89 protein-coding genes, 2 tRNA genes and 1 other RNA gene (1 of these 92 running past the window's edge) are annotated in these 115,343 nt (G+C 59.7%); 35 read left to right on the top strand and 57 right to left on the bottom strand.

All coding sequences use genetic code 11. From position 1 onward, the window contains the following. Both E4P32_RS20500 and mgrA read left to right on the top strand, forming a co-directional pair. A protein-coding gene (locus E4P32_RS20500; RefSeq protein ID WP_116435434.1) for an XRE family transcriptional regulator crosses the window boundary here: on the top strand, positions 1-126 show its 3' portion. Its footprint begins 417 nt before the window's first position; only the last 126 of its 543 coding nucleotides appear in the window; its start codon lies off the left edge, out of view; it ends in the stop codon at positions 124-126. Positions 127-190: 64 nt separating this feature from the next. Next, complete coding sequence (gene mgrA, locus E4P32_RS20495) at positions 191-1,228, top strand: L-glyceraldehyde 3-phosphate reductase (protein ID WP_116435433.1); 1,038 nt, start codon at positions 191-193, stop codon at positions 1,226-1,228. Positions 1,229-1,306: 78 nt separating this feature from the next. On the opposite strand, the gene E4P32_RS20490 is transcribed toward mgrA, so the two are convergent. Beyond that, positions 1,307-2,164 (bottom strand): SDR family oxidoreductase, encoded by an 858-nt coding sequence (locus E4P32_RS20490; protein WP_116435432.1) that lies wholly within the window; start codon positions 2,162-2,164, stop codon positions 1,307-1,309. A gap of 98 nt (positions 2,165-2,262) precedes the next feature. On the opposite strand from E4P32_RS20490, the gene E4P32_RS20485 reads away from it, so the two are divergent. Next, positions 2,263-2,700, top strand: a complete 438-nt coding sequence (locus E4P32_RS20485; protein WP_116435431.1) for a helix-turn-helix domain-containing protein — start codon at positions 2,263-2,265, stop codon at positions 2,698-2,700. A 68-nt stretch (positions 2,701-2,768) separates the two neighbouring features. Here the strand turns inward: E4P32_RS20485 and E4P32_RS20480 are convergent. The 4 genes from E4P32_RS20480 to E4P32_RS20465 all read right to left on the bottom strand — a co-directional run bounded on the left by E4P32_RS20480 (position 2,769) and on the right by E4P32_RS20465 (position 6,102). Next, positions 2,769-2,844 (bottom strand) — tRNA-His (locus tag E4P32_RS20480). Positions 2,845-2,973: 129 nt separating this feature from the next. Further along, positions 2,974-3,801: a glutamate racemase gene (gene murI, locus E4P32_RS20475; protein WP_116435709.1), complete on the bottom strand. Its 828-nt coding sequence runs from the start codon at positions 3,799-3,801 to the stop codon at positions 2,974-2,976. Between the two features lie 91 nt (positions 3,802-3,892). Continuing rightward, a complete protein-coding gene (locus E4P32_RS20470) occupies positions 3,893-5,437 on the bottom strand; it encodes a fumarate hydratase (RefSeq protein WP_116435430.1) in 1,545 nt (514 codons plus the stop codon). Between the two features lie 44 nt (positions 5,438-5,481). Further along, positions 5,482-6,102, bottom strand: coding sequence for a YqhA family protein (locus E4P32_RS20465; protein WP_116435429.1), 621 nt, complete (start codon positions 6,100-6,102; stop codon positions 5,482-5,484). 381 nt (positions 6,103-6,483) lie between these two features. On the opposite strand from E4P32_RS20465, the gene acs reads away from it, so the two are divergent. Continuing rightward, positions 6,484-8,466 carry an acetate--CoA ligase gene (gene acs / locus E4P32_RS20460; RefSeq protein WP_116435428.1) on the top strand — a complete coding sequence of 661 codons (1,983 nt, stop codon included), beginning with the start codon at positions 6,484-6,486 and terminating at the stop codon, positions 8,464-8,466. Positions 8,467-8,659: 193 nt separating this feature from the next. Continuing rightward, positions 8,660-8,750, top strand: a tRNA-Ser gene (locus E4P32_RS20455). A gap of 387 nt (positions 8,751-9,137) precedes the next feature. Here the strand turns inward: E4P32_RS20455 and E4P32_RS20450 are convergent. The 5 genes from E4P32_RS20450 to E4P32_RS20430 form a co-directional block, all read right to left on the bottom strand. Then, entirely contained in the window at positions 9,138-11,132 is a 1,995-nt protein-coding gene (locus E4P32_RS20450) for a hypothetical protein (protein ID WP_116435427.1), read from the bottom strand. After that, complete coding sequence (locus tag E4P32_RS20445; RefSeq protein ID WP_116435426.1) at positions 11,129-11,824, bottom strand: hypothetical protein; 696 nt, start codon at positions 11,822-11,824, stop codon at positions 11,129-11,131. Before E4P32_RS20445 ends, E4P32_RS20450 begins: the two co-directional genes overlap by 4 nt. Further along, on the bottom strand, positions 11,821-13,365 hold the full coding sequence (locus tag E4P32_RS20440) for a VPA1262 family N-terminal domain-containing protein (protein ID WP_116435425.1): 1,545 nt from the start codon (positions 13,363-13,365) through the stop codon (positions 11,821-11,823). Before E4P32_RS20440 ends, E4P32_RS20445 begins: the two co-directional genes overlap by 4 nt. A gap of 2 nt (positions 13,366-13,367) precedes the next feature. Next, the gene (locus E4P32_RS20435; RefSeq protein ID WP_116435424.1) at positions 13,368-16,892 is read right to left on the bottom strand and encodes a P-loop NTPase fold protein; all 3,525 of its coding nucleotides are present in this window, start codon (positions 16,890-16,892) and stop codon (positions 13,368-13,370) included. A gap of 87 nt (positions 16,893-16,979) precedes the next feature. Beyond that, positions 16,980-18,041: a hypothetical protein gene (locus E4P32_RS20430; RefSeq protein ID WP_116435423.1), complete on the bottom strand. Its 1,062-nt coding sequence runs from the start codon at positions 18,039-18,041 to the stop codon at positions 16,980-16,982. A gap of 269 nt (positions 18,042-18,310) precedes the next feature. Here E4P32_RS20430 and E4P32_RS20425 point away from each other — a divergent pair, with 269 nt between their 5' ends. Further along, positions 18,311-18,811: a cupin domain-containing protein gene (locus E4P32_RS20425; protein ID WP_116435422.1), complete on the top strand. Its 501-nt coding sequence runs from the start codon at positions 18,311-18,313 to the stop codon at positions 18,809-18,811. Between the two features lie 33 nt (positions 18,812-18,844). On the opposite strand, the gene E4P32_RS20420 is transcribed toward E4P32_RS20425, so the two are convergent. Both E4P32_RS20420 and E4P32_RS20415 read right to left on the bottom strand, forming a co-directional pair. After that, positions 18,845-20,053: an HD domain-containing phosphohydrolase gene (locus tag E4P32_RS20420; RefSeq protein WP_158559735.1), complete on the bottom strand. Its 1,209-nt coding sequence runs from the start codon at positions 20,051-20,053 to the stop codon at positions 18,845-18,847. Positions 20,054-20,608: 555 nt separating this feature from the next. Beyond that, on the bottom strand, positions 20,609-22,318 hold the full coding sequence (locus tag E4P32_RS20415; protein ID WP_116435419.1) for a methyl-accepting chemotaxis protein: 1,710 nt from the start codon (positions 22,316-22,318) through the stop codon (positions 20,609-20,611). Between the two features lie 617 nt (positions 22,319-22,935). Between E4P32_RS20415 and E4P32_RS20410 the strand changes: the two genes are divergently transcribed. The 4 genes from E4P32_RS20410 to E4P32_RS20395 all read left to right on the top strand — a co-directional run bounded on the left by E4P32_RS20410 (position 22,936) and on the right by E4P32_RS20395 (position 28,711). After that, complete coding sequence (locus E4P32_RS20410) at positions 22,936-24,048, top strand: hypothetical protein (RefSeq protein ID WP_116435418.1); 1,113 nt, start codon at positions 22,936-22,938, stop codon at positions 24,046-24,048. Between the two features lie 513 nt (positions 24,049-24,561). Next, on the top strand, positions 24,562-25,443 hold the full coding sequence (locus tag E4P32_RS20405) for a restriction endonuclease (protein ID WP_116435417.1): 882 nt from the start codon (positions 24,562-24,564) through the stop codon (positions 25,441-25,443). 311 nt (positions 25,444-25,754) lie between these two features. Then, entirely contained in the window at positions 25,755-27,392 is a 1,638-nt protein-coding gene (locus tag E4P32_RS20400) for a hypothetical protein (RefSeq protein WP_147306548.1), read from the top strand. 56 nt (positions 27,393-27,448) lie between these two features. Then, entirely contained in the window at positions 27,449-28,711 is a 1,263-nt protein-coding gene (locus E4P32_RS20395; protein ID WP_116435415.1) for an RES family NAD+ phosphorylase, read from the top strand. Positions 28,712-28,820: 109 nt separating this feature from the next. Here the strand turns inward: E4P32_RS20395 and E4P32_RS20390 are convergent, their stop codons facing one another. Next, complete coding sequence (locus tag E4P32_RS20390) at positions 28,821-32,465, bottom strand: indolepyruvate ferredoxin oxidoreductase family protein (protein WP_116435414.1); 3,645 nt, start codon at positions 32,463-32,465, stop codon at positions 28,821-28,823. Positions 32,466-32,629: 164 nt separating this feature from the next. On the opposite strand from E4P32_RS20390, the gene E4P32_RS20385 reads away from it, so the two are divergent. The 3 genes from E4P32_RS20385 to E4P32_RS20375 all read left to right on the top strand — a co-directional run bounded on the left by E4P32_RS20385 (position 32,630) and on the right by E4P32_RS20375 (position 38,059). Further along, complete coding sequence (locus E4P32_RS20385; RefSeq protein WP_116435413.1) at positions 32,630-33,097, top strand: Lrp/AsnC family transcriptional regulator; 468 nt, start codon at positions 32,630-32,632, stop codon at positions 33,095-33,097. A gap of 266 nt (positions 33,098-33,363) precedes the next feature. After that, positions 33,364-36,864 carry a response regulator gene (locus E4P32_RS20380; RefSeq protein WP_116435412.1) on the top strand — a complete coding sequence of 1,167 codons (3,501 nt, stop codon included), beginning with the start codon at positions 33,364-33,366 and terminating at the stop codon, positions 36,862-36,864. A gap of 22 nt (positions 36,865-36,886) precedes the next feature. Beyond that, entirely contained in the window at positions 36,887-38,059 is a 1,173-nt protein-coding gene (locus E4P32_RS20375) for a two-component system response regulator (RefSeq protein ID WP_116435411.1), read from the top strand. A 24-nt stretch (positions 38,060-38,083) separates the two neighbouring features. Here E4P32_RS20375 and E4P32_RS20370 read toward each other — a convergent pair whose 3' ends face one another. The 7 genes from E4P32_RS20370 to E4P32_RS20340 form a co-directional block, all read right to left on the bottom strand. Continuing rightward, a complete protein-coding gene (locus E4P32_RS20370) occupies positions 38,084-39,667 on the bottom strand; it encodes a methyl-accepting chemotaxis protein (RefSeq protein ID WP_116435410.1) in 1,584 nt (527 codons plus the stop codon). 63 nt (positions 39,668-39,730) lie between these two features. Continuing rightward, positions 39,731-40,504, bottom strand: a complete 774-nt coding sequence (locus E4P32_RS20365; RefSeq protein WP_116435708.1) for an ABC transporter ATP-binding protein — start codon at positions 40,502-40,504, stop codon at positions 39,731-39,733. Beyond that, positions 40,504-42,294, bottom strand: a complete 1,791-nt coding sequence (locus E4P32_RS20360; RefSeq protein ID WP_116435707.1) for a branched-chain amino acid ABC transporter ATP-binding protein/permease — start codon at positions 42,292-42,294, stop codon at positions 40,504-40,506. Before E4P32_RS20360 ends, E4P32_RS20365 begins: the two co-directional genes overlap by 1 nt. A 10-nt stretch (positions 42,295-42,304) precedes the next feature. After that, the gene (locus tag E4P32_RS20355; RefSeq protein WP_116435706.1) at positions 42,305-43,357 is read right to left on the bottom strand and encodes a branched-chain amino acid ABC transporter permease; all 1,053 of its coding nucleotides are present in this window, start codon (positions 43,355-43,357) and stop codon (positions 42,305-42,307) included. A 177-nt stretch (positions 43,358-43,534) separates the two neighbouring features. Continuing rightward, positions 43,535-45,589 carry a phenylacetic acid degradation bifunctional protein PaaZ gene (gene paaZ / locus E4P32_RS20350; RefSeq protein WP_116435409.1) on the bottom strand — a complete coding sequence of 685 codons (2,055 nt, stop codon included), beginning with the start codon at positions 45,587-45,589 and terminating at the stop codon, positions 43,535-43,537. Between the two features lie 143 nt (positions 45,590-45,732). Beyond that, positions 45,733-46,845, bottom strand: coding sequence for an ABC transporter substrate-binding protein (locus E4P32_RS20345; protein ID WP_116435705.1), 1,113 nt, complete (start codon positions 46,843-46,845; stop codon positions 45,733-45,735). A gap of 217 nt (positions 46,846-47,062) precedes the next feature. Further along, positions 47,063-47,677, bottom strand: coding sequence for a TetR/AcrR family transcriptional regulator (locus E4P32_RS20340; protein ID WP_116435408.1), 615 nt, complete (start codon positions 47,675-47,677; stop codon positions 47,063-47,065). Between the two features lie 403 nt (positions 47,678-48,080). On the opposite strand from E4P32_RS20340, the gene paaY reads away from it, so the two are divergent. The 13 genes from paaY (at position 48,081) to E4P32_RS20275 (ending at position 60,702) form a co-directional block, all read left to right on the top strand. Next, the gene (gene paaY, locus E4P32_RS20335; RefSeq protein WP_116435407.1) at positions 48,081-48,683 is read left to right on the top strand and encodes a phenylacetic acid degradation protein PaaY; all 603 of its coding nucleotides are present in this window, start codon (positions 48,081-48,083) and stop codon (positions 48,681-48,683) included. 108 nt (positions 48,684-48,791) lie between these two features. After that, positions 48,792-49,781 carry a 1,2-phenylacetyl-CoA epoxidase subunit PaaA gene (gene paaA / locus E4P32_RS20330; RefSeq protein ID WP_116435704.1) on the top strand — a complete coding sequence of 330 codons (990 nt, stop codon included), beginning with the start codon at positions 48,792-48,794 and terminating at the stop codon, positions 49,779-49,781. Between the two features lie 106 nt (positions 49,782-49,887). Beyond that, the gene (paaB, locus tag E4P32_RS20325; RefSeq protein WP_016836359.1) at positions 49,888-50,172 is read left to right on the top strand and encodes a 1,2-phenylacetyl-CoA epoxidase subunit PaaB; all 285 of its coding nucleotides are present in this window, start codon (positions 49,888-49,890) and stop codon (positions 50,170-50,172) included. A 21-nt stretch (positions 50,173-50,193) separates the two neighbouring features. Next, a complete protein-coding gene (gene paaC, locus E4P32_RS20320) occupies positions 50,194-50,946 on the top strand; it encodes a 1,2-phenylacetyl-CoA epoxidase subunit PaaC (protein ID WP_116435406.1) in 753 nt (250 codons plus the stop codon). Then, positions 50,943-51,500 (top strand): 1,2-phenylacetyl-CoA epoxidase subunit PaaD, encoded by a 558-nt coding sequence (gene paaD, locus E4P32_RS20315; RefSeq protein WP_116435405.1) that lies wholly within the window; start codon positions 50,943-50,945, stop codon positions 51,498-51,500. Before paaC ends, paaD begins: the two co-directional genes overlap by 4 nt. 51 nt (positions 51,501-51,551) lie before the next feature. Beyond that, complete coding sequence (gene paaE / locus E4P32_RS20310) at positions 51,552-52,625, top strand: 1,2-phenylacetyl-CoA epoxidase subunit PaaE (protein WP_116435404.1); 1,074 nt, start codon at positions 51,552-51,554, stop codon at positions 52,623-52,625. A gap of 77 nt (positions 52,626-52,702) precedes the next feature. Continuing rightward, positions 52,703-54,361 carry a phenylacetic acid degradation protein PaaN gene (paaN, locus tag E4P32_RS20305; RefSeq protein ID WP_116435403.1) on the top strand — a complete coding sequence of 553 codons (1,659 nt, stop codon included), beginning with the start codon at positions 52,703-52,705 and terminating at the stop codon, positions 54,359-54,361. A 17-nt stretch (positions 54,362-54,378) separates the two neighbouring features. Next, a complete protein-coding gene (gene paaG / locus E4P32_RS20300) occupies positions 54,379-55,170 on the top strand; it encodes a 2-(1,2-epoxy-1,2-dihydrophenyl)acetyl-CoA isomerase PaaG (protein ID WP_116435402.1) in 792 nt (263 codons plus the stop codon). 2 nt (positions 55,171-55,172) lie between these two features. Next, positions 55,173-56,717: a 3-hydroxyacyl-CoA dehydrogenase PaaH gene (gene paaH, locus E4P32_RS20295; protein WP_116435401.1), complete on the top strand. Its 1,545-nt coding sequence runs from the start codon at positions 55,173-55,175 to the stop codon at positions 56,715-56,717. After that, positions 56,710-57,225, top strand: a complete 516-nt coding sequence (gene paaI, locus E4P32_RS20290; RefSeq protein ID WP_116435400.1) for a hydroxyphenylacetyl-CoA thioesterase PaaI — start codon at positions 56,710-56,712, stop codon at positions 57,223-57,225. The genes paaH and paaI overlap by 8 nt, the downstream gene beginning before the upstream one ends. 58 nt (positions 57,226-57,283) lie before the next feature. After that, positions 57,284-58,627, top strand: a complete 1,344-nt coding sequence (gene paaK / locus E4P32_RS20285) for a phenylacetate--CoA ligase PaaK (protein WP_116435399.1) — start codon at positions 57,284-57,286, stop codon at positions 58,625-58,627. A gap of 51 nt (positions 58,628-58,678) precedes the next feature. After that, positions 58,679-59,881 carry a 3-oxoadipyl-CoA thiolase gene (gene pcaF, locus E4P32_RS20280; RefSeq protein WP_280651051.1) on the top strand — a complete coding sequence of 401 codons (1,203 nt, stop codon included), beginning with the start codon at positions 58,679-58,681 and terminating at the stop codon, positions 59,879-59,881. Between the two features lie 14 nt (positions 59,882-59,895). Further along, on the top strand, positions 59,896-60,702 hold the full coding sequence (locus tag E4P32_RS20275) for an enoyl-CoA hydratase-related protein (RefSeq protein ID WP_116435397.1): 807 nt from the start codon (positions 59,896-59,898) through the stop codon (positions 60,700-60,702). A gap of 95 nt (positions 60,703-60,797) precedes the next feature. On the opposite strand, the gene E4P32_RS20270 is transcribed toward E4P32_RS20275, so the two are convergent. The 5 genes from E4P32_RS20270 to E4P32_RS20250 form a co-directional block, all read right to left on the bottom strand. Beyond that, complete coding sequence (locus E4P32_RS20270) at positions 60,798-63,422, bottom strand: fimbria/pilus outer membrane usher protein (protein ID WP_116435396.1); 2,625 nt, start codon at positions 63,420-63,422, stop codon at positions 60,798-60,800. A gap of 91 nt (positions 63,423-63,513) precedes the next feature. Further along, positions 63,514-64,239 carry a fimbria/pilus periplasmic chaperone gene (locus E4P32_RS20265; RefSeq protein ID WP_116435703.1) on the bottom strand — a complete coding sequence of 242 codons (726 nt, stop codon included), beginning with the start codon at positions 64,237-64,239 and terminating at the stop codon, positions 63,514-63,516. A gap of 159 nt (positions 64,240-64,398) precedes the next feature. Beyond that, positions 64,399-65,280, bottom strand: a complete 882-nt coding sequence (locus tag E4P32_RS24420; RefSeq protein ID WP_348533520.1) for a fimbrial protein — start codon at positions 65,278-65,280, stop codon at positions 64,399-64,401. Further along, positions 65,240-65,554, bottom strand: coding sequence for a hypothetical protein (locus E4P32_RS20255; protein ID WP_135008774.1), 315 nt, complete (start codon positions 65,552-65,554; stop codon positions 65,240-65,242). Before E4P32_RS20255 ends, E4P32_RS24420 begins: the two co-directional genes overlap by 41 nt. 23 nt (positions 65,555-65,577) lie before the next feature. Further along, entirely contained in the window at positions 65,578-66,246 is a 669-nt protein-coding gene (locus E4P32_RS20250) for a response regulator transcription factor (RefSeq protein ID WP_116435395.1), read from the bottom strand. Between the two features lie 359 nt (positions 66,247-66,605). Here E4P32_RS20250 and E4P32_RS20245 point away from each other — a divergent pair, with 359 nt between their 5' ends. After that, a complete protein-coding gene (locus E4P32_RS20245) occupies positions 66,606-67,070 on the top strand; it encodes a type 1 fimbrial protein (RefSeq protein WP_135008773.1) in 465 nt (154 codons plus the stop codon). A gap of 92 nt (positions 67,071-67,162) precedes the next feature. On the opposite strand, the gene E4P32_RS20240 is transcribed toward E4P32_RS20245, so the two are convergent. Beyond that, the gene (locus E4P32_RS20240) at positions 67,163-67,954 is read right to left on the bottom strand and encodes a ferredoxin--NADP reductase (protein WP_233526699.1); all 792 of its coding nucleotides are present in this window, start codon (positions 67,952-67,954) and stop codon (positions 67,163-67,165) included. A gap of 282 nt (positions 67,955-68,236) precedes the next feature. Between E4P32_RS20240 and E4P32_RS20235 the strand changes: the two genes are divergently transcribed. Further along, positions 68,237-69,997, top strand: coding sequence for an autotransporter assembly complex family protein (locus E4P32_RS20235; protein ID WP_116435392.1), 1,761 nt, complete (start codon positions 68,237-68,239; stop codon positions 69,995-69,997). 39 nt (positions 69,998-70,036) lie between these two features. Further along, positions 70,037-74,023, top strand: a complete 3,987-nt coding sequence (locus E4P32_RS20230; protein ID WP_116435391.1) for a translocation/assembly module TamB domain-containing protein — start codon at positions 70,037-70,039, stop codon at positions 74,021-74,023. Between the two features lie 63 nt (positions 74,024-74,086). Here E4P32_RS20230 and corA read toward each other — a convergent pair whose 3' ends face one another. From corA to E4P32_RS20215, 3 genes are read right to left on the bottom strand one after another with little or no spacing between them, the layout of a single operon-like run. Further along, on the bottom strand, positions 74,087-75,067 hold the full coding sequence (corA, locus tag E4P32_RS20225; RefSeq protein WP_116435390.1) for a magnesium/cobalt transporter CorA: 981 nt from the start codon (positions 75,065-75,067) through the stop codon (positions 74,087-74,089). A gap of 27 nt (positions 75,068-75,094) precedes the next feature. Then, a complete protein-coding gene (locus E4P32_RS20220; RefSeq protein ID WP_167735781.1) occupies positions 75,095-75,985 on the bottom strand; it encodes a DMT family transporter in 891 nt (296 codons plus the stop codon). 27 nt (positions 75,986-76,012) lie between these two features. Continuing rightward, positions 76,013-77,431 carry an MFS transporter gene (locus E4P32_RS20215; RefSeq protein WP_116435388.1) on the bottom strand — a complete coding sequence of 473 codons (1,419 nt, stop codon included), beginning with the start codon at positions 77,429-77,431 and terminating at the stop codon, positions 76,013-76,015. A 173-nt stretch (positions 77,432-77,604) separates the two neighbouring features. Here E4P32_RS20215 and pabB point away from each other — a divergent pair, with 173 nt between their 5' ends. Beyond that, on the top strand, positions 77,605-79,458 hold the full coding sequence (pabB, locus tag E4P32_RS20210) for an aminodeoxychorismate synthase component I (RefSeq protein WP_116435387.1): 1,854 nt from the start codon (positions 77,605-77,607) through the stop codon (positions 79,456-79,458). Positions 79,459-79,513: 55 nt separating this feature from the next. On the opposite strand, the gene E4P32_RS20205 is transcribed toward pabB, so the two are convergent. Genes E4P32_RS20205 through E4P32_RS20190 form a run of 4 tightly spaced genes read right to left on the bottom strand, consistent with a single transcriptional unit; the run spans position 79,514 to position 89,079 of the window. Then, entirely contained in the window at positions 79,514-80,995 is a 1,482-nt protein-coding gene (locus E4P32_RS20205; protein ID WP_116435386.1) for an efflux transporter outer membrane subunit, read from the bottom strand. A gap of 20 nt (positions 80,996-81,015) precedes the next feature. Next, positions 81,016-84,249, bottom strand: a complete 3,234-nt coding sequence (locus E4P32_RS20200) for an efflux RND transporter permease subunit (RefSeq protein ID WP_116435385.1) — start codon at positions 84,247-84,249, stop codon at positions 81,016-81,018. A gap of 12 nt (positions 84,250-84,261) precedes the next feature. After that, entirely contained in the window at positions 84,262-87,432 is a 3,171-nt protein-coding gene (locus E4P32_RS20195) for an MdtB/MuxB family multidrug efflux RND transporter permease subunit (RefSeq protein ID WP_116435384.1), read from the bottom strand. A 9-nt stretch (positions 87,433-87,441) separates the two neighbouring features. Then, complete coding sequence (locus E4P32_RS20190; RefSeq protein WP_233526717.1) at positions 87,442-89,079, bottom strand: MdtA/MuxA family multidrug efflux RND transporter periplasmic adaptor subunit; 1,638 nt, start codon at positions 89,077-89,079, stop codon at positions 87,442-87,444. A 47-nt stretch (positions 89,080-89,126) separates the two neighbouring features. Between E4P32_RS20190 and E4P32_RS24160 the strand changes: the two genes are divergently transcribed. Beyond that, positions 89,127-89,273 (top strand): hypothetical protein, encoded by a 147-nt coding sequence (locus E4P32_RS24160; protein ID WP_167735782.1) that lies wholly within the window; start codon positions 89,127-89,129, stop codon positions 89,271-89,273. A 110-nt stretch (positions 89,274-89,383) separates the two neighbouring features. Here E4P32_RS24160 and E4P32_RS20185 read toward each other — a convergent pair whose 3' ends face one another. Beyond that, positions 89,384-89,953: a Spy/CpxP family protein refolding chaperone gene (locus E4P32_RS20185; protein WP_116435382.1), complete on the bottom strand. Its 570-nt coding sequence runs from the start codon at positions 89,951-89,953 to the stop codon at positions 89,384-89,386. Positions 89,954-90,161: 208 nt separating this feature from the next. On the opposite strand from E4P32_RS20185, the gene E4P32_RS20180 reads away from it, so the two are divergent. Then, entirely contained in the window at positions 90,162-90,890 is a 729-nt protein-coding gene (locus E4P32_RS20180) for a response regulator (protein WP_199525666.1), read from the top strand. Then, positions 90,887-92,305 (top strand): ATP-binding protein, encoded by a 1,419-nt coding sequence (locus tag E4P32_RS20175; RefSeq protein WP_233526698.1) that lies wholly within the window; start codon positions 90,887-90,889, stop codon positions 92,303-92,305. The genes E4P32_RS20180 and E4P32_RS20175 overlap by 4 nt, the downstream gene beginning before the upstream one ends. A 28-nt stretch (positions 92,306-92,333) precedes the next feature. On the opposite strand, the gene trpS is transcribed toward E4P32_RS20175, so the two are convergent. The 11 genes from trpS to rpsP all read right to left on the bottom strand — a co-directional run bounded on the left by trpS (position 92,334) and on the right by rpsP (position 101,089). Then, on the bottom strand, positions 92,334-93,398 hold the full coding sequence (gene trpS / locus E4P32_RS20170) for a tryptophan--tRNA ligase (RefSeq protein ID WP_116435380.1): 1,065 nt from the start codon (positions 93,396-93,398) through the stop codon (positions 92,334-92,336). A 290-nt stretch (positions 93,399-93,688) separates the two neighbouring features. Then, positions 93,689-94,255 carry a glycine zipper family protein gene (locus E4P32_RS20165; protein WP_116435379.1) on the bottom strand — a complete coding sequence of 189 codons (567 nt, stop codon included), beginning with the start codon at positions 94,253-94,255 and terminating at the stop codon, positions 93,689-93,691. Between the two features lie 64 nt (positions 94,256-94,319). Then, positions 94,320-94,652 carry a hypothetical protein gene (locus E4P32_RS20160; protein WP_116435378.1) on the bottom strand — a complete coding sequence of 111 codons (333 nt, stop codon included), beginning with the start codon at positions 94,650-94,652 and terminating at the stop codon, positions 94,320-94,322. Between the two features lie 244 nt (positions 94,653-94,896). Continuing rightward, a complete protein-coding gene (gene fumC, locus E4P32_RS20155; protein ID WP_116435377.1) occupies positions 94,897-96,285 on the bottom strand; it encodes a class II fumarate hydratase in 1,389 nt (462 codons plus the stop codon). Between the two features lie 156 nt (positions 96,286-96,441). After that, complete coding sequence (locus E4P32_RS20150; protein ID WP_116435376.1) at positions 96,442-96,789, bottom strand: DUF3579 domain-containing protein; 348 nt, start codon at positions 96,787-96,789, stop codon at positions 96,442-96,444. 168 nt (positions 96,790-96,957) lie between these two features. Further along, positions 96,958-97,914 carry a CobD/CbiB family protein gene (locus E4P32_RS20145; protein ID WP_116435375.1) on the bottom strand — a complete coding sequence of 319 codons (957 nt, stop codon included), beginning with the start codon at positions 97,912-97,914 and terminating at the stop codon, positions 96,958-96,960. 213 nt (positions 97,915-98,127) lie between these two features. Beyond that, positions 98,128-98,793: a CoA pyrophosphatase gene (locus tag E4P32_RS20140; protein ID WP_116435374.1), complete on the bottom strand. Its 666-nt coding sequence runs from the start codon at positions 98,791-98,793 to the stop codon at positions 98,128-98,130. Between the two features lie 88 nt (positions 98,794-98,881). Further along, positions 98,882-99,265, bottom strand: coding sequence for a 50S ribosomal protein L19 (rplS, locus tag E4P32_RS20135; protein WP_116435373.1), 384 nt, complete (start codon positions 99,263-99,265; stop codon positions 98,882-98,884). A 142-nt stretch (positions 99,266-99,407) separates the two neighbouring features. Further along, complete coding sequence (gene trmD / locus E4P32_RS20130; protein WP_116435372.1) at positions 99,408-100,157, bottom strand: tRNA (guanosine(37)-N1)-methyltransferase TrmD; 750 nt, start codon at positions 100,155-100,157, stop codon at positions 99,408-99,410. A gap of 46 nt (positions 100,158-100,203) precedes the next feature. Then, positions 100,204-100,785 (bottom strand): ribosome maturation factor RimM, encoded by a 582-nt coding sequence (gene rimM, locus E4P32_RS20125; protein WP_116435371.1) that lies wholly within the window; start codon positions 100,783-100,785, stop codon positions 100,204-100,206. A 49-nt stretch (positions 100,786-100,834) separates the two neighbouring features. Beyond that, on the bottom strand, positions 100,835-101,089 hold the full coding sequence (gene rpsP, locus E4P32_RS20120; RefSeq protein ID WP_040503873.1) for a 30S ribosomal protein S16: 255 nt from the start codon (positions 101,087-101,089) through the stop codon (positions 100,835-100,837). A 294-nt stretch (positions 101,090-101,383) separates the two neighbouring features. Here rpsP and E4P32_RS20115 point away from each other — a divergent pair, with 294 nt between their 5' ends. Further along, positions 101,384-101,800: an NINE protein gene (locus E4P32_RS20115; protein WP_116435370.1), complete on the top strand. Its 417-nt coding sequence runs from the start codon at positions 101,384-101,386 to the stop codon at positions 101,798-101,800. A 48-nt stretch (positions 101,801-101,848) separates the two neighbouring features. On the opposite strand, the gene E4P32_RS20110 is transcribed toward E4P32_RS20115, so the two are convergent. The 12 genes from E4P32_RS20110 to E4P32_RS20055 all read right to left on the bottom strand — a co-directional run bounded on the left by E4P32_RS20110 (position 101,849) and on the right by E4P32_RS20055 (position 112,789). Then, the gene (locus tag E4P32_RS20110; RefSeq protein ID WP_116435369.1) at positions 101,849-103,651 is read right to left on the bottom strand and encodes an acyl-CoA dehydrogenase; all 1,803 of its coding nucleotides are present in this window, start codon (positions 103,649-103,651) and stop codon (positions 101,849-101,851) included. Positions 103,652-103,783: 132 nt separating this feature from the next. After that, positions 103,784-104,713 carry an electron transfer flavoprotein subunit alpha/FixB family protein gene (locus E4P32_RS20105; protein ID WP_116435368.1) on the bottom strand — a complete coding sequence of 310 codons (930 nt, stop codon included), beginning with the start codon at positions 104,711-104,713 and terminating at the stop codon, positions 103,784-103,786. A 12-nt stretch (positions 104,714-104,725) separates the two neighbouring features. Then, on the bottom strand, positions 104,726-105,481 hold the full coding sequence (locus E4P32_RS20100) for an electron transfer flavoprotein subunit beta/FixA family protein (protein WP_016832755.1): 756 nt from the start codon (positions 105,479-105,481) through the stop codon (positions 104,726-104,728). Between the two features lie 229 nt (positions 105,482-105,710). Further along, the gene (locus E4P32_RS20095; RefSeq protein WP_116435367.1) at positions 105,711-106,670 is read right to left on the bottom strand and encodes a D-glycerate dehydrogenase; all 960 of its coding nucleotides are present in this window, start codon (positions 106,668-106,670) and stop codon (positions 105,711-105,713) included. Between the two features lie 19 nt (positions 106,671-106,689). Further along, a complete protein-coding gene (locus tag E4P32_RS20090; RefSeq protein ID WP_116435366.1) occupies positions 106,690-107,634 on the bottom strand; it encodes a sugar kinase in 945 nt (314 codons plus the stop codon). Between the two features lie 38 nt (positions 107,635-107,672). Then, positions 107,673-108,419, bottom strand: a complete 747-nt coding sequence (locus E4P32_RS20085) for a sugar phosphate isomerase (RefSeq protein WP_116435365.1) — start codon at positions 108,417-108,419, stop codon at positions 107,673-107,675. Then, positions 108,416-109,150, bottom strand: a complete 735-nt coding sequence (locus E4P32_RS20080; protein ID WP_116435364.1) for an amino acid ABC transporter ATP-binding protein — start codon at positions 109,148-109,150, stop codon at positions 108,416-108,418. Before E4P32_RS20080 ends, E4P32_RS20085 begins: the two co-directional genes overlap by 4 nt. Then, positions 109,137-109,787: an amino acid ABC transporter permease gene (locus E4P32_RS20075; RefSeq protein WP_116435363.1), complete on the bottom strand. Its 651-nt coding sequence runs from the start codon at positions 109,785-109,787 to the stop codon at positions 109,137-109,139. The genes E4P32_RS20080 and E4P32_RS20075 overlap by 14 nt, the downstream gene beginning before the upstream one ends. Beyond that, positions 109,784-110,482 carry an amino acid ABC transporter permease gene (locus E4P32_RS20070; protein WP_116435362.1) on the bottom strand — a complete coding sequence of 233 codons (699 nt, stop codon included), beginning with the start codon at positions 110,480-110,482 and terminating at the stop codon, positions 109,784-109,786. The genes E4P32_RS20075 and E4P32_RS20070 overlap by 4 nt, the downstream gene beginning before the upstream one ends. 90 nt (positions 110,483-110,572) lie before the next feature. Continuing rightward, positions 110,573-110,646: non-coding RNA, sX9 sRNA (locus tag E4P32_RS20065), on the bottom strand. A 61-nt stretch (positions 110,647-110,707) separates the two neighbouring features. Then, the gene (locus E4P32_RS20060; protein ID WP_116435361.1) at positions 110,708-111,514 is read right to left on the bottom strand and encodes a transporter substrate-binding domain-containing protein; all 807 of its coding nucleotides are present in this window, start codon (positions 111,512-111,514) and stop codon (positions 110,708-110,710) included. 198 nt (positions 111,515-111,712) lie between these two features. Next, entirely contained in the window at positions 111,713-112,789 is a 1,077-nt protein-coding gene (locus tag E4P32_RS20055) for a LacI family DNA-binding transcriptional regulator (RefSeq protein ID WP_116435360.1), read from the bottom strand. Positions 112,790-113,201: 412 nt separating this feature from the next. On the opposite strand from E4P32_RS20055, the gene E4P32_RS20050 reads away from it, so the two are divergent. Then, positions 113,202-115,310 carry a TonB-dependent siderophore receptor gene (locus tag E4P32_RS20050; RefSeq protein WP_116435359.1) on the top strand — a complete coding sequence of 703 codons (2,109 nt, stop codon included), beginning with the start codon at positions 113,202-113,204 and terminating at the stop codon, positions 115,308-115,310. The last annotated feature ends 33 nt before the right edge of the window (positions 115,311-115,343 follow it).

The raw sequence follows: 115,343 nt of genomic DNA, 5'->3' as shown, positions 1-115,343 counted from the left end.
GACCAGCTGGTGCAACTCAAGGCCGGCGATTCCCTCTATTTCAATGCGCTGATTCCGCACCGGACCAGAAGCACCGGCAGCGTCCAGGCCGAAGTCATGGTCATCGTCAGCAATCGCGAGCGCTGAGACCGGCGCCCTCCCCCACACGCAAACACGCAAGCAAACCCCGATCAAACAAGGAGACACATCCATGACCTATCACGCATCCAACACCCGTTACGAAACCATGCAATATCGCCAGTGCGGCCGCAGCGGCCTCAAACTGCCGCTGCTGTCGCTGGGCATGTGGCACAACTTCGGCGACACCACCTCGCTGGCGACCCAGCGCGAAATGCTGCGCACCGCCTTCGACCTGGGCATCACCCATTTCGACCTGGCCAACAATTACGGGCCGCCGTACGGCAGCGCGGAAGCCAATTTCGGCCATCTGTTCAAGCAGGATTTCCAGCCTTACCGCGATGAACTGATCATCTCGACCAAGGCCGGCTGGGACATGTGGCCCGGTCCTTACGGCCAGGGCGGCGGCTCGCGCAAGTACGTGCTGGCCAGCCTGGACCAGAGCTTGAAGCGCATGAACCTGGATTACGTCGACATCTTCTACTCGCACCGCTTCGATCCCGAGACCCCGCTGGAAGAAACCATGGGCGCGCTGGCCACCGCCGTGCAGCAAGGCAAGGCGCTGTACGTCGGCGTGTCGTCGTATTCGCCGGAGAAGACCAAGGAAGCCGCCGAGCTGCTCAAGCAATGGAAGGTGCCCTGCCTGATCCATCAGCCGTCATACAACATGTTCAACCGCTGGATCGAGCAAGGCCTGCTCGATGAACTGGAACGCCAGGGCATGGGCTGCATCACCTTCACGGCGCTGGCGCAGGGACTGCTGAGCGACAAGTACCTCAACGGCATTCCGGACGATGCGCGCATCAATCGCGCCGGCGGCGGCTCGCTCAAGAGCGATCACCTGAGCGAAGAAAACCTGCAACGCGTACGTGCGCTCAACGACATCGCGAAGGCGCGCGGCCAGACGCTGGCGCAGATGGCGCTGGCCTGGGTGCTGCGCGATCCGCGCGTGACCACCACGCTGATCGGCGCCAGCAGCAGCAAGCAGATCCGCGAGAACGTCGCGGCGCTGGACAAGCTGAGCTTCAGCGCGGAAGAACTGGCCGCCATCGACAAGCAGGCGCAGGACGGTCATCTGAATCTGTGGGAAGTGTCGTCGCGCCACAAGTAATCGCGCGCAAGTAGAACGGGCCCATCGCTATGCGAAATAGCGATGGGCCCGTTTTTCATTGCAGAGTAAGGAGCGAAATCAGCCTTTGCTTAGCGCCACCTCCACCGATGCCGACAGCGGCGCCGTCGGACGGCCGATCAGCGCCGACAATTGCTTGCCTTCATCAAACAAGGCGCCCTTCGCCGCTGCCGCATCCGAGTCCGACAGCAGGACGGCGATCACTTCCGGCAATCCGAAACCGAGCAGCGCGGCCTTGTAGTCGGCTTCCGGGATGTTGCGGTACTCGACCGGCTTGCCGGACTGGCGCGCCGTTTCCGCCGCCAGCTCGCTCAGCGTGTAGGCGCCGTCGCCTGCCAGTTCGTAAATCTTGCCCGCGTGGCCGCTGCCGGTCAGCACGGCTGCTGCGGCCGCGGCGTAATCGCTGCGCGCAGCCGAGGAGATGCGACCATCGCCGGCGCTGCCGACGATGGCGCCGTTGGCGACTGCCTTCGACAGGCCACCGGTGTAGTTCTCGTGGTACCAGCCGTTGCGCAGGATCGCTGCCGGCACGCCGCTGTCCTTGATGGCCTGTTCGGTTTGCTTGTGTTCGGCGGCCAGGCCGAGTGCGGAGGTTTCGGCGCGCAGCACGCTGGTGTAAGCCAGCAGCTTGACGTTGGCGCGCTTGGCGGCGTCGATGACGGCGCGATGCTGATTCAGACGCTCACCGATTTCGTTGGACGAAATCAGCAGGACTTTTTCTGCCCCCTGCAGCGCGGCGTCGAGGCTGGCGGCGTCGGTGTAGTCGGCTCGGCGCACCTGCACGCCGAGCGCGGCAAGGTCGGCGGCCTTTTCCGGGCTGCGCACGGCGGCGACGATGTTCGCAGCGGGTACGGTTTTCAATAATGCTGCGATGACAAGGCGGCCCAATTGGCCGGTGGCTCCGGTGACGACGATCATGACAATTTCCTGTAAGGTGAAGTGAAAGAAATTGCAGCTTAGCCCACGCACTTACTTTTAGTAAGTACGCACAAAAAGGTTAGTGTAGAATAGTCGCCATGAATACCAGAGACCCCGCACTCCCCCCTCTTTCCACCCACGTATCGCTGAAGGACCGCATGCAGCGCGGCGAGTTGTTTGCCGCCGATTGCCCGTCGCGCAGCGTATTGAAGCACCTCACCAGCCGCTGGGGCGTGCTGTTGCTGGTCGCCCTGCTGGGCGGCACGCATCGCTTCAGCGACCTGCGCCGCAAGGTCGGCGGGGTCAGTGAAAAGATGCTGGCGCAGACGCTGCAGGAGCTGGAAAGCGACGGCCTGGTGATCCGCAAATCGTATGACGTAGTGCCGCCGCACGTCGACTACACGCTGTCGCCGCTGGGGCAGGAAGCGGCGCAGCGCATCGAGACGCTGACGGATTGGATCGAGGTGAGTTTGCCGCGCTTCATGGCGGCCAGGCAGGAAAAGGAAGAGGAAAAAGAAAACCGGGCGTCAAAGTAAAACCCGCCCGGAAAATAAAAAAGGCCCTGCTGAATGCGGGCCTTGTTTATTTTTGCTGCTGTTCAAACTGGGGTGGCTGACGGGGCTCGAACCCGCGACAACAGGAATCACAATCCTGGACTCTACCAACTGAGCTACAGCCACCACTGCATGACCAAGACCTGAATTACTGCCTTGAGTCAGTGAAGCAAAAGATTATACAAAACTGTACGGCTTCTGGCAAATGAAATAGTCGCCGCCATGCAATTTGCCGGAATCCCCGGGCGACGGCGGCTAACTCGTCGCGATCTGGCGTACTTCTGCATCCATCTTCAGCAGATTCGCCAGGGCCGTCGACAAGGTGCTCGCGCCGGCAGTGGTGTAAGCCACCAGACTTCCGCCATTTTCAGCAGCGTCGCCGGAACGCATCAGCGTCTTCGCCTCCAGCAAGCGGCTCAATTGCCGCGTCACCGCTTCGCCGGTATCGATGATGACCGGCGCGGCGCATCCGGCGTGCCGCGCCGCCGACTCGATCAGCTCGCGCGCAAACGGATAATGCGTGCAACCCAGCACCAGCGTATCGGCGCCCTGCGCGATCAGCGGCATGACGTAGCGATCCACCAATGCAGCTGTGGCCGGCGATTGCAGCTCGCCCTTCTCGATCTGATCGACCAGGCCGACGCAGGCCTGCGAAATGAATTGCACCTTGCCGGCTGCCGCGATCTGCTCACGCAAGGCGATGAAGCGCGCACTCGCCAAGGTGCTGCGCGTAGCCAGCACGCCGACCACGCCGCTCTTGCTGTGCAGCGCTGCCGGTTTCAGGCCGGGCTCAATGCCGACCACGATCAGTTCGGGCCACTGCACACGGATCGCCTGGATCGCCGCGGCGGTCGCGGTATTGCACGCCACCACCAATGCCTTGATGCCCTGCCCGATCAGGAAGCCGGCAATCGCCAGCGAGCGGTCGACGATCTGCTGCTCGTCCTTGTCACCATACGGCGCATAGCCGGAGTCGGCGAAGTACAGCAGATGCTCCTGCGGCAAGGCCGCGCGCACGTGACGCAGCACCGACAAGCCACCGATGCCGGAATCGAAAATGCCGATGGGCGCATCACAATTCATGTGAGCGTCCACCGGCATCGGCGTTGCTGGTGAAGCCGCAGCGGTCATCGGCGAGCGACTCCCGCTTGCGGCTTCGGTTGAAACATCATCATCATGCAGTCGTGACCGCGATCTTGCTCAGCGCGGTGTTGGTCGCGATCTTTTCCTTCCACTCGGCAGGACCGGTGTTGTGCACCGAGATGCCGTTGGAATCAACTGCCACCGTGACCGGCATGTCCTTGACGTCGAACTCGTAGATCGCTTCCATGCCCAGGTCCGCAAAGCCCAGCACCTTGGCCGACTTGATCGCCTTCGACACCAGGTAGGCCGAACCGCCGACTGCCATCAGGTAAGCCGACTTGTGCTTCTTGATCGCTTCGATGGCGGCCGGGCCGCGTTCGGACTTGCCGATCATGGAAATCAGGCCGGTCTGCTCCAGCATCATGTCGGTGAACTTGTCCATGCGCGTTGCCGTCGTCGGACCCGCAGGACCAACCACTTCGTCGCGCACCGGGTCGACCGGACCGACGTAATAGATCACGCGGTTGGTGAAGTCGACCGGCAGCTTCTCGCCCTTGGCCAGCATCTCCTGAATACGCTTGTGCGCGGCGTCGCGGCCGGTCAGCATCTTGCCGTTCAGCAGCAGGGTCTGGCCCGGCTTCCACGAAGCGACTTCTTCCTTGGTCAGCGTGTCGAGGTTGACGCTCTTCGACTTTTCGGTGTCCGGCACCCAGTGCACTTCAGGCCATTCGGACAGCGACGGCGGGTCCATGTAGGCCGGGCCGGAACCGTCCAGCACGAAGTGGCCGTGGCGGGTTGCCGCGCAGTTCGGGATCATCGCGACCGGCTTGGATGCGGCGTGGGTCGGGTACATCGCGATCTTGACGTCAAGCACGGTGGTCAAGCCGCCCAGGCCTTGTGCGCCGATGCCGAGCGCGTTGACCTTGTCGCACAGTTCAATGCGCAGCTCTTCGGTCTTGTTTTGCGGACCACGTTGCTTCAGTTCGTACATGTCGATGTCGTCCATCAGCACTTCCTTGGCCATCAGCATGGCCTTCTCGGCGGTGCCGCCGATACCGATGCCGAGCATGCCTGGAGGACACCAGCCGGCGCCCATGGTCGGCACGGTCTTCAAGACCCAGTCCACCAGCGAATCGGAAGGATTGAGCATGACGAACTTGGTCTTGTTCTCGGAACCGCCACCCTTGGCGGCGATGCGCACGTCGACGGTGTTGCCCGGCACCAGTTCCATGTGAATCACGGCCGGGGTGTTGTCCTTGGTGTTCTTGCGGTCGAATTGCGGATCGGCCACGATGGAGGCGCGCAGCACGTTGTCCGGATGGCTGTAACCCTGGCGCACGCCTTGGTTGACGGCGTCGGCGATAGAGCCGCTGCCGAAACCTTCAAAGCGCACGCCCATGCCGATGCGCAGGAACACGTTGACGATGCCGGTGTCCTGGCAGATCGGACGCTTGCCTTCGGCGCACATGCGCGAGTTGGTCAGGATCTGGGCGATGGAATCCTTGGCGGCCGGGTTCTGCTCCAGCTCATAGGCGCGCGCCAGATGCTGGATGTAATCCACCGGATGGTAGTAGCTGATGTATTGCAGCGCGGCGGCTACGGATTCGATGAGATCGTCTTGCTTGATGATGGTCATGGCTGGTTCTCTCGGGGTTGAATGAAAAATGCGGAAAGATTCGGTCAGAGTGGTTCCGGCGGCTCCGCTGGAATCGCGGGATGGCTCATGAGCCGGTCGCAATAGGCGATCGCCATGGCCGACAACAGGAAGGTGATATGGATGCCGGTCTGCGCCAGCAAGGTCTTGACGTCGTACAGGTTGGCGTTGATGAAAGTCTTGAGCAGATGGATCGACGAGATGCCGATGATCGCCGTCGCCAGCTTGACCTTCAGCACCGAGGCATTCACGTGCGACAGCCACTCGGGCTGATCGGGATGGCTTTCGAGGTTCATGCGCGAGACGAAGGTTTCGTAGCCGCCCACGATCACCATGATCAGCAGGTTCGAAATCATCACCACGTCGATCAGCGCCAGCACCACCAGCATGATGGTTTGCTCGTTGAGCTTGTCGGGACGCAGCGCGCCTTCGATGGCGACCGCGTCGAGGATGTGTTCCAGCGAGGCCGCATTGCCCAGCGCCGCGCCGATCAGGTCGCTCAGCTCGACCCAGAAATGATAGACGTAGACGCACTGCGCCAGGATCAGGCCGAGGTACAAAGGCAGCTGCAACCACCGGCTCATGAAAATCAGATTGGGAACGATGCCGATCTTTTTACCGGAAGGCGTGGAGCGAGTGTCTTTCATTGGCGCGGATCTCAGAATAAAACAGTGATGTGAGCAGGCGGTCAGCCTTGCGTCACGGCAGCTTGCGTGCATCGCATGTGGAGAACGGATGCATTCAGGCGAGCGAATTCAGGCCGCTATTTTACACTCCCTTGACAGGTTCTTGCCCCAACCTTTGGCTGCCGGCGCGCTACGGACAACGGCCACAGATGCGATAATGCACTCTGGCAATACCGCAGTGCAAACTTCGTTGCGCTCTTATGGTCTGACCTCTGTACGTGACGTCGGACCGCGCGCAGCGGCCCTTTCCGCCCCGATCAATTCAGAATGTGTAAGGACTGAGTAAGTGAACACGCCTATGTTTTGCAAAAAGCAAAAATCATTAATCGCAGGAGACTAATCGTGGCAGACATCGAAACCTTCAAGCAGGAAAACCGTGTATTCGCTCCACCGGCAGAGTTCGTCAAGAACGCCGCCGTGTCCGGCATGGACGCCTATAACGCCTTGTGCGCCGAAGCCGAGCGCGACTACGAAGGCTTCTGGGCCCGCCTCGCGCGTGAAAACCTGCAATGGAACAAGCCCTTCACCAAGACCCTGAACGAAGCCGACGCGCCGTTCTACAAATGGTTTGAAGACGGCAAGATCAACGTCTCGTACAACTGCCTCGACGTCAACCTGGACAACGGCAACGCCGACAAGACCGCGGTCATCTTCGAATCCGACGACGCCAAGGTCACCCGCGTCACCTATCGCGAACTGCACAAGAAAGTCTGCCACTTCGCCAACGGCCTGAAGTCGCTCGGCGTCAAGAAAGGCGACCGCGTCGTCATCTACATGCCGATGTCGGTCGAAGGCGTCGCCGCCATGCAAGCCTGCGCCCGCATCGGCGCCACGCACTCGGTGGTGTTCGGCGGTTTCTCCGCCAAATCGCTGCAAGAACGCGTGATCGACGCCGGCGCAGTCGCCGTCATCACCGCCGACTACCAGGTGCGCGGCGGCAAGCAATTGCCGCTCAAATCCATCGTCGACGAAGCGCTCGCCATGGGCGGCTGCGACACCATCAAGAACGTGATCGTCTACAAGCGCGCCGGCGCCGACATCAACTGGGTCGAAGGCCGCGACCTGTGGCTGCACGACGTCGTCGCCAACCAACCCGACGCCTGCGAACCTGAATGGGTCGACGCCGAACATCCGTTGTTCATCCTCTACACCTCCGGCTCCACCGGCAAACCGAAGGGCGTGCAACACGCGTCCGGCGGCTACCTGCTGTGGGCCGTGCTGACGATGAAGTGGACCTTCGACATCAAGCCGAACGACATCTACTGGTGCACCGCCGACATCGGCTGGATCACCGGCCACACCTACATCGCCTACGGCCCGCTGGCAGTCGGCGCGACGCAGATCGTGTTCGAAGGCGTGCCGACCTATCCGAACGCCGGCCGTTTCTGGGACATGGTCCAACGCCACAAGGCCACCATTTTCTACACCGCGCCGACCGCGATCCGCTCGCTGATCAAGGCCGCCGAAGCCGACGAAAAAATCCATCCCAAGCAATACGACCTGTCGTCGCTGCGCCTGCTGGGTTCGGTCGGTGAGCCGATCAATCCGGAAGCATGGATGTGGTACTACAAGAACATCGGCCAGGAAAAATGCCCGATCGTCGACACCTTCTGGCAAACCGAAACCGGCGGCCACATGATCTCGCCGCTGCCGGGCGCGACGCCGCAAGTACCGGGCTCTTGCACACTGCCGCTGCCGGGCATCACCGCCGCCATCGTCGATGAAACCGGCAACGACCTGCCCGACGGCACCGGCGGCATCCTGGTCGTCAAGCGTCCGTGGCCGTCGATGATCCGCACCATCTGGAACGATCCCGAGCGTTTCAAGAAGGCCTATTTCCCTGAAGAATTCGGCGGCAAGGTCTACCTCGCCGGCGACGGCGCGATCCGCAACAAGGACACCGGCTACTTCACCATCACCGGCCGCATCGATGACGTGCTGAACGTCTCCGGTCACCGCATGGGCACGATGGAAATCGAATCCGCCTTGGTCGCCAACCCGATCGTGGCCGAAGCCGCCGTGGTCGGCAAACCGGACGAAACCACCGGCGAATCGATCTGCGCCTTCGTGGTCCTGAAGCGCCCTCGCCCGACCGGCGACGAAGCCAAGGCCATCGCCAAGGAGTTGCGCGACTGGGTCGCCAAGGAAATCGGCCCGATCGCCAAGCCCAAGGAAATCCGTTTCGGCGACAACCTGCCCAAGACCCGCTCCGGCAAAATCATGCGCCGCCTGCTGCGCGTGCTGGCCAAGGGCGAAGACATCACGCAGGACATCTCGACCCTGGAAAACCCGGCCATCCTGGACCAGCTCAAGGAAGCGCAATAAGCTGAAAATAGACGGAAAGGCACGCTGTTCCCGGTCGCAAGCCGCATCCGCACCGGGAATGCCGATCTGACAAGAAATAATGGCGATGCCGCAACGCATCGCCATTATTTTATGGGTGACGGTTCAAAATCGCGTCACTCCCTAAAAAATGTTGCTATAATCAGCGGCTTCGCTAAAAACGAAGCCAAATTCCGGAGAGATGGATGAGTGGTTGAAGTCGCACGCCTGGAAAGCGTGTATAGGTTAATAGCCTATCGGGGGTTCGAATCCCCCTCTCTCCGCCAGAATACAAAATGCCCGCTTATGCGGGCATTTTTATTTGTACTTCCATTTTGTTTGCGCAGCAAACCCATCTGCGGAGAGAAGTAAGCCGCCTGCGCGGCTTACGCGGGGGATTCGAAGGAAATCGCTTGCAAGCGATTCAGCGGCCTGCGGAACGTAGGCGAATCCCTCTCTCCGCCAAGATCAAGTACTAAGTAGTCCAAGAACCTGCGTCAAGCCTAGTGCTGATGCGCTTTTCTGTCTTCATGCTGTCTTTTGCGTTCCGTTGAAAACCTAAGCGTTTTACCCACAACGAACGTTCGGTCGGGGCAACCTCGCATCACGCCGCATAACTTGCCTAAGTAGATTTGTTGGCCTTGTACTGCTTCTGAAATTGGTAGACTCGGACCTCAATTGCTGGCGCCTTCTCTGCCAACGAAATTCTTGACCAAGTAGCTTCTCACTCCTCGGTTGAGCGCACGGCTGCCAGCTTCGCCTTCCCACGCAAGGTAGTTCTGCATCCGGAGCTTCATCTCTGTCACCTCGGGGCCAGAGCCACAGATGATGGCCGCATCCATTCCGTTGTTTAGCAAATTTGCTAAGGCATTTGCTACCAAGCCTTCGTCGCCTCCAAGCCGGGAAAGTAATTGAGCAGGCTGCTCCTTAGACAAATCAGCTGGGTTCAACGCCCGCAAACAACCCGGGTAGCGCGCAAAAAGCGATGCGGCCACGTTACGCCATACGTCATTAGACAGACTCCAGTGCGTGAATAGCAGTTGGGTTGCTTCGAACACTGCTCTCCAAACAACTATGCCTTGGCAAGAAAGTGGTGATTTCTCATCGGCTTCAAGACAACAGTCGATGAGGCTGAGACCCACCCCGGCAAGAAACAAACTGGGCGCCATCAACGAATTGTCGTCGAAGTATGAGTAGTGCAGAGCCGCTCGCTGTTCGGGAGCGAATAGGTCGAAGTCTTCCCGCCAGGACTCGGCGACTTCATCCTCGGCCATGTAGATCTTGGCGAAGACACGATGGCGCCAAGTAGGCATTACTTCGCCATATCTCACTGAAAACGGACTTCTTGCCTTGCGTAAGAGTGCAATGAAGGAGGGGCGAAAGGACGCTTCTCGACGGCCCTCTCCTTTAAGCACTCGTTCTTGAACGAGCATGGCCGCGAGCACCAGCTGCTCGTACGCATTGCTTGCATCGTCGTCAGCAAGTTGGCTCGGAAACACTCCATGTTCTGGGGGCTCCTCACTCATTGATGGATACACGTCTGCAGCGTCTACTTTTGATTGTGCAAATGCTGCCAAAGTGGCATTGAATACCGCTTCGAAGATCGAGTCCTCGGAGCGAGACGCCGCGACATGTACTTGATGCCGCATCCAGCGAGACACAAGCTGGACACCGTCAGGACGCATTAACGCCCTTTCAATAATGGTGTGAGCGATGTTAGCCAGCTCGGTGCTGTGAGCGAGTGGAGTACCGTCGTTTTTCCTATGGATGCCAAGCTCTCTAATCACGCCAAAAGCAGTTTGAAGCAGCAAGGGCGCAACCACGTTCCTGTTCCAAAGTCCACTCTGCTCGTCAATCACCAAAGGCGCTCGTTCGAGCATTTCTAAGACCTTATCGAGGTCATATGTGATGGAGCGCCAGTAAAAGCACCCCTCCTGCAAAGGGAATGGGCGGATCTCCTCTATCAATGGAAGTAACTCTATCGGTCGGGCTGCAGCCAGTGGAGCAAGCATTCCCAGGCGCTCCGGTAGCATATCAAGACCCATCCATACTCGCGTGTCCCACACTGCACCAAAATCTGCCTCGGCCGCCCATACCTCCATTGCAGGTCCAAGCGCAGAGCGGCGGCTTGGTAAGAGATGACTTTCGGGACGCGAGCACTCGTCTTGGATAAATGTGCGCATGGCGGCGGTAACTACGCCGAGTTCAACGATGCTGGATGCCCCGACGATTTCAGAAAACGCCAGCACACGCGTGCTGTTCTCAGCCAGCATACGAGCTACGTGTACCCCGTCGACGGAAGGCTGCTTGCGGGACACCAGCGCATCGAATAGAGCGCTAGCGATGAACCAATCCGCAATAGGACGGCCGTGGTCACTCGGATTCAATAACGAAACGTTGATGTCGTCTATGATTGTCGCAGGCCATTGATCGGCGAAATCGGCAGGCGGTTCAATGGCTGTCGGTAAGAATTGCTGAACGACGGACGATATGATTCCTTCATTCGCAGGTGCTTTTGGCATCTGCGCGAGCAGATTTTGAAAGAACTCCGCGAGTGCGGCCCTCACCGCAGCCCCCCACGGCTCGCTAGTACCTTGCCGCCCGTGATTTACTTGGTCCTGCTCCTCGGAAATCCAGCTGTTGAGCTTGAGAAGTCGCTTATCGATCATTTTTTGCTCCATTGTTCTGCGGCCGCCAGGGTCGCTTCAATGAACTCGTTGACGCCCAAGTCCTTGGCCTTCCAGCCTCGACTAAACCCTGTGAGGCACTGCTCGACACTACCCACCGAACCGCCGAAGTGCCAAAATTCGCCATCGGTTACGGCAAATCGATCATGCGGGAACGGAGATTTGGATGATTCCATACCTTCGATGTAATGAAACTTCAAAGGGTTACCCTTCAAAAGCACTTCCTGAATGTTCTTGGCAAGAGGCGTACAGTAAGACTTGTCATCCTTACCCGTAAGAACGATAAGTGTCTGGAGACTGCGCGCAATGCCTGGCTCAAGCTCCTCACGCAACCGATGTAGAAGCTTGCGGTCCGAATGACGATCAAAGAGAATCACTAGCCGAGAGCGGCGAAACTCTTCCCAGAACACTTTACTTCCCAACGGCGATCCACTATCCCTTCTCATGCGGTTCTCAGCGTGTCGAGCTCCGATGGATTCCAAGCCGGGAATACGTACGCTGTCTGCTTCCACGAGCTGTGTTGCGTGAGGCACTGTTGCCCACAGCAAAGTGGGCTGCGCAGTACCGTTAAAATTACGAAGCGGGCGCCAATCAATTGTTGCAGCAAAGGCGCCCTCATCATCGTCCAGCGGAAGCTCTTTGACCGGAGATCTGCTCTTGTTGACGCTCTTCATGTCGTTTTATTTGTTTTGCGTGCGGCAACCCAGTCGGCTAGTGTTCTGGTCCGTACAAGGTCATCCAGAATGTTTTGGAGCTCTGCGACTACAACATCGGGAGCGGGAACACTAATCATCATCCCTGCTCGCTCACCCAAGCTGTTGAGCGAATTACCTGTGAACCAGACTGCATTATCGATGACTAGAAATCGGTCATGGACTGTGGGCATATCACCAGTCATAACCTTGACTTCGATATGCCCCATTTCTGTTCGCGATAGCGTGCGCAGTAGCTGCTCACCGGCCTCAATGGTACTGTCAACGAGGTCGGGTATCTGCATAGCCGTGCTGGCACCAGTAAGAATCACGACCTTTGCCGATGCGTGGGTAGTCGCAAGCGCAAAGCTAAACAGCTCGGGCGCTGCGAAGTACGGGTCCACTATCCAAACTCGCTCGCGCGCGGTCCCTATTAGAGCGCGAACAAACTCGGTGGCCTCAGTTTTTGAGCGATGAAACCACTTTTGTCCTAATCTCTCAGCCTCATCCGAACGCTTGCGCTCGAACTCCCGCTTGCGAAGTATTGCAGGCAGAACCGTGGGTCCCCCTGGTTCACGATGTGTGCTTGTAGAGACCAAGTGGGAAAGCGGCACCTCGTACTCTTCAGGAGGGGTACCGGGGGGCTGAGGAACTTGAATTCGCTTACGCGAGCTAATAAGGCTTATCCCTATGCTCGACTGCCGCATGTAGCTCGAAGGAGCTTGCCACTCTAAAAGGCCACGGCGAGGGCAGTGCAGGTACAACTCGACTTCCTCGACTGCCCCAACATGCTTTACGAGCAAGTACGGGGCCGCTGCAAATGCCATCGTCTGGTAAGCGCTAATTCCTGTCGGACGATGCTCGATGACTGTGGCTTGGAGCCCTTCGGAAGTCATGCCCTCCCTGGGCGTGATTTCGATCGCGGTACCTTCACTACCGTCTTCAGCGATGTGCAATCGCATGTGCAAGCTACGGAACACTGGATTTGGCACAAGCAAGTGAATGGATCCAGCCAACTCGGGATACCGCTCGAAGCTCGTGAGAATACGATCTGATGCCCAGGTGCGCAGCTCCGGATGCAGGTCGAACAACTTCTGAATCAAAGGTGGCACGTGTTCTGGATAAAGGTGGTGCGCGCGAACAGAGGACGGTACATCGCCGGAGACCGGGAACTTGGTGCCCACCACCAGCTGTGGCCACGGAGGTTCTTCGAGATGCGGTTCGGCTACGGCTGGATAGCTCGCGTCGCGCTGCAAAAGCTCGAATTTCCCTTCTCTACACCGCTCGTACCAAGCCATTGCCTCCCGCGCAGTCAATACGTACCGCGAGTAAAAGATACGACCGTTTCCTCCAAGCCTCTTCGCAGGTTCAGAGAGCCTTTTTTCTTGGGGGGGGCGTTCAAGTTCGGCTGGCCACAATTCGGCTGAAGCGAATACAAGGTGATATTTCTCCTCGTATAGCAAGCAGATAAGCTGAACGATTGCATGCTCGTAATCGCCCTCCACAATCGATGTGACTTGCATCGTTATTTTGCCTCTTCATTTTTTGCGGGATAGTTATTTTCTCCGTCCCGTTCTTCTTCCAAAGTATCGTCAGTGATTCTAAATCGCTTTCGCAAATCAATAAGGCGATCCGCATCTTGCCGATCACTGATTGACTGCGATTTAATAGTTTCAATGAAAGCTCCTCTTGACTCGTTCGATGCATCCATTAGAAGAGCGTCGATCTCATTCAAATGCCGATCAATGAATTCTGTCGCTATCGGGCTTGGGCTCACAATTAGCTTTGAATAGACTTGATTAAGAGAGATGTTCGGATACTCAGAGAATTTCATTCGATCCGCAATCTCTCTGTAGCACTCAATAAACAACAGCAAACCCTCGTCATTGACCACTATATTCGACAATGCTAACAGAACGTCCCCAGCCAAAGTGGTCTGGTTGTGTTGGCCCAAACCATCAACGACTATCTGCCAGTCTTGCTTAAATTTTTTAATTTTAGTTCCACCCTTGAGCAAAGAGACAGCATGATCAAGCAGTGCTGGTCGATACTCACTAACTGGAGGGGTCAAGGCAGTATCTTTTTGTCTGATAATCAATAGCCGCAATAAGTCATTTTGTTCTGAAAACGCCTGTTGCCATTCTTCCTGCGTCGCGCCAAGGACTACTTTATCGATACTTTCAAGGATGATATTCAGCGAGGTGTCGGCCGCTTGAGCTTGGATATCAGCGATCAATATGGAAGAAAATGTAAGCAATTTGGCTTTGTCCGACTTAAAGCTCAAGTTCCAATTTTGCAAATTCCTAAGAAATGTGAAAACTACTTCGTCGTCACCAATAAAAGTTTTGATCTCTGGATAAGCACCCAAAGTCTCGTAGGAGTTCAACCGCGTCATATTGACTGTGCGGATTATTTCTCGCAACACCTGCGCATACAAGATCGTGGCCTCATCGCCTGGGAGACCACGTCGAAGCCAGTTACCAAAGGGAGAAAGATCTGGAGAGGCTTTTGCGATCAGCGCAATGAATTCGGCATCATCTGTTCCTTCACTTAGTAAATCGTTGAACCATTGCACGGCGGCAATAACGACACTTCCCATTTGAGGATGATCACTAGGGATAGGATACGGCTTTGTAGAGTCTTGCAGCGCCATCAGCATCGCAACTGCTTGTGCTGAGCTAGACTTATCACCCGCCTCGCTAGCGGCACGGGCATGCAAAGCAAGGGAGCCATCCAGTGTTAAGGGTTTCACTAGTGCCTTCCACTTTTCTAATGCGCCATCTCCCATCTTTAAGCAGAGCATTTTAGCTATTTGTAGCAAGGCAGCTCGTTTAGGTTCATCTTCGTTGCTGCCCAACGCATTTGTTTTAAGAATTGAGAGAATTTCTATTTGTAGTCGCTCGAAATTGTCTATTGAAAAATACCCGCTAAGTTGATTCAGGACGGCTAGAGCAATCGAAGGCTTTGAATTTACGAGATTTATAAAGCTCTGCTCTAACTGTTGGCGGTCACATTGAGTCTGATGTACGTCGGAAAGCCTGTAATTCCCCGACTGGGCGCAATGATGGGCACAACCAAGAATAGCAGTCGAATTAAGAGAAATAATCGTTTTCTGCCTGAACTCTTTAAATACGTCATCAGTAACAACTGCTTGTAAAGACTCTTGGATAGCCATTGAAGCAGAAAACCAAGCGACTCCATAATCAAATAGTCCAATCTGTTCGATTTCCTGTGGAGTTCCTCCTAAGATAGACTGAATTTTACGGGCTAGCTGTGGAGCTTCTAACGGACTACGAATACCGGATATTGCTAACGAAAACGCTTTGACAACATCAATATCTGGCCATATCGCGATGTTTGATTTTTGGATATCACTCGCAATATCGCGCCAACATACCTTCGCACGTGCATCGTCGAGTTGAAGGCCCGCTAAGTTAACGCACACCCGATCCAGCACACCTTCTGGCGTAAGTAACCACTCACGTGATGGCTCTTGCAATACGTCCTGAAGAACATCATCAAATCCAGGAACGGTCGCCAATTTTCGGAGATTTTCGACCCTTGAGCTTATCAGCGCTTTGGCAATCGGATCCTGCAGTAGAACTTGATTGGCAGCAGCAGGTTCAACGTTGAAAGCCAGTGCTGCGATTTCACGATGTATATCATCTACATTTGCAATTTGCACGTACCGTGGGTGAATCGTTCCCTCTTTTTGTAAGCTATCCGACTTAGACTCAATTTCCTTCCGGTTCAAAATGTAGACAGCGCACGCTTCTAAAGAAATCGTTCGCTGCCATTGAGCGTCCAACGCACCAAGTTCATTTACAAAATGGATGATTCGACGCGGGCTTGCATGGGTACTGGTCTTCTGAAAACTGTATCTGAGAAGTCGAAACAAGCGTTCGCTCAGCTCTTCGTCGATAGCCTTAGAAAAGCAGTCCTTTAATTTGGCAAGGAAAAAACTTCGCCAGTCATGAGATATTGGTGGCGCGACACGCAAAGTACGGCTGAATGTCTTTTCAATGAAATCAGCCTCCTTGTCTTCCCCTTCTTCTCCTAGCGCATTCATGACAAATTTCTTATCATATGGAAGGACCACCAAGACGTTGTCATGAGGTTGAATCCCTGGGCCACCTCTGATGGCAAATAGTGCTCTGACTTCAGACCAAGTATTGGCTACGGAATCTTTGGGAAGGCGGTCTATATTGTCTAGAACATTAATAATGCAAATGCCACGAGATTGAGCACCACTCAATAAATTTCGAAAGATTCGATGAAACTCGATGGTAGTTGGATCTGTCTCCCGAATGTTCTGTTTGGTCGTCTCGCTTTCAACATCTCTGGAGAACATTGAGACGCAATTGGACGCAGCATCCGAGAAACTTTTACCTGATCGTGCCAAAGAGAATCTAAAGTGACGCCAGTCAACCACATAGAAAAGATTGACGAAACGGAACGCAACACTTCCATAGAGAACGGCAACGAGTGTTAAAGCAACGTGGAACGGCCAGCTAGGACTAGACGTTGAATCGGATGGTGGCTTCAGCGCAGATGGGCCAAGCCATGAATAAATGAATGGTAGGAGTGGAAGAATAAGAATGAAGACTATGCCGAAAGCGTTATATTTTTTTGTACTCTCGACAGTCACCGACTTAACACGATCGCGAATCTCGTCCCGGGCTTTATCAAGGGTTTCAGACGCCAACATCTTTTGAGCAGCTAGCCATGCAACGAAAGATTCGAGAAATGCTCGACGAAAATCATCTGATTGGTGTGCCCACAAATCAAAAGTAAATATAGAGTGCTTAAGATTGCTTCCATCAAGCGCTGCGAGCTTTTTCTGGGCAATTCTGATCACTGTGGATTTTCCTGCTCCCCAAGAACCTTCTAACCCAACGGCACCGTCACGACCTTGCATCTGATTCAAGGCATCAACTAACGCATTTGCGGTTCTATCATGCCCTTTGCCGCCGAACTCATCTATTTCAGCGGGGCTATCTTGAAGAATCCTTGTTGTTCCTTGCATATATTCCTCATTTTTATTTTTCATTTATGTCAATACGAACTTGGGAATCTAGACGGTCCGTATCATTCACCGATGTCTAAAAAAATTCAGTAACCGCGTTGACCATCGCCGTTATTTCTTTTGTTTGAACAAAGAAGGAACTACTTTTAGGATGCTCCGAGACAACTCCGAGTCGGATTTTGCCTTTTCCAGTTCCACCGTAGTTTGATCCTTCTGAAGAATAAAGTTACGTTCCGTTTGGGAAAGCGCCGCGACCGAAGCAGGCAGGGCATCTTTTATTCCGGATCCGATTGCCATCTCCACAGCAAGAATTTTTGATTGAACATTGGTTAATTCATTCTGAAAATACTTAATCTCGGCAAGGCCGTCGCGATAAAGTCTTAAGAAAAAATATGCAAATATCTCAATAAAAATAACAAGGGAAATACGCGGCACAAACGGCAGCGTCAGATTTCGAAAAAACGTGGAATTTGCTACTGCTGTATCACTAGCTAAATTCTTAAGGACATCCGAAGTATCAACTATAGAAACAGTCACCCATAGTAAATAAAGTCCAAACGCAGTAATGCCCATACCGAGCAGTAAATTCAGATTGGAGCGAAGTCGAAGATCCCTTATTTCTCGCATTAAGCGCCCAACAATTTGACTTGCTGCTTCCGAGCTATATCGACTAAGTAATGTTCTGCTAAGAGTTTGTTCGAGTGCTTGCGCTTCCGCCGAGAATATCGACTTTACCGACTCTGCCCCCATGTCTCGTACAATGCGCTCTATCGTCGCGTCCTTATCAAAACCAGGGATTGAGAGATCCTCAGCTGAAGGAATTTTACTTTCAATGTCTTTCAATTGCTGCGCAATAGCGCCAACCTGCGACTTTAGCGCGTCAATTTCGTAGTTCTGAAAACTGGTATCAGCTTCGCGCCGCCCCTCCTCGGTGAGCCAAACTTGCCCAGACTGCAGATACAAAATACCGAAGATCGAAAATGCAACGATTAGCATTCCAATCCCCAAGTACCGCGTAATCAAGTAGGAGAATGGGGATCCCTGCCAATAAAAAAATAGTAGGGCACCCAAGAAGGCAGAGACGCCCCCTAAAAGAACAAACGACCGCTTTCGATACAGCTCTCGTCGACGCCTCTCGGTCTCTGCCAAATAAAGTTTAGCTTCGATGGACATGCTTCCCCCTTAAATTGCTAGTTATCATTATTTGAAACGCTACTTTATCACTGCGCGTGAACGTAATCGAAAGGGACGCCAGTGGAGTTATTGAGAATCGCCAAATGAACCAATATGCCGAGACCGATACAGCAACGCGTCTGATATCCCATATGTACTTAGCGGGCCTTTCCTCACTATGCTTCTGTCAAACTGCTCTGCTGGCTTAATGTAACCAAAAATATGACGCGGACGGTCATAACGAAAATCATGAGCGATATGAGGAAAATATGAATGAACGTGGTTCCAAACCCGCAGAACTGATCTCCCGTCTTCGCCTCCTTCCCCATCCCGAGGGCGGCTACTTCAGGGAAACCTATCGCGCCGCAATGGAAGTGGCGCGATCAAACGATGGCCTCATCCGTTCAGCCTCAACTGCGATCTACTATTTGCTGGGCGCCGGAGAAAGATCTGCCTGGCACCGGATCAAGTCCGACGAGATGTGGCATTTCTATGACGGGTCGCCCTTGCACATCTATGTCCTCGGGCATGCCGGTGATTTAACCGTTCTCCACCTGGGTAATCCCGTCATCCATGACGGCGCAGAGTTCCAGGCCCTGGTGCCTGCCGGTGCCTGGTTCGCGGCAGAATGCGCAGATCCGCAAGGCCATTCCCTGGTGGGGTGTACGGTGGCGCCGGGTTTCGAATTCGAGGAATTCGAACTCGCCGACAAAGCGCTGCTCACGCGGACCTGGCCTCAGCATGCGCAGGTGATTGAACGCCTCACGTAAAGACGCACCGCAAACGTCGCCGTCATAGACCGCCTACTCAGCCGTCAAAGTAAACAACCGCTCGATGGCCGTATCGTACTGCGTCGACTGATTCGGAAGCGTGCGCAGAATGGCATATTGCGGCAATACGGTTTCGCGCAGCAGCGGCTCCTTGATCGGCAAGCCGTTCTTGTCGCGCACCACGGCCACCAACGGCGCCGTCGGCGTATTGCCGCGCCGGATCGTTACCGCCGTCTCGCCGCTTTTCAGCAGCACAAAACAACCCGGCGGATAGATGCCGAATTCCTTGAGCAGCGCCGATGCAATCGGATGTCCGTCGCTGGCCAGATAGACCGACTGGGCGGCTTGCCTCGACGGCATCGCCGCCCTGTTCTTGCGTGCGGAATATTTGGCCGTAAAAATATCGGCGAACCGGATCATTTGCGACAACTCGCTGAGTTTGTGTCTTGTGCCGTAGGGGTAACCGCCGCCGTTCGGACTTTCATGATGTTGTTCAACTGCCTGCAACCAGTCCTCATCGGTCACACCAGCATCCTGCAGCATGCGCACGCTTTCCGCCGGGTGTACGTGTATCAGTTGCCGCTGTTGTCTGGTCGGCGCACCCTCGCTGCGCGCAAGTTCGCCTTGCAAGCCGATGATGGAAACATTCATCGTCAACGCGGCGTTGATGACGGTTTCCCTGTTCTTCTTCGACCAGCCCAGCCGTTCGGCGAGAATGCTGCAGACGCAGGCGACATGGATCGAATGCGTGATGCCGTATGCGGCGAAGCGCTCCTGGTCGTGCCGGATGACCGAATAGATCGTCTGGTCGGGATGTTCTTCCGATGCGACGGTGATCATCGATTCGACGTCCCTGATGCCGCTCAGGAACTGCGCATCGCGATGATTCGCGAGCAGTCCGGTCAGGCGTTTTTCCACGGCGTCCCATTGCGCGGCAAATGGCAGTACTGGCCGCTGGGTGCGGCCGAACAGGATTGGCGACGGTTCCTGGCTGGCCCGCACCTCGTCCGCATCCACAAACACGCCTCGCCGCAACAGGTTGAGCTGCATCTCCATGGTCTCGACCAGATAGCCGCGCGCCAGCAACAACTTCCCTTCCGTGTCCCGGACATTCCACGGCAAGGGAGCGCCACAATTTATTTGCGCGGAGACTTCGCCAATCGGTATCAAGTTCATGATGAGCAGTCGAAAGATTGTCGTGAATGAAGCGCATGGAGCATCTGCGACCAATTCACCATTCACGACATACAAGTCATTGCCCGAACACCAGAAACTGGCGTGTGGATTGGATCCTTGAATGGAGGTACAGAAAATTGGCCTCGGATGTGCTGACGACATACTAAGAGCGACGCAGAAATATATCTGTCGGGAAACTATGATTCTTTGAGGAAAATAACGATGCCGAATAGGCAATGTTTCGGACAAACCGGAAGAGATGGAAGGAGAAGCCCCTACAAGCGAAGAGCGGCCGCTGCAGCCGTTTCCATACGATCTCCTGACGTGCTCGAGACTGTGTCTTGGCTTTCCGTGGACTCAGTCTTCGGCTGTCCGGATGGTTTGAATGCCTATGCATCCGGGGAAGTGTCCTCCCCCCGGTCAGCGCAGGCCGGCGCTACCGTTTCAGAGCAGATGGCATCTGACGGCGTTCGTGGCGACGCCTTCGCCCGCCACAAAAAAAAGGCCCCGAACGGAGCCTTTTTCATTTTTACCGAGAATTCCTTCTCTATTCTTCAGGTCGTTGACGTTCACCAAATTCTCACAACCCCGTTCGTCAACACCCAGCATTTCAGGAGCCGACTAGAAATGCTCCCATGAATTGCCATCATCGCCCTGCGTCACAGAAAGAGCAGGTTTCCCTGACGGTTTTGCCGTTGACAGTTTCGGCGGCATCGGCGTGATATCACGGGTTCGCGGATTGGCAGCGGATGACTGGACTTGCGACTCCACCCTCTTCGGATCAAGCTTGAAAATGCTGACCACTTGGGAGAGCTTGTTGGCCTGTTCCTGCATCGATTGCGCCGCCGCGGCAGCCTCTTCCACCAGCGCAGCGTTTTGCTGCGTTACTTCATCCATTTGCGTAATCGCAAGGTTGATCTGTTCAATACCCTCGCTTTGCTCCTGGCTGGCAGACGTGATCTCTCCAACGATATCGGTAACGCGTTTGACGCTGTTGACCACATCCTCCATCGTCGACCCCGCCTGGGCTACCAGCTTGCTGCCGGTGTCGACCTGAGTCACCGAATTGTCGATCAGCGATTTGATTTCCTTGGCAGCGCTGGCGGAGCGTTGCGCAAGGTTGCGCACCTCCGTTGCAACCACCGCAAAGCCGCGGCCCTGCTCACCGGCGCGAGCAGCTTCCACAGCTGCATTCAAGGCAAGAATATTCGTCTGGAAAGCGATACCGTCAATCACGCTGATGATATCCACGATCTTTTTGGACGATGCATTGATTGATCCCATTGTTTCCACCACCTGGCTGACAACGCTGCCTCCGGCAACAGCGACCTCGGACGCAGAGACTGCCAATTGGTTGGCCTGACGTGCATTGTCCGCGTTCTGTTTCACCGTAGAGGTGAGCTCTTCCATGGCCGATGCAGTTTCTTCCAGCGAACTGGCTTGCTGCTCAGTTCGGGACGACAAGTCCAGATTGCCGCTGGCGATTTGTCCAGAGGCCGTAGCGATCGTATCGGTTCCTGCGCGTACCTGACCAACAATCTCCGCCAGGCGATTGCGCATCACTCGAATGGACGCAATCAGACTGGTTTGATCGCCCGGACGGATGGTGATCGAACGCGCGAGGTTGCCGCTGGCGATATCACTGGCGATCGACATGGCATAGTCGGGCTCTCCACCGAGTTGACGAATAATGCTGCGGGTAATCAGCAGAGCCGCAATCAGACTGAGTGCGAACGCGGCGGCGCTGACGATGGTCAGCAACACACAGGCATGGCGATAGGTTTCCTGGCTTTCAGCAACGGTCTCGTCCATCAAGGCGCGCTGATAGTCGGACAGCTGTTTCAGTGCCCCAAACATCGCGGTTTGCTTAGTGCGCATGGCGCCGAAGATCTGCTTTCTGGCCTCGTCAGCGTTCCCCTTTGCCAGCAAGGCAAGCAGATTCTCCTGCTCAACGTAATACTCCACGCTGGATTGCTTTAGCGCCGACATCAATGCCTTGCCTTTTTCGCTCGGAATGACAGCATCGAGCTTTCGCAGGGTCGCATTACTTTCCTCTCTGGCCTTCTTGATGCGATCCATCTCTTGCGATATCACCGACTCATCCGTAGACAACGCCACGTTCCGCACTGCACGCGCGATCAGATTGACGTTATTGGATATGGAGTCGACCAGCACAGTTTTGGCATAGCGATCGCTGACCAAAAAATTGACGTTGTCATTCAGGGAGGACAAGCGGGTGTAACTGAAAACAGCAATCCCAAGCAGAAGGACCAGGAGCAGTCCGAAACCGAGATAAAGCCGGCTGGATACTTTCAGGGCGGATAGATTCATGATGTTGTTCTCCTAGAAGCGGGACGGCGTTAAATGACAAATTCAATTTAACAAATATTCCATAAAAATAAATCTGCATTCGTCATTCTTACTCAATTACGCCACGGTGGGATTTAATAAAACAACCAAGAAAAATGTACATACAGCAACTTATGGAAAGACGAGGATTCTCGGTGAGCAAACTCCTGGTTCCTTGGCGTTGAGCTAACGGGTGCATGCTGCCATGAAGAAACTGAATGCCAAGGCTCAACTGATCTGTCGACATTGATTATTTGATACTATTCAAAGCGCTGTTTCCGCCTGCGATCAACAAGAATTGAAAACTGCTCAGGGGGCGTATTGCCAAATACGTTGAGCCGATCCGCAGCGACGCGACAATCACCATTGCGTTCAAACAGCAATCCCTGCAGCCATTCTTCTTGTAACCACTCATCCGTCCATCATGGCCGAACTCAGTGACAAGGCCGTGGAAACGCCCTCGGCAACAAGCAGACTGGAAAGCTCCGAGTTCAAACAGAAGGCGCAGTCATCAAGCGGCCACAAAACCGACACTTATCCAGTGAGCGGTTGGCCAGAACGACTGATCGGAATCAGTCATACTTTTTTGGGGCGGGGAAATGGATTTGAAAACGTGGCGCGAACTGGCGCCGGAAAAGAAGAAATTCGTCATCGGCATCGCCGTCGCCGTAGCGGTGGTTTATCTGATTTGCATACTGCTCAGCGTGAATGTTCTGCGCAACAACCGCGTGACGGCGGAGCTCAATCATCAGGCGCGCATGTCCAGCCTCGGCAAGGAACAAGGCGACTCCTCGTCGGCGCTTGCCGCTGCCGCAAGCAATGTTCCTACCGTCTCGGTGGGCACCTATGTGGATGGGATTGATACGTTCTCGATCAAGGATTCGAGCTGGAGCGGGACCTTCTACGTCTGGTTCCGCTGGACCGGAGAAAAGTCCCTCGACCCGGGCGCCAAACTCGTCGTCGTCGACGGCAACATCATCAAGAAAGAAGTGCTGGAGGAATACCACGGCGACGACGGCACCCACTACCAGCGGCTCCGGGTCTCCGCCAAATTCCTGAAGTTCTTCGACACCATGCGCGTCCCGCTCGAAGACCACATGCTCAACATCTATCTCGAAGACGGCGCGCGCGACAGCACCAAATTGCGTTACGTCGCTGACACAAGCTCCAACGTCAGCTCGCGGGTACAGATTTCCGGCTACAAGATCACCGGCAAGTCCAACGTCGTCAAACCGCACGCCTACCGTTCATCCTACGGCGATCCACGCGTGGATGCGAAGAGCGAAAAAGTGTTCACCCAATATATCGCCGGCATCAACATTGCGCGCTCAAGCGCAGGCGTCTACAACAAAATCTTCCTGTCCTTGTTCGCAGCGCTGGCGCTGGCCCTGTGCAGCTTCTACGTGAAGGCATCCGACGTCGGCCCGCGCTTCTCGCTGCCCTCCGCCGCCTACTTCGGCGCGGTGGCCAACTCCTACGTGGCCAACTCCATCCTGCCGCCGTCGGGCTCGTTCGGCCTGGTCGACTACGTGGCGGCGTTCGGCCTGGCCACGATCGCGCTGTCGCTGATCCTGGCGCTGCTGTCCAACTTCATTATGGTCAAGAAGGAAGACAAGGCGCTTTCCTACGCGCTGGATCGGGTGATGTTCTGGGTGTTGTTGAGCTCTTGCGTGTTGGCGAATATTGCTATTCCTTGGGCGGCACGGGGGTGAGATGGGCGTCTTTCCGTGAGCTTCGGCTCGCGGGAAGAGGACGTTTTTCTTATTTCAAGCAATCACCTTAGATAAGATGGAGAGGCAATTGCAAATAAATAAAGGCTCCCAACGAGGAGCCTTTATTTTCCACGATTTTCTTTGTAGCCCATCTACGGAGAAGTAAGCTGCCTGCGCGGCTCACGTCGCGGATGTGAAGGGAATCGCTTGCGAGCAATTCAGCGGCCTGCGGAACGTAGGCCCCTCCCGTCTCTCAGCCAAGAAAATATGCCTAACCTGCTGAGTTCTCAACGGTTAGGATTTTTTGTTTGAGACTCAAATGGGATGAAATGAGGCTAAATTGGCATGGTAATACCAACATAAATGCCTGCATTTTTTTCACTACTTTCGAGCGCAATTCCGATGCACTAGCGAGCGTAGCGCGATCGTTCCATGCCTCACGGGGTATATTACCCTCTGGCAAGCATCCGCCGTAATCTGGGACCACCTCAAAAAACCTAACCCGGGGGCACCGTGGCAAAAAACGACTGGCGCGACCTTGAACAACTTGTCGCAAAAATTCAAAATTCCTTAGCTCCCCAAGCATCGGTCGAGCACGACGCGAAAGTTTGGGGCGTAGACAGTGAGACATATCGACAAATCGACGTCCTCGTGAAACAACGCATCGGCCAGTATGAAATGCTGATCGCTATCGACTGCAAGGATCATCAAACACCCGTAGATGTAAAGGGCGTCGAAGAATTTGCTGGCATGGTTGCGGACATTCGAGCCAACAAAGGGGTGCTGGTTTGTCCGAGCGGATTCACGCAAGCGGCGAGAACGAAGGCAGGAAAACTTCAGATGGAGCTATATCGCCCTGTCGATACTGATGAACACAAATGGAAAGTCCAACCGACACTTCCCGCGTTATTTGAATTTGTCCGGGCAGGATTGGCATTTCGGATTCGCGGCACAACCCCAGCTCCGCTAGTGGTTACCGATGATATTGGCAGTCTTCTCGCTTACTCAGGCTCCGGTGAAAAACTTGGCACCGCCCACGAAATCGCGGCCAAGCGGTGGAACGAAGGTGAGTTTCCCACTACCCCAGGGGTGCATGAGTTTGTTCCGGTGTACCCGGGACTTGAAGAAGTACAGATCGACAACGGCTTCGGCACAATGGTGCCCGTGAGCTTCTGTGTAAGTCTACACGTAGTGCGCGAAACATTTTTCGGACATATACCGCTCGACCAGATCAGCGGATTCTTGGACGAACGCACCGGCGAAACCCTGACGAATTCGTTCACGACTGGAGTCATCAACCTAGAGCTTATGTACGAAACATGGGAACGACTTGCCGATGGGATGCTTCCGCCGATCAAGCCGGTTCTTACGGTTAGAGGACTCCAAGAATGGTAACTACCTGCGATCGCTTGCAATACTCACCGCGCCAGAATGGCTCGATAGCTCAATTGCCAGCATCAGGCAAGCGGCTTTGATCCCGCGACCGGATACTCTTGCAATCATCGTTATGCCTCATTTTTTGGGCAACCCACATCGGTGATTCGCCGCGGCTAACATCCTGCTGGCGTAAGGTGACGCATCTGATAGCGCCGAATGAAAAAATAAGCGCAATAAAATAGGGGAAAGACGTGAATCTAGCTGGCATAGTCGATGAGATATGGAATTTCAGTAGACGGCTCGTATGCATACGGGCCGCCTCATCAGATATGCAAATGCCGATTTTTGGATATGCCGAATTTGTGGCTGCCATGGCATTATTTGCGCTCATCTACACTCTTACTGACACGAGGTACAAATTTCGCGCTGCAACGTCTAGTGTAAATCTCAGCGCTATAACCCAACGCACTGCGCTCACAATTGGACTAGGATCGCTCCTTACCAATCTTTGGTATGCACAACACCTTCCCATTCCCGTTTTTCTTGACAGTCTGCCAGCTTGGCAGACAGCTTTCGGATTTGCATTTCTTGCAGTTATGATTTTGTGGGTCAGAACAACCCACACCGCACCTCCAGTATTTAACGTTGCAAACAGCCGAAGATTCAAGAGGCAGTTGCTCGAGTATGTCGTCTCAGGAAATGAAAAGGACTTGGGAATAGTTGCGCGGGAATTAATTCGATCGGCCGGTCCGATTATCGAAGCGATTCCAAATAGAGAAGGTATTTCCCGAATTGCGCTGATTAGCCCTCGTTCACCAGCGGAGAACATGCAAGTAGATGCATTGGAGTTAATGCAGTTGATGGCAACTCCACGTCTATGCAGAGCAATTGCAATGCAAACAAATGAAGTTGCGTTGGTTTTCTTAAACGAAATTCAACGTCAAAAAAAATACACCGACGTGACGGCCCTTTTTTCGAAGAACGTCACACGTCACATGTTCGATCACAAAGAGTCTTTACTCTTTTACGAAGACCATGTGTATGACCACGGTTTTCTCGCTAGGACAAAGTACTTCACCAATGCGGCGTTCGGCAGTTACGACCTTGTCGAAGGTCTGGGGGCCTACGGTGCATGTTCCCCTCTTGATGCAACACCAGCCTTCTACGCCCCTTTCGATGAAATTCAGCTTAAGGTGTTTGGCAGGTGCTACCTTTTGACAGTGACTGATTACTGCCAAAAAGCAGGAGTCTTTCAGGTCTCATCTGCACTGAGTCGAGCAACAGATTATATTGCTTTGCAAACCGAATACCTTTCAGACGGATCAGGAATTCTCAATTATCGCGATCCTGCATATGCAAGTTTTTCAACGGCTTGCAGAATATTTCAAGAGACACTTAAATTACTTGACAAGTTAGACGGCACCCGATGGGATGCGATTGCCGCAATGGGGAGTGACATCCCCTTTCATGAACTCTTTGCGCAGCAGATGTTCGAGATCATTGGCCGTGCTGCCCACATCCGATCTGATGAGAAACTTTGCTGGGAGATTCAGCACAACACCACTTGGCGGGCCTTTTACTACCGAGGAGATTTTTCTGGCCCTTCCGAGAATATTCGCCGCATTCTAAATCGGCTAATAATGTCGGAAGTTAACAGTCTCTTGGCATATGCAAATTTTCACAATTCGAAAGTCCTTGCGATGTGCTTAAACGTTTTGGGATTTGTACCGCCCGGAAGACAACGAGGGTCGCGGCAAGAACGCACTCTTAGTCGTGCACTGCTAAGTTGGACACGCAAGTACTTTGCGCAGGTTCATGCAGGAAATCCACGTCTACGCGAAATGCTATTAACCTCAAACATGTCATATGACGCCGAAAATAATTGCCTCGTACGATATCATTTTCAAGGCTTGAACGACACCATTCCTACCACAAAGATGTATCTCAGACCGGCGCCGGTGATGTAGAAAACTACTAGCTCTAGATATTTCTAAAGAATAGAAAAAATCACGAAGACATTCCAATGACATATATCTGCCGAGACTGCATCGACGATGGCGAGCTCAAACTCATAGTAGAACGTGAGGGAATATTAGCTGAGTGCCGCTGCTGCGGAGAAGATGTCGCCCCCGCGATCACTGTTGAGGCACTTGCCGAAATTGTTGACCCGGTATTTAGACACATATATGGCGTCGGTGAGGAGATTCCGCACTTCAGTTCTGGAGATAGCGACGAGGTTTACTTTGCCCAGGCGGGCGACGAATTAAGCTTAGCTCTACAAGAGTTACTAGGTCAGCAACTTGATTGCGAAGATGAGCTAATTTCTGCACTTATCGAAAAAGACGACTATTGGCAACCCGATGGAGGAGAGCCGTTTTATGATGAATCAAATAACTATGATCGTATCCGACACCCTCCGTCTATCAGTGCTCGTCAATGGCACAATACTTTAGAAGAGTTAAAGCACTCTCGCCGTTTTTTCAGTCCTGCGGCGCAAAGCATGTTTGGTTCTCTGTTTCGAGATGTGCACCAAATAACATTTGCGACAAGAAAACGTAATCTGTCCGTCGTCAAAACTCTTCCTGTCGGGACTAAGTTGTATCGCGCGCGTGCATGCCGTCATCCCAATGACTTCAATGTATTTGCCGAGGACCCGTTCAAACATGTTGGACCACCACCACCAGAGGCCGCTCGCCATGGAAGGATGAATCCAGAAGGCGTAACAGTCTTGTATTGTGCTTCTGATGAAAAGACCTGTCTTGCCGAAATGCGCCCAGCAATAGGTATGCAATTAGTGTTAATAGCATTGGAGACAACAGAAAAGCTTCGACTTCTGGATTTCACGCGCCTCACTCGATCAATGGCAAAAGACACCTTAAGTTATTTTTCGCCCGATTATTTTTCAGAGCGGGATCGCCGAGCCTTACTTGGAATTCTTCACAGTCTAATTTCGCAGCCGATCACCCCGGACCGCGAAGCAGACTATTTAATAACTCAAACCATGGCGGAATATCTGGCCCACGTCTACGAACCCGCATTTGATGGAATTTCATTTTCGTCGTCTCAATCGACGACTGGGACTAACGTCGTCATCTTTCCCCGACGAGATCTATTAGCCGGACAACCAGCTGATTTCTTTCGTGTTCAATATGTGCCAGCTAGCCTTGCGAGTTACCGCACAAAGAAAATTTTTTATCAGCATGACAAAGACCATGTGTATTTTGGAGACGACGACAATGGTCCAATGATCCTAGGACCATACGAACCTGACGACGAATTCTATTAATTTAGTTGCTCGCTAGAGCCAGATAAGCGAAGACGCCGCTTACATAGGTCGGCCACAATCTCGACGGCCGCCGTTACGTGAATCGCTACGGGTGTTTCCTGCAATAGCATTACGCCGCGACACGCCCATCCACACGCGACTCACCCAAGAACTCCCCCATCAACACCTCCCACTCCCGATCAGCCCTATCCATCGCCGCCAGCTTAACGTGGCCGTAACCCCGAACCTGCTCCGGCAACTGCGCCAACTTCAACGCCGCTCCCTTGTTCCCGGCATCAAGCTGATCCACAAGTGAATTCACAAAACCCAGATACCGATCCCGCAAAGCCCGTTCACGCCGACGTTCCTCGGTATAACCAAACACATCCAACGCCGTCCCGCGCAGCGACTTGAAGCGCGACAGCACTGCAAACCCCGACATCATCCACGCACCGAAGCGCATCTTGGCCGGGACGTCCGAGCCCGGCTTCTTGCGCGCCAGCATCGGCGGCGCCAGGTGGAAGGCCAGCTTGTAGTCGCCGTCGAACTGCGCGGCGATCTGTTCGCGGAATACCGGGTCGGCGTGCAGGCGCGCGACTTCGTATTCGTCCTTGTAGGCCATCAGCTTGAACAGGTTGCGCGCGACCATCTTGCTGATCGGGCGTTTGGAGGCGTTGTCTTCCAACTTTGCCTCGGCGCGTTCCACTGTGGCCACGGCTTCTTCGTAGCGGCGGGCGTAGGCGCTGTTCTGGTACTTGGTCAGGAAGTCGATGCGGAAGGCGACGGTGTCGGCCAGCGACTTCGGTGCGGCGAACTGGATGACCTGCTGCTTCGGCTTGCCGAGCTTGTCCAGCGCAGCCGCGTCGGCGGCGGCCAGGCGACCGAGGGTGAAAGCGCGTTTGTTCATGTCGATGGCGACGCCGTTGAGCTCAATGGCGCGCATCAGTGCCGGCAGGCCGACCGGCACCAGGCCGCGTTGCCAGGCGTAGCCCATCAGCAGAATGTTGCCGCCGATCGGGTCGCCAAGGAAACGCAGCGCCGTGTCCTGCGCGTCGATCTGCACGATGTTGTCGGCGCCGGCCGAGGCGGCCAGCTTCTCCAGCAGGCCGTCCTTGTTGATCGAGGCGTCCGGGTTGCGCGTGAAATCGGCGGTCGGGATTTCGCGATCGTTGGCGATTACCTTGGTGTGGCCGCGGCGCATGACCGACAGGCCTTCCGGCATGGCCGAGACCACCAAGTCGCAGGCGAAGACGGCGTCGGCCTGTTGCAGATCGATGCGGACCTGGTTGAGCGCCGCCGGCGATGCGGCGATGCGCACGTGCGACAGCACCGCGCCGCCCTTCTGCGCGAAGCCCATGAAGTCGAGCGTGGAGGCGCCCTTGCCTTCCAGGTGGGCGGCCATGGTGATCAGCGCGCCGACGGTGACGACGCCGGTGCCGCCGACGCCGGCCACGAGGATTTCAAACGGCTTGGCGAAGCGATGCGGCGCCGGGGTCGGATAGGCGGCCAGCGTGGCTTCCAGGTCGGCCAGGGTGAGCTTGACGCTTTCCGGCTTCTTCAGCGTGCCGCCCAGCACCGAGACGAAGCTCGGGCAGAAGCCTTCGACGCAGGAGTAATCCTTGTTGCAGGACGACTGCTCGATCTGGCGCTTGCGGCCGAGCTCGGTTTCCAGCGGCAGGATCGACAGGCAGTTGGATTGCACGCCACAGTCGCCGCAGCCTTCGCATACCGCCGGGTTGATCATCATGCGGCGCGCCGGGTCGGGGAAGGCAATGTGGCCGGGCTTGTTCTTTTTGCGGCGGCGACGCTTCTCGGCGGCGCAGGTCTGGTCGTAGACCAGCACGGTCACGCCGGGGATGTCGCGCAGCATGCGCTGGATGACGTCGAGTTCGGTGCGGTGATGCACGGTGACGCCGGCCGGCAGCTTGATCAGCGCGTAGTTCTCGGGCGCGTCGGTGACGACCACGACCTTCTTCGCGCCTTCGCTGGTGACCTGTTGCACGATCTGCGGCACCGACAGCGAGCCGTCGACAGGCTGGCCGCCGGTCATCGCGACGGCGTCGTTGTAGAGGATCTTGTAGGTGATGTTGGTGCGCGCGGCGATGGCCTGGCGGATCGCCAGCGAGCCCGAGTGGTAATAGGTGCCGTCGCCCAGATTCTGGAACACGTGCTTCTCGTCGACGAAGCGCGAGGAGCCGACCCAGTTGATGCCTTCGCCGCCCATCTGCGCGAGATAGTTGGTGTCGCGCTTCATCCACGTCGCCATGAAGTGGCAGCCGATGCCGGCCATGGCGCGGCTGCCTTCCGGCACACGCGTGGAGGTGTTGTGCGGGCAGCCGGAGCAGAAATACGGCGTGCGCTTGACACTGTCGGCGCCGTTCGACAACAACTCGGCGGCGCAGAAATCGGGCAGGAAGCGTTGCAGGTTCAGCGTCGGGAAGCGTGGTCCGAACCAGCGCACCAGCGCCGGCGCGATGCGCGACGGCCGCAGTTCGCCCAGCGCCGACAGCAGCGCTTCACCGTGGGCGTCGGTCTTGCCGACCACCGACGGGCGGCGCTCTTGCGGCAGGTTGTAGAACAGGTTCTTGAGCTGCTGCTCGATGACGGCGCCCTTCTCTTCCACCACCAGGATTTCATCGAGGCCTGCGGCGAAGGCCGACAGGCGCGTGCGTTCCAGCGGATAGGTCAGGCCCGGCTTGTACAGGCGCACGCCGAGGTCTTCCAGTTGCTGCTGCGACAGACCGAGGCGCTCCAGCGCTTCCAGTAGATCAAGATAAGCCTTGCCGGCGCTGATGATGCCGATGCGCGCACCCGGCGCCGGTACGATCAGCTTGTCGATGGAATTGACGCCGGCGAATGCCTGCACCGCCTTGAGCTTGTCGTCGACGCGCTGCTCCAGCGCCAGGCCGGGCAAGTCGGGCCAGCGGTTGTGCAGGCCGTCGGCCGGCGGCGTGTAATCGGTCGGCACGGTGTAGCTCGGCAGCGGCGGCAGTTCGACCACGGCGCCGCCTTCGACGGTTTCCGAAATCGCCTTGAAGCCGACCCATGCGCCCGAGAAGCGCGACAGCGCCCAGCCGTACAGGCCGAACTCCATGTATTCCTGGATGTTGGCGGGATTGACCACCGGCATGCCCCAGGCGATCAGCGCCTGTTCGCTCTGGTGCGGCATCGACGACGACACGCAGCCGTGGTCGTCGCCGAGGATCGCCAGCACGCCGCCATGCGGCGACGAGCCGTAGGCATTGCCATGCTTGAGCGCATCGCCGGAGCGGTCGACGCCGGGGCCCTTGCCGTACCACATGGCGAACACGCCCTGCACCTTGCGCGTCGGGTCGGCTTCGACCTGTTGCGAGCCGAGCACGGCGGTGGCGCCGAGTTCTTCGTTGATGGCCGGCAGGAACTCGACGTTGTGTGCGTTCAGCAGCTTGGAGGCGCGCCACAGTTCCTGATCCACGGCACCGAGAGGCGAGCCGCGATAGCCGCTGATGAAGCCGCCGGTGTTGAGTCCGTTGGCGGCGTCGGCGATCTTTTGCATGCACAGCAGGCGCACCAGCGCCTGGGTGCCGGTCAGGAAAACGCGGCCGCTGCTGCGGGTGAGATTGTCTTCGAGTGCATAGTCAGGATCTGCCAGCGCGGAAACCAGCGATGCGGTCGTTTCAATTTGCGTTTCCAGCTGAGTTTCAGGCTCAGTTTCAAACCGATCCAGCGGCAAAGTTGCAGGCTGGACCGACGCCGTAGCGGCCGATCGGAAGGGGGGAATTGTCACCGAGTTCATCGTTATCGTTGTCGTCTCAATAGGGGGCGGAAGGCTGCCGGACAACCCGTCAAAAACGGGTGTTAATGAGAGAAAGGATATGACTTCGAACTGGAAAAATTATTTCTATTTATGCCTTGATAGTCGCTAGAATGGGAATTATTTTTCTAGATACGACCTTGAAAATGAAAAACTCACCTCTCGATCCCGCATCGCAAAAGATCCTCGCCGAGCTGCAGAAAAACGCCCGGATTTCCTCGAATGAACTGGCGGAAAAAGTCGGCATGTCGGCCAGTCCGTGCTGGCGCCGGCAGAAGGAATTGGAAGACAACGGTTACATCGTGCGCTACACCGCCTTGGTCGACCGGCGCAAGCTGGGGCTGTCGGTCTGCTGCCTGGCGCACATCTCCCTGCTGCGCCATGCCGAGGGCGTGGTGGAGAAGTTCGAGGAAACCATGCGCATGCGCCCCGAAGTGATCGAATGCTACGAAACCACCGGCACCGCCGACTACATGGTCAAGGTCATCGTGCCCGACATGGACGCTTATCACGACTTCCTGCACAACGTTCTGGTCAAGCTCAACGGCGTCTCGCAGGTCAACACCAGCGTGGCGCTGCGCGAAGTGAAATACGACACGGCGCTGCCGATCTGAGCATGCTTCCCGGGCCGGCGGTGCCGTGATGCACTGCCGGGCGCCACCACTACCATCACTATCGCCGCCGCCCCGAATTCGCTATTTGTCCTCTAGCCGCCTCAAGCTGCTATTCTCTGGGATAAAAATGCATACGATTTATCCGACGTATAAGATTGGTTCTCGTTAAGCGTATAAGGCAGAGTCGCCCGATCGGATTTCAATGATGGCCTGGTGCAGACTGTTCGTTTGCCGGTAGCGCTGATGGAACCCCTGGGAGGGGTGAAATGAAGTCCGTATTGACTGCGTTGGAAAAACTCAGCCTCAGCTACAAACTCGCGCTGGGTTTTGGCGGCATATTGCTGATCATTCTGGGCCTGGGTCTCAAAGACCTCCAGATGCAGACCGAACAGAGCGCGTTGATCGAGGACATGTACGAGACCGACCTGTTAGGCATTTCCAACGCCAAGGATGCCTTGATCCATTTGTCACAGCGTGGCCGCGCCTTGCGTCAGGCCATTCTGGCGCCTGATGAAGCGAGCCGGGAACAAGCGCTGGCCCTGGTCGACGATGCGCAAGCCAAACTCGATATCGCGTTGAAAGAACTGCGGCCGCGCATCGTGCTGGCGGAAAACACGGTCAACCTTGCCGACTTTGAAAAGGCGCACGCGGTCTACCGGGCCAGAGTCGAACGGGCGGTGCAGCTGCTGAAGAAAGGCAACATCGCCCAGGCGCGGGATATCGTTGCCGATCCCGAATTCCAGAATTACGGATTGGTGGCGAATATTGCCCTGAACCGCCTGACCGAACTCAAGGAAGAAAGTGCGAAGCGGCGGATCATTGATCAGGGAGGTCGCTATGCATGGCAAACACGGTTTACGATCATCTGGCTGTGTGTCGGCCTGAGCCTTGGCCTGCTGTTCGCCATCCTGGTAGGCCGATCCGTCAGGCTGCCCAGTCAACGGTTGCGCAGAGCGTTGCAGGAACTCGCTGCGGGAGAGTTGGACCGCACCGTTCCCTATACAAACTATCCCAATGAAATAGGCGTCATTGCCCATTCGATCCAGTCGCTTCAATCCGAGCTGCGCAAGGGAAAAAGGTTTGAAGAAGAAATCAAGCGCATGAATTTCCTGACCGACGTGGCGCTGGATCAGACCAAGAGCGGCATTTGGGTGGTGGACTTCAAGGACCCTGAGCATGTCTTCATGCCGGAACGGACCGCCCGCCTGCTAGGCGAAGAAATCAAACCGGACGGCGGCCTGTATCGCCTGGATGATGAATGGTACGCACGGGTTGTGGCAGCAGACCAGACTCTGGAACCGACCCAGGCTTGCGCCGAGCTGACCAATCAACGGTTTCAGGCAACGATTGCCGGCGAGACTGAAAAATACGAATCGATCTATGCCTACAAACGTCCACTTGACAGCAAGGTCATCTGGCTGCATGCCCACGGCAGACCGGTGCGCGATAAACAGACGCAGGAAATCCTGTTCATGTACGGCGCCTATCTGGATATCACCGCGCAAAAGAACGCCGAGAACGAACTGCATCAGGCCAAGGAACAGGCGCTGACCGCCACGCGCGCCAAGAGCGAGTTCCTGGCCAACATGAGCCATGAAATCCGCACCCCGATGAACGCCATCATCGGCATGTCGCATCTGGCGCTGCAGACCTCGCTCGACAAGCGTCAACGCAACTACATCGAAAAAGTGCAGCGTGCCGGTGAAAATCTGCTTGGCATCATCAACGACATTCTCGATTTCTCCAAGATCGAGGCCGGCAAGCTGACCGTCGAGCAAATCGATTTCAGTCTTGAAGACGTGATGGACAATCTCGTCAGCCTGATCGGATTGAAGGCGGAAGACAAAGGCCTGGAGCTGCTGTTCCAGATCCGGCCGGATGTGCCGGGCGACCTGATCGGCGATCCGCTCAGAATCGGCCAGGTGCTGGTCAACCTTGGCACCAACGCCGTCAAGTTCACCGATGCCGGCGAGATTGTCGTCGCAGTCGAACGTATTTCCGGCGACGACGACTCCGTGATGCTGCATTTCTCCGTCAAGGATTCCGGCATCGGCATGACGGTGGAACAGTGCGAAAAACTGTTCCAGTCCTTCAGCCAGGCGGACGCTTCAACGACGCGCAAATATGGCGGCAGCGGGCTTGGTCTGGCCATCTCCAAGAATTTACTGGAACTCATGGACGGACGGATCTGGGTGGAAAGCGAAGTCGGACGCGGATCCACGTTCCATTGCCATGCGCGTTTCGGCCTGCAAAAGAATGCCAAGCCGCGCCGCATGTTTCACGCCGACGAACTGCTGGGCATACGGGTGCTGGTTGTCGACGACAATGCCATGGCGCGGGAAATCCTGTCGACGATGGCGCGCAACTTCGGCCTTGAGGTCGATGTCGCCTCCGGCGGCGCGCAAGGCGTGGAGATGGTCATGCTGGCCGAACGGCAATCCCTGCCTTACAACCTGATGCTGATGGATTGGAAGATGCCGGGCATGGATGGCATTGCGACGGTGCAGCGACTGCGCGCCACAAGCCTGGCACAGACCCCTGCGGTCATCATGGTGACCGCATACGGACGCGAGGACGCGCTGCTCAATGCCGCAGAACAGGGCGTGGAGCTGAGCTCCGTGCTGACCAAGCCGGTCACCTCCTCATCCTTGCTGGAGGCTATCGGTCTCGCGCTGGGCAAAGGCACGCTGGTCGAGACCCGCGCCAGCGAACGCGGCCATCATTACAAAGAGGCCATGGCTCACCTGCGCGGTGCACGCCTGTTGCTGGTGGAAGACAATGAAATGAACCAGGAACTGGCAATCGAGCTCTTGTCCAACGCTGGTGTCGACGTGGTTCTTGCCGGCGACGGCCAACAGGCGCTGGACATTCTGGCCCGCGACAAACGCTTCGACGGCGTGTTGATGGATTGCCAGATGCCGGTGATGGATGGCTATGAGGCAACGCAGATGTTGCGCAGCGACCCGGTGTTTTCCGGCATGCCCATCATCGCAATGACCGCCAACGTGATGATGAGCGACAAACAAAGAGCGCTTGACGTCGGCATGCAGGACCATATCGCCAAGCCGCTCAATGTCGGCGACATGTTTGCGACCCTGGCGCGCTGGATACATCCTCTGGAAAGCACGACATCCCGCCTGCCTGCCGGAGAAATCGCGGTGGCGACAGGCGAGCTTCCGGCGCTTGACGGCATCGATATACAGGCCGGTCTGGCCACGACCATGAACAACATGGCGCTGTATCGCCGCTTGCTGCGTAAATTCCGGGCCGGCCAGGCGCATTTCGCACAACTGTTCGAAGCGGCTTGCCACGATAAGGATACGACTGCGCCCATGCGAGTGGCGCATACCCTGCGCGGCACCGCCGGCAATATCGGCGCCAGAGAACTTCAGGCTGCGGCTGCAGATCTGGAGAAGGCCTGCATGGTCGATGCGTCAACAGCAACGACTGAAGGCCCGTTGGCCGTTGTATTGCAAAAACTGGCGCCGGTGATCGCCGCGTTGACCGCTCTCGAAAATGCAGAAACGTCAAACGCCGCGCCCACGGTGAATATCGACACGACGTCGTTGCAGGCACAAACAGCACGCCTGAAAGAACTCCTGATCGATAGCGACGCAGAAGCCGCCGATCTCTGGACTGCGCATGCCGGGCTCTTCCAGGCTGCCTATCCACGGCATTGGCATCGAATAGAAAAAGAGCTGGCAAATTTTGATTTTGAAGTTGCACTGACTGTCGTTGAAGCGGCTGAGCAGGAATACCGTATTTGACGTGCCATACAAGGGGATACCGATGAGCACAACAGATGGCGAACTGAATTTGGTGACAAGGCAAACGATTCTTCTGGTGGACGACACGGCGGACAATCTCACGCTGATGAACGATCTGCTGAAAGACCACTACAAGATCAAGATTGCCAACAGCGGTGCGAAGGCCTTGCGTATTGCGCAGGTCGACATACCTCCGGATCTGATTTTGCTCGATATCATGATGCCTGAGATGGATGGTCATGAGGTCTGCCGCATACTGAAGAGCGACGCGCGTACGCGTGACATTCCGGTAATTTTCCTGACGGCGAAATCGGATCCTGCCGATGAAAAAATCGGACTGGAACTGGGCGCCGTGGATTACCTGACCAAGCCAATCAGTCCGCCCATTGCACTGGCACGGGTCAAGAATCATTTGCTGCTGAAGGCGAGCGCCGACTTCTTGCGCGACAAAAGCAAATTCCTCGAACAAGAAGTCGAAAGCCGCACGCGCGAGGTGCTGGCAATCCAGGATGTGACCATCCTCGCCATGGCGTCACTGGCGGAAACCCGGGACCAGGAAACCGGCAACCACATCCGCCGCACGCAGTTCTACGTCAAGACGCTGGCCGAAAAACTGAAGGATCATCCGCGCTTCAAGGCCGTGCTCACGGATACCTACATCAATATCCTGTTCAAATCCGCGCCCTTGCATGACATCGGCAAAGTCGGCATTCCCGATCGCATCCTGCTCAAACCGGGGCGTTTCGAGCCGCATGAATTTGAAATCATGAAAACCCATACGACGCTGGGACGCGATGCGATCGAGCATGCGGAACGCGCGCTGGGTACGCCTGTCCCGTTTCTGTCCATGGCAAAGGAAATCGCCTACGGGCACCAGGAAAAGTGGGATGGATCAGGCTATCCGCAAGGATTGAGCGGCGAGGATATCCCGCTGTCGGCGCGACTCATGGCTGTTGCCGATGTCTATGATGCGTTGATCAGCCGGCGCGTCTACAAGGAAGGCATGCCACACGACAAGGCGATCCAGATCATCATCGACGGCAAGGGAAAACATTTCGACCCGGATCTGGTGGATGCCTTCATGGAGCTGCAGGATGAGTTTCGCGCCATCGCCGCCCGCTTCCATGACACGGATCAGGACATCGAGGAGAAGCTGCAACAAATCGACAGGTTGCTGGACACGGATCCCAAATGAGGGGATGTTCCCCCGGCTCCGACGTCAGCCCTTGTAAATCCCGCAGCCGATCACCAGGCCGTTGACCTCTTCGATGTAGGTGGTCTTTTCTTCCAGCACGGCGGTGACCGGGTTCGGCCAGCGGTAGTCGATCCAGCCTTTGCCGGCGCTCTTGGCGGTGTCGACGAATTGCTTGATGAACAGCTTGCCGTCGGCGTCCTTCAGGTCGATCAGGTTGCGCCCGATCAGCTTGGCATTTTCGCCGTGGGCGAGCGTGTTGCCGTTGAGGTCGATGACGTTGATGTAGAGGTCGCGCTGCTTGAATGCCGGCGTTGGGCGGCTGAAGTCGGCCAGCGCCGCGTCCTTGCCCTGCTGTTTCACGTGCTGCACCGCACGCCTGACCATGGCCACGGCATCTTCCGTATGGTTCTCGAGGCGGAAGGCGCTGACCGATTGCGCCAGCGAAGTCGCCAGCTCCTGCATCTTCACCGCCGACGAGGCGGCCTGCTCGACCATCGCGGCGTTCTGCTGCGTCATGCGGTCCATCTGCGTGATGGCCTGGTTGATCTCGCCGATGCCGCTGCTCTGCTCGCGGCCGGCCTGGGTGATTTCGGAAATGATGCGTTCGACGTGCTGCACCGAGTCGACGATTTCCTTCATGGTGCCGCCGGCCTGGCCGGCCAGCGCGTTGCCGCTCTGCACCTTCTGCACCGAGTCGTCGATCAGGGTCTTGATTTCCTTGGCGGCGACGGCCGAGCGTTGCGCCAGGTTGCGTACTTCCGAGGCGACCACGGCGAAGCCCCTGCCCTGCTCGCCGGCGCGCGCGGCTTCGACCGATGCGTTGAGCGCGAGGATGTTGGTCTGGAAGGCGATGCCGTCGATCACGCTGATGATCTCGACGATCTTGCGCGAGCTCTCGTTGATGGAACCCATGGTGTCGAGCACCTGGCTCACGACCTGGCCGCCCTTGACGGCGAAGCCGGACGCCGCTTCGACGATCTGGTTGGCGCGCACGGCGTGGTCGGCGTTCTGGGTGACGGTGGCGGTCAGTTGCTCCATCGAGGAAGCGGTCTGTTCCAGCGAGCTGGCCTGCGCTTCGGTGCGCGCCGACAACTCGCTGTTGCCGCTGGCGATCTGGCCGGAGGCGTCTGAAATCACTTGTGTGCTGGAGCGCACTTCACCGACGATCTTGAGCAGGCTCTGGTTCATGGCCTGCAAGGCGCCCAGCAAATCGCTGACTTCGTCGCGCCCTTCCACCACTACTTTGGAAGACAGGTCGCCGGTGGCCACGCGCCGCGCAATCGACACCGCCGCCTGCAAGGGCCGCGTGATGCTGCGGCTGAGGCGCCAGGCGACCAGGGCGCATGCCAGCATCAGTGCGACGCCGGCGCCGATGGCAAACTTCAGCAGCACGCCGCGCGCAGCATCGGAGTCCGTCAACGCCGCAGCGATCGCGCTCTTCTGCGCCGCCGGCACGGTGGCGGCGATCTGCGTCAGTTGCTGCGACAAACCGTTTTGCAGCGACGCCGCCTGGATGGCGATCGTCGCGCCGAGCGCGACCAGCAGCACGAACAGCAGCGCAAAGCCGCCGCCCAGCCGCACACCGATAGAAAACCGACGCAGGTTCATTGTCTCCACTCCGTTGTTGTTCGTGATTTGCGATCTGTGCCGCAAGTTGTCTTGCCGTACTTTTTAATGCTTCGCGAAACCTAGGTAGCTCTCGATGATCTGCTTGTTGGCAGCGAGTTCCGAGGCCGGACCTTCCATCACCGGCTCGCCCATTTCCAGCACGTAGGCGTAGTCGGCGACCTGCAATGCCGCGCGCGCGTTCTGCTCGATCAGCAGCGTGGCGACGCCGGTCTTGCGCAGCTCGCTGATGATGTGGAAGATTTCCTTGGTGATCAGCGGCGCCAGGCCCAGGCTCGGTTCGTCGAGCATCAGCACTTGCGGCTTGGCCATCAGCGCACGGCCGACCGCCAGCATCTGGCGCTCGCCGCCGGACAAGGTGCCGGCCGCCTGCTTGCGCCGTTCCAGCAGGCGCGGGAACAAGGTGTAGACCGAGTCGAGCTGGTCCATGTAATTGGATTCACCGTTCTTCTTGCGCTTGTAGGCACCCAGTTGCAGGTTGTCTTCAACGCTCATGGTGGCGAACAGCTCACGCTTTTCCGGCACCAGGCAGAGGCCGCGCGCGACGCGGTCTTCGACGTCCATGCTGCTCAGTTCCTGGCCGAGGTACTTCACGCTGCCGCTGGCCGATCCGCTGGTCGGCAAGGCGCCCATGATGGCGTTGAGCAGGGTCGACTTGCCGGCGCCGTTGGGGCCGATGACGGTGACGATCTGGCCGGCGCGTACTTGCAGCTTGGCGCCGTGCAGCGCTTCCACCTTGCCGTAGCGCGCGTCGAGGTTACTGACGTCGAGCAGGACTTCGCCGTTGTTGATGATGGCGTTGGCTAGGTTGTTACTCATCATTCAACTCCTCCGAGATAGGCTTCCAGCACGGCAGGATGGACCTGGATCTGCGCCGGCGTTCCCTCGGCGATCTTGGTGCCGAATTCCATGACCACGATGTGATCGGTCAGTTGCATCACGAAGTCCATGTCGTGCTCGACCAGCAGCACGGCCATGCCTTCGGCGCGCAGCTTCCTGAGCAGTTCGGACAACGCCTCTTTTTCCTTGTAGCGCAAACCGGCGGCCGGTTCGTCCAGCAGCAGCAAGGCCGGATCGCAGCACAGCGCGCGGGCGATTTCGAGGATGCGTTGCTGGCCCAGCGCCAGGCTGCCGGCCGGACGGTACAGCATGTCGCCGAGGCCGACGCGTTCCAGCTGGCGTTTGGCTTCGAGCAAAATTTTGTCCTCTTCCTTGCGGTTCAGGCGCAGGATGCTGGCCAGTGCGCCGCCTTGCGCTGCACGGTCGCCGCGCAGGTAGGCGCCCATGGCGGCGTTCTCGAGCACGCTCATGCCTGGTACCAAGCGCACGTGCTGGAAGGTGCGCGCGATGCCGCGGCTGGCGATCTGGCGCGACGACAATCCGGCGATCGAGCGGCCGCGATAGTTGACTTCGCCGCTGGTGATCGGCAGCACGCCGGTGACCAGGTTGAAGGTGGTCGACTTGCCGGCGCCGTTGGGACCGATCAGGCCGACCACTTCGCCGGCCTTGACCGAGAAGCTGACGTCGTTGACCGCCACCAGGCCGCCGAACTGCTTGCGCGCGGCCTTGACGTCGAGAATGACGTCGCCGGCGGCAGGCTTGTCCTTGTGCGCCAGCGCAGGTGCATCGTCCGGCGCCCTGGCCGACGGCCGGCCCGGGAAGCGCGCCTGGATGAACGGCCACAGGCCTTCATTGGCGTATTGCAGGAACAGCACCAGCGCGATGCCGAATACGATGGCTTCGAAGTTGCCGCCGGTGCCGAGCACGGCCGGCAGCCATTCTTGCAGGAAGTTGCCGAGCAAGGTGATCAGGCCGGCGCCGAGCAGCGCGCCCCAGACGTAGCCGGCGCCGCCCACCACCACCATGAGCAGGTAGTCGATGCCGTACTTGAGGCCGAACGGGGTCGGGTTGACCGCGTGCTGCAAATGCGCGTACAGCCAGCCCGACACGCCGGCCAGCATGGCGGCATAGGCGAAGATGACGATCTTGAGCCAGACTGTATTGACGCCCATCGCTTCCGGCATGACGTAGCCGAACTTGAGCGCGCGCACGGCGCGGCCGGTGCGCGAGTTGAGGAAATTCTTGACCGACACCAGCGCCAGGATCACCACCACCCAGATCAGCACGTACATCGACTTGCCGCTGCTGAACTCGAAGTTGAACAGCGAAATCGACGGGATGCCGCCAATGCCGTCGTACTTGCCCAGGCTCTCCAGATTGCCGAACAGGAAGTACAGCGACAAGCCCCAGGCGATGGTCGACAGCGGCAGGAAGTGGCCCGAGATGCGCATCGTGACCGCGCCGATCAGCAGCGCCGAAACGCCCGTGATGAGCACGCCCGCCAGCAGGCCGATCCATGGCGACAGGCCGAATTGCGTGGTGATGTAAGCGGTGGTGTACGCGCCGATACCGACGAATGCAGCCTGGCCGAACGAAGTCAGGCCGGCGACGCCGGTCAGCATCACGAGACCGAGCGCGACGATGCTGTACAGGCCGACATAAGATAACAGCGTGATCCAGAACGGCGGCACCGACAGGAACGGCAGCGCCAATACCAGCAATAAAACGACGACCGGAGCAATGGTCGAGAGAACGAGTTTGTTTTTCATGTGTTCCACCTCAGGCTTCTTCATCGACGTGGTTGCTGGTGAGCGAGCGCCACAGCAAGACGGGGATGATCACCGTGAAGACGATGAGGTCCTTGAACGAGCTGGCCCAGAACGAGGAGAAGCTCTCGATCAGGCCGACGCCCACCGCGCCGATAGCGGCGATCGGATAGCTGGCCAGGCCGCCGAAGATGGCGCCGACAAAACCCTTGAGCGCAATCAGGAAGCCCGATTCGTAATTGATGATCGTGAACGGCGCGATCAGGATGCCGCACAGTGCGCCGATGCCGGCGCTCAATGTGAACGACAGCTTGCCGGCCTGGTTGGTGCCGATACCGACCAGGCGCGCGCCGAGGCGGTTGACGGCGGTCGCACGCAGAGCTTTGCCCGACAATGTGCGTTCAAAGTAGAAATAGATGCCGACGATCAGCGCGATCACGGTGCCGATCACGATCAGGCTCTGGCCCGAGATCGTCATCTCGCCGATGGTGAATTGCGCATCGGTGAAGGGCAAGGTGTTGGAGCCTTCCGGACCGAACATCAACAGGCCCAGGCCGACCATCGCCAGATGCACGCCCAGCGAAACGATCAGCAGCACCAGGATGCTGGCATGCGCCAGCGGCTGGTAGGCCAGGCGATACACCATCGGGCCCATCGGCACGACGATGGCCAGCGCCAGTGCGATCTGCGCCAGCATCGGCAAATCTTTGAGCGGGACGTAAAGCGTGACGGCGTAGATGGCGATCGGGAACAGCAGGTATTTGCCCGCCAGCAGCGGCAGCTGACCGAGCAGCTTGCCGCGGCGATCGGCGCGGCGCAGGTTGCTGCCCAGTTCGCACAGGATGGTTGCCACGCCCAGCGCCACCATCAGCAGCGCGGATTGCGGCGCATGGCCGGCTTGAATTGCCGCCAGCGTCAGTGCGCCGAAGGCGACGAATTCGCCTTGCGGCAACAAGATGACTCGCGTCACCGAAAAAACCAGTACCAATGCCAGCGACAGCAAGGCGTAAATTGCGCCTGTCGTAATGCCGTCTTGCACCAGGACCGCAAAGATACTTGCGTCCACGTCCATCCTCCCTTGGTTGCATGGCGGCAGGCGCGCGCCGTGCAGATTGAAATAGTGTTGTCGAAGGCGATGCCGGTCGATGCCGGTTGCCGCCTTCCGCCCTGCGTGCGCACTCCGGAAATTCAGGAGCGCTGCCGCAGGCTTTTTGTTATTGGGTGTTGCGGGGTATTACCGTGATCAGTTCTTCTTGGCGACCAGCGTCAGGATGTCGTACGAGGCCACCAGTTCACCGTCCTGGTTGGTCACTTCGACGTCCCATGCGACCACGCCCTGGCCGACGCCGTTGACGTCTTTCTTGTTGCGGTCGATCTTGCGCTTGCAGGTCAGGCGTGCGCGGATGGTGTCGCCGATGCCGACCGGCTTGACGAAGCGCAGCGTGTCCAGGCCGTAGTTGGCCAGCACCGGTCCCGGGGCTGGCGAGACGAACAGCCCGGCCGCAGCCGACAGCACGAAGTAGCCGTGCGCGATGCGCTTGCCGAACGGCGACTCCTTGGCGGCGATCTCGTCGAAGTGCATGTAGAAGTAGTCGCCCGACAGGCCGCCGAAGTTGACGATGTCGGCTTCGCTGACGGTGCGGCGATGGGTCAGCAGCGAGTCGCCGATCTGCAGGTCTTCGAAGTGATGACGGAACGGATGGATGTCGGACTCACGCACGGCAGCACCGCGCACGTGTTCGCCGGTGACTGCTGCCAGCATGGTCGGCGAACCTTGCACCGCGGCGCGTTGCAGGTAGTGCTTGACGGCACGCGCGCCGCCCAGCTCTTCACCGCCGCCGGCGCGGCCGGGACCGCCGTGCTTGAGTTGCGGCAACGGCGAACCGTGGCCGGTGGATTCCACCGCCGCTTCGCGGTCGAGGATCAGCAAACGTCCGTGCCATGCGGCGGCGATCGGAATGGCCTTGGCGGCGACCTTGGGGTCGTGCGTCACGAGGCTGCCGACCAGGCTGCCCCGGCCGCGTGCGGCCAGGTCCAGCGCGCCGTCGAAATCGTCATAGGCGATCAGCGTGCTGACCGGGCCGAAAGCTTCAATATCATGCACCGCCGGATTGGCGACGCCATCGCGGCACAGCAGCAGCGTCGGCGCAAAGAAGGCGCCGTCACCAACCGCATCGCCGACCGGATTGAAGCCGTCGCCGGCACCGAAGATCTGTTCATTGCCGGCCTTGAGCAAAGCCAGGCGTTCTGCCACGTCATGCTGTTGCGCCTTGGAGGCCAGCGGCCCCATGCGTACCTGTTCGAGGGACGGGTCGCCCACCACGGTCTTGGCCAGGCGCGCGCGCAGGCGTTCGGCGACGGCGTCGATGTGTTGGCGCGGCACGATGGCGCGACGGATCGCGGTGCACTTCTGGCCGGCCTTGGTGGTCATTTCGCGCGCCACTTCCTTGACGAACAGATCGAACTCTTCGTCGTCCGGCGTGACGTCGGGGCCGAGGATCGCGCAGTTGAGCGAATCGGCTTCGGCGTTGAACGGAACGGAATTGCGGATCAGGTTCGGATGCACGCGCAGCTTGGCGGCGGTGTCGGCCGAACCGGTGAAGGTCACCACGTCCTGGCCCAGCATGCGGTCCAGCAGATCGCCGGTACCGCCGATGATCAGTTGCAGGCTGCCTGCCGGCAGCAGGCCAGAGGCGTTGATCAGGCGTACTGCGGCTTCGGTCAGGTAGCTGGTGGCGGTGGCCGGCTTGATCAGGCACGGCATGCCGGCGAGGAAGGTCGGCGCGAATTTTTCGAGCATGCCCCAGACCGGGAAATTGAAGGCGTTGATGTGCACGGCGACGCCGCCGCGCGGCACCAGAATATGCGTGCCGGCGAACTTGCCCTGCTTGCCCAGCGGGATGGCCGGACCTTCATGCACCAGATTGCCGGATGGGAATTCGTTGCCGCCCACGCTGGCGTAGGCGAACAAGGTGCCGGAACCGCCCTCGATGTCGATCCAGCTGTCGGCGCGCGTGGCGCCGGTGTGCGCGGAGACGGCGTAGAGCTGTTCCTTGTGTTCGTTGAGGTATTTCGCGAGCGCGCGCAGGATGCCCGCGCGTTGCTGGAAATCGAGCTTCAACAATGCCGGCAATCCCTGCTTGCGCGCATAGGTCACGGCTTCGTCGAAGTCGATGCTCTCGGCGTGCGTGGAGGCGATGAGACGGCCGTTGACGGCGCTGTTGAGCGGCGTCGCGGCGGTGGAACCGATCCAGCGGCCGCCGATGTAGCTTTGCAAGAGTGTGGATTGTGCTGTCATTGCTGTTTCCGTTATTTGCTCGAAATGCCGAGGCTGCGTGACGACAAAAACGGCAAGGCGCTGATGTAAGCCTCCCCTCGGAAGCCCCCCTCAGCCGCCCTGCCCGTTTTCATTTCATCGCATTGCCGGTAAAGATGTTGTGCTTACGGTTGGTACTTCCATGCGCCGTTGACGATCTTCACCATCACCGATGCGCGTTGATCCAGGCCGAGGTGGTCGGTCGCCGACATGTTGTAGACGCCGTGCACGCCGTTGACATTTTTGGAGGCTTCCAGTGCGTCGCGCAGTGCGGCACGGAATTCAGGCGTACCGGGCTTGCCCTTCTTCAGTGCTTCCGGCGCGGCGGCCTGCAGCAGCAGGCCGGCGTCCCAGGCATAGCCGCCGAACAACGAAACGCTATCCTTGCCGTGTACCGCCTCATACTTGGCGGTGTAGCCCAGGGCAGCCTTGCGGATCGGGTTGTCGGCCGGCAGTTGCGCCGCCACCAGCACGGGGCCGGCCGGCAGCAAGGTGTTGTCCAGCAGCTTGCCGCCTACGCGCAGGAAGTCCGAATTGGCGACGCCGTGGGTCTGGTAGATCTGGCCCTTGTAGCCGCGTTCGGCCAAGGCGCGCTGCGGCACGACGGCCGGAGTGCCGGAGCCGGCGATCAGGATCGCATCAGGCTTGGCCGACATCAGCTTCAAGGCTTGCGCGGTGGCCGAAGTATCGTTGCGTGCAAAACGTTCGTTGGCGACGACTTCAACCTTCTTCAAGGCGGCGGCCTTGCTGAATTCGGTATACCAGCCTTCGCCATAAGCATCCGCAAAACCAACGAAACCGATACGCTTGTAGCCGCGCTTAACCATGTCCTGCACAATCGCCAGCGACATCATGATGTCGTTTTGCGGGGTCTTGAAGACCCATTTCTTTTTCGCGTCCATCGGTTCGACGATGCGCGCCGAGGCGGCCAGCGAAATCATCGGCGTCTGCGCTTCGGCGACCACTTCGATCATCGACAGCGAGTTCGGCGACACGGTCGAACCGATGATCAGGTCGACGTTGTTTTCAGAGATGAAGCGACGTGTGTTCTTGACCGCCTGGGTAGTGTCGGAGGCGTCGTCCAGCACGATGTAATTCACTTTTTGGCCGGCGATGGTGGTCGGCAGCAAGGCGATGGTGTTCTTTTCCGGGATACCGAGCGATGCAGCCGGGCCGGTGGTCGAGAGGGTCACACCGACGTTGATGTCGGCGTGCGCTGCGCCGGCGAAAGCCAGCATTGCCAATGCAACCGACGTGGTCAGGGCGTTGAGTTTTTGGACGAATTTCACTTGCAGTCTCCTTGGTTGATTTTCTGGTCACTTCTTGCTGCATCGTTTGTCTGCAGCGTCCTGCCCGGATGGAAGCGGCTTGCACCGTTCCCTCCCCGTCTCTTGCGCGGGAATGATCGACTCTCGATCTGGAGCCTTGCTCATTCCTGCCGTATTCTTTTCCTTCTCAGGACTGGCCGATATCGTCCAGTCGCACTGCGCCGATACCGCCGAACAACAGGTCCGACACCACCATCGCCATGCGCTCATGCGTCAGCCCGCCGTCGGGCTTCAACCACATGAACATCCAGTTGATCATGCCGAACAGCAGCATCGTCAACGGCTTGGCCATCTTGCTGGCGTCCAGCTCGGGCCGCACACCGATCATTGCCTGCGCCATGGCGCCAACCACCTTGCGCTCGCCGGCGAAGATGCGCTGCTGGTCTTCCTCTTTCAGGAAACGCACATCCTCGGTCAGCACCCGATGCTCATTCTGGGCATCGGCGTATTCCTCGACAAATCGCTGCACCATCAGGCGCAGGCGCGGTTCCGGCGCCAGGTCCTGCTGCGCCACTTCATCGACCAGAGCGCACAGGCGCTCGATATGGCCTTCGCAGATAAACATCAGCAACTGATATTTGTCCGACATGTAGTGATACAGCGATGCCTTCGACAGACCGCATGCCTCCGCCACTTCATTCATCGACGTGCCGGGAAAACCATTGCGCGCGAACAAGGTTGCCGCTTGCTCGATGATCAGGTCGCGCTGGTTATCAAATCCTGCTGCACGCTTGCGTGGCATAGCTTTCTTCCTTTCAACAATTTCCAAGAAGCCGTGATTGTGCCGTAATCGGGCCCAATTCAGCTTCACTTATCGCTCTCACCGGCTTGCATTCACTCGTCGCTGCGCAAGTTCGTGCTGGCATTCCGGCATGTCGCGACATGCTGAAAGAACGTCAAACTATCTCCCGACCGTTTTTACAATGGCTCGCTCTTCCGCTCTGGGCGCGGCTTTGGCGCGCACTCTTGCACGCCGCGAACGCAACACAAATAGCGAAAATAGTTCAAAACATTATTGACCGACCGGTCGGTTGAATTTATTATTAACCAAAATCGGATGCCAGGCAAATGTTTTTTACATTGCCCCGCCCCGCCAAAAACAGAGCCGGAACATCTGGACAAGCAGGTCATCAAGGAGACGAGCAATGCCGTGTTATTCGATAGAAGGCGTGATCCCGGTGGTGGATCCCAGCGCCTACGTTCATCCGACCGCCGTCTTGATCGGCGACGTGATCGTCGGACCGGATTGCTATATAGGACCGGCCGCCTGCCTGCGCGGCGATTTCGGCCGCATCGTCATGCATCGCGGCTCCAATGTGCAGGACACCTGCGTGGTGCACGGCTTCCCGGCGCATGACACGGTGATCGAAGAAAACGGCCACATCGGCCACGGCGCCGTATTGCACAGCTGCATCGTGCGCCGCGACGCGCTGGTCGGCATGAATGCGGTAGTGATGGACGACGCCGAAGTCGGCGAAGAAGCCATCGTCGCCGCCAGCGCCTTCATCCGCGCCGGCATGAAAGTGCCGCCGCGCTCGCTGGCCGCCGGCGTCCCGGCCAAGATCCTGCGCGAACTGACCGAGCAGGAAATTGCCTGGAAGCGCGAAGGCACGCATACCTATCAGGACCTGACCAAGCGTTGCCTGGCCAGCATGAAGGAAGTCCAGCCGCTGCAAGAGATCGAAGCCGATCGGCCGAAGTTGAAAGCGCCTGCGGTGGAGCCGCTGATCGCGGCAAAGAAGAACTGAAGCGTCACCTTAGTCACCTTATTTAGAAACACGCCGTCGCGCCGCAGTGAATCATTGATCGGGTCATTGATCAGCGCGGCCACAATCACCTCAGTGGAGATGAACATCATGTATGCACAACTGGTAGAAACCGGACTCAAGAACGTGCGCTCAGCCGACGAGATGAGCGAGGAAGAACGCGCGTTCCAGGCGCGCATCGACGACGGCGTCAAGATCGAGCCGAAGGATTGGATGCCGGACGCCTATCGCAAGACGCTGATCCGTCAGGTGTCGCAGCACGCGCACTCGGAAATCGTCGGCCAGTTGCCGGAGGCGAACTGGGTCACGCGCGCGCCGACGCTGGAGCGCAAGGCCGTGCTGCTGGCCAAGATCCAGGATGAAGCCGGCCACGGCCTGTATCTGTACAGCGCCGCCGAAACCTTGGGCGTGACGCGCGATCAGCTGCTGGCCGACCTGCACTCGGGCAAGGCCAAGTATTCCAGCATCTTCAATTACCCGACGCTGTCGTGGGCCGACATGGGCGCCATCGGCTGGCTGGTGGACGGCTCCGCGATCATCAACCAGATCCCGCTGTGCCGCTGCTCTTACGGTCCGTATGCACGCGCCATGGTGCGTGTGTGCAAGGAAGAATCCTTCCATGCGCGTCAGGGCTACGACATCATGATGTCGCTGTGCAAGGGCACGCCGGAACAGAAACAGATGGCGCAGGATGCACTCAATCGCTGGTGGTGGCCGTCGCTGATGATGTTCGGTCCGTCCGACGCCGCCTCGGTCAACAGCGCGCAGTCGGCGCAATGGCGCATCAAGCTGTTCTCCAACGACGAGCTGCGCCAGCGCATGGTCGACCAGACCGTGCCGCAAGCCCAATACCTCGGTCTGACCGTGCCCGATCCGGATCTCAAGTGGAACGAGGAAACCGGCCGCTACGATTTCGGCGCGATCGACTGGGAAGAATTCCACAACGTCCTGCGCGGCAACGGCCCTTGCAATCGCGAGCGCCTGCAGACGCGCAACAAGGCTTACGACGACGGCGCATGGTTCCGCGATGCGCTGGTCGCCCACGCCGACAAGAAACAAACGGCGCAAGCCGCCGCATGAGTAGCCACATAAGTAGCCACATAAATACGTAATCCAATACAACACAGCCACGACCGCCCCACCACCTGTTTGCAGCGTGGGCCGGTCCAGTCCAAAGGAAGAGATGATGAGTAAAGAATGGCCGCTATGGGAAGTTTTCATCCGCAGTCAGCACGGCCTGGCGCACAAGCACGTCGGCAGCCTGCACGCGCCTGACGCCGAGATGGCGATCAACAATGCGCGCGACGTCTACACGCGCCGCAACGAAGGCGTCGGCATCTGGGTGGTGCGCGCCGCCGATATCGTCTCCAGCAGCCCGGGCGACAAGGTCGCGCTGTTCGAGCCGGCCAACAACAAGGTGTATCGCCACCCGACCTTCTTCCCGATGCCGGAAGAAGTGAAGAACCTCTAATCTTGCGATCAGGAAACCGGCATGTCAGATAAAGCAACTTATGTACGCCGCCTCGGCGACAACGCGCTGATCCTCAGCCAGCGCCTGTCCGAGTGGTGCGGCAAGGGCCCTGCCCTGGAAGAGGATATGGCCTTGACCAACGTCGCCCTGGACCTGATCGGCCAGGCGCGGATGTGGCTGTCCTACGCCGGCGAACTCGAAGGCGACGGCCGCGGTGAAGACCAGTTGGCCTTCCTGCGCGACGCCCACCAGTTCAGCAACGTGCTGCTGGTCGAACAGCCCAATGGCAACTACGCGGATACGCTGGTGCGCCAGTTCTTCTTCGACGCGGCGCATTACTTCCTGCTGGAAGCGCTGACGACCTCGACCGATCCGCGCATCGCCGAGATCGCCCAGAAGTCGATCAAGGAAGTGACCTATCACGTGCGCCGCAGCGGCGACCTGATCGTGCGCCTCGGCGACGGCACCGAACTGAGCCATCGCATGGTGCAGCAGGCTGTCGATTACCTGTGGCCGTACACCGGCGAACTGTTCAGCAGCGACGCCGCCGACCTGGCCATGCAACAGGAAGGCGTGGCGCCCGCGCCGGATGCGATCCGCGCGAAATGGCTGCAGCACGTGCAGGAAATCCTGACTGAAGCGACCCTGCAGACGCCGCCGGCCGACGCCTGGATGCAAAGCGGCGGCAAGCAAGGCAAGCACACCGAACACCTCGGCTACTTGTTGGCGGAAATGCAGTTCCTGCAACGCACGTATCCGGGAGCAAGCTGGTGATCGCGAGCGCTTCCAGCCTGTCGACCGAGCAGCTCCAGGAACAAATCTGGAGCTGGCTGCACCTGGTCCCCGATCCTGAAATCCCGGTGATTTCGGTGGTGGACCTGGGCATCGTGCGCGATGTGCAAGTCAGCACCAGCACTGGCACGAGCGCGGACGACGAGCAGGAAGTGCAATGCACCATCGTGATCACGCCGACCTATTCCGGCTGCCCCGCCATGAACGTGATTTCCCAGGAGATCGTCGCGGTGCTGGCGCAGCACGGCGTGGCCGGCGTCGACATCCAGACCCGGCTGTCGCCGGCCTGGAGCACCGACTGGATGAGCGAACACGGCAAGAGCCAGCTCAAGGGCTACGGCATCGCGCCGCCGGCGCAACAGGTGATCGACATCAGCGGCATCAGTCGCAAGCGCTTGCAGGCGCCCAAGGTGGCCTGCCCGCATTGCGGCTCGATGCACACCGTGGTCGTCAGCCAGTTCGGTTCAACCTCCTGCAAATCCCTGTACCAGTGCAAGGATTGCCTGGAGCCGTTCGACTATTTCAAAGCCCATTGAGCCCATTGATTCTTCAATAGGCGTCCCAAGCACATCAGGCAGACACCCATCATGAGCAAATTTTATCCTCTGACCGTCGGCAACGTGAAGAACGAAACCCGCGACACCATCGTCGTGTCGTTCGACGTGCCGGCCGAACTCAAAGAGACCTTCCAGTACACTCAGGGCCAGCACCTGACGCTGCGCTCCGAGATCAACGGCGAAGACCTGCGCCGCTCCTACTCGATCTGCTCGGCGGTGCAGGACGACCAGTTGCGCGTGGCGATCAAGCGCACGCAAGGCGGCGTCTTTTCGACCTGGGCCAACGACACGCTCAAGCCGGGCCAGAGCCTGCAGGTGATGCCGCCGATGGGTCACTTCAACCTGCCGCTGGACGCCGCCAACCAGAAACATTACCTGGCCTTCGCCGCCGGCAGCGGCATCACGCCGATGCTGTCGATCATCAAGACCACGCTGCTGGCCGAACCGGGCAGCCGCTTCACGCTGGTGTACGGCAACCGCGCGTCGTCGTCGGTGATCTTCAAGGAAGAGCTGACCGACCTGAAGGACATCTACCTCGAACGCCTCAACGTGGTCTACGTGATGAGCCGCGAACAGCAGGACGTGGAGTTGTTCAACGGCCGCATCACGCGCGAGAAGTGCGACCAGTTCTTCAAGTCCTGGATAGCCCTCGACGACATCGACGCCGCCTTCATCTGCGGCCCGGAAGAGATGCTCAACGCCGTCAGCGCATCGCTGCAAGCCAATGGACTGGACAAGTCCGCCATCAAGGTCGAACTGTTCGCCGCCAGCATCCCGAAGCACAAGGCCGTGGCAGCGCGCCCGGTGGTCGGCAAGCAGGAATGCGAAGTCACCGTGATCGTCGACGGCTACCACACCGTCTTCACGATGGAGAAGGAAAAGGAATCTCTGCTCGACGCCGGGCTCAAGAACGGCATCGACATGCGCTACTCATGCAAGGGTGGCGTCTGCGCCACCTGCCGCTGCAAGATCGTCGAAGGCAAGGTCGACATGGACGCCAACTACTGCCTGGAAGACTATGAAATCGCGCGCGGCTTTGTCCTGAGCTGCCAGAGCTTCCCGGTCACCGACAAGCTGTTGATCGACTTCGATCAGGATAATTGAACTCGCTGATCCGCGCTAATCCGCGCTGACCCCAGCTGATCCAAAGTCGACCACTACACAATCATTCAGGAGACTACATGTCGACCACCTTCTTTGAACGCCACCGCGCCACGCTGGATAAAGCGGTACAAACCATCGGCGAACGCGGCTACTGGAGCCCGTACAGCGAAAGCCCGAGCCCGCGCGTCTATGGCGAAACCGCCGCCGACGAGGGCAAGGCCGCTTATGATGCGCGCCTGAACCGTCCGTTCGAGATCGACCAGACCGGCACCACTGGTCGCACCGGCAATGAAGTCTCACCTTACGGCCCGGCCCTCGGCATCACGTATCCGAAGGCCGACATCGACCAGTTGCTGCAAGGCGTGGCCGCCGCCGGCGTCGCCTGGCGCAAGGCCGGACCGCAAGTCTGGGCCGGCGTCGCGCTGGAAATCGTCGCGCGCCTGAATGCCCGCAGCTTTGAAATCGCCCACGCCGTCATGCACACCACCGGCCAGGCCTACATGATGTCCTTCCAGGCCGGCGGCCCGCATGCGCAGGATCGCGCCGTCGAAGCGATCGCCTATGCCTGGCAGGAAACCAGCCGCATCCCGGCCGGCGCGCACTGGGAAAAACCGCAAGGCAAACATGATCCGCTGAAGATGCAGAAGAGCTTCCGCATCGTGCCGCGCGGCATCGGTCTGGTGATCGGCTGCTGCACCTTCCCGACCTGGAACAGCTATCCCGGCATGTTCGCCGACCTGGCGACCGGCAACACCGTGATCGTCAAGCCGCACCCCGGCGCGATCCTGCCGCTGGCGATCACGGTCGAGATCGCACGCGCGGTCATCGCCGAAGCCGGCTTCAATCCAGACGTCGTCACGCTGGTCGCGCATGAGGCCGGCGACAAGGTCGCCACCGAACTGGCGCTGCGCCCCGAGATCAAGCTGATCGACTTCACCGGCAGTTCCGCCAACGGCAACTGGCTGGAGCGCAATGCGGTGCAGGCGCAGGTCTTCACCGAAAAATCCGGCGTCAACCAGATCGTCATCGACTCGACCGCCGACTTCAAGGGCATGGCGCGCAACATCGCTTTCTCGCTGGTGCTGTACTCCGGCCAGATGTGCACCACGCCGCAAAATATCTACATCCCGAAAGACGGCATCGATACGGCGGAAGGCCACGTGAGCTTTGACGCCGTGGTGGCGGCGATCGGTGAAGCCATCGGCAAACTGACCGGCGATCCGGTCAAGGCGGTGGAACTGCTGGGCGCGATCCAGAACACCGCCGTACTCGACCGCATCGAGGCGGCGCGCAAGGTCGGCGAGGTGGTGCTCGACAGCGTGTCGCTGCAGCATCCGCAATTCCCCGAAGCGCGTATCCGCACACCGCTGCTGGTGAAGGCGGCCGGCGGCAAGGCCGTGACGGAAGAATTCTTCGGCCCGATCTCGTTCGCGGTCGCCAGCGACAGCACGGCCGAGAGCATCAAACTGGCCGAGAAAACCGTGCGCGAACATGGCGCGCTGACGCTATCGGCCTACACCACCGACGCCGCCGTCAAGGAAGCACTGGGCGACGCCGCCGCCGAAGCCGGCGTGGCGCTGTCGCTGAACCTGACCGGCGGCGTGTTCGTCAATCAGTCGGCGGCCTTCAGCGACTTCCACGGCACCGGCGCCAATCCGGCCGCCAACGCCGCGCTGGCCGATACCGCCTTCGTCGCCAGCCGTTTCCGCGTGGTGCAGACCCGCGAACCCGTCTAACCAGTTAGGAATCCGCCATGCAATACGAATCCATCCTGTTTGAAAACACCGACGGCGTTGCCGTCATCACGCTGAACCGGCCCGACAAGCTCAACAGCTTCACGGTCGCCATGCATCTGGAAGTACGCGATGCGCTCGACCAGATCGCCGCCGATCCGCGCGTGCGCGTCTTGCTGCTGACCGGCGCCGGACGCGGCTTCTGCGCCGGGCAAGACTTGTCCGACCGCGCGGTGAAGCCGGGCGACGGCGCCGTTGATCTGGGCGAATCGATTGAAAAATACTACGGCCCGCTGGTGCAGACGTTGCGCGCCCTGCCCTTCCCGGTGATCTGTGCGGTCAACGGCGTGGCGGCAGGCGCCGGAGCCAATATCCCGCTGGCGTGCGACATCGTGCTGGCGGCGCGTTCGGCCAGTTTCGTTGAAGTGTTCTGCAAGCTGGGCCTGCTGCCGGACACCGGCGGCACCTACTTCCTGCCGCGCCTGGTCGGCACTGCGCGCGCGATGGGCTTGGCGATGCTGGGCAACAAGCTGAGCGCGGAACAAGCCGAGCAATGGGGCCTGATCTGGAAATGCGTCGACGACGACAAACTGCAAACTGAAGCGCGCGCCATGGCGCAGCATTTCGCGAGCGCGCCGACCAAGGGTCTGGCGCACACCAAGGCGGCGATCTATCAGAGCCCGGCCAATACGCTGACCGAACAACTGGCGCTGGAACGCGACAGCATGCGCGCACTCGGCTACAGCCGCGACTACAAGGAAGGCGTCACGGCCTTCCTTGAAAAGCGTGCGCCGCTGTTCACCGGAGAATGAGCATGTCGGGCAGCAATCATTCCAAAGCACTTGCACCTTCGCGTACCGTTGCCGTCATCGGCAGCGGCGCCATGGGCGCCGGCATCGCGCAGGTGGCGGCGGCAGCCGGCTACAGCGTGCAGCTGTTCGACACGCGCACCGAAGCGGTGGCGAAAGCCATCGCCGACATCGGCGGCATGTTCGACAAGCTGGCCGGCAAGGGCCGCATGACGGCCGACCAAGCGCGCGCCGCGACTGCACGTCTGCGTCCGACGGCGGCCTTGTCCGAGCTGGCCGAAGCCGGCCTGGTGGTCGAAGCCATCGTCGAGAACCTCGACGTCAAACGCAAACTGTTCGCCGACCTGGAAGCCGTGGTCGCGGACGACTGCATCTTCGCCAGCAACACCTCGTCGATTTCCATCACCAGCATCGGCGCGGCGCTGCGTTTGCCGCAACGGCTGGTGGGCATGCATTTCTTCAACCCGGTGCCCTTGATGGCGCTGGTCGAAATCATCAGCGGCCTGGCCAGCGATGCGGCCGTGGCCGAGTGCGTGTACGACACCGCGCTGGCCTGGGGCAAAAATCCGGTGCACACCAAATCGACGCCGGGCTTCATCGTCAACCGCGTGGCGCGTCCCTACTACGCCGAAGCCCTGCGCATCCTCAATGAGCAAGCGGCCGAACCGGCCACCATCGACGCCATCCTGCGCGAAGCCGGCGGCTTCCGCATGGGGCCCTTCGAGCTGATGGACCTGATCGGTCATGACGTCAACTTTGCAGTGACGCAGTCGGTATTCAACGCCTACTTCACTGATCCGCGCTTTACGCCGTCGCTGATTCAGCAGGAGTTGGTCAACGCCGGCTTCCTCGGGCGCAAGAGCGGACGCGGCTTCTATCGCTACGGTGCGGATGCGGTCGTGCCGACGCCGGTTACGGAAGCTGCGGTTGAGCGTGCTTCGCAAGCTGTCCAGCTGTCCGGCACCAGCCAGCTGGCTGAAGCGCTTGCCGCACGCCTGGGCAACGTCAGCATCGAGCGCAGCAGCACGCCCGGCGCCGACGGCCTGGTGCTCCAGTGCGGCAACGCCCGCGCCTATCTGACCGATGGCCGCAGCGCCACCCAGCGCACTGCCGACAACCGTCATGCAGATACCGTGCTGATCGACCTGGCGCTGGACTTCAGCAAGGCCACACGCGTGGCCGTGACGCGCGCCGATCAGTGCAGCGATGCCGCCTACTCCTCCATTGTTGCGTTGCTGCAGGCGGCCGGCTTTGCGGTTTCGCGTCTGGACGACGTGCCCGGCATGGCGGTCATGCGCACCGTGGCGATGCTCGCCAACGAAGCTGCAGACACCGTCAACCAGGGCGTGTGTAGCGCCGCCGACGCCGACATGGCGATGCAGAAAGGCGTCAACTATCCGCGCGGGCCGCTGGCCTGGGCCGACGCCATTGGACTGGACACCATCGCCGAGGTGCTGTCGCACCTGGCCGCCGCCTATGGCGAAGACCGCTATCGCGTGTCGCCGCTGATCATGAGAAAAACCGCGAGCAAAGGACAGTTCCATGGCTGAAGCAATCATCAACGCCGCTGTTGTACCCGCTGTTTCACTGAATCCTGAAGAGGCACAGGCGCTGGCCGAAGCCACCGCCAAGTCCATGTATGCGCGTGACAACGCCACGCAGGCGCTGGGCATCAAGATCCACGAAGTACGTCCCGGCTATGCGCGGCTGTCGATGCAGGTGCGTTCGGACATGCTCAACGGCCATGCGTCCTGCCACGGCGGCTTCATCTTTGCGCTGGCCGACAGCGCATTCGCGTTCTCATGCAACAGCCGCAACCAGGCCACGGTCGCGTCCGGCTGCAGCATCGAGTACCTGGCGCCCGGCGCGGTCAACGACGTGCTGACGGCGGAAGCCATCGAGCAATCGCTGGCGGGTCGCACCGGCGTCTACGACATCACCGTCACCAACCAGGACGGCAAGCGCATCGCGCTGTTCCGCGGCAAGTCCTATCGCATCAAGGGCGAAGTCATCGCCGGACTGGACGCCACGGCGCTGGCGCGAGCAGCTGCAGCCTGACGCGCCGGACACGACAATATTCATTACACAATAGAGCAGAGCCCTCACGGAGACCACCATGCCACAACGCACCCCACAACCAGGCGACCTGGAAGCCATCGAAACCGCCAGCAAGGACGAGCTGCAGGCCCTGCAATTGCAGCGCATGAAGTGGTCCCTCAAGCACGCCTACGACAACGTGCCGCATTACCGCGCCTCGTTCGACGCCGCCGGCGTGCATCCGGACGACCTGAAGACGCTGGCCGACCTGGCGAAATTCCCGTTCACGGGCAAGAAGGACCTGCGCGACAACTACCCGTTCAACATGTTCGCAGTGCCGCGCGAGCAGGTCGTGCGCATCCACGCCTCCAGCGGCACCACCGGCAAGCCGACCGTGGTCGGCTACACCCAGAACGACATCGACACCTGGGCCACCGTGGTGGCGCGTTCGATCCGCGCAGCAGGCGGTCGCAAGGGCGACATCGTGCACATCTCCTATGGCTACGGCCTGTTCACCGGCGGCCTGGGCGCGCACTACGGCGCCGAGAAGCTGGGCTGCACGGTGATCCCGATGTCCGGCGGCCAGACTGAAAAGCAAGTCCAGCTGATCCAGGACTTCAAGCCGAGCATCATCATGGTGACGCCGTCGTACATGCTCAACATCATTGAAGAATTTCAACGCCAGGGACTCGATGCGGTGGACAGCTCGCTCAAGGTCGGCATCTTCGGCGCCGAACCGTGGACCGACGCCATGCGCGCCGAGATCCAGGCGCGCGCCGGCATTGACGCGGTCGATATCTACGGCCTGTCGGAAGTCATGGGACCGGGCGTGGCCAGCGAATGCATCGAAAGCAAGGATGGCCCGGTGATCTGGGAAGATCATTTCTATCCCGAAATCATCAACCCGGAAACCGGCGAAGTGCTGCCGGACGGTTCCGACGGCGAACTGGTGTTCACCTCGCTGACCAAGGAAGCGCTGCCGATCATCCGCTACCGCACCCGCGACCTGACGCGCCTGCTGCCGGCGACGTCGCGCTCGATGCGCCGCATCGGCAAGATCACCGGCCGTTCCGACGACATGCTGATCATCCGCGGCGTGAACGTGTTCCCGACCCAGATCGAAGAACTGATCCTGAAGATGCCGAAACTGGCGCCGCAGTATCAACTGGTGGTCGGCCGCAACGGCCATCTCGACACCTTGGGCGTGACCGTCGAGCTGCGTCCGGAAGTCGCGCTGTCGTCCGGCGACATCGATGCGCTGGCGAACGAACTGCAGCATCACATCAAGACGCACGTCGGCGTGACCACGTCAGTGCAGGTGGTGGCCAGCGGCAAGATCGAGCGGTCTGCCGTGGGCAAGGCCAAGCGCGTGGTCGATCAGCGTCCGAAGGTAGTGCATGAAGCGCCGACCGGCGCGATCTGAGCGATACCAACCAACCCCTATTCAGCCATCAGGCAACAGACAAGGAACATCATGGAAGCTTTTATCTGCGACGCCATCCGCACCCCTTTCGGCCGCTTCGGCGGCGCCCTGTCCGGCGTGCGCGCCGATGACCTGGCCGCCTTGCCGATTCGTGCGCTGATCGAGCGCAATCCCGGCGTCGACTGGACCAAGGTCGACGACATCATCTACGGCTGCGCCAACCAGGCCGGCGAAGACAACCGCAACGTCGCACGCATGGCCGGCTTGCTGGCCGGCTTGCCGGTTGAAGTGCCGGGCACCACGCTGAATCGCCTGTGCGGCTCGAGCATGGATGCGGTCGGCACTGCAGCGCGCGCCATCAAGGCCGGTGAATGCGACCTGGTGATCGCCGGCGGCGTGGAAAGCATGACGCGCGCGCCGTTCGTGATGGCCAAGGCGGAGTCTGCTTTCTCCCGTTCCGCAAAAATCGAAGACACCACCATCGGCTGGCGTTTCATCAATCCACTGATGAAGGCCAAATACGGCATCGACTCCATGCCGGAGACGGCAGAAAACGTGGCTGACGAATTCAAGATCAACCGCGCCGACCAGGACGCCTTCGCCGTACGCAGCCAGCAACGCTGGGCCGCCGCCAATGCCGCCGGGTTCTTCGCCGGTGAAATCGTGCCGGTCACGATCCCGCAAAAGAAGGGTGATCCCAAGATCGTCAAGGACGACGAGCATCCGCGCCCTGACACCACGGTCGAAGCACTGGGCCGCCTCAAAGGCGTGGTTCGCCCGGACGGCACCGTCACCGCCGGCAACGCCTCGGGCGTCAACGACGGCGCCTGCGCCGTGCTGCTGGCCTCGGCCGCAGCGGTCGACCGCTACCAGCTGAAGCCGCGCGCCAAGGTGCTGGGCATGGCCACTGCCGGCCTGGCGCCGCGCATCATGGGCTTCGGCCCCTCGCCGGCTTCGCGCAAGGTGTTGGCGCAGACCGGACTGAAGCTGGAACAGATGGACGTGATCGAACTCAATGAAGCCTTCGCCGCGCAAGGCCTGGCGGTGACGCGCGATCTCGGCCTGGCGGACGATGCCGCCCACGTCAATCCGAACGGCGGCGCCATCGCCATCGGCCACCCGCTGGGCGCATCCGGTGCACGCCTGATCACCACCGCGATCAACCAGCTGGAACGCACCGGCGGCCGCTACGCGCTGTGCACCATGTGCATCGGCGTCGGCCAGGGCATCGCCGTGATCATCGAACGCGTCTGAAGGACGGCCACTCCATGAGCGAGCAATCCGTCACTTCCACCGTCACCTCGAACCAAGACATTCTGGTTGAACGCAGCAGCGTGCACGTGCTGCTGATCACGCTCAACCGCCCGGACGTGCGCAACGCGCTGCGCAACAACAGCCTGCGCGAAATTGCCGCCGAGCTGGAGCTGGCGGAAGCCGACGACAGCATCCGTGTCGTGGTCATCACCGGCGGCGCGAAAGTGTTCGCCGCCGGCGCCGACATCAACGAGATGGCGCAGACCGACGCCATCAGCGCCCTGCTCGATGTGCGTCCGCAGTATTGGAAAACCATCGCCGGTTTCAGCAAGCCCTTGCTGGCCGCCGTCAATGGTTACGCGCTGGGCGCCGGTTGCGAAATGCTGATGCATGCCGACATTGCCATCGCCGGGCGCGGCGCAAAAATAGGTCAACCGGAAATCAACCTCGGCACCATTCCCGGCGCCGGCGGCACGCAGCGCCTGATCCGCACGGTCGGCAAGCCGCTGGCGATGAAGATGGTGCTGAGCGGCGAGTTTTTGTCGGCCGATGATGCACTGACGGCAGGCCTGATCGCTGAAGTCGCCGACGATGAGCAAACGCTGCCGCGCACGCTGGCGCTGGCCGAAACCATCGCCGTCAAGTCGCCACTGGCCCTGCGGCTGGCGAAGGAAGCCATGCTCAAGTCGTATGAGCTGGGCCTGGAAGCCGGACTGAATCTGGAGCGCAAGTCGTTTTCCCTGCTGGCGGCCAGCGAGGATCGGCGTGAAGGGATTGCAGCGTTCAAAGAAAAGCGCACGGCGCAGTTTGTCGGACGCTGAATCGTGTGACTATCCGACCCGAGGCCGGTTGCGCGGTCATGCCATGGAAAAAGCCGTCCAGTGGACGGCTTTTTCCATGCGGGCGACACAGGTGATCAGCGTGTCACGCCGGGGCTTGCGACTTTGCCGACGATATTGAGGTCCGGCTTCTTGACCGCGACCTGCGCTGTAAACTCGCAGCGCGCTTCCGCAGTGTCGAAAACAATGCCTTTGGCGTCCTTCGGGCGCGGCGGCAACTGGTACTGTACCGAACATTGCTCGGTTGCCGCCGGTCCCCAACGCATCTGAAGGCGTCCTTCATCCTCGTTGGTGGTGCGCACGAACACGCGGCCGCCCTGTCCGGCCAGACCGATCGAATTGCCCTTGTCATCCAGCGCTTCGGCGCCGAACGGCACCGCATCGCCGTTCGGCAGCGTCACCTGAAGCAGCATGGAGCGGCCGCTCACGGTCGGGTATTTCAGCATCACCACCGCCCCTGCCCGTGGCGCAACGCGCTGGCTGGTGATCGCCAGTTCGACGTCGGTAGAGGTGCCTTTGGGATCGAGGGCAATTTCGTTGAGACGATATGGCGTCATGTACGGCACGACCGCATAGCCGCGACCGTCCACCCGCACACCGGCGGTGTTGACCATGGCGCCTTCGGCGTCGCGCGCCTCGACGATGCCGATGGTTTCACCCACCGATTGCGCCAGCGTAATGCCACCTGGATGCGCGACGATGGCGCCGGATGCCTGCGCCGACATTTGCGTCGAGCCGCCGTTCGTGTAACCGTAGCTGCCGCCGACATTGGCATAGGCGGCACGGTACTGGCCATTGACCGACGCGTTCGAAGAACCCGGGCTCTTGCTTGCACTCACGCCATAGCTGAAGGCATTGTCCTCTCCCAGCACGCCGCTAAGCGTCGATTGCAGGCTGGTACCGCCGGCGCTGTCCTTGCTGACGCTGGCCGTCATCATCGGCGATTGCACCTCACGGCCGAGCGGCATGGAGGCGCTGGCGTAATACTGGGTGCTAGTGGCGCCGCTGGTCAGATCCTTCTGGCGCTGCATGTAAACGCTGTAGCTGATCATCTTCCAGCTGTTGTTGTAGCCGGCCTGGTATTGCATGGTCGAGCCGTCGCGGTTCCAGTAGTTCTGCATCGAACTGCTGAGGTAGAAAGAGCCGTTCTTGTCGCCCAGGGACTGATTGACCATCAGCTGCAGCTGGCTGCGTTGGCGATCGATCTGACTATTCGAGAATCCCTTGGCGGTCAGATCCTTGGCCATCAGCAGGTCTTGCAGGCGCATGAAGCCGGCGCTGGAATAGCGGTACGCCGCCAGCGACAGATTGGTGCCGGTGTCTTTCAGCAGCTTGCTGTAGTCGGCCTTGTAACTCTGGCCGGAGCGTGTTTCCTGCTCCGAGACCTTGGCGTGCGACTGCGTCATGCTGGCCGAGAACGCACCAACTTCGGTGTTAAGCGCCGCGCCACCTACCGCCGACAGATAATCGTTGGCAGCCTGTGCGCCGCCGAACAGGGTCACGCTGTTGGTCATGCCACGCTCATACGTCGCCTGAACAAAATTGGCCTGCGACAATCCATAGTTGCGTGTGCGACCGGCGGTGACGCTGTAGCGGCTGACGCCGGGGCGCAGCAATTGCGCCACCGATGCGTACGGGACGGTGAAGCTGCTGCGGCTACCGTCGGCTTCGGTAACGACGACCGACAGGTCGCCGCCGTAGCCGGTAGCGTACAGATCATTGATCTCGAACTGACCGGGAGCGACCGTGGTTTCGTAGAGGATGTTGCCGGCCTGGGACACCGTCACCTTGGCGTTGGTCTTGGCGACACCGCGCACCACCGGCGCGTAACCGCTGAGGGAATCCGGGAGCATGCGGTCGTCCGATGCCAAGCGCACCCCGCGGAATGAGAAGCTGTCGAAAAAATTACCTGGTGTGAATGTATCGCCGATGGTCAGTTGGCTTTTCAGGTCGATCAGGTCTCGCTGCAGATAGGTCGCGGTATTCTGAAAACGTGTCTCACCGCCGCTTTGCTTTGTCACCGCCGAAAAGTTGCGCAAGCGCCAGTCGCCCAGATTGATGCCGCCGTTGAGACCCAGATAATAGGAGGAATTGGACGGCGCTCCAGGTGTGCTGGTGCGATAGGTATTGAAGTTGTAGCCTAAGATCGCCGCATTGACGCCGCGATCCCAGAATTCCGGACTGACGTAGCCGCGCGCCTGCCTGCGCAGCGCAATCTGCGGAATACTAACGTTCAGGCGCAGTTCGGCATTGTCGAACGACGCGGTCGCGCTGGGAATCAACTCTTCGATGTTGAGACAACTCTCCGGTGTTGCCTGCTTGATGATCTCCAGCGTCTCAGGCGAAAGTTTGGCGAAGTCGACGCCTGCCATGTCCAGGAAAGCGCGATCCGCACAAAACACCACGTTGGTCGGATCGCCGTTGACGCTGCGCATCACCACATCCGAACGCCCCATCCACGAGTCATTCACATAGACGTCGGCGCGGTAAGAACCGGCCTGGACCGGATTGCCGTTCTGAAAACGCGACAGGTCGACCGACTTGCCATCCTTGCGTTGCAGGAACTGATCGTTGAACTGCGCCTGTGCCAAGGCGGTCGGTTTTTTCTCCGCATGGGCGGCACAGGCAGGCAACGCTGCAAGCATGACCAGAATCATGTTGCACAGGGGCTTGCGTTTGAGTGTCGGACGAATGGGTTTCATGGTTTCTGCTGGGTCCTCTTGCGAGGACTTGCTGCGTTTCAATAATGATGGAGAGATGACCTGACCTAAAAAACTTCGACCGCCGGTGCGATCACTTCGATAACACACCTTCTCCGGTAACGGCGCCGCCGTAGTCGTTCAGGAATTCGAATTTCACTTTTTGCCCTGCTGCTGGCATGCTCTTGAGATCTTTGAGCAGATATTTCTGGGTGCCGCCCGGCGCGACCATAGCGCCTTCGCTATTCATGACATCGGTTCCGCCTTCCACTGGCGCAGCCAGTCCGGCACTGATAAGGCTGAAGTAATACGGCGTCGGGTTCCTGACCTCGAGCGCATAACCGGAACCTTCGCGCACGACAGTCCATGCAAACTGCGCCGGTCCCTTGTAATAGGCGTCCTGGCTGTCCAACGCCTTGGGGCGATAGAACACCTTGATGCGCGTACGGAAAGCCATCTGCATGAAATTGACGTTTTCCGCCTCCAGATCGACCGGCCGTGGCGGTACTTCGAGCAGGTTCAGGTAAAAGACCGATTCCTTGTCTTGCGGCAGAGGTTCGCGCGTGTAGATCATGCGCAGCGTCTGTCCTTTTCCCGGTTCGACACGGAACAGCGGCGGCGTCAGGATGAACGGCACTTTGGTTTCATCCGGCTTGGCATTGATGTCCCCGGCATCCATCCACATCTGAACCAGGCCGGGCACTTGTCCTTCGTTGCTGAGACGCACGGACACTTCTTTTTCATTGGACGGAAAAATCACGCGTGTTCCGTGAATGATTACGCTCGCCCAACTGGTAGCCGCGTTGGCCGCCAGCAGCAAGGCAACGGCTGTTTTTTTTATGTTGTATTTCATATGAATCCCTTATTTTGCTGTTGATGAACCCGGGCGATTAAGGGCGATGCCCGACACCCGGGTTCAGGCGCAAAGATGGCATCAAAGAAAGCCAGCCAAAGACCAGTCGTCTTTGCGCCAAACGGCTTATTGGAAGTCCAGGCTGTATTGGACCGTCGTATTAACCGTACCTTGTGTGGCCACACCCGTCGCCACGTACTGGGAGCCGTACACCAATTGCGCAGTACCCGCAGCACTGATTGGCACGTATGCGACGTTCTGAGCGCCGAAACCTGCGCCGAGGATGACGTCCGATCCGTCAGTATTGAGAACTGCCACTTCAACCAAGGTGGCGCGGCCAGCGCCGGTCGCATTCTTCAGATGATGGGTAGTCAGGTTAACTGTCGAACCGCCTTCGAAGAAAGCACGTACGGCGCCCGTTGCTGGACTACAAGCAGTCAGATTGAGCTTGATCGACTGAAGATCGGTACCAGCCTTTTGGCCAGCACCGTTAAGGGCCGAAGTAGAGATTTTCGGCATAGTCACTGTGACGTCGCCTGTGCCACCGTTGATGGTGCAAGTCTGACTGGTGATGTTACCGTTGAAGGTGATGGTGCCGTCAGCCGCCTGGGAAGCGATCGGCGCTGCCGCTGCGACAGCCAGCAAAGAAGACAGAATGATTTTTTTCATGGTGATACTCCAAATTGAATTTAAAAATTTTCGCAATTCATGCAGATGCCTGAACCTGCAAAAGACCTCGCCACACATTCCCCCGATACCGCCGGACGACATTGCATTTGCATAGCGTGAAGTTGCGTTGAGCGTGTCGCTTTTGGTTCTGACACATTCATCACAGGACGCATCATAGGGATTCACCGATACTAAAAATATAAGAAAAATCTCAAACTGCTCTTGGAGAAAAAAATCCGACAAAAAACCGATGAGACGAGAGGTGAAAATCCCGGCACGACCACCCAACGTCAGGCCGTCAACCGGGATGCCGATGCATATTCCTTGCGCCGACACCATGACGCGCCGCGCAGATCAGCATGTCGTTCACGACAAGGAATAGCAGAGACGCGCACGTCTCCCCCGTCGACTGCAGAAGGAAAAATAGAAACGAAAGTAAGAAAGAAGAGAGAAAAAGAAGAAGGAAGGGAAGACGAAAGGAAGAGAAGAAGAAAGAGCGCGCCCCATCTGCTGCGCTCTGTCGAAGATGATTGTTTTCCGCTTCGCGCCGGATGACATCCGTCGCGGATTCATGCAGATCAATTTTTTTTGCCGCAGGTGCGGCGATTACCACCCCTTTTTATTAACCACTAAAAATCAGATCATGCCGGTCGCATACGCATACTTGATCAGATCCGCATCAGTGGCAAGGCCTAGCTTGCGCATGGCATTGTTCTTGTGCGTGCTGACAGTGCTGGGCGTGCGCGACAGGCGATCGCAAATATCACCAAGCGAGCAGCCGCCGACGAACAGTCGCACCACTTCCAATTCGCTCATGGTGAGCTCCTTGTTTTGCGCGAACGCATCGCCCTGGGCCCAGCTCATTTCCAGCTCGCCGCGCAGTGATACGGGGAAATAAACCTGCTTGGTCGATTGCGTGGCCAGACAGGCGTTGACCAGCTCATCGGCTTTCTCCTTCTTGCTGATGACCGAGAACACGCCCATGCGGTACAGGCGCTTGACCACGGCGCTGTTGCTCATCGCGGTGTAGACGATCAGCTTGGTCGACGGAAACTCGGCGCGGATGCGCTTGATCAGCACGAAGCCGTCGGCTTCGTCCTTCTCGTCAGTCGGCATGGCGAAGTCGGTGATGACCACTTCGCACGGCGTGCGCTGCAAGGACTCCAGCAATTCGTCGCCGGTGTGCGCCATCAGCACGATGCGAAATTCCGGCAGGCGGCCCAGTTCGTGTTTGAGTGCGTTGAGCACCACGGGATGATCGTCTGCAATTGCGATTTGCAGGACCTTATTCAAAATTAAACTCATACATTCTCCTATCATTAATTTGCACGCTTAGCGGCTTCAACCATACGCACTTCGTGCATGTGCGATATGCCCCTCAAAAAATATATGCTCTGGAGTGGCTGCCATCCTGCTTGGTTCCCTGCTGTTTTTCGCCAATCTCGGCAAAGCGTTTTTTCTCCTATGAAGCGCGGCGAAAAATATTTTTTTGCGATTTTTTGGAATTGCAAAAAAGCAACAGCAAACAAAATTATCGCGACATATAATCTAGAAAAAATTCAATTAGATATAAGTAAGCCCCTCTCAAACTCTCGAAAAAATTCGATATTGCATCGAATTGCACAGCCCGTTTCAGCAGCCAATTTTTCGAGGAGTATCAACACATGTCCACTATCACCCACTTTCAACGCCTTGCCGTCTTTGGCGTCATCAGCACATGCTCTTCGCTGGCTTTCGCCATTGGAGGAACCATACGCTTTTCCGGTGCAATCGTCGATCCGGGATGCACGGTGCAAACCCAGGCGATCGATATGAAGACACTGTCGACGTCGCGCGGCGGCAGCAAGATTCCCTTCAGCGTGTATTGCGATAACAGCCAGTCCGTGCGGATTTCCATGCAGGACATGGGCACGGCGACCGGCCGCAAGACCTTTGACGGCGGTACGGCAGGTGCGGAAGTTGCCATCAGTCATGGCGCGACGCTGATCGGTCCGGGCGACAGCATCAGCTACAACTTCAAAGGCAGGCAGGCAGTGTCCATTCCGTTGACGGCAACTTTGCGCAAGGCGGCCAACGTCGATGCGGCCGCCATGCACAGCACGGTGCTGGTTTCTTTCGACTATCGCTGAGAAAAACAAAACGGACGGCTTCGCTTCGCAGCGCAGCACGTCCGTTCAACAAGGCGATTGAGGTGCGCGAGGTGCGCGCACCTGCACTACTGTCACCAATAATCTTCGGTAATGAATTGCCCTCCGCCTGCCCGGCGGCATGGGCCGAGTCCGCGTTCGCGCAGGATGTCGCGCACCTCGGTGATCATGTCGGGGTTGCCGCACACCATCAGGCGCGATGCGTCGGCATTGATGTTGAGCCCGGCTTTGCGCTCAAGGCTGCCGTCGCGCAAGGCGCTGGTGATGCGTCCGTGCAGGCGGTCAGGATGACCGGCGGCATCGTCGCGCGTGGTCATGGGAATGAGCTGCAACCGGCCTGGCAGGTTTTGCGCTGCAGCCTGTTCACGCAAGGCCTGGAATTTTTCCCGGTAGGTCAGTTCGTCTTCGTGGCGTACGCAGTGCACCAGCACCAGGTTGCGGAATTGCTGCCAGACCTCCGGCTGCTGCAGGATGGAAATATACGGCCCCAGCCCGGTGCCGGTCGCCAGCATCCAGAAGTCGTCGCCGCCGCTGAACCGGTCGGGCGTCATGAAGCCGTAGCTGAGCTTTTCGACCCACACCGGGTCGCCCGGCTTCAGGGCATTCAGCGCGGTGGTGAACAGGCCGTCGGGAACCACGATGGCGTAGTACTCCAGTTCGTGTTCCGTCTCCGCCGAAGTGATCGAATAGGCGCGCCAGACCATTTCGCCGTTGACCAGCAAGCCCAGCCGGGCGAACTGGCCGGGTGTAAAACGATATTCTGCGGGACGCGTGGTCCGGAAGGTCAGCAATTTGTCGGTCCAGCGATGCACGGAAACCAGGGTTTCCTGTGTGGCCTTTTCGGTTGCCGGGATTTGCGCGTTCACTTCCTTGCTCCTTGTCTGCATCCTCAACGGCGATCGCCGCTTGGGAAAACTCTCAAAAATGCCCCGTACAGGGCTTGCTTCATTCGATATGCCACTTTGCCGGATACAATGGCGGCTGTGGTCGCGCAGGCTGTTCACGCCGCCGTCCATGCCAATAGCCATGTGCGTTGCAGGGGAACTAATCCCCTCCGGCAGGGCCACAACCAACATCCTAACCGCACTTCAGCCCGAACGCCCCGGCAAGTGCATGATTACGAAAAACCAAGAACCAACGAACACCCGATGAAATGGACTTGCCGATTAGCGATTGCCCTCCTGTCCTGCGCTGCCGGCGCGGCGCATGCCGCCTACAAGGTTGAGATCACCGCCCCCGATCCGCTCAAGAAAATCCTCAAGGAGCACCTCGACCTGGTGCGCTACCAGGATCGTGCAGACCTCAGCGAGGAGCAACTGCAGTTCCTGCTCGACACCGTCAGCGACCAGGTGGTGCAACTGGCCTCGACCGAAGGCTATTTTTCGCCGAAGACCGAAGTCCGCCTGGACAAGGACGACAAGCAGGAAAAACTGGTGCAGCTGCATGTCGATGCCGGTCCGCAGACAAAGATCAACTCGGCTGATGTCAGCGTCTCCGGCGCGGCCGCCGAGCAGGACGCGGCACGCGTGAGTGATATTCAGAAAACCTGGGCGCTGCCGGTCGGCGCGCCATTCCGCCAGGAAGACTGGGACAAGGCCAAGAACCAGGGCCTGGACACATTGCAGCAGCACAAATACGCCGCCGCCCGTATCGCCGAGTCGCAGGCCAGCGTCGATCCCGACGACCAGCAGGCCGACCTGACCGTGCACTACGACAGCGGTCCGCGCTTCACGCTGGGTCCGCTGCAGATCACCGGCACCAAGCGCTATCCCGAAAGCATCATCCGCAACGTCAATCCGCTCAGCGTCGGCGAGGAATACGACGTCAACCGGCTGCTGTCGCTGCAACGCCAGATCCAGAACACACCCTACTTCAGCAACGCCATCGTCGGCATCGACAACGATCCGGAAAACGCCGACATGGCGCCCGTGAAAGTACAGGTCACCGAATTCGCCACGCAACGCATTCGCACCGGTATCGGGTACGCCACCGACACCGGCGCCCAGGTCGAAGGCCGCTATTCGCACTACAACGTGTTCAACAAGGCATACGTGTTCGACAGCCAGCTGCGGCTCGAACAGAAACGCCAGTACGGCCTCCTCAACCTGGCCATGCCGCCCGACAGCAAGGCCTTCGTCAACAGCGTCAATGCCTCGATGGAACGCACCCGCCTGGAAGGCGTCGACCTGCGCAGCCTGCGGACCGGCATCAAGCGCGCCCGCACCGGCGAGTTCTACGATACCGCCTACACGCTGACCTATTACCGCGACCAGCTGCAACAGGAAAACGGCGCCACCCTGCCGCCCGACACCGTCGTTTCGCAAGGCCGCCATCAGGCATTGGTGCCTGGCTTCTCGTGGGCACGCCGCAACGTCGACGATCCCATCTTCCCGCGCAAGGGCAATCTGCTGACGCTGGAAACCGGCTTCGCCGTCAAGGGCGTGATCACCGACCAGACCTTCGGCCGCCTGTACGGTCGCTTCAAGCAATACCTGCCGGTCGCCAAGCGCGACCTGATCATCCTGCGTACCGAGCTCGGCGGCGTGTTCACCAAAGGCTCCGCATCGGAAGTGCCGGCGTCGCTGCTGTTCCGCGCGGGCGGCAACGATTCGGTGCGCGGCTACAGTTATCAAAGCATCGGCAATGAAGTCAACGGCACCGTCTACCCGACCAAATACCTGGTCACCGGCAGCGCCGAATACCAGCGCTGGTTCACCGAAAAATGGGGCGCGGCGGTGTTCTACGATGTCGGCGCCGCCGCCGACAACTGGAACAACAAGACTTTCTATAACGGCGTCGGCGCCGGCGCGCGCTGGCGCAGCCCGGTCGGTTCGCTCAACCTCGATCTCGCGTACGGCGTGCAGAAGAAGCAGATCCGTCCGCACATTTCGCTGGGCATCGCTTTCTGACGCATCCTTGAACCTGAATCACTTATATCTGACGCACGCATGACCGCTCCAACCGCCACCGATCATCCTGAAGAGCAGCAAGCGCCCGGGCCCAAGCGCGGACGCGCCGGTCGCCGGGTGCTGTACACATTGCTCGCGATCGCCGCCTTGTTGCTGGCGCTGGCGGCGGCGCTGGCATGGGTGGTCGGCACCGACAGCGGCGCGCGCAATGCCTGGCGCTTCGCGGTCTGGAGCATGCAGGGAAAATTGTCCGGCGTGCACGGCGGCGGCAGTCTGGCCGATGGCCTGCACATGCGCAACCTGCGTTATCGCGACGCTACGATGCAACTCGACATCGATCGCATCGATGCCGCCTGGAATCTGTCGCTGAGACAGCGCCGCCTGACGGTCAGCTATCTCCACGTCGGCACTGTCGACATCAACAAGCAGCCTTCCCCGCCTACGCCAACCGTGATGCCGTCATCGCTCAGTCTGCCTATGCGGCTCGCGCTGAACCTGAACGACGTCTCGCTGCAAAAACTGATCCTTCAGCAAGGCACGTCCATCACCGAACTGAGCGGCCTGCAATTGCACGGCACCTCGGACGGCGTCCAGCACACGCTGGTGCTGGACAAGCTGACCACCGCCTTCGGCCAGGCCACCGCGCTGCTGAACCTGAGCGGTAAACAGCCGTTCGCGCTCAACGGCGGCATTGAACTGGCCGGTTTGTATGAGCAGGAAAAATTCCAGCTCGCGGCGCAATTGTCCGGCTCGCTGCAAGAGCTGGGCATCGCCCTGACCGCCACCGGCGACAAGCTCAACGGCAAGGCTGACGTTGTCGCCACGCCGTTTGCCACGGTGCCGCTCAAGCGCGCCAAGGTCGACGTGCAGCATGTCAACCCGCAAGCCTTCAGCAGCGGCGCGCCGAAAGCCGATTTACAGCTGCATGCCGATTTGCAACCGGTGGCAGGCACGACGGCGGAGAATTTGCGCGTCGCCGGTCCGGTCGAGATTGTCAACGCCATCCCCGGCAGTCTCGACCAGCAACGGCTGCCGCTGAACTCGGTCAAGGCCAAGGTTGATCTCGGCGTCGACAGCCAGCAACTGAGCGACTTGCGCATTGCGCTGCTCAAGAATGCTACCTTGACCGGCAAGGGTGAGTTCCACCCCGCTGACAAGGCCGGCCGCTTCGACTTCGAGGTTGTCGGACTCGATCTGCATGCGATTCACAACGAACTCAAGCCGACCCGCCTGGCCGGTCCGCTCAACGTCGTCCTCAAGCCGGGCGGCCAGGATATCGTTTTAAAGCTGCAGGATGCGCAGTACAGCATCCAGGCCGACGCCGCCGTCACGCCCGAGCAAGTCGCGCTGAAACAAGTGCTGCTGACGGCGCAGAAAGCGCGGCTGGAACTGGCCGGTACATTGGGCACGGTCGGCGCCATGGAATATGCGTTCAAGGGCAAGCTGGCCAACTTCGATCCTTCGCTGTGGGTGAAGACCGGCAAGGTGCCGGCCAACGCCAAGGCCGACACCGCAGCGCACGCGATCACCGCGCGCATCAACATGGACTTCGACACCACCGGTTCTCTCTCGCCGGCGTTGCAGGCCAAGCTGAATTTTTCCATCCACGACAGCAGCTACGATCAATTGCCGATGAGCGGCAACGGCAAGCTGCAACTGGCCGGCAAGCGCCTGTTGCCGAGCAGCCTGGATCTGCAGGTAGCAGGCAATCAGCTGCAGCTCAAGGGTGCATTCGGCGCACCGTCCGACAAGCTCGACATCCATGTCGATGCACCGCAACTGGCGCGACTGGGCTTCGGCATTTCCGGCCTGCTCAAGCTGGACGGCCAGTTGACCGGCAGCATGCAGCGTCCCAACCTGCGTGCGACCTACAGCGGCCAGCAACTGGCGTTCGGTGCGCATCACCTGAACCGGCTCGGCGGCCAGGCCGACCTGCAGACCGATCTCAACACAGGTGCAGCATCCGCCAACAACAAGTTGCAACTGAGCATTGACGGTGACGGCTACAGCGGACCCGACGCCACGCTCAAACAATTGAAACTGACGCTGTCCGGCACCTATGGCGACCACAAGCTGGCCGTGCAGGCCGACGGCCGCGTGCGCAACCAGACGCTGGCGCTGCAGCTCAACGCCCACGGCAAGGTTACCGAAGACAAGAACGGCTACGGCTGGAACGGCATCATCGACAAGTTCGACAACCAGGGCCTGCCGCGCATCGCGCTGGCGTCGCCGCTGAGCCTTACCCTCGCCGCCGACACGCTGGTGGCGGGCGCTACCCGCCTCAGCGTCGACCGCATGGCGATCGACCTGCGCAGCCTGAGTTACCAGCAAGGCCGCATCCGTTCGGAAGGCAGCGCCAAGGCCCTCGATGTCGGACGTATCCTGGAACTGGTGCAGGAGATGACGGGCGCATCTGCTGCTGCGCCGCCGGCGAAGACCGATCTGGTGCTTGACGCCGACTGGAATTTCTCGCTGGCGGAAACCGCCTCCGGCTTCTTCCAGGTGCTGCGCAAGAGCGGCGACGTGTCGGTCAACACCGGCGCTTCGCAAGTCGCCCTGGGCCTCTCGGCGCTGCAACTGCGGGTCGATCTCGCCGGTCAGGAAGCGAAGTTCAACAGCCGCGTAGCAGCTGCCCGCGTCGGCACAATTGAAGCCCAGGGCCAGGCCGGTCTGCTGCGCCAGGACGGCGTACTGACGCTGCTGCCGGACTCGCCGCTGACCGCACACGCGCGCCTGAACGTGCCCGAGGTCAAGACCATCGGCGCCCTGCTTGGTCCGCAATACAGTCTGGACGGCAAGCTGGCGATGGACATCAATGCCGCCGGCACGCTGGCCAAGCCGCGCCTGTCCGGCGCCATCAACGGCGACAGCCTGGCCGTGACACTGTTCGACCAGGGCATCCAGCTCAAGGACGGCACCGTGCGCATCGTCATGGACGACAACGTGATCGACCTGCGCCAGATCGAATTCCACGGCGGCGAAGGCACGCTGCGCGCCACCGGCAAGGTCAAGCTGGGCGACGCCGATCCCGACCTCAACGCCACCATCGTGGCCGACCGCCTGCAACTGTTCGCCAGTCCCGATCGCCAGCTGATGCTGTCGGGTCAGGCCAAACTGGCCAACGTCAACGAGCAATTGCGCATCGATGGCAAGTTCGTGGTCGACAAGGCCCTGTTCGACCTGCCCAAGAGCAGTGCGCCCAAGCTGGGCGACGACGTCGTGATCGTGCGCAAGGACAAGGACGGCAAGTCCCGCGCCAAGGCCGGCGCGGCCGCGACTTCGAAGGAAAAGCTCACTGCGGCAACCGAGAAACCGGCCGGACGTTTTGCGCCGGTGATGAACATCGTGGTCGACCTCGGCGACAGCTTCCGCTTCAACGGCAGCGGCGCCGACCTCAAGCTGCGCGGCGAGATGAACGTGCGCAGCGAACCGCTGCTGCCGCTGCGCGCCACCGGCACCGTACGGGTCAGCGAAGGCACCTACGAAGCCTTTGGCACCAAGCTCAACATCGAGCGCGGCATCATCAACTTCCAGGGACCGATCAGCAATCCCAACCTGAACATTCTCGCCATGCGCCGCAACCAGGACGTCGAAGCCGGCGTCGAAGTCACCGGCAACGCCAATCAGCCGCGCGTGCGCCTGGTGTCGGAACCGAACGTGCCTGACGATGAAAAACTCTCGTGGATGATGTTCGGCCACGGCAGCGACAGTTCCGGCCTCGGCCAACGCAGCGCCAGCAGCCAGGCGCTGGCCTTCGTCGGCAACTACGGCGGCAAGAAGATTGCCAAGGACATCGGCCTCGACCAGTTCTCGATCGGCGCCAGTGAATCGGGCCTGTCCGACGAGCAGGTGGTCAATCTCGGCAAATCGATTTCCGAAAAGCTCTCGCTCGGCTACGAGCAAAGCCTGACCGGCGCGGCCAGCATCGCCAAGGCCACCTGGCAGCTGTCGCGGCGCTGGTCGCTGGTGGCGCGCACCGGCACCATCAACGGCCTCAACGTGCTGTACAACCTGCGTTTCGACTGATTGGGCGGGACGTAAAAAAGGCGGTGTGGAATGCCACACCGCCCTTTTTTTGCATCTGATTTTCTATAGCCAGCCGACCTTGCGCAAGCGGTAGTACAGCCAGCTGCATGACCCTCCAATGGCGATCAATACTGTCGGATAACCCCAGTGCCACTCCAGCTCGGGCATGTATTTGAAGTTCATGCCGTACAGGCTGAACATCATGGTCGGGATCGCCAGGATGCCGCCCCAGCCGGCCAGGCGCTTGACCACTTCGTTCTGGCGTATGGTCACTTGCGCGAGCTCGATCTGCATCGCCGCCGCCACCATTTCACGCAGGCGATCGCCGGTCTCGATCAGGCGCACCACGTGATCGTAGATGTCGCGGAAATAGACCTTGCCGTCCTTGGTGATGATGTTCTCGTGGAAGCGCAGCAGCTGCGTACACACGTCCAGCAACGGCACCGCCGCCGAGCGGATCTTGATCAGCTGGCGCTTGAGCTGGTAGAGATCCTGTAAATGGACTTGCTCCGACACACGGTCGAACAGCTCCGCTTCGTACTTGTCGAAACGCTCTTCCAGGTCGTCCATGATGGGGCCGTAGTTGTCCACCACGAAGTCCATGATCGAGTACAGCACGTAGCTGGGACCGCGGACCAGGCGCTCGGGCAGCATCTCGCAATGCTCGCGCACCTTGGCGTAGCTTCTCGACGAACCGTGCCGCACCGACACCACGAAGCGCGCACCGACGAAGATGTGGGTCTCGCCGAATTGCACCACCGCGTCAACCACTTGCGCGGTCTGCAGCACCACGAACAAGGTGTCGCCGTATTCCTCGATCTTGGGCCGCTGATGGGCGGCGTAGGCGTCTTCCACGGCCAGTTCATGGAGGTTGAATTCTTCTTTGATCTGCCGCATCAGCTCGACGCTCGGTTCGAGCAGGCCGACCCAGACGAAGGTGTTGTCCTCCTCCAGCACGTCGCTGATTTCCTCGATCGTGATGTCGCGCAGCTTCTTGCCGTTCTTGTAGGCCGTGCAATTGACGACCATGTTTGCATTATTCATGTTTGCGCCTGTTTTCCTGTTTATCCGTCAGACGGTGTGCCGCACGATTCTGCGCTTGATCACCTGCGCCAGCACCACGCCGGCCAGCGTGATGCCGCCGCCGACTGCGTGATATGAATGCAGGGCCTCGTCCAGCACCACCATGGCAATTATGACGGTAAATATGGGCGACAAGTTCATGAACATGATCGAGTGCGTCGCCCCCAGATGGGCGATGCCGTTCATCCACAGGATCTGCGAAATGATCGAGGCGGCGATACCGGCATACAGCAGCAACGGTAGGTTGGCGGCCGTCACCGGCGAATACGGCGCCGCCAGGCACAACGGCAGCAGCAGAATCACCGCCACCCAGATTTGCAGGTACAACAAATGCCATGCGGCGATCGGCAGCGCCCAGCGTTTCAGCAGCACGCTGTAAAAGGCGTACGCGATGGTCGCCACCAGCATCAGCAGGTCGCCGAACACCACGCCGTTGGTAAACAGCTGCGCCGGATGCCCCTTGCCGATCAGGATCATCAAGCCGAACAGCGACAGCATGCCACCGAACAACGTGCCCCAGGTGGGCGGCTCGCGCAGCAGGATGCTGCTGAGCAGCAAGGTCAGCAAGGGCATCAGCGAGGCGATCATGCCCATGCTGGTGGCCGAAGATGTGGCCGCCGCGAAATACGCCAGGCTCTGGTACAGCACCATGCCGAACAGCGCCAGCGCCACGATCTTCCACAGATGCGGCCGGATCTGATGGCGCTGCCGCCACACCCCGCGCAGGCAAAACGGCGTCAGCAGCAGGCCGGCCATCAGCCAGCGGTAGAACGACATCGCCGCCGGCTCGATCACGCCCGCCGCCATCTTGCTGACGATGGTGTTGCCGGACCAGATCAGGATCGCGCTGATCGGGAAGATGCTGTATTTGAGCTGCATGTGAGCCATGGCGCGGTCGTGAAATAGTTAGGTTGCTCCGGCCGAACCGGCCTTGGCCTGATTGCGGCCGGCCAGTTCGGCGCCGGCATCGGGCGGCAAGCGCATCAACAGCGGGATCGAGAACGAGGCGGCCACCGCCACCGTCAGGAAGGCCGGCCAGAAGTCCTGGCTGACCAGGGTAGCGTGACCCTGCAACTGGTTGGACATCTGCAAGGCGAAGCCGCCCAGCACCACGCCCATGCCGACCGACAATTGCTGCGCCACGCTGGCAATGCTGGTGGCCTGGCTGAGGCGGTTGGTGTCGACATCGGCGTAGGAAATCGCATTGAGGCTGGTGAACTGCAGCGAACGGAAACAGCCGCCGATCAGCAGCACGATCAACATCACCGCATACGGCGTGGCCGGCGTGAAGAGGCCCATCGCCGCCAGCGAAAGCACGCCGCAGGTACCGTTGACGATCATGACCCGGCGGAAGCCATAGCGCTTGAGGAATTTGGCGGCGATGGTCTTCATGAACATCGCGCCGGCCGCCGACGCGCAGGTCAGCAGGCCGGAATGAAAGGCGCTGAAGCCGAAGCCGAGCTGCAGCATCAGCGGCAACAGGAAGGGAATCGCGCCGATGCCGAGGCGGAACAGAGAGCCGCCGCCGACGCCGGCCTGCAGGGTTTCGATCTTGAGCAGCTTGAGGTCGATCAGCGGATGTTCGGTACGGCGCGCATGCCAGACGTAAGCGGCCAGCGACAGGCTGCCGAACACCACGCAGGCCAGCGAAATGTCGCCCGACACCAGGTGGCGTCCGGTGGTCGCCAGCCCCATCATCACCAGCGAACAACCCAGCGCCGACAGCACGAAGCCGATCCAGTCGAGGGGCGCGACGCTATCCGCTTTGGCGTTGGCGATGAAGCGCGTGGCCAGGTACAGGCCGAGGATGCTGATCGGGATATTGATGAAGAAGATCCAGCGCCAGTGGAAATACGTCGTGATGAAACCACCCAGCGGCGGCCCCAGCACCGGCCCGAACATGGCCGGAATGGTGAGGTAGCTGAGCGCCTTGACCAGGTTGGCCTTGTCGACGCTGCGCAGGATCACGAGTCGTCCGACCGGCACCATCATGGCGCCGCCGATGCCCTGGAAGAAGCGCGCGGCAACGAATTCCGGCAGGCTTTGCGAGACGCCGCACAGGATCGACCCCAGCATGAACACGCAGATCGCCGAACGAAATATCGTCAGCGCACCGAAACGATCGGCCATCCAGCCGCTGATCGGGATGAACACGGCCAGGCTGACCAGGTAGGACGTCAGCGCCAGCTTGAGCGAAATCGGATCGACCGCCATGTCGATCGCCAGCACCGGCAGCGAGGTCGAAATCACGGTAGAGTCCATCTGTTCCATGAACAGGGCGCAGGCGACGATGAGGGGAATGGTGAAGGTGCGCTGTAAAGCCATGGGATGGGAAATTGGTTGAGTCAGCGTTGATTCGGGCCTCTGCGCAGCGAGCCCGTTGCATCACGGAAATATGCTCCAGTATACCGTTTAAGCTATGATGCTGCCGGGCGCTCCCGGCCGTTGTCCGGCGGCTTGCCTCCCCTTGTTTACTCTTGGCCGAACCACGCACGACTATGTCCCTCCCCTGCTTCGCCCTGCTCGACGACAGCTACCGCCACGGCGATGCCAACGCACGCCTGGACGAACCGCGTTCGCGCCTGTACACCGGCTATCAGGCGACGCTGCGCTGTGAAGATGCGAACGGCATGGCGGACATGCTCGCCGACATGCAGGCGGCGCAACAAAAGGGCCTGCATGCGGTGGCGCTGTTCAGCTATGAGCTGGGAGGATGCTTGCACGGCATTGAAGCGCATGCCGACCAGGAGGGTCCGCTGGCAGAAATTCTGCTGTTCACCGACTGCCGCCGTCTCAGCGCTGCGCAGACCGATGACTGGCTGCAACAGCAACAAGATGCGATTCCTGCTGAAGCCGGCGTCGCCAACGTGCGCGCCAGCGTCGACGAACAGCGTTTCAGCGCCGACATCGCGCGCATCCGCGACTACATTGCAGCCGGCGACACCTATCAGGTCAACTACACCTACCGTCTGCATTTCTATGCCTGGGGCGAACCGCTCAGCCTGTACAACAAACTGCGCGCGCGCCAGCCGGTCCCGTACGGCGCGCTCATCCGCCTGCCGGATGAGCGTTGGGTGCTGTCGTTTTCGCCGGAACTGTTCGTCCGCCACACGCAGGGAAAGCTGCTCGCCCAGCCGATGAAAGGCACCGCACCGGCGCATGACGACGCGGCCGAAAACAGCCGCCGCGCCGTTCAGCTGGCGAACGATGAAAAGAACCGCGCCGAGAACCTGATGATCGTCGACCTGCTGCGCAACGACCTCGGCCGCGTCGCCGTCGCCGGCTCGGTGCAGGTGCCGCAGTTGTTCGCAGTCGGCCGCTTCGGCCAGGTGTTGCAGATGACCTCGACCGTCACGGCGCAACTGCGCGACGATGCGCATATCGCCGACGTGGTGGCCGCTCTCTATCCTTGCGGATCGATCACCGGCGCGCCCAAACGCCGCACCATGCAAATCATTCGAGAACTCGAGTCGACGCCGCGCGGCTTGTACACCGGCGCCATCGGCTGGTTCGACGCTGCCGAGCCAGGTCGTACCGTGGGCGATTTCTGCCTGTCGGTGCCGATTCGCACACTGGCGCTGCAAGCGCCTGAACAAAGTCTGCGCCGCGGTGAAATGGGTGTAGGCGCCGGCATTGTCTACGACAGCAAGGCCGCAGATGAGTTTGCCGAATGCCGCTTGAAGTCGGCATTCCTGACCGGCCTCGATGGCGGCTTCAGCCTGTTCGAAACCATCCATGCCGACCATGAAAACGGCTGCCGCCACCTGGACCTGCATCTGCGGCGGCTGCAGAACTCGGCGGCGTATTTCAATTTCACATTCGATGAAACGACCATCCGCAATGCGTTGACCGAAGCCTGCGCGCAACTGCCTCCGGCAACGCCGCATCGCTTGCGGCTGGACCTGTTCCGCGACAGCGCGGTCCGCTTGCAGCAAGGCGCGCTGTCGGCGCTAGGTGCAACTGTGAAAGTGTTCATCTCACCTATGCCGAGCGCCAGCGACGATCTGTTCCTGCGCCACAAGACGTCAATGCGCACCGCTTACGACGAAGCTTGGAAAGACGCCGAGCGGCGCGGCGGTTTCGACGCGCTGTTCTTCAACGAACGTGACGAACTGACTGAAGGCGGCCGCAGCAATGTCTTCGTGCAACTGGATGGTCGCTGGTACACGCCGCCGCTGGCGGCCGGTGCGCTGCCCGGCGTGATGCGTTCGGTGCTGCTCGCCGATCCCGCATGGGCCGCGACCGAGCGCAGCATCACGCGCGAGGAACTGCGCCGCGCCGATGCGGTGATGATCTGCAATGCCTTGCGCGGCGCGGTTCGTGCAGACGTAGTCTGGGATATCGGCGCATAAAAAAAGCGCAGCACCGAGGCTGCGCTTTTTGCCGATCCGGCAAACTTGTTCAATCTTATTTCTTCTTGCTGTTCTCCGACTGACTTGCCAGCGCGCCCAGGTCGGCGATGTTCTGCTCGCTCCAGCCGCCGCCCAGCGCCTTGGTCAGCAACACGCTAGCGGCCATGCGGCGGTACAGGATATCCAGCGCAGTGCGTTCGCTGGTGAGCGCGGTGGCCTGCGCCGTGATCACGCTAGTGTAATTGACGACACCGGACTTGTACTGGTTGGTGACCAAGGTCACGGCCTGGCGCGCCGATTGCAGCGCTTCGTTCTGCACGACAGCTTCCTGTTCAAGGATGCGCAGCGCAGCGAGATTGTCTTCCACTTCCTGGAACGCGGTCAGCACGGTCTGCCTGTACGCTGCGGCCACGCCGTCATAGGTAGCGATGGCCTGGTCGGTGACCGAGCGGCGGGCGCCGCCGTCGAAAATCAACTGGCTTAGCTGCGGTCCCAGCGACCATACCCGGCTCGGCATCGTGAACCAGTTGGCCAAACCGTTGGAAGTCTGGAATCCACCCGAAGCCGACAGCGACAGGCTCGGATAATACGCCGCCTGCGCCACGCCGATCTGGGCGTTGGCGGCGGCGACGCGGCGTTCGGCGCCGGCGATGTCGGGACGCCGCTCCAGCAGCATCGACGGCAAGGCCACCGGAATCGGCGGTGCCGCAGCCGCCAACGGCGACGGCGTGATCGAGAAGGTCGAGGCCGGCTGGCCGACCAGCAAGGCGATCGCATGTTCCAGCTGCGCGCGCTGTACGCCGTTGTCGAGCGCCTGTGCCTGCGCCGATTTCAATTGCGTCTGCGCCTGGATGACGTCGGACTTGGCGACCACGCCGGCGTTGTATTGATTCAGCGTCAGCTGATACGAGCGCTGGTAAGCGGCAACGGTATCGTCCAGCAACTGCTGTTGCGCATCGAGCACGCGCAGTTGCAGATAGTTCTGCGCCAGTTGCGCCTGTGCGCTCAGCCGGGTTGCCGCCAGATCGGCGGCGCTGGCCTGGGCGCTGGCTTCGTTGGATTCGACATTGCGGCGCACGCGGCCCCAGACGTCGATTTCCCAGTCGGCGTTGAGCGAGAAGGAATAATTGTCGCGCACCGATGAACTGGAGCTGTTGCCGCTGCTGCTTGTTGCCGAGCGCGAACGCGTGCGCGAGGCATCCACCGACAGCGTCGGCGAATAGTCGGCGCGCGCGCCCTGCACCAGCGCCATGGCCTTGCGGAAATTGGCTTCCGACTGCGCCAGATTCTGGTTGGAAATATCGATCTGCTCCACCAGCGCATTGAGCTGCTGGTCGCCGAACATTTCCCACCACTTGCCGTTCATGGCCAGTTCATTCGGCTGGGCCGGCTTCCAGTCCTTCATTTCCTTGAAGGCCGTCGGCACCGCTGCGGTTTGCGGACGGACATAGTCGGGGCCGACCGAGCAGGCCGCCAGGGCCAGCACCAGCGGGGTCAAAATCAAAGCGCGTTTGCGCAGTACGGATGTCATTGTCATTTCTCCTTGAACGCCGCGTTTCACGCCGCGCCCGTATTTTCCTGTTGCGCTGTTTTTCGTCCCGTCGTGCGCTCGAACAGATCCTTGCTCCACAAGCGGAACCGTTCCATGTAGAGATAAACCACCGGCGTCGTGTACAGCGTCAGCATCTGGCTCACGATCAGGCCGCCGACGATGGAAATACCGAGCGGCTGGCGCAACTCGGCGCCGTCGCCGGAGCCCAGCGCCAGCGGCACCGCGCCCAGCAGCGCTGCCATGGTGGTCATCATGATCGGCCGGAAGCGCAAGCTGCACGCCTCGAAGATGGCGTCGCGCGGCGACAGCCCGCGCGTGCGTTCGGCCTGCAGCGCGAAGTCGATCATCATGATGGCGTTCTTCTTGACGATGCCGATCAGCAGGATCACGCCGATCAGCGCGATCAGGCTGAAGTCGGTGCCGGTCGCCAGCAAGGCCAGCAGCGCGCCGACGCCGGCCGACGGCAGCGTCGAGATGATGGTGATCGGATGCACCAGGCTCTCATAGAGGATGCCGAGCACGATATACACCGCCAGCAAGGCCGTCAGGATCAGCACCGGCTGGCTGTCGAGCGAGGACTGGAAGGCGTTGGCGGTGCCGGCAAAAGCGCCATGCACTGCCGTCGGTACGCCCAGGCGCGCCAGCGTGTCGTTGATCACTTGCGTTGCCTGCGACAGCGAAACGCCTTCGGCCAGGTTGAACGAAATCGTCGAGGCAATGAACTGCCCTTCGTGGCTCACGCTCAGCGAGGTGGTAGTCGGTGCGAAGCTGGAGAACGAGGTCAGCGGCACCTGCTTCGACGCCGCCGTCGACAGGGTCAGCGCCAGCGAGGAGTTGGAGTTGAGTTTGCCGCCCGCCGTCAGCGCAGGCGGCGTACCCAGTGCCGAGGTGGTCGGCGACAGGTTGGCCGTGCTGTTGGCCAGGCTGACGTAGGTGCTATTGAGGATCTCCGGGCTTTGCCAGTATTGCGGCGCGGCTTCCATCACCACGTGGTACTGGTTCATGCCGCTGTAGATGGTTGAAATCTGGCGCTGGCCGAACAGATCACTGAGACTTGTGTCGATCAGCTGCGGCGTGACGCCGCTGCGGATGGCGGTCTCGCGGTCGATCGTCAGCGTGGTCTGCAAACCCTTGTCCTGCTGGTCGGTGCTGACGTCTTCCAGCTGCGGCAAGTTGGAAAGCGCAATGCGGATCTTGGGCTCCCAGGTGCGCAACAGTTCAAGGTCATCGGACTGCAGCGTGTACTCATATTGCGAATCGCTCTGGCGCGCGCCGACGCGGATGTCCTGCACCGCCTGCAGGAACAGGCTGGCGCCGGCCACGTGGCCCAGCTTCAGGCGCAGCCGCGCAATCACCTTGTCGGCAGAAATCTTGCGTTCCGACAGCGGCTTGAGCGCGATGAACATGCTGCCGCCGTTGCGCCGGCCGCCGCCGGTGAAGGCGGTGACATTGGCCACCGCCGGATCCTGGCGCACGATTTCGATGAATTCGTTGAGCTTGATCTTCATGGCCTGGAACGAGATCGACTGGTCACCGCGGATGCCTCCGACCAGCCGGCCGGTGTCCTGCTGCGGGAAGAAACCCTTGGGCACGATCACGTACAGATAGACATTGAGCGCAATCGTGGCGAGCAGGATCACGATCATCAGCGGCGAGAACCGCAAGGCCCACGCCAGCGAACGCTCATAGCCGCGCAGCATGCTGTCGAACAGGCGCTCGACAGCCGTGAAGAAACGACCCGGTTTGCGCTCTTCTTCGCTCTCTTGCTTGAGCAGCATGGCGCACATCATCGGCGTGGTGGTCAGCGATACCAGCAGCGACACCAGGATCGCCACCGACAGCGTCACCGCGAACTCGCGGAACAGGCGGCCGACGATGCCGCCCATCATCAGGATGGGGATGAACACCGCAATCAGCGAAATGCTCATCGACAGCACCGTGAAGCCAACTTCGCGCGCGCCGACCAGCGCCGCCTTGACCGGCTTCATGCCCTGCTCGATGTGACGCGAAATGTTTTCCAGCACCACGATGGCGTCATCGACCACGAAACCGGTGGCAATTGTCAGCGCCATCAGCGACAGGTTGTCGAGGGTATAGCCGAGCAGATACATGATGCCGAAGGTGCCGATCAGCGAGACCGGCACCGCCACACTCGGGATCAGCGTGGCGCGGCCGTTGCGCAGGAACAGGAACACCACCATGATCACCAGCGCGATCGACATCAGCAGGGTCTTCTCGGTGTCCTTGAGCGAAGCGCGGATGGTCGGCGTGCGGTCCATCATCACTTCGAGATTGATGGCGTGCGGGATCGACGCCTTCAGGTTGGGCAACAAGGCATTCACGGCATCGACGGTCTCGATGATGTTGGCGCCGGGCTGGCGGTTCAGGATCACCAGCACCGACGGCTTGCCGTTGGCGGAACCGGAATTGCGCAGATCGGCCACCGAATCCTTGACCTCGGCAATGTCGCGCACGCGTACCGGCGCGCCGTTGCGGTAGGACACGATCAGCGGCGCGTATTCGGCTGCCGTCTTGACCTGGTCGTTGGCGTAGATCTGCCAGTTGCGGTCGCCGTCCTCGACGATGCCCTTGGGGCGATTGGCGTTGGTGGCGGCCACTGCGGTGCGCACATCGGCCGTGCCGATACCGTATTTGTTGAGCGCGGTCGGGTTGAGCTCGATCCGCACTGCAGGCTGCGAACTGCCGCCCACGCTGACCTGGCCGATGCCGCGCACCTGCGACAGTTTTTGCGCCAGGATGCTGTCGGCGGCGTCGTACATCTGGCCTTGCGTCATGGTGTCCGAGGTCAGCGCCAGGATCATGATAGGCGCGTCGGCCGGATTCACTTTGCGGTACGAAGGACTGCTCGGCATGCCGGAAGGCAGCAAGCTGCGCGCCGCATTCAATGCCGCCTGCACGTCGCGCGCGGCGCCGTCGATGTCGCGGTTGAGGTCGAACTGCAAGGTGATGCGAGTCGAATTGAGCGAGCTCGACGAGGTCATTTCGGTGACGCCGGCAATGGCGCCGAGCGCGCGCTCGAGTGGCGTGGCGATGGTCGCCGCCATGGTTTCCGGGCTGGCGCCGGGCATCGACGCCGATACCGAAATGGTCGGATAGTCGACCTGCGGCAACGGCGACACCGGCAACAGCTTGAACGCCAGCATGCCCGCCAGCGCGATGCCGATGGTCAGCAGCGTGGTGGCGATGGGCCGTTCAATGAAGGGACGCGAAATATTCATGCTGTCCCTGCGTCAGACTTGCGGCTGTGCCGGAGGCGGCGGAACCAGCGGTGCGTTGGCCGAAGGCGCATCGTCGTCATCCGGGTGTTCTGGACGCTTTTCCTTGCCGAAGCGCTTGCGCATGCGTTTGGCCAGGCTGTCGAAACCGAGGTAGATCACCGGCGTAGTGAACAGCGTCAGCACCTGCGACACCAGCAGGCCGCCGACCATGGTGATGCCGAGCGGCTGGCGCAGTTCGGAGCCGACACCCGTGCCCAGCATGAGCGGCAAGGCGCCCAGCAAGGCCGCCATGGTGGTCATCAGGATCGGGCGGAAGCGCAACAGGCAAGCCTGGTAGATCGCTTCACGCGGCGACTTGCCTTCGTGGCGTTCGGCTTCAAGGGCGAAGTCGATCATCATGATGGCGTTTTTCTTGACGATGCCGATCAGCAGGATGATGCCGATGATGCCGATGATGCCAAGGTCGTTGCGTGAAATCATCAGCGACAGCAAGGCGCCCACGCCGGCCGACGGCAGCGTGGACAGGATGGTGATCGGATGGATGTAGCTTTCGTACAGCACGCCGAGCACGATGTACATCGTCACGATCGCCGCCAGGATCAGCCACAGCGTATTCGACAACGATGCCTGGAATGCCAGTGCGGCACCCTGGAAGTTGGTCGAGATGCTGGCCGGCATGGCGATGTCTTTTTCTGCCGCCATGATGGCCTTGACCGCTTCACCCAACGAGGAACCTTGCGCCAGGTTGAACGAGACGGTGGCCGCCGGGAACTGGCCGAGATGGTTGACCACCAGCGGCGCGGTGCGCTCGGTCACCTTGGCGATGCTGGACAGTGGAATCTGGTTGCCGTTGGAAGCCACCAGGAAAATGCTGTTGAGCGCTTCCGGGCCCTTCTGGAATTCCGGCTTGACCTCCATCACCACGCGGTACTGATTCGATTGCGTGTAGATGGTCGAGATCAGGCGTTGGCCGAAGGCGTTGTACAGCGCGTTGTCGATGGCGGCCGTGGTAACGCCCATGCGCGAAGCGGCGTCGCGGTCGATCTCGACGTAGGCCTGCAAACCCTGGTCCTGCACGTTGCTGGCGACGTCGGCCAGTTCCGGCAATTGACGCAGGCGATCGACGATCTTCGGCACCCAGGTGCTGAGTTCGGCGGAGTCGGCGTCTTCCAGCGTGAACTGGTATTGCGTGCGGCTGACGCTGTCTTCGATGGTCAGATCCTGCACCGGCTGCATGTAGAGCGTGATGCCGGGGACTTTTTCAGCGAGCTTGGGTTGCAGGCGACGGATGATGTCGCTGGCACTGATGTCGCGCGATTCATGCGGCTTCAGGTTGATCAGCATGCGGCCGCTGTTCAGGGTGGCGTTGATACCGTCGACACCGATGAAGGACGACAGGCTTTCCACCGCCGGGTCTTCCAGCACCACCTTGGCCAGCGCTTGCTGGCGCTCTGCCATTGCCCCGAACGAGACCGATTGCGTGGCTTCCGAAATGCCTTGGATCACGCCGGTGTCCTGCACCGGGAAGAAGCCCTTGGGAATGAAGATGTACAGCACCACGGTCAGCACCAGCGTACCCAGCGCCACCACCAGCGTGGTGCGCTGGCGATCGAGCACCCAGGTCAGCGCGACGCCGTAGCGTGCGACGATGTTGTCGAAGAAAGCGCCGCTCTTGTGATAGAACCAGCCCTGCTTCTCTTCCGGCACGTGATGCAGCAGGCGCGCGCACATCATCGGCGTGAGCGTCAGCGACACCACCGCCGAGATCAGGATGGCCACCGCCAGCGTCACGGCGAATTCATGGAACAACCGCCCCACCACATCGCCCATGAACAGCAGCGGGATCAGCACCGCAATCAGGGAAAACGTCAGCGAAATGATGGTGAAGCCGATCTGCTGCGCGCCCTTGAGCGCGGCTTGCAAGGGCTCCATGCCTTCTTCGATGTAGCGCGAAATGTTTTCGATCATGACGATGGCGTCATCGACCACGAAGCCGGTGGCGATCGTCAGCGCCATCAGCGTCAGGTTGTTGATCGAGAAGCCGGCCATGTACATGATGCCGAAGGTGCCGACCAGCGACAGCGGCACCGCCACGCTTGGAATGATGGTGGCGGGAACATTGCGCAGGAACACGAAGATCACCATCACCACCAGCACGATCGACAGCAGCAGTTCGAACTTGACGTCGTCCACCGAGGCACGAATGGTGGTGGTGCGGTCGGTCAGGATATGCACGTCGATCGCGCCCGGCAGGCTGGCCTGCAGGGTCGGCAGGATCTTCTTGATGCTGTCGACCACGGCGATCACGTTGGCGCCCGGCTGGCGCTGGATGTTGACGATCACGGCGGCGGAGTCGTTGGCCCAGGCGCCGAGACGCACGTTCTCGGCGGCGTCGACCACGTCGGCCACGTCCGAGACGCGGATCGGCGCGCCGTTCTTGTAGCCGATGATGAGATTGCGGTATTCGTCGGCGGACTTCAGCTGGTCATTGGCGTCGATGGTCGAGGCGCGCGCCGGGCCGTCGAAACTGCCCTTGGCCTGGTTGACGTTGGCGTTGCCGATGGCGGTGCGGATGTCGTCCAGGTTCATGCCCAGCGAAGCGATGGCGCGCGGATTCAGCTGCATGCGCACGGCAGGACGCTGGCCGCCGGACAGGCTGACCAGGCCGACGCCGGAGAGCTGCGAAATCTTTTGCGCCAGGCGCGTGTCGATCAGGTCCTGCACCTTGGGCAGCGGCAGCGTCTTGGAGGTCACCGCCAGCGTCAGGATCGGGGTGTCGGCCGGATTGACCTTGCTGTAGATCGGCGGCGCCGGCAAGTCGGACGGCAACAGGTTGCCGCCGGCGTTGATGGCGGCCTGCACTTCCTGCTCGGCGATGTCGAGGCTGAGGTCGAGGTTGAATTGCAGCGTGATCACCGAGGCGCCGCCCGAACTGGTCGACGACATCTGGTTGAGGCCGGGCATCTGGCCGAACTGGCGTTCCAGCGGCGCGGTGACCGACGAGGTCATGACGTCGGGGCTGGCGCCGGGATACAGCGTGACGACCTGGATGGTCGGATAGTCGACTTCGGGCAGCGCCGAGAGCGGCAGCTGTTTATAGGCGACGATGCCGGCCAGCAGGATCGCCAGCATCAGCAGCGACGTCGCCACCGGCCGCAGGATGAACAGGCGTGATGGATTCATGCTGCCGCCTTATTTCGTTGCATTGGCGGGAGCAGAAGTTCCAGCAGCAGTTCCGGCAGTGCCGGCAGGAGCCGCTGCCGGTGCGGCCGGCGTGCCTTCCGTGGTGCTGCGTTGCTGGCGGCGCATTTCCATCATGCGCTGGCGGCGCTGGTCTTCCGGCAGCTTCTTGATCTCTTCGCCGAACTCACCGGCGTCGATGCGTTTGTTGAGCGCAGCCCAGCGCTTCTGGCGTTCTTCGGGCGTCATGTCCTGGCCGCCTTGACCGCTTTGACCTTCGCCAGCGGCAGTGCCGGGAGCACCCGCAGCTCCACCACCAGCGCCGTCGCGTTTATGACGACGCGGACCGGCTTTCTCGGTCAGCTTGTTGGCCGGATCGTCGGCGCCGCCGCGCACCACCGGCTCGACCTTGGCGCCTTCGCGCAGGCGGTCGATGCCGTCGACCACCACGGTTTCGCCGCTGGCGACGCCGTCTTCAATCGCGGTGATGTCGCCCTGCGCCGGGCCGGTCTTGACGTTGCGTACGGTAACGGTGTTGTCTGACTTGACCACGTAGATGAACAAGCCCTTGGAGCCGCGTTGCAGCGCCGCCGTCGGAATCGTGATGGCGTCCTTGCGGGTGTCGAGCAGCATGCGGATGTTGACGAACTGGTTCGGGAACAGCGCGTAGTCGGTATTCGGGAATTGCGCCTTGAGCTTGATGGTGCCGGTGGTGGCGTCGACCTGGTTGTCGATGGTCAGCAGCACGCCGCTGGCCAGCTTGTTTTTCTGATCGCGGTCCCACGCATCGGTGGCGAGTTTCTTGCCGGCCTGCAGTTGCTTCATGACGGCCGGGATATTGTCTTCAGGGATGCTGAACACCGCCGTGATCGGCTGCACCTGGGTGATGATGACGATGCCGTTGGTGTCGCTGGAGTGCACGATGTTGCCGATGTCGACCTGGCGCAGGCCGAGGCGGCCGCTGACCGGCGCAGTCACGCGCGAATAGGTCAGTTGCAGGCGTGCGCTGGCCAGGTTGCCCTGGTCGGACTTGACCGTGCCTTCCAGTTGCTTGACCAGCGCCGCTTGCGTATCAACCTGCTGGCCGGCGATGGAATCCTGCGACAGCAGCGTGCGGTAGCGTTTGAGGTCGAGCTGGGCCGCGCCCAGTTGAGCCTGGTCGCGCGCCAGCTGGCCTTCAGCCTGGGTCACGGCGACCTGGTAAGGACGCGCGTCGAGCTCCGCCAGCAGGTCGCCTTCCTTGACCAGTTGGCCTTCCTTGAAATGCAGCTTCATGAGCTGGCCGTCGACGCGGCTGCGCACCGTGGCGGTGGCGGTCGGCGTGACGCCGCCGAGGCCGGTCAGGTAGATGTTGACATCCGAAATCTTGGCCACCGCCACGCCCACCGGCGACAGGCCTGCGCCGCCAAAGCCGCCGCCCGCGCCGGGAGGACCGCCGCGCTTGCCTTTGCCGCCGCCACCTTGCCACTGCCCGCCGCCGCTCTGGGCCTGCTCGGCCGCTGCCGCGCGCTTGTGATGCCAGTAGTAATAACCGCCGCCGACCACAATGATCAGCAAGGCCCAGAACCACCAGCGCTTGAGCAAGCCGGGGGATTTTCCGGAAGGGGAAGATGGCGATTGATTGTTGTCTGGAGTTGGTGTTGTAGTCATCTTGGCGGCAGGAAAATCGATCGATTCAATATGGATCAAGGCATTTCATGAAGATCAGCACAGATCAGCACAGATCAGCACAGATCAGCACGGCGGCGACAGCCTTTGCGGCCGGCCGACGGGATGGTCTTCAGGAAATGCGCTCGCAGGCGCACGGCAGCACGCCAACTCGTTATTATGGTGCAGAAGCATGACGGAACGATGATCGTTCCCGCATATCTTCATATCAAATAAACAAAAACGTTGAGAGAAAGACAAAAAACCTTGCGCAAAGTTGCGCAAGGTTTCGAATTGCCGCTGTTGCTTACTTGGCTGGAGCAGGCGCGGCTGCAGGAGCACCCGGCTTGCCGTGATCGCGGCCGTGGTCACCGCCATGGTCACCGAAGCGGCCGTGTTTGAAGCGATGCTCTTCCATCTTGCGGAATTCCTGGTCGAACACCTTTTGCTGCTCAGGTGACAGGACGGCGTAGAACTCCTTGGTGGCGGCGATACGATCCGTCATGCGGGCTTCCATCTTCTTCATCCGGTCCAGATGACGGTCCAGGCGTTCCGGCGTGGTCAGCTTGTTCCATTCATCCTTGCTCGGATGGGCCGGCGGCGTGGCCGGGCGCTGCGGCGTGGTCTTGTCGGTGAAAGTCTTCCAGGCGCCTTCCTGGGCTGCGGTGATCTTCAGTTTGTCGTGCAAGGCTGCCTGGCGTTTGGCGCGGTGCTGCTCGAATTTGGCGATCTGTTCGGGAGTCGGCATATGACGTCCGCCTGGACCACCTGGGCCGCCCGGACCTGCCGGCGGCATCTGGGCGAACGAAGACATGGCGGTCAGACCGATACCTGCGGCGGCGACGCCGATCATCAGGTGTTTTTTCAGATTCAACATGGTGATTCCTTTCGTGTTGGGTGCGTTATCTGCACAGTTCACATTTAACTCTTCAGGTGTAACCGCGGTTTTTCGCTTGTCGCACGATTTGTATCTCTCTGTATATGCCGACGGCTGCTTTGTTTCGCTCTATGTCTGGAGGGCTGCCTGTTATCCCAATATACAATTCAGCGTCACCCCACTTTTTGGAATAGTCATAATGGCTGCCATGGATACAAATTCTCACATTCTGGTGGTCGACGACGACCGCGAAATCCGCACCTTGCTGGCGGAGTACCTCGACGCCAATGGTTTTCGCACACTGACGGCGACCAACGGCGTCGACATGCGCAAGGTGCTCGACGAATCGCGGGTGGACCTGATCGTGCTGGACCTGACGCTGCCCGGCGAGGACGGCCTGACGCTGTGCCGCAACCTGCGCGCGCAATCGAACGTACCGGTGATCATGCTGACCGCGCGCGGCGAACCGCTGGACCGCATCCTGGGACTGGAAATGGGCGCCGACGATTACCTGGCCAAGCCGTTCGAGCCGCGTGAACTGTTCGCGCGCATACGCAGCGTGCTGCGCCGGACCCAGGCGCTGCCGCCGAGCATGATGCGGCCGGATGCCAAGACCATGCATTTCTCCGGCTGGACGCTGGACCTGACTGCGCGCCATCTGCTCAACCCGGACGGCGTGGTGGTGGCCTTGTCGGGCGCGGAATTCCGCATGCTCAAGGTGTTCCTCGACCATCCCAACCGCATCCTCAACCGCGATCAGTTGCTGGAACTGACCCAGGGCCGCGAAGCCGATCCCTTTGATCGCTCGGTCGATATCCAGATCAGCCGCCTGCGCCAGAAACTGGGCGACGATGCCCGTACCCCGACCATCATCAAGACCATCCGCAACGAGGGTTATGTGCTGGCCACCACCGTGACACAGGAAGACGTCGGATGAACCATCTCTTCGCCCCTTTGCGCGAGTTTGTCGGCTCGATCGGCAATCGCGTATTCCTGATCCTGCTGGCAGGCATCCTGGTGGCGACCGTCACGACCACCTGGCTGGCCTCCAACGAGCGTCGCAGCACCATGCGCGAACTGCGCTACCAGCACGTCGCCGAGCGCGTCGAGCAGGTGGTGCAGGCGCTCGATCCGCTCACCCCGCAGGCGCGCGACGTGGTCCTGCACGCGGCCGACAACTTCGGCTTCGAAGCGGCCTTCGTCAATGAAGTCGGCGACACGCTGAGCCCGAGCACCAGCCCGATGGCCGACATGCTGAAATCGCGGCTGGGGGAGGATCGCCAGATCGTGGTCCAGCGCGAGACCGACTGCGCGCCGCGCAAGCCGCGCAACGCTCCTCCGGATGGTCCGGCCCGCGCCGAACGACCGCGCATGGAAACCTGCCGCGTCATCTATGTCAGCCTGCGCGACAAGGCGCTGCTGCGTCTGCGCCTGCACATGCCGGGCGACCCGCCTTCGCTGCGCGGCCGCGGCGTGGGTCCTTACGGCAGCCCGTACATCCTGCTGTTCCTGATATTGATTGCGATGCTGGCGTATGTGGTGGCGCGCATGGCGGCACGTCCGATCAAGCATCTGGCCAGTGCGGCGACTGAACTGGGACGCGACATCGACCACCCGCCATTGGCCGAAAAAGGTCCGAGCGAAATCCGCCAGGCTGCCAAGGCCTTCAACGCCATGCAGATGCGTATCCGGCGCCAGATCCAGCACCGTACGCACATGCTGGCGGCGATCACGCATGACTTGCAGACGCCGCTGACGCGCCTGCGCCTGCGCCTGGAAAAAGTGGAAGACAAGGAATTGCAGCAAAAACTGGTGGATGATCTTGCGGTGATGCAAGGCATGGTGCGGGAAGGGCTGGATCTGGCGCGCAGCATGGATTCGTCTGAAGCGATGCAGCGGCTGGATATCGATTCGTTGCTCGACAGCGTGTGCGCCGATGCGTCTGACGCCGGTCAGCAGGTTGAGCTGGCGGGCCGCACGCGCGCCTTTGTCGTGGCCCAACCCAATGCACTGCGCCGCTGCCTGACCAATCTGCTCGACAACGCCTTCAAGTACGGCCAGCGCGCCGAGGTATCGATCGCGCTCGACGACCTGCTGCCGAACCGGGTGCTAATCCGCATCCGCGACCACGGCCCCGGCATTCCTGAAGGCCAGTTGGAAACCGTGTTCGAACCGTTCTACCGGCTTGAAACATCGCGCTCGCGCGACACCGGCGGCACCGGCCTGGGGCTGACGATTGCGCGCAATATCGCGGAGAATCACGGCGCCTTGCTGGATCTGCGCAACCATGCCAAGGGTGGATTGGAAGTCTTGCTGTCGCTGCCGCTGAAGCAGGCAAAACGGGCGCGTTGAGCGCCCGTCCGGATCAGTTGAAAGTAATTTAGAAGTAGTTCAGGCCGAGCGCGCCGCGCACTTCCGACACGGTCTGTGCGGCTGCCGCACGCGCACGCTCGGTGCCGCGACGCAGGATCGCCATCACTTCGCCGCGATCCTGCTGCCATTGTTCACGGCGTGTGCGGATCGGCTCCAGCAATTCCTGCAGATGGCCTTCCAGGCGGCGCTTGAGTACGCTGTCGCCGAGACCGCCGCGGCGGTAGTGCTGCTTGAGCTCTTCCAGCGCCGCCCGATCCGGCTCGAAGGCATCAAGGAAGGCGAACACCACGTTGCCCTCGACCTGGCCCGGATCGTCGACGCGCAAATGATTCGGATCGGTGTACATGCGCTGCACGGCCTGCTTGATCTCGGCCGGCGAAGCACCCAGCGCGATTGAATTGCCCAGCGATTTGCTCATCTTGGCCTTGCCGTCGATGCCGGGCAAGCGCCCGGTTTCTGACAGCACTTCCTTGCATTCCACCAGCACGTCCTTGCCGACCACATTGTTGAAGCGGCGCACCAGTTCATTGGTCTGCTCGATCATCGGCAACTGGTCGTTGCCGACCGGCACCAGCGTGGCCTTGAAGGCGCTGATGTCGGCGGCCTGGCTGACCGGATACGTCAGGAAGCCGGCCGGGATGTCGCGCTCGAAACCGCGCAGGCGGATCTCTTCCTTGATGGTCGGATTGCGCTCCAGGCGCGACACGCTGACCAGGTTCAGGAGGTGCATTGACAGCTCGTAGAGCTCGGTCACTTGCGACTGGATGAAGATGGTGGATTTTTCCGGATCGATGCCGACGGCCAGATAGTCGAGCGCGACTTCCAGCACGTTGTCGGTGACTTTCTGATGGCGGCCGACGTTGTCGGTCATGGCCTGGGTGTCAGCCAGCAGCAGGAACTGGCTGGCTTCGTCCTGCAACTGCACGCGCGACACCAGCGAGCCGATGTAATGGCCGAGATGCAGCGGACCGGTCGGACGGTCGCCGGTCAAAACAATGGGACGCGCGGACGGCTTGTTGGAAACGCTGGAAGTTGAAGGTGCTGCAGACGCAGGCGAAACATTCAAGGACATGGTCACTCCGGTAATTTCGGAACGCTGCCAGTCTCGCCGCATAAAACAATGCCGCCCGGACCGGCGGCATCACATTGACAAAAGCTGTACTACAAAGCTGTGCAAAAGCGGGCCACCCGAATCAGGTGCGCCACCAATGCTGGAGTTGTAGTGAGGGATGAATTCTGTATTGCATCGGCGAAGTATAGCATCAAGCCTTGCCCATGATGCAGCGCAAAAAGCCCTGCCCGACCGACTTTCCAAGAAAAAACCGCCTCGTTTGCAGGAGGCGGTTTTGGAAGATCAGGCTGTCAATACGCGCCCGGTGGCGGACCGTAATATCCCGGCGGCGGGCCGTAGTAACCGGGCGGTGGAGGCGGCGGTGCGTAATAGTAGCGCCGCGGATGATAGCTGTAGACCGTGGTGGCCTGTTGCTGCGTCTGGATCTGGTTGCCCTTGCTGTACATGCACTGGCTATAGGTCATATCGTAGCGTTGCTGCATCGAATAGTTGCCGCCTGCCGATGCGTTGCTACCGGCCGCACTGCCGACCAGCAGACCGCCGCCGGCGCCGATCGCAGCACCTGCGCCGGCATTGCCCGAAGCTGCGCCGATCAACGCACCCGCTACGGCACCGATCGCGGTGCCCGCGACAGCGCTGTTGGTGGCATTGTTCTGCGTCGACTGCGCCTGCCCGCCGATGGCGTCCTGGGCATATTGCTGGCACTGCTGCTGTTCACTGCGGAATTGCTCGTACGACTTGCCGTTGCCCGGCATGGCCATGACCGAGGGGCCGGTCGGGACGCTGACGCAGCCGCCCAGCACCAGCAAAGCTGTCAACGCGCCGAGCGTACCGGCTGTTTTATGGAGTGGTTTCACGATGTAATCCTTGAAAAGGCTATCTGCAACTGGTCTGAAGTTTGTTGGCGGCCACGCTTTAGCCTTATTGCGGCGGCGGTTGTCCGCCATTCGGGCCGTTCGGCACAACCTTCATCCAGTTGCTCGGGCAACTCTGGACATACGGGTAATAGCCTTTGGCTTCCTGGCAGTAGTACCAGTAATTGCTCTGCGCCGGACCCTGCTCGATGTAGACCGGTGGCGCGGCGGGTTGGACATACACCGGCGGCGGATAATAGACCGGGGCCGGATAGTAGGCCGGCGGCGGTATCCACAGCGGACCGCCGATGTACACACCGAAACGGGTGTGCGCGGAACTTGCCCCGCTTGCCGCCATGCAACCCAGCGCAAGCAATCCCAACAAAGCTGCTTTTTTCATCTTCGCCTCGCGTATTTCGTGGAGACGGCACGCGCCATCCCGCTTCATTCAATATACGCAAAATGGCAAGGTTTCAACGGCTTTGTTTCAATTCGTAACCCTATTTAAGAAACCTGTACATGGCGCTACAAAGCCGGATACATGCGGGTTTCCGGGAATCGGAAACGAACACGCCGCTTGCAGGAAGCGGCGTGTCGGTCAAACGGAAATTTTATAAAAAAACAGGCTTAAAGACCGCTGAAAATTACTTCGGCCCGGTCATTTCTTCCGGCTTGATCCATTGCGCAAACTGCTCTTCGGTAACATAGCCGAGCGCCAGCGCAGCCTGTTTCAGCGTGGTGCCGTCATGATGCGCCTGCTTGGCGATCTTGGCGGCCTTGTCGTAACCGATATGCGGCGCCAGCGCGGTCACCAGCATCAGCGAACGCTCCATCAGATCGGCAATGCGGTCGCGGTTGGCTTCGATGCCCTGCGCGCAATGGTCGTCGAAACTGTCCATGCCGTCGGCCAGCAAACGCACGCTTTGCAGGAAGTTGTGCACGATCACCGGCTTGAACACGTTCAGTTCGAAATTGCCGGAAGCGCCGCCGATGTTGATTGCGACGTCGTTGCCGAACACTTGCGCACACAGCATGGTCAGCGCTTCGCATTGGGTCGGATTGACCTTGCCCGGCATGATCGAGCTGCCCGGTTCGTTTTCGGGGATGGTGATTTCGCCGAGGCCGGAACGCGGGCCGGACGCCAGCCAGCGCACGTCGTTGGCGATCTTCATGAGCGCCGCCGCCAATGTCTTGAGGGCGCCGTGCGCCGACACCAGGGCGTCATGGCTGGCTAGTGCGGCAAACTTGTTGGGCGCAGTCTTGAACGGGAAGCCGTAGTGCTTCTCCAGTTCGGCGGCGACGCGCGCACCGAATTCCGGATGCGCGTTGAGGCCGGTGCCGACCGCAGTGCCGCCGGCCGCCAGTTCGCTGACGGCGTTGAGCGTCGAAATGATCGCCATTTCGGCATGCGTGAGTTGCGCGATATAGCCCGAGAACTCCTGGCCCAGCGTCAGTGGCGTGGCGTCCTGCAAGTGGGTGCGGCCGATCTTGACGATGTCCTTGAATTCTTCCGACTTGCGTTCCAGGGTCGCGCGCAGCTTGTGCAGCTTGGGCACCAGGTGCGTGGCGATGGCCAGCGCGGCCGCCACGTGCATGGCGGTCGGGAAGATGTCGTTGGACGACTGGCTCTGGTTGACGTCGTCGTTGGGATGGATCTTGCGCTCTTCACCGCGCACGCCGCCCAGCAGTTCCGAAGCGCGATTGGCCAGCACTTCGTTCATGTTCATGTTGCTTTGTGTGCCGGAACCAGTCTGCCAGACCGACAGCGGGAATTCCAGCGGGTGCTTGCCGGCGATCACTTCATCGGCTGCCGCGAGGATGCCTTCGGCCTTCTTGGCGTCGAGTTTGCCGAGGTCGCGGTTGACGCTCGCGCAGGCGCGCTTGACCGCCGCCAGCGCGACGATCAGTTCGGCCGGCATGCGTTCGGTGGAAATATGGAAATGGTGCAGCGAGCGCTGCGTTTGCGCGCCCCACAGACGATCGTCAGGCACCTCGATGGGGCCGAAGGTGTCTCGTTCAATTCGATGTTTCATGATGCTTCTTCTCCGCAGGAAATATGGTTCCGTGGAACCGCTACATCTCGTACGGCTCTGGCGCACGCTGCCGGCTTGAGCGATAGGAGACAACTGGAACGTATTGCATCAGTATCCGCCAATTGCTTCCGGACACTCATGCAATGCGTCCTGCAGTTACGATGATTTGCGGGAGGCCGGGTCCGGCAGCAGACAGGCGTCAATCACCTGCAGGTTGTTGTCTTTGGCGAAATTCAGGACGAAATGATAAGCCAGCGGCTCAAGCGCGCGCAGCGCTTCGTTGACGACGACCGAGCGGACGCCGTTGATCATGGTCGGTAATACGTAGGGGGAATACTGCAGGTGAGCATTGCGACCGCCCGAACCTTCGGGGCGGAAACAGGACATGACGCCGCACAAACGTTCGGCCCAGTCGCTGGGCCGGAACTGCTTCCCATCCTGGGTCAGACCCATGATGATGAATTCTTGTGCCGGCTCGTTGGTGGTATTGATGGGATCTGCCATGCGTGCAATTCGTTCTCTGGCGTTTGCCACATAAATGGCTTCCTTCCTGTTGGGATGGAAGCCGACGAAACCCAAGTATTATATCTTATAGAAGACTTGAGATACACCACTATCTGGACAACCGGGACCGCCCGCAAAAGCTTGTCTTGCGGGCAACCCTGCCTGCCTTTACCCCAGCCAGACGGCGACCGACAACAGCAGCAGCAGGAACATCCACAACAACATGGCGCGCCAGACCAGGCCGACCGTGCTTTGCAGCGTGCGCGGCGAAGGCGGATCGCCGGGGAAGCCGTCAGCTGCTTCCAGCGTCGAATCGACCGTCGCGGCATCGATCGGCAGCACGCCCGAGGCGGACTCGGCCGGGGTGCCGAAACGCACGCCCATTGCCCCGCCGCCGGCCGACAGGATGATGCCGACGGCCTCGTCCTTCCAGCGATCGGCAAAATTGCGCCAGGCGTAGATCGCATCTTCGAAATTGCCGACCACGGCAAACGCGGCCGCCGTGAAACGCGCCGGAATCCAGTCTATCCAGTAGAACGCGCGCTCGGCGAAGCGGCCGAAGACTTCCTGCTTCATGTGATCCGGCTCGTTCCAGGCGCGCGCCAGATATTCCGACACGCGGTACATCACGGCCAAAGCCGGACCGACCGGCATCAGGAACCAGAAAAACACGCCGAATACGTGACGATGCGTGGTAACCAGCGCTTTTTCGGCGGCGATGCGGGAAATTTCGCTGACATCAAGGTCCGACGTGTCTTCCTTGGTCCATTCGGCCAGCAAGGCGCGCGCGGCAACGTCGTCACCGGTGTTGAGCGCCAACTGGATCGAGGTGAAGTAGTGGCTGTAGTGACGGAAGCCCAGCGTCATGTAGACGATCAGCACGTTCCAGGCCAGCGCCGCCAGCGGGCTGATGCGCAGGCACACCCAGTAGATCAGGCCGGCCGGCACCGTCAGTGCGCCGACCATGACAAACCATCCCAGACGTCCATGATGCGCATGACCGGCGTTGAACCAGTTTTCAATCCGGGACGCGAAGGATTTGATCCAGGCGTAAATCGGATTGTCCGCCCGCAGCGGCTTCAGTTGTTCGATCAGGAGCGCAAAGAGTATGGAAAGAAATGTCATCAAGCCGCCTTGTGGTGAGTCTTATTTGTGTACTTATTGGTGTGCTTATCGAAGTACTTTTGCCAAGCGAATATGAGTTCGCACAGAGCGCACGACCTTCGCGGAAACAGGTAAATGATACAACGGCAGCAAGTATTCCTGACGTTTTATGTTGTCCACGGGAGATATTTTCCCTATGAGCGGCGCCCTTCAGGCCCCTGCCCTGCTCTGCCCTCAGCTGCGCAAGAAATGGAACAGGTTGCGCAACATGCCGGCAGTCGCGCCCCAGATGAAGAAGCGCTCGTAAGGCATGGTATAGAAGGTGCGGCGGCCGAGGTCGTTGGGCAATTCGATGGTGCGGCGCTGATGGTTCATGCCGTCCATCAGGAACGCCAGCGGCACTTCGAAGATCTCGGCCACTTCGCGCGGGTCGGGCACCACGTCAAACGGCGGCCGGATCAGGCCGGCCACGGGCGTGACACGATAACCGGTGCCAGTGAAATATTCGGGCAGCGAGCCGATCACTTCGACATGGCGGCGCGCCAGGCCGATTTCTTCTTCCGTTTCGCGCAGGGCGGTGTCGACCGGCGAGACGTCGCTCAGCTCGGTGCGGCCGCCGGGGAAGCTGATCTGCCCGGCATGGTCCTTGAGATCGGCGGTGCGCTGGGTGAACAGCAGTGTCGGCCCCTGCTCGCGCAACACGATGGGCATCAGCACGGCAGCCGGACGCGGCGTGCCGGCAACCTGGCGGATTTGCTGCTCGACGTTGATCTCGGGCGTCCAGGGGCGCTCTTCGGTAAAGCGGCGGCGCAGCCATTCCTCCTGCATGCGCTCGGCATCCAGCCTCGCCTCGCCGGCGACGGACTCTATCGGAAGATCGAGAGGATCAAAAATTGCCAAGACAGCACCTTAATGATTAAGGATTGAATACAAAAAGGGCGTCCGAAGACGCCCTTTTTTCAAGCATATATCAAAGACTTTGCGAAGATTACGCTTCAGCCTTGGCAGTGCCACGGCGGTTAGGCAGCTTCTCTTTGATACGTGCCGACTTGCCGGAACGCTCACGCAGATAGTACAGCTTGGCGCGACGGACATCGCCGCGACGCTTGACTTCGATCGACGCGATCAGTGGCGAGTACAACTGGAATGTACGCTCAACGCCTTCGCCCGACGAAATCTTGCGGACGATGAAGTTGGAGTTCAGACCACGGTTGCGGCGCGAAATCACGACGCCTTCGTAAGCCTGGGCGCGCTTGCGCGTACCTTCGACCACGTTGACGCTGACGATGACGGTATCGCCTGGCGCGAAGTCAGGGATGTTCTTTGCGAGACGCGTGATCTCTTCTTGCTCTAATTGCTGGATCAGATCCATTTTAATACTCCGAATGCCATCTTGCCGGCGCTCACTTCGTCGACTGAGTCGACCTGCCCGGTAGAGGATGGGGTTAATCAACGAACGCCGCCTTCAGTTGTCTTCCGGCCTTATCCGCACTTTTGCTGCTACTTTTGCTGCTTTACTGCAAACTGCTTAAAAATTTCTCATCGGCCTTGCTCAGCAAACCGTCCTGGCGCGCCTTGGCGATCAGGTCGGGACGCTTCTTCGCGGTCGCTTCAAGCGCCCGCTGGCGTCGCCATTTCACAATCTCTGCATGGTGGCCGCCCATCAATACCGGCGGCACCGCCACGCCTTCATATTCTTCCGGACGCGTGTAATGCGGACAATCCAGCAAGCCGTTGACAAAACTGTCTTCAACCGCGGAGCTGCCGTCGTTGAGCACGCCCGGCAATTGCCGGATCACGGCATCCATCAGCGCCATCGCCGGCAATTCGCCGCCGGACAACACGAAATCGCCGAGGCTGATTTCTTCGTCGACATGGCTGTCCAGCAAACGCTGGTCGATCGCCTCGTAGCGACCGCACAGCAGCACCACGCCGGTGTCTTCAACGAACTGCATGACGCGCTGATGCGTCAGCGGCTTGCCTTGCGGGGATAGATACACCACACGCGGCACCGCCAGATTCAAGTCAAGTTGCCGCTGCTTCGCCGCCTGCAGCGTCTGCTGCAGCGGTTTTGCCAGCATCACCATGCCCGGTCCGCCGCCATAAGGCCGGTCGTCGACTGTGCGGTGATTGTCGGTCGTGAAATCACGCGGATTCCACAGCGACAAACCCCATTTCTTTTGCTCGAACGCACGTCGGGTCACACCGGACTGCGTCAACGCTGCAAACATTTCGGGAAAAAGCGTGACGACGTCAAATTGCATCCGGCACCCTTTTTAATCTTGCAATATTACGAATTGCGCTGCCGGATCAATAATCCAGGCCCCAGTCGACCACGATTTTCTTGTCCGCCAGACTGACGGTCTTGACGAACTGGTCGACGTACGGAATCAGGATTTCTGCAGCAGCCTTGCTGCCTGCACGATTGGCTTCAGCTTCAGCCTCAACCGGGACAGTGGGAACCGCAACCCGCAGGATCGGGTGAGCCCCGTTATCCATCAGATCGCTGACAACGCCCAGGGACTCTCCCTGCATGTTTTCGACTGCCAGGCCGATCAGATCGACCCAGTAAAATTCTCCGTCGGATAAAGCAGGAAAGTGGCTGCGCGCAATCTGCACTGCGGCGCCCTTGAGCGCTTCAGCGGCATCACGACCAGCCACTCCCATTAACCTCGCCACCACATCACCGCTGTGGGACTTGGCTTGCATCATCTCGACATCACGCAACTCCGGCTTGTCCAGCCACCAGGTTTTTGCGCCCAGCAGAGCATCTGCATCTACTGAATAAGGTTTGACCCGCACCCATCCCTGAATACCATAAGCACCTGAGATGTAACCTACCGTCAACAGATCCGAAGGAACTGCGACGCCTGTTTGAGTTGTGCGCGACAAACCTGCCTTACCAATACGATTGCGGAATCAGAATCGAATGCAGCTGCAATTAAGCAGCGGCTTTCTTGCCTGCTTCGCTGACCAGACGGGCAACGGTTGGGGACAGCTGAGCGCCGACGCCTTCCCAGTGAGCCAGACGGTCTTGAGCGATACGGAAGGATTCTTCCTTACCGGATGCAACCGGGTTGTAGAAACCCAGACGCTCGATGAAGCGACCGTCGCGGCGATTGCGCGAATCAGTTGCCACGATGTTGAAGAATGGGCGCTTCTTGGCGCCTCCACGAGCTAAACGAATAACGACCATAATGGTTCCAAAAAGTGTTCGAAGACGGAAAAGCTGGTGATTATAGCCGAATTACCGGCCACGCAGCAAGATGAATACGGGAAAGCGGCCAGAGCCGGGCCGATGGACAGATCCGGCTCCCTTCGACCTTCCCGCCTGATTTTGCCCTTTTCAGGGCAGCGCGCCCCGAAACGGTCTTCGGGACGCCCTCTCCTGCGGCTATACTAGGCGCAGTTTTTTTACAACACCGCGACGCGCTCGGGAGCGCAGTCCGGCCGATCCAGCGCCTTCTTTTGCCATCGAGAAATTAGCTTCATGACAATTCAGCACAAGAACAAGACCTTCACGACTTTCCTGGCGGCCGTTTTCGGCGGCATCGGCATCCATCGCTTCTATATGGTCGGCAGCAAAGATCCGATAGGCTGGCTGCATCTGGCTACCCTGCCGGTGTCGGCGCTGCTGATCTGGACATTCAGCAACTCGCAGCCGCTGTTCATGGGCATGCTGTTTGCGCTGTCGATATTGTGCGGCTTCCTCGAAGCCCTCGTGATCGGGCTGACGCCGGATGAAAAATGGGATGCAACCCGTAACCAGGGATCCGGCAAGAAATCCGAATCGCACTGGGTCTTGGCGCTGATCCTGGTATTGACGCTGGGCGTCGGCGCCATGTCGGTGATCGCCTTGATGGCGCGCAGCTTCGACCTGCTCTTTACCGGCGGCGCTTACGGCTAAGCTTGATATCTGAAGCGCTTGCCGGCTAGCCCGGCAAGCGCCACCACCTCAGAATTGCTCTTCGGTCAACGCCAGCACGCCGGCGCTGCCTTCCACCACCGCCGCGCGCAGCGACGATGCCTGCGTCAACACGTGATCCGCATAGAAACGCGCGGTCGCGATCTTGGCCTTGTAGAACTGCGCATCGCCGTCACCGGCTTTCAGCTTGTCGACGGCCACCAGCGCGGCGCGCGCCATTTGCCAGCCGCCCAGCACGATGCCGGCCAGCTTCAGGTATGGCACGCTGCCTGAAAACACACCCTTGATGTCCGTCTTGATGTTCGCAACCACGTAGTTGACGACGTCGTCCAGCGCGCGCGTACCCTCCACCAGACGCTTGCGGATCGCCTGCAGGTCGTCGCCGTATTCGCCCGCAGCAGCAGTTGCAAGGGCCGCTTCGGTCTTGTGAATCTGGCCGATGATGCCCTTGGCAACCGCGCCGCCATCGCGCGAAGTCTTGCGACCGACCAGATCATTGGCCTGGATCGCGGTGGTGCCTTCGTAAATCGCCAGGATGCGGGCGTCGCGGTAATACTGCGCAGCGCCGGTTTCTTCGATGAAGCCCATGCCGCCATGCACCTGCACGCCGGTCGAGGTGACGTCGATGGACAACTCGGTCGACCAGCCCTTGACGATGGGCACCAGGTATTCATAGACAGCCTGGTTGGTCTTGCGCGTGGCTTCGTCGGCATGATGGTGACCTGCGTCTGACGCTGCAGCGGCAACATATGCCAGCGCGCGCGACGCTTCCACTTGCGAACGCATCGACATCAGCATGCGGCGCACATCCGGCTGGTGAATGATGGTGACGGCGCCGGCGGAACCCGCCAGGTCGCGCGATTGCACGCGGTCCTTGGCATAGGCCACGGCTTTTTGATAGGCGCGTTCCGCCACGCTGATGCCCTGGATGCCGACAGCGAAGCGCGCGGCGTTCATCATGATGAACATGTATTCGAGGCCGCGATTTTCCTCGCCGACCAGCATGCCGACGGCGCCGCCATGGTCGCCGAATTGCAGCACCGCAGTCGGGCTGGCCTTGATGCCCAGCTTGTGTTCGATCGACACGCAATGCACGTCGTTGCGCTCGCCCAGCGAACCGTCCGGCGTGACCAGGAACTTCGGCACGATGAACAGCGAAATGCCTTTCACGCCTTCCGGCGCATTCGGCGTGCGCGCCAGCACCAGATGGACGATGTTCTCGGCCATGTCATGGTCGCCGTACGTGATGAAAATCTTGGTGCCCGACAACTTGAACGTACCGTCGCCCTGCGGCACCGCGCGCGTGCGCACCAGCGCCAGGTCTGAGCCGGCTTGCGGCTCGGTCAGATTCATCGTACCGGTCCACTTGCCGGAGATGAAATTGGTCAGGTACGTATTCTTTTGCTCTTCGGTGCCGGCTGTCATCAATGCTTCGATGGTGCCGTCGGTGAGCAGTGGGCACAGCGCGAATGAGAGATTGGCGGAGTTGAGCATTTCGATACAGGGCGTCGCCACCAATTTCGGCAGACCCTGGCCGCCGAATTCCACCGGATGCTGCACGCCCTGCCAGCCGGCTTCGCCGAACTGCTTGAAGGCTTCCTTGAAGCCCTTGCTGGTCGTGACCTTGCCGTCGCTCCAGGAGCTCGGTTCCTGGTCGGCGGAATGATTGAGCGGCGCCACCACTTCGCCGCAGAACTTGGCGTTTTCTTCCAGAATGGCTTCCACGGTTTCCGGCGTCGCGTCTTCGCAGTTTGGCAATGCGTTGACTTCCGACAATCCTGCCAGTTCGTTCATGACGAACAGCATATCCTTCAATGGTGCAACGTAGCTCATCTCCGACTCCTGATCCTGTGTACGCAATCTGCTGTTGCGCTGCTTCCGCATTCGTTTTTACTGCTTGCTGTATTACCTGCGCTGCTAAAAAATCGGCCCTGTCATGCGAGAGGGCCGATTTGATATTGCTGATTAACCCAGTTGCTTGACCAGCTCAGGCACGATCTCGAACAAGTCGCCGACGATGCCGTAGTCCGCCACCGAGAAGATCGGCGCTTCTTCATCCTTGTTGATCGCCACGATCACCTTGGAATCCTTCATGCCCGCCAGATGCTGGATCGCGCCGGAAATACCGACGGCGATGTACAGCTGCGGCGCCACGATCTTGCCGGTCTGGCCGACTTGCCAGTCGTTCGGCACGTAGCCTGCATCGACAGCGGCGCGCGAAGCGCCCATGGCGGCGTTGAGCTTGTCGGCCAGCGGCTCGAGGATCTTGAAGCTTTCCGACGAGCCCATGCCACGACCGCCCGAGACGATGATCTTGGCGGCGGTCAGTTCAGGACGATCCGACTTGGCCACTTCGCGCGAGACGAAGCTGGACTTGCCGGAGTCGGCTACTGCCGTCAGCGATTCGACTGCGGCGCTGCCGCCTGTGGCTGCTGCGTCGAAACCGGTTGTGCGCACGGTGATGACCTTGATCGCGTCAGTCGATTGCACGGTGGCGATCGCGTTGCCGGCGTAGATCGGACGCTCGAAAGTGTCAGGGCTGTCGACCTTGGTGATTTCGGAAATTTGCGCCACGTCCAGCTTGGCGGCCACGCGCGGCAGGATGTTCTTGCCGTAGGCAGTGGCTGGGGCCAGGATGTGGGTGTAGTCCTTGGCGATGGCCAAGGCTTGTTCGGCGACATTCTCTGCGAGGCCGTCGGCGAATTGCGGTGCATCAGCCAGCAAGACCTTCGATACGCCGGCGATTTGCGCGGCTGCATCAGCGGCAGCCTTGGCGTTATGGCCGGCTACGAGGACGTGGACGTCGCCGCCGGCTTGCGCTGCAGCGGTAATCGTGTTCAGTGTGCTGCCCTTGAGGCTGGCATTGTCGTGTTCTGCAATGACGAGTGCGGTCATGTTGTCTCTTCCTTAAATGACTTTGGCTTCGTTTCTGAGCTTCGCAACCAGGGTCGCGACGTCAGGCACCTTCACGCCTGCGCTGCGCTTGGCCGGTTCGGCGACTTTGAGCGTCTTGACGCGCGGCGCGACGTCGACACCGAGGTCGTCCGGCTTGACGATGTCCAGGGTCTTCTTCTTGGCCTTCATGATGTTCGGCAGCGTGACGTAGCGCGGTTCGTTCAGGCGCAGGTCGGTGGTCACGATGGCTGGCAGCGTCAGCGACAGGGTTTCGAGGCCGCCGTCGACTTCACGGGTGACCGAAACCTTGCCATCTTCCACCACGACCTTGGAGGCGAAGGTCGCTTGCGGCCAACCCAGCAACGCCGCCAGCATCTGGCCGGTCTGGTTGCTGTCGTCGTCGATCGCTTGCTTGCCGAGGATGATCAGTTGCGGTTGTTCTTTATCGGCCAGCGCTTTGAGCAGCTTGGCCACGGCCAGCGGTTGCAGGTCCAGATCGGCCGGTGTTTCCACCAGGATGCCGCGGTCGGCGCCGATGGCCATGGCGGTGCGCAAGGTTTCCTGGCATTGCGTCACGCCGCAGGAAACTGCAATGACCTCGGTGACTTTGCCCGCTTCTTTAAGACGCGTGGCTTCTTCCACGGCGATCTCGTCGAAGGGGTTCATCGACATCTTGACGTTGGCGATGTCCACACCGCTACCGTCGGATTTGACGCGTACTTTGACGTTGTAATCTACTACCCGCTTGACGGGGACTAATACTTTCATCGCCTGGTCCTTGGAAAAATCGAATTGACGTAAACGTTAACTGAACGGTGATTATAAAAGCAAAAGCGCGGCAAAAGCCGGACATCGTTTAAATTTAGCACGATCGTTCTTTTTAATGTGTGAAGCATACACACTAAATCGCCGCAGCGAAAGTCCCCGGAACAGCTTTTTGGAAAGGATTTTGGACAGAGTTTCCGGACGTCACCACGTCCGGATTCTGCAGGGAAAATTACACCGCCAGATGCGCCGGTTGTGCGCCGCGCAAACCGGCGATCAGATTGTCGACGGCCAGTTCAGCCATGGCGCGCCGCGTTTCATGCGTGGCCGAACCGATATGCGGCAAGGCCACCACATTGGACAATTGCAGCAAAGGAGAATCGACCGGCAATGGTTCCTGCTCGAAGACGTCGAGTCCCGCGCCGTAAATGGTCTTGCGTTGCAGCGCCTGGATCAGCGCCGCTTCATCGACGATGCGTCCGCGCGACGCATTGATGAAAATGGCACTCGGCTTCATCAGCCCGAATTCGCGTGCACCGATGCTGCGTTCGGTCTGCGCCGTCAGCGGCAGCATCGGACAAACGAAGTCCGCCTGCCGAAACAGTTCGTCGCGTGTCACATAAGTGGCCGCCAGCGACGCTTCCGCCTCGGGATTGGGTCGCGTGTTGTGATACACGATCTTCATGCCGAAACCGTGATGCGCCCGTCGCGCCACCGCACTGCCGATACGCCCCATGCCGAGCATGCCGAGCGTCTTGCCGTGCACATTCACTCCGAACAGCGATTCGCCGATGCTGCCCTTCCATTTACCGGCCTTGACGAATTCCGCCAGTTCCACCACGCGGCGCGCGCTGGCAAGGATCAGCGAAAAGATCGCATCCGCCGTCGCCTCGTTCAGCACGCCCGGCGTGTGCGCCAGCATCAGGCCGCGCTTGCGGAAATAGTCGAGGTCGAAGTTGTCGACGCCGACCGACACCGTCGAAGCGATCTTCAGCAGGGGAGCCACTTCCAGCATGTCATTGCCGATCGGCAAACTGGCGCCGATCATGCCCTGCGCCGTCTCCAGCGCAGCCAGAAACTGCGCACGGTTGCCGGCGTTGATCGCTTCAAAATACGTGACATCGAATTCATCGCGCAGACGCTGCAGCAAATCGTCCGGCAATTTCTTGTATACGACTACATGTTGTTTCATAGGATGTTCCCGGATCGCGTCAGGCGGAAGCAGCGTCGAGTTGCGCACGGGTCGGCAAACCTTCCATGTCGCCCACCACCTGGATCGCAAACGCGCCGATGCGGTTGCCGCGCATGACTGCCTCCGTCATGGACAAGCCTTCCAGCAAACCGCTGATCACACCGACCGCGAAACCGTCGCCGGCGCCGACCGTATCGACCACTTCCTTGACCGCGACGCCGGCCACGATGCCTTCATCGTCGGCGTTGCGGAAGTAGGCGCCGTCCGCACCCAGCTTGATAATGACTTGCTTGACGCCACGCTCAAGATAGAACGCGGCGATGTCGCACGGCTCGCTGTGGCCGGTCAATATCTTGCCTTCGCTCAGGCCGGGCAATACCCAGTCGGCCTTGAACGCCAGCTCGTTGAGCTTCTGCGCCATCACTTCCTGCGACGGCCACAGCATCGGCCGCAGATTCGGATCGAAGGAAATCGTCTTGCCGCGCGCACGCATGAAGTCCAGCGCGTGATGCGCGAACGCCATCGTGCTCGGCGACAAGGCGGCCGCGATGCCGGTCGCGTGCAAGTGACGCGCGCCGCCGAAATAGGCTTCGTCGAAATCGACTTGTGAGAGATGGCTGGCGGCCGAACCCTTGCGGTAATACTCGATGGCCGGGTCTGCCCCGTCCACGGCCTTGGCCTTGAGCTGGATCGCGGTACGAAATTCCTTGTCGGTCGCCACGTGGCTGACGTCGACGCCTTCCTGGGCAACGCGCTTGCAGATGAAGCGTCCGAAGGAATCATTGCCGACGCGGCTGACCCAGCCAACCTTCAGGCCCAGGCGCGCCAGGCCGATGGCGACGTTGGTTTCGGCGCCGGCGAGGCGGCGCGTGTATTTTTCAACATCCGCAAAATCGCCGACCTCGTCCGCGACAAACAACGCCAGTGCTTCGCCGTACGTAACGACGTCCAGTTGTGTTTGCATTACTCGTTCTCTCTGAAGGGGTGCGGCAGATGATCCGGCTAAGCAGAGGCCAGCATCGCCACGTAATCGCGGGTCGCCACTTCCAGGTCCTTGCCGATGATCGGGAATTCGATCGCACGCTGCACGCCGCGCGGGAAATGTGAAAACAGGCGGCGCCAGACGGCGTCGTCTTCGTCGAGCGGGATCGCCTTGAGCTTGCCCTTGTCGTTCCACACGCCCTTGCAATGCACGTATTGCACGTGCGCCGCCAGCGTGCGGGCCGCCACTTCGGCGTCGACGCCGCTCCAGCGCCAGTTGCCCATGTCGAAGGTCATGCCGACCGGGACGCCGGTGCCGGAACAGACCGCCAGGAAATTGGCGATCGATTCCAGTTTGCCGCCATGCTCGGTCTGGTCGTTTTCCAGCAGTAAAGGGACCGGCGCCTGGGCGACAAAACGCGACCAGTCCAGCATGTTGCTGGCCGGCGAAAAATGGCCCAGCGATACTTTCAGGAACCGCGACTGCAGCTGTTGCGCCTCGTCCATGACCTGATCGAGTTCATCGCGCGCCAACGAACCGTCCTTGCGGAACAACTCGATCGGCGCCGAATAGACCGAAAACAGCTTGTGCTTCACCAGCAGCCCGTGCAGCTCATCGAAATCAGGCAACTCGACAAACAATTCCCGGCGGATTTCCAGGCCCGCCGCACCGGCCGCAGCCACGATAGGAATCAGGTGCGCGTGCCCGACCTGGCGCACGAAATCCGCGCCGTAGGCCGAGGCCGCAACCAGTACCGGGGTTTTCATTTGATGTTGCCGGCGCCGACGAACTGGCGCGCTTCCGGCGTTTGCGGATCGGAGAAGAATTCCTTCGACGGACGCGCTTCCCACACCTTGCCCTGATGCATGAACACGGTGAGATCGGCGACGCGCCGGGCGAATTCCATTTCGTGCGTGACGAGCAACATAGTCATCCCTCCCCTTGCGAGTTCTTCCATGACTTTCAGCACTTCCTGCGTCAGCTCCGGATCCAGCGCCGAGGTCACTTCATCGAACAGCATGACCTGCGGTTCCATCGCCAGCGAACGGGCAATCGCCACGCGCTGTTGCTGGCCGCCCGACAATTGTTCCGGATAAGCGTCGCGCTTGTGCTCGAGGCCGACTTGCGTCAAGACCTTGATCGCGGTTTCACGCGCTTTTTCAGTCGCCACTTTCTTGACGATGCGCGGCGACAGCATGACGTTCTCCTCCACGGTCAGATGCGGGAACAGGTTGTAGTGCTGGAACACCATCCCGACATCCTTGCGCAGCTCGATCAGGTGCTCATGCTTGGCGGTGAGCTTGTGACCGGCGACGTTGATGCTACCACCATCAATCGTCTCCAGACCATTGATGCAACGCAGCATGGTGCTTTTCCCAGAACCGCTGCGGCCGATGACCGCGATGACCTGTCCGCGCTCGACGGACAACGATATCCCATTCAAGACCTGGTTGCTGCCAAAGCTCTTGGTGATGTTCTCGATCTCAACGATGGGCATGGAATTTCCTTTCTAGGGCAAAACTGAAACGCGACAGCGGATAGCAGAAGATGAAATAGATCGCGGCGACAATAGGGAAAACGAGGAAGGGCTGGAACGTCGCATTGCTGACGAGCTTGCCCGCCTGCGTCAACTCGACCAGACCGATGATGGAGGCAATCGAGGTGTTCTTGACGATCTGCACCAGGAAGCCGACCGTCGGCGGCAGCGAAATACGGATCGCCTGTGGCAGGATCACGTAGCGCAGCTGCTGCCAGCGTGTCATCGCCAACGCAGTCGATGCTTCCCATTGCGGCACCGGCACGGCTTCGATACAGCCGCGCCAGATTTCGCCGAGGTAGGCGCTGGTGTAGATCGTCATGGCGATCGTCGCAGCCACCATCGGCGGCAGCTTGAAGCCGTAGATCGCCAGTCCGTAGAACGACAGGAACAGGATGATCAGCACCGGCGTGCCCTGGATGATCTGGATGTACACCGCCGACAAGGTGCGCAGGATCTGCAGATGCGAGGTGCGCATCAGCGCGACCACGAAACCGGCAGAGCCGCCGGCGATGAACGCCAGCACCGACAACAGCACGGTCCAGCGTGCGGCTTCCCAAAGGAAGATGAACTGGTCCCAGGAAAATTCGGCAATCATCGGTTCCCCCTTGGCCGCGCTACGCCAAGACGGCGGCGGCGTTTGAACACAACCAGACCGATGAGCCAGAAACCGAGGCGGAACAGCAGCGCCAGCAGAATGTAGAGGCCCATCACGATCAGGTAAATTTCGAAGCTGCGGAAGGTTTCCGCATCAAGCAGGTTGGCGCTCGCGGTCAGCTCTTCGGCGGAAATCGCCGAGACCACGCTGGAAGCCAGCATCATCAGCGTGAACTGACTGGCCAATGCCGGATAGACCTTCTCCAGCGCCGGCGTCAGCACCACGTGGCGGATCACCTGCCAGCGCGTCATCGCCAGCGCCTGGGCCGCCTCGACCTGCGACGGATGGACCGCCATCATGCCGGCGCGCACGATCTCAGTCGAATACGCGCCGAGATTGACCGTCATCGCCACCAATGCGGCGACGTTGGCATCGACCTGCACGCCCGCTGCGGGCAAGCCGAAAAAGATAATGAACAACTGCACCAGGAAAGGCGTGCTGCGGATCAGCTCCACATAGGACGTGACCGCGAAGCGGGCCGGCGCAGAACCGTGAATGCTCACGATCGCCCCGAAGATACCCACCGCCAAACCGCAGATCATCGACAGCGCACTGAGCCGGATGGTGAGCAAGGCTCCCCATAGCAGCTGGTCCATGTGCTGAAAGATGAACGCAAACTGAAAATCATAAGACATCGTCTACTCCTTGCCAATTCGCAGGACGGATGCGATTGCACATCCGCCCTGCCAAACCCCTGTACTCAGGGATCAACCCAACGCAAACCTGTCTGCGATCCGTAGCGAGAGGCCATCAGCCGGTGGCGGCCGGAGCGCAGGAACCGGAGCGTACTTTAGTACGTGAGGATTCCGAGCACCGCCCGACGCCGGATCATGGCCTCGCAGTAGGATCCCAGGCAGGTTTTAGAAAACTGGCAGATTTGGCAGTGGCGAACCCGACCATTTGCGGGCGATTGCATCCAGCTCGCCGTTCAGCTTGACGTAGTAGATGAAGTTGTTGAGCCATTGCTGCAGATCGAACGCGCCTTTGCGCACGGTCATGGAGTTCGGTTGCAAGGAGTAAGGGAACTTGACGTCGATCTTGCCGGCGCCACGGGTCTTCACGATTTCATTGGCCATGGTGTTCGGGATGGAGATCGCATCAACCTGACCGCTCAGCAGAGCCTGGGTCACGGTCGAGTCATCTTCAAAACGGACCAGCACGGTGCCGGCAGGCGCCAGACGTGTCAGTGCCGTGTCGTTGGTGCTGCCGCGCGAAACGCCGACCTTCTTCTTGACCAGGTCGTTCAGGGTCTTGAACTTGGAGCCAACCGGACCAACGATGGACAACTCGAAAGCGCTGTAAGGAATCGTGAACATGACGGCCTTGGCGCGCTCAGGCGTCGGCGCCAGAGTGGCGGCCAGGAAGTCGACCTTGCCGGATTCCAGTGCAGGAATACGTGCAGGCGGCACCAGCGGAACGATTTCCACCGGCAAACCAATGTATTTACCGATCAGGTTGGCGACGTCGACGTCGTAACCGATCGGTTCGCCCTTGGCGTCAACGCTGCCGAACGGCGGTGTGCCGCTGACGACGCCGATGGTGACCTTGCCCTTCTTGATCAGGTCGGCCACGGTTTGTGCGCTGGCGCTGGCTGCTGCGCCGGCTGCACAGGTAGCGGCCAGGGTCAGCGCGATGAATTTGGTGCTCAACAGATTCTTGATGCTCATGGTGTAGTCTCCTTTTCGTCATCCCCTGCCCTGGATAAGGGAGCCGGATGAACGTCCTCGTTATAGGCTTGCGCCCGCTGTAGTACGACTGTCTACGTCTTTCTTTACCGCCTCTTTTGGTGCTTTTTTTGTTGCTTTTTTCTGAGCAGTGATGCATCACCCGTGCATTTGTTTTCTCTGGTATCGGTTCCAGAATCCTTACAAAATCATGTCTTTCGCTTGCGTGCTGGAGCCGCGCGGAATCAGGCGGCCATCCAGCAAAATCTCCCGACGCGGTGCGCCTTCGCCGTTGATGCGCGCCAGCAGGCGCTCGATCGCGGCAAAGCCGATGTCGTAGGTCGGCTGCTCGATGGTGCTGATGCCGCTACCCACCAGCGGCGACCAGGACAATTCATCGAAACACAGCAGGCCGATGTCTTCCGGGAAGCGCAGCTTCATGCTTTGCAGCGCCAGTGCGATCTGCAGCGACACCATGCCGTTACCCGCCAGAATCGCCACCCTGCCGCTGCCGCCGCTGTTCCTGCTGCGCCGGCGTTTCAGGAAATCATCCAGCGTCGTGGCGACGTGACCCGGCTGGTCGATGTGCACTTCCAGCGTCTCGCCGAGGCATTCCGGCCGCTTGGCCATCGCCTGCAGGAAGCCTGCCTGCCGCCCCTGGCGTGAACTGACGCCGTGCAGCGGCTGCACCACCAGGCCGATATCGGTGTAACCGCCGGCCAGCAGGTGCTCGGTCGCCATGCGTGCCGCACCGACGTTGTCCAGTCCGACCAGGTCGAAATCGCAGCCCTCGACGCGCCGGTCTAGCAACACCACCGGAAACGCCGCTTGCCCCAACTCCTTCAACGGCGTCACATTGCGCCCTTGCGTATTGAACAGCAAGCCTTCCACGCTATAGGAATGCAGGGCCGCCAACGATTGTTTCTCGCGCTTCTCGTCGTTGCCGGTATTGCACAGCATCAGCGTGTAGCCATGTTCCTGGCAAGCCGCTTCGGCGCCGTGCAGCACCGCCACCGAATACGGGTTCAGGATGTCCGCCACCAGCATCCCGATCAGCTTGGTGCGCCCGCCCTTGAGGCCGCGCGCCATCTGGCTCGGTTGATAGCCGAGCCGGGCGATCGTGCTGCGAATCTGTTCGCGCAGATGCTCCGACAGGGCGTCAAGCTCGCCGCCGAGATACCTTGAAATACTTGTCTTCGACACACCCGCTTCGCGTGCGACCTGGGCAATCGTGACCTTGCCCGCGCCGTGTGCCTGCTGCATGCGCGCGTGTTGCATATAGGATTTTTGTCTCACTCTACCTGCCAAATCGTTGATTGTTATCTATCGATACATCGATTGATTTGTGCTACGGATTCCCAGGTTTCTTTTTTATGATGAATCTTTGGAACCGGTTCCAAGATAACAGTGAGAATTTTGTTTGGCAAACTATTTCACATGAAAAATTTGATGAAGAATGATGAAACTAAGCACTGAATTTCTCTCAGGAAAATTCGAGTGGGCGACGTACCAAATGCCGTCATCACCATGAAACTCCTGGTGCGACTGCCGATACCGACACATCTGCGGCTTTCAAAATTTTTCTACAAAAATACAAATATTCTTCCAATTAGTTTGCTGCATCGCGGTATGAGACGATACAATGAATAAAAATAGTTCTCATTACCAAAAAACTCCCAGCCATCCCTCCATGTCCCTTAAACGCACCCGCGCCGCCCTTCTGGGCCTGGCTACCCTTGCACCGTCAATCCTGCTGGCGCAAACCACAGAATCTTCCGCCCCGACGACCGCCGCAGATACGAACCAATTGCCAGCAGTGAACGTGACCGCCGACGGCGATGCGGAAAGCCGCTACAACGCGGCAAAAACGCAGGTCAACAAATCCTCTGTGCCGTTGTCGCAGACACCGCTGTCCATTTCGGTGGTGCCGCGCGCCGTGCTCGACAGCCAGCAGGCCGTGACACTCGCGGATGCGCTCAAGAATGCACCCGGCGTGGTCTCCGGCCAATTCGGACGACGCGGCTGGGATGATCTGATCATTCGCGGCCAGGTGGCATCCGATTCGCTGTACCTGGACGGCCTGCGCACGGCGGCCTCCAATCGCGTCGCCGAGCAATTGTTCGGCCTGGAGCAAGTCGAAGTGTTGAAGGGACCGGGTTCCTTGCTGTACGGACTGGTATTGCCGGGCGGCCTGGTCAACATGGTCAGCAAGCGGCCGCAAGGTTACGACTTCGCCAATGCCGACGTCACCGTCGGCAGCCACGACTTCCGCCAGGCGACCATCGACCTGAACAAGGCGCTGTCGGAAAACGGCAAACAGGCCTTCCGCATCAACGGCCTGATCTCCAACTCCAACGACGCCACCGATTACGTCTGGTTCAAGAACCGCTACATCGCACCGTCGCTGTCGCTGGATCTCGGCGCGCGCACCGACTTCACCATCCTGACCAGCTTCCAGGAACGCGGTTACATCCGCCAGCAAGGCCTGCCGCTGTCGGGATCGATCAATCGCAACGTCAACGGCAGCATCCCGCTCAGCCGCTTCACCGGCGAACCTGCAGCGCGGCCGTACAACGCCACCGAAACCCGCCTGGGCTATTCGCTGACGCATCGCTTTGACGACGGTTGGACGCTGAACAACAACCTGCGCTGGCAGCAATTTGCGATGAGCGGACAGCTGGTCGCCAACACGGCAGCCACCGGCACCACATTGACACGCACAGGCACCGACCAGACCTTCAACGGCGAGACCATCACGATGGACACCAACTTGCAGCGCAGCTTCAATACGGCTGTTGGCAAACACCAGGTCACCTTCGGCTCGGATTATCTGAATACGCGTGAAGACGCCCGCTCATTCACTTGCACCGTGGCCGCCCTGAACGTCTACAATCCGGTCTACGGCGCACGCCTGGTCTGTCCTGCCACGCCGAACACCAACACCTCGACCACCGTGCGCGATCTGGGCGTCTACCTGCGCGATCAGATCCAGTTCGGCGATCGCTGGCAACTGCTGGCAGGTCTGCGCCGCGACAATACCTCCACCTATTCGGATAACCTCGGGACCAAAAAACACACGGACAATCCCGCCAGCGCCAACACCGGCTCGGTAGCGCTGATGGTTGAAGTGCTGCGTGGCGTGCGTCCGTACGTCAGCTATTCCACCTCGTTCTATCCGAACTCCGGCACCGACATCGGCGGCAACACCTTCAAGCCGGAGACCGGCAAACAGCTGGAAGCCGGCGTCAAGTTCGAACTGGATGGCGGCCGCACCAACCTGAACGTAGCGGTATTCGATCTGCGCCGCCGCAACGTATTGCAGACCGATCCGACTAACACCACCTTCAAGATTGCGGTCGGCGAACAGCATTCACAAGGCGGCGAAATCGGCATCACCAGCGACTTCCAGAACGGCGTGAGCCTGCTGGCCGGTTACTCCTACACCTCGGCTGTGATCAGCGACGACGGCGGACAGAAGGTCACCACCGTCGGCCAATGGCTGGACAACGTGCCGCGCCACAACTTCAACACCAGCGCGCGCTACCGTTTCAATGGCGAACTGACCGGCTGGGAGCTCAACGGCGGCGTGCACGGCCAAAGCCGTCAGCGCACCAACGGCTATTCGCTCCCGGGCTACGTGTTGACCGATGTCGGCGTCGCCTACAATGCCGCGCGCTGGCGCACCGCCTTGAACGTCAAGAACATCTTCAACACGCAGTACTACGCCGGCGGCCTGGCCAACGCGGTTGCGCTGGGCGACGATCGCGTCGTAATGCTGACGCTGGGTTATCGCTACTGATACCGGTTCGACAATGCAAAAAGGCCGCCCTGA

It is taken from the genome of Herbaspirillum sp. 3R11, assembly GCF_004563925.1.
Classification (GTDB): Bacteria; Pseudomonadota; Gammaproteobacteria; order Burkholderiales; family Burkholderiaceae_D; genus Herbaspirillum.
This window is presented reverse-complemented; position numbering and strand designations above follow the sequence as displayed.

Excerpts from the sequence above, each read along its gene's own strand:
- E4P32_RS20435 (WP_116435424.1), bottom strand. The coding sequence starts at position 16,892 with ATGAAAAATAAAAATGAGGAATATATGCAAGGAACAACAAGGATTCTT.
- E4P32_RS20085 (WP_116435365.1), bottom strand. The coding sequence starts at position 108,419 with ATGAAAACCCCGGTACTGGTTGCGGCCTCGGCCTACGGCGCGGATTTC.
- paaY (WP_116435407.1), top strand. The coding sequence starts at position 48,081 with ATGCCGTGTTATTCGATAGAAGGCGTGATCCCGGTGGTGGATCCCAGC.
- fumC (WP_116435377.1), bottom strand. The coding sequence starts at position 96,285 with ATGAAACATCGAATTGAACGAGACACCTTCGGCCCCATCGAGGTGCCT.
- E4P32_RS20390 (WP_116435414.1), bottom strand. The coding sequence starts at position 32,465 with ATGAACTCGGTGACAATTCCCCCCTTCCGATCGGCCGCTACGGCGTCG.
- E4P32_RS20230 (WP_116435391.1), top strand. The coding sequence starts at position 70,037 with ATGACCGCTCCAACCGCCACCGATCATCCTGAAGAGCAGCAAGCGCCC.
- paaK (WP_116435399.1), top strand. The coding sequence starts at position 57,284 with ATGCCACAACGCACCCCACAACCAGGCGACCTGGAAGCCATCGAAACC.
- E4P32_RS20360 (WP_116435707.1), bottom strand. The coding sequence starts at position 42,294 with ATGAAAAACAAACTCGTTCTCTCGACCATTGCTCCGGTCGTCGTTTTA.
- E4P32_RS20380 (WP_116435412.1), top strand. The coding sequence starts at position 33,364 with ATGAAGTCCGTATTGACTGCGTTGGAAAAACTCAGCCTCAGCTACAAA.
- E4P32_RS20430 (WP_116435423.1), bottom strand. The coding sequence starts at position 18,041 with ATGTCCATCGAAGCTAAACTTTATTTGGCAGAGACCGAGAGGCGTCGA.
- E4P32_RS20090 (WP_116435366.1), bottom strand. The coding sequence starts at position 107,634 with ATGCAAACACAACTGGACGTCGTTACGTACGGCGAAGCACTGGCGTTG.
- paaH (WP_116435401.1), top strand. The coding sequence starts at position 55,173 with ATGTCGGGCAGCAATCATTCCAAAGCACTTGCACCTTCGCGTACCGTT.
- corA (WP_116435390.1), bottom strand. The coding sequence starts at position 75,067 with ATGAATAATGCAAACATGGTCGTCAATTGCACGGCCTACAAGAACGGC.
- E4P32_RS24160 (WP_167735782.1), top strand. The coding sequence starts at position 89,127 with ATGAAGATCAGCACAGATCAGCACAGATCAGCACAGATCAGCACGGCG.
- E4P32_RS20095 (WP_116435367.1), bottom strand. The coding sequence starts at position 106,670 with ATGAAACAACATGTAGTCGTATACAAGAAATTGCCGGACGATTTGCTG.
- E4P32_RS20100 (WP_016832755.1), bottom strand. The coding sequence starts at position 105,481 with ATGAAAGTATTAGTCCCCGTCAAGCGGGTAGTAGATTACAACGTCAAA.
- E4P32_RS20110 (WP_116435369.1), bottom strand. The coding sequence starts at position 103,651 with ATGAGCTACGTTGCACCATTGAAGGATATGCTGTTCGTCATGAACGAA.
- E4P32_RS20145 (WP_116435375.1), bottom strand. The coding sequence starts at position 97,914 with ATGACATTTCTTTCCATACTCTTTGCGCTCCTGATCGAACAACTGAAG.
- paaN (WP_116435403.1), top strand. The coding sequence starts at position 52,703 with ATGTCGACCACCTTCTTTGAACGCCACCGCGCCACGCTGGATAAAGCG.
- E4P32_RS20070 (WP_116435362.1), bottom strand. The coding sequence starts at position 110,482 with ATGTCTTATGATTTTCAGTTTGCGTTCATCTTTCAGCACATGGACCAG.
- E4P32_RS20215 (WP_116435388.1), bottom strand. The coding sequence starts at position 77,431 with ATGGCTTTACAGCGCACCTTCACCATTCCCCTCATCGTCGCCTGCGCC.
- E4P32_RS20485 (WP_116435431.1), top strand. The coding sequence starts at position 2,263 with ATGAATACCAGAGACCCCGCACTCCCCCCTCTTTCCACCCACGTATCG.
- E4P32_RS20060 (WP_116435361.1), bottom strand. The coding sequence starts at position 111,514 with ATGAGCATCAAGAATCTGTTGAGCACCAAATTCATCGCGCTGACCCTG.
- E4P32_RS20200 (WP_116435385.1), bottom strand. The coding sequence starts at position 84,249 with ATGAATATTTCGCGTCCCTTCATTGAACGGCCCATCGCCACCACGCTG.
- E4P32_RS20220 (WP_167735781.1), bottom strand. The coding sequence starts at position 75,985 with ATGCAGCTCAAATACAGCATCTTCCCGATCAGCGCGATCCTGATCTGG.
- E4P32_RS20370 (WP_116435410.1), bottom strand. The coding sequence starts at position 39,667 with ATGAACCTGCGTCGGTTTTCTATCGGTGTGCGGCTGGGCGGCGGCTTT.
- E4P32_RS20250 (WP_116435395.1), bottom strand. The coding sequence starts at position 66,246 with ATGAGTTTAATTTTGAATAAGGTCCTGCAAATCGCAATTGCAGACGAT.
- E4P32_RS20105 (WP_116435368.1), bottom strand. The coding sequence starts at position 104,713 with ATGACCGCACTCGTCATTGCAGAACACGACAATGCCAGCCTCAAGGGC.
- E4P32_RS24420 (WP_348533520.1), bottom strand. The coding sequence starts at position 65,280 with ATGGTGTCGGCGCAAGGAATATGCATCGGCATCCCGGTTGACGGCCTG.
- paaZ (WP_116435409.1), bottom strand. The coding sequence starts at position 45,589 with ATGACAGCACAATCCACACTCTTGCAAAGCTACATCGGCGGCCGCTGG.
- E4P32_RS20075 (WP_116435363.1), bottom strand. The coding sequence starts at position 109,787 with ATGATTGCCGAATTTTCCTGGGACCAGTTCATCTTCCTTTGGGAAGCC.
- E4P32_RS20245 (WP_135008773.1), top strand. The coding sequence starts at position 66,606 with ATGTCCACTATCACCCACTTTCAACGCCTTGCCGTCTTTGGCGTCATC.
- E4P32_RS20345 (WP_116435705.1), bottom strand. The coding sequence starts at position 46,845 with ATGCTGGCTTTCGCCGGCGCAGCGCACGCCGACATCAACGTCGGTGTG.
- E4P32_RS20150 (WP_116435376.1), bottom strand. The coding sequence starts at position 96,789 with ATGGCAGATCCCATCAATACCACCAACGAGCCGGCACAAGAATTCATC.
- E4P32_RS20440 (WP_116435425.1), bottom strand. The coding sequence starts at position 13,365 with ATGCAAGTCACATCGATTGTGGAGGGCGATTACGAGCATGCAATCGTT.
- E4P32_RS20160 (WP_116435378.1), bottom strand. The coding sequence starts at position 94,652 with ATGAAAAAAGCAGCTTTGTTGGGATTGCTTGCGCTGGGTTGCATGGCG.
- mgrA (WP_116435433.1), top strand. The coding sequence starts at position 191 with ATGACCTATCACGCATCCAACACCCGTTACGAAACCATGCAATATCGC.
- paaA (WP_116435704.1), top strand. The coding sequence starts at position 48,792 with ATGTATGCACAACTGGTAGAAACCGGACTCAAGAACGTGCGCTCAGCC.
- E4P32_RS20470 (WP_116435430.1), bottom strand. The coding sequence starts at position 5,437 with ATGACCATCATCAAGCAAGACGATCTCATCGAATCCGTAGCCGCCGCG.
- paaB (WP_016836359.1), top strand. The coding sequence starts at position 49,888 with ATGAGTAAAGAATGGCCGCTATGGGAAGTTTTCATCCGCAGTCAGCAC.
- E4P32_RS20410 (WP_116435418.1), top strand. The coding sequence starts at position 22,936 with ATGGATTTGAAAACGTGGCGCGAACTGGCGCCGGAAAAGAAGAAATTC.
- E4P32_RS20375 (WP_116435411.1), top strand. The coding sequence starts at position 36,887 with ATGAGCACAACAGATGGCGAACTGAATTTGGTGACAAGGCAAACGATT.
- E4P32_RS20275 (WP_116435397.1), top strand. The coding sequence starts at position 59,896 with ATGAGCGAGCAATCCGTCACTTCCACCGTCACCTCGAACCAAGACATT.
- trmD (WP_116435372.1), bottom strand. The coding sequence starts at position 100,157 with ATGCAATTTGACGTCGTCACGCTTTTTCCCGAAATGTTTGCAGCGTTG.
- E4P32_RS20365 (WP_116435708.1), bottom strand. The coding sequence starts at position 40,504 with ATGAGTAACAACCTAGCCAACGCCATCATCAACAACGGCGAAGTCCTG.
- E4P32_RS20490 (WP_116435432.1), bottom strand. The coding sequence starts at position 2,164 with ATGATCGTCGTCACCGGAGCCACCGGCCAATTGGGCCGCCTTGTCATC.
- E4P32_RS20050 (WP_116435359.1), top strand. The coding sequence starts at position 113,202 with ATGTCCCTTAAACGCACCCGCGCCGCCCTTCTGGGCCTGGCTACCCTT.
- E4P32_RS20115 (WP_116435370.1), top strand. The coding sequence starts at position 101,384 with ATGACAATTCAGCACAAGAACAAGACCTTCACGACTTTCCTGGCGGCC.
- paaI (WP_116435400.1), top strand. The coding sequence starts at position 56,710 with ATGGCTGAAGCAATCATCAACGCCGCTGTTGTACCCGCTGTTTCACTG.
- paaC (WP_116435406.1), top strand. The coding sequence starts at position 50,194 with ATGTCAGATAAAGCAACTTATGTACGCCGCCTCGGCGACAACGCGCTG.
- pabB (WP_116435387.1), top strand. The coding sequence starts at position 77,605 with ATGTCCCTCCCCTGCTTCGCCCTGCTCGACGACAGCTACCGCCACGGC.
- E4P32_RS20235 (WP_116435392.1), top strand. The coding sequence starts at position 68,237 with ATGAAATGGACTTGCCGATTAGCGATTGCCCTCCTGTCCTGCGCTGCC.
- paaE (WP_116435404.1), top strand. The coding sequence starts at position 51,552 with ATGAGCAAATTTTATCCTCTGACCGTCGGCAACGTGAAGAACGAAACC.
- E4P32_RS20340 (WP_116435408.1), bottom strand. The coding sequence starts at position 47,677 with ATGCCACGCAAGCGTGCAGCAGGATTTGATAACCAGCGCGACCTGATC.
- murI (WP_116435709.1), bottom strand. The coding sequence starts at position 3,801 with ATGAATTGTGATGCGCCCATCGGCATTTTCGATTCCGGCATCGGTGGC.
- E4P32_RS20055 (WP_116435360.1), bottom strand. The coding sequence starts at position 112,789 with ATGCAACACGCGCGCATGCAGCAGGCACACGGCGCGGGCAAGGTCACG.
- trpS (WP_116435380.1), bottom strand. The coding sequence starts at position 93,398 with ATGTCCTTGAATGTTTCGCCTGCGTCTGCAGCACCTTCAACTTCCAGC.
- E4P32_RS20415 (WP_116435419.1), bottom strand. The coding sequence starts at position 22,318 with ATGAATCTATCCGCCCTGAAAGTATCCAGCCGGCTTTATCTCGGTTTC.
- E4P32_RS20270 (WP_116435396.1), bottom strand. The coding sequence starts at position 63,422 with ATGAAACCCATTCGTCCGACACTCAAACGCAAGCCCCTGTGCAACATG.
- E4P32_RS20190 (WP_233526717.1), bottom strand. The coding sequence starts at position 89,079 with ATGACTACAACACCAACTCCAGACAACAATCAATCGCCATCTTCCCCT.
- E4P32_RS20175 (WP_233526698.1), top strand. The coding sequence starts at position 90,887 with ATGAACCATCTCTTCGCCCCTTTGCGCGAGTTTGTCGGCTCGATCGGC.
- pcaF (WP_280651051.1), top strand. The coding sequence starts at position 58,679 with ATGGAAGCTTTTATCTGCGACGCCATCCGCACCCCTTTCGGCCGCTTC.
- E4P32_RS20205 (WP_116435386.1), bottom strand. The coding sequence starts at position 80,995 with ATGACAATGACATCCGTACTGCGCAAACGCGCTTTGATTTTGACCCCG.
- rplS (WP_116435373.1), bottom strand. The coding sequence starts at position 99,265 with ATGGATCTGATCCAGCAATTAGAGCAAGAAGAGATCACGCGTCTCGCA.
- E4P32_RS20195 (WP_116435384.1), bottom strand. The coding sequence starts at position 87,432 with ATGAATCCATCACGCCTGTTCATCCTGCGGCCGGTGGCGACGTCGCTG.
- E4P32_RS20080 (WP_116435364.1), bottom strand. The coding sequence starts at position 109,150 with ATGCCCATCGTTGAGATCGAGAACATCACCAAGAGCTTTGGCAGCAAC.
- E4P32_RS20185 (WP_116435382.1), bottom strand. The coding sequence starts at position 89,953 with ATGTTGAATCTGAAAAAACACCTGATGATCGGCGTCGCCGCCGCAGGT.
- E4P32_RS20445 (WP_116435426.1), bottom strand. The coding sequence starts at position 11,824 with ATGAAGAGCGTCAACAAGAGCAGATCTCCGGTCAAAGAGCTTCCGCTG.
- E4P32_RS20450 (WP_116435427.1), bottom strand. The coding sequence starts at position 11,132 with ATGATCGATAAGCGACTTCTCAAGCTCAACAGCTGGATTTCCGAGGAG.
- E4P32_RS20400 (WP_147306548.1), top strand. The coding sequence starts at position 25,755 with ATGCAAATGCCGATTTTTGGATATGCCGAATTTGTGGCTGCCATGGCA.
- E4P32_RS20385 (WP_116435413.1), top strand. The coding sequence starts at position 32,630 with ATGAAAAACTCACCTCTCGATCCCGCATCGCAAAAGATCCTCGCCGAG.
- E4P32_RS20180 (WP_199525666.1), top strand. The coding sequence starts at position 90,162 with ATGGATACAAATTCTCACATTCTGGTGGTCGACGACGACCGCGAAATC.
- rpsP (WP_040503873.1), bottom strand. The coding sequence starts at position 101,089 with ATGGTCGTTATTCGTTTAGCTCGTGGAGGCGCCAAGAAGCGCCCATTC.
- E4P32_RS20465 (WP_116435429.1), bottom strand. The coding sequence starts at position 6,102 with ATGAAAGACACTCGCTCCACGCCTTCCGGTAAAAAGATCGGCATCGTT.
- E4P32_RS20395 (WP_116435415.1), top strand. The coding sequence starts at position 27,449 with ATGACATATATCTGCCGAGACTGCATCGACGATGGCGAGCTCAAACTC.
- paaG (WP_116435402.1), top strand. The coding sequence starts at position 54,379 with ATGCAATACGAATCCATCCTGTTTGAAAACACCGACGGCGTTGCCGTC.
- E4P32_RS20425 (WP_116435422.1), top strand. The coding sequence starts at position 18,311 with ATGAATGAACGTGGTTCCAAACCCGCAGAACTGATCTCCCGTCTTCGC.